Raw genomic sequence first — 115,343 nt, 5'->3', positions numbered from 1 at the left:
ATTGGTCATGTCGAGCACTCTCGGAGTTTCAGTATAGCGTGTGCCGTCGGTTTGGTGCAGTCGTTTACATTGCAATACTTCGCAGACATGATTAAGGCTGATGTGCGTAATCAGTTTAAAAAAGATCGCCTCACGTTGGGGTTCTGGATGCGGTTCAATGAGCAGCGCACATTGGGGATCATCACCCAGTTTCTTCGGGTCGTTTGTATACTTTTAGCAATCATCGTGCTGGCCAATAATCTGCAGTTTATTGAAACATTACTGGCCGTTAGTGAAGTCTTTTTTGGTAAAGTGCGCAGTATTGGTAGCATATCGTTCACACTGGGTAATCTTGTTGTGGCTATCTTACTGCTTTTGGTGGCGCAGTGGTTCCAAAAAAATATCAGTTTAATCGTACTTGGAGGCGAAGACGGCCAACTTAGCCAGGCCTATAATCAGAAGATGACGCTATTTCCGCTATTTCGGTTGGCAATTATTCTGATTGGTTTTTTTATGGCGGTTTCTGCATTGGGCATGAGTTTGGATAAACTGACCGTTGTGATTGGAGCGCTGAGTGTTGGTATCGGTCTGGGGTTGCAGAATATCATCAATAATTTTGTGTCAGGTATTATTTTGGTTTTCGACAAGCCGTTTCGGGTGGGGGATCAAATTGAGCTTGCCGATAAAAAAGGACGTGTTAAAGAAATCGGTATACGTGCCAGCGTTTTAAAAACGGGCGATGGGGCTGATGTTATTATTCCAAATGGTGATTTGCTTTCAGGAAGGGTTGTCAACTGGACGTTATCCCAAGAATACAGCAAGACAAGTTTTGTCCTCCACATCGATCGGAAAGCAGATTTGGATCAAGCTAAACAGTGGATTAAGGACGCGATGGAAAGTAGCGCCCATTTTATCAAAGATAGAGATAGCGGCATCAGTATACAGGATATCAGTGAAGAGATGATTTATCTCAGCGTGTCCGGCTGGGTAAACTTTGCGGCCAATACCTCAGCCTTTAAAAATGATGTATTACTTATATTATACAAAAAGTTTGAAGCAGAGGGTTTGAAGTTCTACAGTGTCATGCCGCCCAAAAGCTAATCCAATCCATTGATTTTCTATTGACGGATGTATTTAATCGTGTGCTGTATAGGCTTACAATTTAATCAGCTGCGTTCGGTAGTATAACGGACTGAATCCTTTGGCACGTTTGTAGAAATGTGAAAGATGGCTCTCGTCTGTAAATCCGAGTTCTGCAGCAATTTGCTTCAGTGTGTAAGCCTTGGATTTCAGTCGATTTTCGATGAGTTCGATCCGGTAGGTATTGATATATGACCTTAAGCTCGTGCCAAAGTTTTTCTTAAAATAGATACCAAAATAGGATGGAGCGATATTGAATTTCTGAGCCAGGATACTGACTTTGAGTTTTTCGGGTGAAAAGATATAGCGATGGATGTAGGCCGAAATTGATCGATCAATATATAATTCAGGCTGCTGGGGCAAACGCTGTGCCTCCGATATCTCTTTATAAAGCCCAAATATGGCAACGAGTTGGTCAAATAGCCAGTCAGCATGCTGATTGATGGCCATATCAGCATATAGTCGGACAGCTTCCAGCACATGGGAAAAAATCAGACGATAATTTTCGCCAATATTCAATTTGCGCTCCTTGAGGCCTTTATCGTTCATCAGCTCCATGATCCAGGAATAGAGCTTTTGGTTCCGTTTGTTCTGCAGGAAATAACCGTCTGTAAACAAAATAAATAAGAAATGTGTCTTTTTCTCAATTTTAAAATAATGCATGTCTGCTGGACTAATCAAGAAGATATCGCCACGTTCATAATTCAGTTCAAATTTGTTAATCACATGCGTTCCTCTACCCGAACGAATATAAACGAGCTCATAATAATTCTGCTGATGCGGTGGCAGGTGAAAGCTATCCTCAACAAATTCACTGATCCGTAGCGGTTCAAACTGTTTTTTACGCATTACTTTTCGGTTTGTACATCCCTAAATATACATAAAAATAATGTATTTATACATGTTTTTGCCTGTTGTACTATTGCACCTTTGTGTCGGATAAAACGGTATAAAACATGGTCAATTTTATAATGATTGCATTTTGCATCGCGGCCGGCATGTTGTTGCGGAGAACAAATTTAATTCATTCCGAAGCACATAAGGGCATCAATACCTGGATTCTTTATTTTGCACTGCCAGCAGTATCTTTTAAATATATTCCAAAGATCGTATGGTCTTCACAATTGCTGTTTCCTGTATTTTCGGCCATACTCGTTTGGGCAGGTAGCTGGTTATTTATGGAGGTATACTGTAAACGTAAAAATTATAAGCAACGTTCGCGCAGCAGTTTGGAATTGGCGGCGGGATATAGTAACACTTCTTTTATCGGTTTCCCGCTGATTATTGCTTATTTTGGTGAGGCACACTTACCCATAGCGATTATTTGCGACCAAACGACCTTTATTCTGCTCTCCACAGCAGGAATTATCAATGCGCTGAAAGCGAATGTACATGAGGGCGAGACAATTGATGTGAAATTTATGCTGCGAAAGCTGCTTAGCTTTCCACCTTTAATCGGTTGCACTGCCGCCTTACTGCTATCTCAATTTGTTGATCTGTCCGTTGCCGAGCCTTTTTTCGATAAGCTCGTTGCCACAGTGGGACCTTTGGCACTATTCTCTATTGGGTTGCAGCTTAAGTTTGATGGCTGGAAGCAGCAGGCCTCGCAAATTAGCACAGCAATGATCTATAAACTGATTTTAGCACCCCTGCTTGTCTGTATATTTGCTTTATTGTTGGGTGTAAAGGGTTCCATTGCAAGGATCAGCATTTTTGAAGCAGCCATGCCAACTTTGGTAACTTCAGGTATTATTGCCGAGCAATATCATTTAAATACGAAACTGGTCAACCTGGTCATTGGCTTTAGTATCGTCGCCGGATTGCTGACCACCTTATGCTGGGATTTTGCCATTCGGATATTGTTTCCCTAATTGACAAGGTGAATAAAAAGAAAAAACTCCTTCATGTATGGAAGGAGTTTTTTCTTTTTACTATTTGCTATGTGTGTCAATCCATTGGCGCGCATTGACAAATGCTTCAATCCAAGGAGAAACTTCATCTTGGCGTCCTTTGGGGTAATTTGCCCAATGCCATTGGAAAATCGAGCGTTCGATATGTGGCATAGTAGCCAAGTGGCGACCGGTTTTATCACAGATCATTGCGGTATTATAATCTGAACCATTTGGGTTGTGCGGATAGTGTTCATATCCATATTTTGCGACAATATTGTATTGGTCTTCAGCATATGGAAGGTTGAATTTTCCCTCACCATGTGAGATCCAGACACCCAAAGTACTTCCGGCTAACGTCGATAACATCACAGAATTGTTCTCTTGCACTTTTACGGAAACGAAGTTTGACTCATGTTTTCCTGAGGTGTTGTGCAGCATTTTTCCATGTACTTCGTGCTCAGGATTGATCATTTCGAGTTCCATAAATAATTGGCAACCGTTGCATATACCAACAGAGAGCGTGTCTGGGCGAGCAAAGAAATCTGTTAGCGCTTTTTTCGCTTTCTCATTGTAGAGGAAGGCTCCGGCCCAGCCTTTTGCTGATCCAAGTACATCGGAGTTAGAGAAACCACCTACTGCACCGATAAACTGTATATCCTCCAATGTCTCCCGTCCAGTTATCAAATCTGTCATGTGGACATCCTTCACGTCAAAGCCGGCCAAAAACATGGCATTAGCCATTTCACGTTCTGAATTCGAACCTTTTTCACGAAGAATGGCAGCTTTTGGACGTACCTTAGTACTGTCGATCACTGGTTTCTTACCATTGAATTGGCTTGGAAAAGAAAAAGTTAAAGGCTGGTTTTTATAGTTGTCAAAGCGTTGTTGTGCCGTTCCATTTTTAGATTGCTTTGAATCCAAAAGGAATGATGTCGTAAACCATACATCACGGGTCGCTGCGACATCAAAGCTAAAAGAAGCCTCTTGATTTTTAACTGTTACCGTATTTCCTTCGATCACCTGGCCAATTTTTACAGCATCAACACCTGCATCCTGCATACTGGCTTCGAAGGCCGCATCGTCTTTCGCTTGCAATACCAGTGCGATATTTTCATTAAAAAACGCTTTTACGGTATCCGATTCATTTAACGCCGAAAGGTCATAGTTGGCAGCAAGGTTGGTGTCAGCAAAGGTCATTTCCAATAAGGTGGTAATCAAGCCACCCGATCCGACGTCGTGACCAGCTTCGATCTGTCCTTCTTGAATTAATTGCTGTATGGTATTAAAAGCTGTTTTAAAATAAGCAGGATTCTGAATGGTCGGTACTTCAGTACCTAATTTATTGATGATTTGCGCAAATGACGAACCGCCTAATTTGAACTGATCTTTTGATAAGTTGATGTAATAGATCGATCCAGCCGTTTTGTTCAGTACAGGTTCAACCACTTTGGTGATATCCGTACAATTTCCGGCGGCAGAAATGATCAATGTGCCTGGAGCAATGACGTTTTCGCCGTTTGGATATTTTTGCTTCATGGACAAGGAATCTTTTCCCGTCGGGATATTAATTCCCAATGCGATGGCAAATTCCGAGCAGGCTTTAACAGCTTGGTATAAGCGGGCGTCTTCACCTTCATTATTGGCTGCCCACATCCAGTTGGCCGATAGGGAGATTCCTGCGAGGCCATTTTTGATCGGAGCAAATACGATGTTGGAAAGCGATTCGGCAATAGCCGTTCGGCTTGCCGCAGCGGGATCCACTAAGGCAGCAATAGGGGAGTGACCTATTGTTGTCGCAATACCTTCTTTACCTTTATAGTCAAGTGCCATCACTCCGACGTTGTTCAACGGCAATTGCAATGGACCAGCACATTGTTGTTTGGCAACACGGCCTCCAACACAACGGTCTACTTTATTGGTTAACCAATCTTTGGAAGCAACAGCTTCCAATTGCAATACTTGGTTTAAGTAGCTTGGAATGTTGGCTGCATCATAAGCAAGGTCAGCGTAGTTACGAACTACGGTTTTATCGCGCATAAAAGTTTTTGGCGATGAGCCAAAGAAATCTTCGAGCGCATAATCCATTGGTTTTTCACCCGTACTTTTTGATTCGAAAGTAAAGCGGTGGTCGCCAGTAACATCACCTACGGTGTACATTGGTGCACGTTCGCGATCGGCAACACGTTTTAAGGTGTCAATATCATCTTTAGCGATCACAAGCCCCATACGTTCTTGCGATTCATTACCGATAATTTCTTTTGCAGATAGTGTCGGGTCGCCTACAGGAAGTGCATCCAGATCAATTAAACCGCCGGTCTCTTCAACAAGTTCAGAAAGGCAGTTTAAGTGGCCACCTGCACCATGATCGTGGATAGAGACAATGGGGTTATGATCAGACTCCACTAATCCACGAACAGCATTCGCTGCACGTTTTTGCATTTCGGGATTGGAACGCTGAATGGCATTAAGCTCAATTCCAGAACCAAATACCCCTGTGTCTGCAGAAGATACAGCAGCTCCACCCATTCCGATGCGGTAATTTTCACCACCCAGGATAACGACTTTATCACCGGTTTTCGGTGTATGTTTTTTCGCTTGATCCAGTTTTCCATAGCCAACTCCGCCGGCCTGCATAATGACTTTGTCGTAACCAAGTTTACGGCCATCCTCTTCATGCTCGAAGGTCAATACAGAACCCGTAATTAGGGGCTGACCAAACTTATTACCGAAGTCAGAAGCACCATTGGATGCTTTGATCAGGATGTCAACTGGGGTTTGGTACAACCATTGACGCTCTTGCATCGCATTTTCCCATGGACGCGTCTTGTTGAGTTCTTCTGCTGGCGCAGTTAAAGTTCCTGCCTGAAGATCCAATTTATTTTGTTCCAATCGCGAATAAGCAGTCATGTATACGGCTGTACCCGCCAATGGAATTGCACCTTGGCCGCCCGCCATACGATCCCGTATTTCGCCACCCGATCCTGTTGCTGCACCAGAAAATGGCTCTACTGTAGTTGGGAAATTATGCGTTTCAGCTTTAACAGATAAAACCGAATCAAAAGGTTTTTCTTCGTAAAAATCAGGTTTGTCGGCAGATTTAGGGGCAAATTGTGTCACACGTGGACCTTTAACAAAAGCAACGTTATCTTTATACGCCGAAACAATCTCGTTGGGATTGGTCTCAGACGTCTTTTTGATCATTTTAAACAGGGAATTCGGTTGTTCTTCGCCATCAATGATAAAGGTGCCATTGAAAATCTTATGTCTACAGTGTTCTGAATTGGCTTGTGAAAAGGCGAATACTTCAGAATCTGTGAGCAAGCGACCTAACTTGGCCGAAAGTTGATTAAGGTAATCAACCTCTTCTGCATTGAGCGCTAGTCCTTCAGCTTTATTGTAGGCATCGATGTCTTCGATTTCCACTATCGGTTCTGGCGAGATGTTAACAGTATACATATCCTGCGTCAGCATGCTGAATTTTTGGGAAATCATTGGATCGAAGTCATTGAAATCTTCTGACACCGGCTGAAATTCTTCAATGCGAACAATGCCGTCAATACCCATGTTCTGTGTGATTTCTACAGCATTGGTACTCCAAGGAGTAACCATCGCAGCACGGGGTCCTACAAAGTAATGGTTAAGGTTTTGGTCGTCTAGTTTTTTGGCGTTGCCGAATAGCCAGTTGAGTTTAGTAATGTCTTCTTGTGATAAAGAGTTTACGCTTTGAACACCATATATAGTGTTCGATGGGTTCTCAAAGAAATGAATCATTATAAATGTTTGTTTTGAACGTTCTTCAAATTAAAGCACAAAGTTACATATTATTTTGGTGGAAATGATTGAATTTTGATTAAAAAATAGGTGTATATTTCCCCTGTTACGTCGGGTTATAAATTCGTTTAACGGTAAATTGACGTTGGATATAAACGCAAATTTATCTAAGTTTGTGGATCAAATCAAATTCGAGATGAATATTTCATATAATTGGTTAAAACAACATGTTAATATAGATTCAACTCCGGAAGAACTCTCTTTAATCTTGACAAATACAGGATTGGAAGTAGAGGCTTTGGACGTTGTACAGAGTATCCCCGGTGGATTAGATGGCTTGGTGGTTGGTGAAGTGAAAACTTGTGAACAGCATCCTAACGCAGATAAATTGCGCGTAACTACGGTTGATGTCGGTGGGCCGGACTTGTTGCACATTGTGTGTGGCGCTCCAAACTGCCGTACAGGCTTGAAAGTTATTGTTGCGACGGTAGGTACTACGTGTCATCCATTGACAGGGGAGCCTTTTAAAATAACTAAATCCAAAATTCGTGGCGAAGTTTCCGAAGGTATGTTGTGCGGGGAAGATGAAATTGGTTTAGGTACATCCCATGCAGGAATTGTGGAGTTGCCGGCTGAAGTGGCTGTAGGAACTTTGGTGAAAGAACACTTCAATGTTCAGGATGATTACCGTTACGAAATTGGTTTAACACCAAATCGTGCAGACGCAGCTTCGCATTTGGGGGTTGCCAGGGACATTGCTGCACATTTCCGTACGCAAGTTTTAAAGGCAGATGTTTCTGCATTCGAGGCCGGAGAGGCTGAGGGAACGACAGTCGTCGTGGCAGATGCGCAGGCCTGCCCGCGTTACAGCGGTATTAATATTACTGGTGTTCGCGTTGGCGAATCTCCAGATTGGTTGAAAGAGAAATTAAACGTGATCGGTGTACGTCCGATCAATACTATCGTCGACGTAACGAATTATATCCTGCACGACTTAGGGCAGCCACTTCACGCTTTTGATGCCGATAAAATTGCAGGGAATAAAGTTCTTGTTCGCCAGGCGACGGAAGGTGAAAAATTTGTTACGCTTGACGGTGTTGAACGGATCTTATCTGCTGAGGATTTAGTGATCGCGGATACGGAAAAACCGATGTGTATTGCCGGTGTTTTTGGCGGCGCATATTCGGGTGTGAGTGCAGAAACAACGACTATATTTTTGGAGTCTGCATATTTCAATGCTGTTTCTGTACGGAAGACCGCTAAAAGGCATGGCCTAAAGACAGATTCGTCGTTCCGTTTCGAACGCGGTACTGATCCGAATATTACGGTTGAGGCGTTGAAACGTGCGGCATTATTGATTCAGGAAATCGCGGGTGGAACAATTTCATCGACGCTCAAAGATGAGTACCCCGTCGAGATCAAACCGTTTTCGTTCCACGTCAGCTATGCAAACGTGATTCGTTTGATCGGACAGGAGATTCCAACGCAAGAAATTAAATCCATTATTGTTGCACTTGGCATTGAGGTAGCTGCTGAAACGGAAGAGGGCCTTGATGTGCTGGTACCTGCTTATCGTGTTGACGTAACACGTGAAGTGGATGTTGTCGAAGAGGTATTACGGATTTATGGCTATAATAATATTGCGTTGAAGTCGCAAATTAAGGCCTCTTTGAATACGGTTGAAAAGCCGGATAAGGAAGTTGTCTTAAATCAATTGGCCGATCTGCTCATCGCCAATGGATTTCGTGAGATCCTATCTAATTCATTGACGAAGCTAGATTATGTTGATGATAGCGATACAGCGGTTAAGTTGTATAATCCATTGAGTTCGGATTTGGACACGATGCGTCAAAATATGGTTTTTTCGATGTTGAATGCGATTGAATATAACCAGAAGCGCAGAAATTTTGATCTAAAATTCTTTGAGTTCGGTAAGACCTATGCATTGGATAGTGAAGGTTATAAAGAAACACAGCACCTTGTTTTTGCGATGGCAGGCAAAAATGAGCCAGAGCAATGGAATAGCAAGAAAGATGCGGTCAATTTCTATCATCTCAAAGCAGCCGTAGATACCCTTGTCAAACGGCTGAAAATAGAAGGTGTTCAAATACAAGATACATCGAGTGCGCATTTTGCGTATGGCTTAAACTATATGAAAGGCCAGAAATGTCTGGTTTCTTTTGGTGCGGTAGCCCAGCGCGATTTGAAAAAAGCCGATGTAGAGGGGCAGGTGTTCTTTGCTGACTTTGATTGGGATGTTTTAATGAAAATAATCCGTAAAAATAGTATTCAATATAAGGAAGTTTCTAAATTCCCTGCTGTACGTCGAGATTTGTCACTTTTGATTGATGAGAATGTGAGTTTTGATAAGCTACAATTTGTTGCTCAGAAGACCGAACGCAAGCTTTTAAAGCATGTAAATGTGTTTGATGTGTATAAAGGTGACAAAATTCCGGAAGGGAAAAAGTCTTATGCTCTGAGCTTTATCTTACAGGATGAAGAAAAAACACTCAATGATAAGCAAATTGATGCGATAGTTCAAAAATTAATTGTTAATTTTGAGAAGGAACTAGGCGCGGAAGTGCGTGGTTAATGCGAGATACAACATTAATTGGTAATATTCAATTTATAATATGGCAACATTGTCTTCACAAATGAATCTGATCGTTGAGAAAACGAAAAATTTAATTCAATTGTGCGAAGTCTTGCAAGAAGAAAATGATTTGCTTAAATTAGAGGTACAATCTTTAAAAGTAGCTTTCGATGCGAGCAACGATAAGAGCAAGCAGTTGGAAGAGAAGGTTAAAGCACTGGCAGTGGCCCGTACTTTAGATTCAGAAACGGATAAAGATGCAATTAATGAAAAAATACTTGACACAAAACAAAAAATTAACGATTTTGTGCGGGAAATAGACAAGTGTATTAGTTTGCTGAAGTAGTAAGGATACGTGAAGTCGGATTCATTCAAACGAATACAACGTTAAAAAGCTCAAAGAAATGGGAGAGATTTCCATAAAAATAAATATCGCAGATCGTGTTTACCCGCTTCGTGTGGAGAGCGCGGAAGAGGAAGTAATTCGACATGCTGCGAAATTGATAAATGAAAAAGTAAAGGAATTGCAGGAAAACTATACTGTGCGAGATAAGCAGGATTTGTTGTCCATGTGTGTATTGCAATTTGCGACGCGTATGCTCAATGCCGAACGACAGTCACAAAATCACGAAGTGGGTTTGGAAAATTCAGTACAGGAACTTGATCAGTTGTTGACGGATTTCTTTAAAAAATAAATTTACGTTCTTTATATTTAGAGCTTAAACGACGAATTTGCCGCAATTAAATTCGGGTTGTCACTATTTTAAACTTAACGCTTCAATATTACAGGCGCAAAAAGATATAGGCCATTTTGCGAAAGCCATCTGGGTCACAATCTAAGCCTAATTATGTAATCTCGAAGTTTAATAATACATGATACCTGTTTAAATTTAATTGCGGTTTTTTTTTGTCATGAAATCCTCCGGAGCGCATGGAGCTCGTAGTCTATTGGCTACATCGACCTTACGGATTGAAAAGGGCAATTGACGATTTTAGGGGAATTGAAACACAAATTAGGATATAATTAATAAAAACAAATAAATAATACAATTATACATACATGGACATCGCAATTTATAGCATAATTTCTCTGATTGTTGGTGTTGTTATAGGTCGTTATCTATTGGTTCTGTTGTTTAAAAAACAAGAACAGGAAGCCAAAGATAAGGTAAATAGCATACTGAAAGATGCAGAGCAGGAAGGGGAACTCATCAAAAAGAAACGCCTGTTGGAGGCTAAAGAGAAGTTCCTTCAATTAAAATCTGAACATGAAAAGGAAGTCAACCAACGTAACAATGCCATCAACCAAAAGGAAAATACGTTGAGACAAAAAGAGCAGTCAATTAACCAAAAACTGGAAAACATCAACCGCGATAAGCAAGAGGTGGATACAAAGAAAAAGCAATTGGATAAGTTGGTTGAGTTGAATGAAAAGAAATCCGAAGAAGTAGAGTCCTTAAAATTACAACAGATTAAGCAACTGGAGAGCATCGCTGGCGTAACTGCCGACGAAGCAAGAAATCAATTGGTAGATTCTTTACGTGAAGAAGCACGTTCACAAGCAATGATTCAAATCAAGGATATAGTGGATGAGGCAAAACTGACGGCGACAAAAGAGGCTAAAAAGGTTGTAATCCAAACGATCCAACGGACCGCTACTGAATCGGCAATCGAAAATACCGTTTCAATTTTCAATATCGAAAACGACGAAATCAAAGGCCGTATTATTGGTCGCGAGGGGCGTAATATTCGTGCGCTGGAAGCTGCAACAGGAGTTGAAATCATCGTAGATGATACCCCCGAAGCCATTATCCTCTCTGGTTTTGATCCGGTACGCCGCGAAATTGCGCGTCTGGCTTTACACCGTTTGGTAACCGACGGTCGTATTCACCCAGCCCGAATTGAAGAAGTGGTCGCAAAAACACGGACACAAATTGAAGATGAGATCGTCGAAATTGGCGAACGTACAGCGATTGATTTGGGAATACATGGTTTGCACCCCGAATTGATCCGTATGGTAGGACGTATGCGTTACCGTTCGTCTTACGGACAGAATCTTTTACAACACTCTCGTGAAGTGGCTAATTTTGCGGCAACAATGGCTGCAGAGCTTGGACTGAATGTTAAGCACGCAAAGCGCGCAGGTTTACTACATGATATCGGTAAAGTGCCTGATGATAATCCTGAGTTGCCACACGCTATTTTGGGGATGCAACTTGCTGAGAAATACAAAGAACATCCTGATGTATGTAATGCCATCGGCGCTCACCACGATGAGATCGAAATGACCGCCTTAATATCTCCGATTGTTCAGGCCTGTGATGCGATTTCTGGGGCACGTCCGGGTGCACGCCGCGAGGTGGTAGAAAGCTATATTAAGCGGCTGAAAGAGCTGGAAGATCTGGCGCTATCTTACCCTGGTGTTGAAAAAACTTTTGCGATACAAGCTGGACGTGAGCTTCGTGTGATCGTGGAAAGTGAGAGAGTATCTGATGCGCAATCGGAAATATTGGCCGCGGATATTTCCAACCGTATCCAAACGGAAATGACTTATCCGGGACAAATTAAAGTAACTGTTATCCGCGAGACGAGATCGGTGTCTTACGCAAAATAGACAGTTCAAGCTCAACACGAATAAAAAAGCTCCAATCAGCAGATTGGAGCTTTTTTATGATCCGAAAAATTCAATTAAATCTGCTCCGTTATGAGGTTGTAGTTCACGAAGGTGCTTCATGACTTACGGCAGACCTAAAAATAGCGAATATTATTAGTGAAAAGGGTAAGGCATGCACAATATTTGTTAAATTTGCCGAATGAAACAAAAGAAGAAAGTGCAAGAACCCGAACCTTTACGCCCCGTAGACAAGTATTTTGCGGAGCTGGATGCTAATTTTCAGGATCCAACTAACCGTCTGATTCAGGCCATCTTTTTACCGTTATTATTTTTTGGTATCATGGGTGCGATCTGGATCATTCCATTTCCGCAATTTGAATTTCTGGTAAAACTCAATTGGCATACTTTTTTAAACTGGGGCTCTTTCTTCATTGCTATTGTCATTTATTATTATTTAAAGCTGTCGGCAACCTTATCTTATGCGATATTATTCTCCATTGGGGGTATGAGCTACTTTATCGTACAATTGGAGCATGTGCAGCGGGATGGTGGGCCAGCGGTCATTTGGGTGTGTCTTGGCATCGCACTAATTTCTATTATAGCCTTATTTCTCGGAAAGGGGAAGGAGAAAAGGGATATAACCGGGCAGCAGTTTCTCCAATTTCTATTGGTTGGACCGATTTGGCTTTGGCATTTTGTATTTAAAAAATTGAAATTAAGATACTAGTTGAACGATCCTGAGGTGCTGATCTTGCGCAATAGGATTAAAACCTAATGCGCCAAAGCCCAAAAAAGCCANNTGGCTTTTTTGGGCTTTGGCGATGTCTGTATCGCATTTATCGCGATGTAGCTGCTGCTGTCCGCAGCTAACTTTTGTAATTAAACCATTTGATAATTTCCTTTAGATTTGCCTTCTTACCATAGATCAGGATGCCTACGCGGTAGATCCGTGCAGCAACCCAGGTGACCAATAGAAAGGTTACTATGAGGAGCGCCAATGAAGTGAGGATCTGCCACAAAGGGACACCGAAAGGTATGCGTACCAGCATGGCAATAGGTGAGGTGAACGGAATAAAGCTCAACCACGTTGCAATTGGACCATTGGGGTCATTGATAATAACGCCGAAAGAAAGGATGTAGGTTAATAACAACGGCATGGTAATGGGCATGGAGAATTGATTGGCTTCGGTTTCATTATCGACAGCAGAACCGGCGGCTGCGAAAATTGCACTGTACAATAGATAACCAGCGATAAAAAATAGAAAGAAGAAAATGATAACTTCGGTAAAGTTGAAGCTTTGTATTGAACTAAGGATAGCAGCTGATCCATTTTGCGCCATTGCTTTTGATACCGTGCTCATGTTACCTCCACCAGGCTGGCTCGCTGCTACTTCCTGCATGTCATGAGGATTGACGAATAAGATCGTTGCAGTAATAAATAGGCCACCTGTAAGCAACAGCCACATGACAAATTGTGTCAGGCCAACCATACCGATCCCGACAATTTTGCCCATCATGAGCTGAAAGGGTTTGACAGAGGAAATAATAACTTCGATGATGCGACTGCTTTTCTCTTCGATAATGCCCCGCATTACCTGCGCTCCATATAGAAATAATGATAGATAGACTAAGATGGCCAAAGCAACGCCCAGCCCCATTGCGATGGCGGTATTGCTGTTCTTTTCTTCACCGTCGGCTGTTATTTCTTTGGCATCAATGGCCACTTTGGGTTTAATCGATTGGATGATAGTTAGGTCGATACCCTTGGCTTTGTACTCCTTTTCGCGGATGATTTCTTCTAGTTGCTCAGTAATAATCTCCTGTGTGACAAAACTGGTCTTTCCGCTCGTAATAAGCTCCGCTTTTTGGCTGGATAAAATGTCTTTGGGAATATAAAGAATCGACTGTTTTGCTTCACTTTTGGCAAGCTGTGCTTTTTGTGCTTGGAGACCTAGTGTGCTAACTGTATAACTTACATTTTTATTACTTTGGAGTTTGCTTGCAAAGTCGCCTTGCTCATCTAAGACAAAGACTTCGGTATGCGAATCTTTAAAGCTCTTTTTGGTGAGATAAAACATGCCTGCATATAGGGCGAAGAAAAACAGTGGCACGGCAAAGGTCATGACAATAAAGGATTTTTTCTTGACTCTAGACAGGTACTCTCTTTGGATAATAAGTAATATTTTATGCATGACTGTTGGCTATAGGTGAGGCTTGTGTAACTTTTTGAATGAAAATATCGGCCATGGAGGGGACGATTTCTATCAGTTGATTGAGCTGTATTTGCGGTATTAAATGCATTAAGACTTCATTGATATGGATATTGTTATTTAGCTGAATTGTAGTGATGTATGTTTTATCTATCATTTTTGTCTCGATGACTTCAAACTGGGTGTTATGGGATAGAAGAAAATTATCTTCGGTTGTTGTATATTCTAGTTTATAGGTTTGATTACGGTATTCTTTTTTAATGGCTTGTACAGCACCATCCAATATTTTCTTTGATCGGTTGATCAGCGCAATATTATCACAGAGTTCTTCAACGGTTTCCATTCGGTGGGTAGAGAAGATGATGGTTGCACCTTCTTGATTCAAACGGAGAATCTGCTCTTTTATGATATTGGCATTGACAGGGTCGAATCCCGAAAAGGGTTCATCCAGGATGATCAATTGCGGTTGATGAATGACTGTAGCAACAAATTGTACTTTTTGCTGCATTCCCTTACTAAGGTCTTCTATTTTTTTGTCCCACCAGGATGTGATGTCTAAGCGTTCGCACCAATCTTGAATGCGCTGTAGTGCTTCTTTCTTGGAAAGCCCTTTCAGCTGTGCCAAATACAGCATTTGATCGCCAATTTTCATTTTTTTGTATAACCCGCGCTCTTCTGGTAAATAGCCGATTTGAGCAATGTGCTTAGGTCCTAAAATCTCGCCATTAAACAAGATTTCGCCAGAATCGGGGGCTGTAATTTGGTTGATAATACGGATTAGGGACGTTTTTCCGGCACCGTTCGGCCCTAGTAATCCAAAAATTTTCCCCTTGGGAATTTGAATGGAAACATCGTCCAATGCCCGGTGATTGGCGTAATCTTTAGTAACATGATTGATTTCGAGTAACATCTATTGAAGGTTTAATTTTAATTTTTATGTTGAGTTTGTTAAAGCTATTCTATCGCTCAATGACTGCTGTCTATTGATAGGTTAGTATCATTTACCAGTGAATTGTTACAGCACCGCTGAAAAATTTGTTTTGAGTGCTATTTCAATCGTACTGTTGCAACGGCTTCTGGTATTGGTATGATGGCAAATATTCTACCAACGATAGGGCAGCTTCAGCGCTGGCGTACTCATTTTGACAGTTGCTAGAATGGAAAGTTAGAAATAATTGCGCACATTTTGATCCTCATCTTATAAAATGGGACATAAAGCTTTTTTATGGAATAGAAGCTGCACAAATCTTGTCAAAGGGATTGATTTAACGTACCTTTGCTCCATGGAAGTGAAAAAAGCCGAATTCGTGTGTAGTAACACGAGAGTTGACAAATTACCAGCACCAACTTTGCCGGAGTATGCTTTTATCGGACGTTCGAATGTCGGTAAATCATCATTGATTAATGCGATGACCAACAAAAAAGGACTTGCCAAAACCTCTCAAAAGCCAGGTAAGACCCAGTTGATCAATCATTTTATCATCGACGACACGTGGTATCTGGTGGATTTGCCAGGATATGGTTTTGCCAAAGCCTCAAAGACAAGTCGTAATGAATGGGAAAAGTTCATCCGCAGATACCTTACTCACCGGGATAATTTGCAATGCGTTTTCGTGTTGGTGGATAGCCGGCTTGAACCACAAAAGATCGACCTGGATTTCTGCTATTGGCTCGGAGAATGCGGGTTGCCTTTTATGTTGGTTTTTACAAAAGCCGACAAGCAATCGGCTGTCAAATCTGATGCTAATGTTGCGAAGTTTAAAAAATCATTGCTACAATGGTTTGAAGAGGTACCACAGATTTTCCTTACCTCGGCGGAAAAGAAAATGGGGCATGAGCCTATTTTGGATACTATTGCTGAAGTTAACAGCCGATTTGTTCGCCCTGAGCTGGATGGAAACGAACAGTTTCAGCCTAGATTTTAAGTTCGGATGAAAAAATATTTGTCTTTAGTTTTATTTGCCCACAGTGTATTCGCATTGCCATTTGCCTTTATAGGTTTTTTTTTAGCTCTGCATACAACGGAGTATGCTTTTTCGTGGAAATTATTAGTGCTGATGCTTGTATGCATGGTAACGGCTCGTAATGCCGCTATGGCATTCAATCGCTATCTGGATAGAGATATTGATGCGATAAATCCAAGGACAGCCATGCGTGATATTCCTGCAGGAAAGATTTCAGCGAGTAATGCATTGGTTTTTACGATTGTAAATAGTCTCATTTTTATCGGCGCGACGTATTTTATCAATTCTCTTTGTTTTATGCTGTCGCCGGTAGCACTTTTTGTGGTACTTTTCTATTCTTATACGAAGCGTATAACACCCTTATGTCACCTTGTTTTGGGGGCTGGACTGGGATTGGCGCCAATAGGCGCCTATATGGTGATTACCGGGCAGTTTGCAACAGTACCCGTGCTTTACGGCTTTGCAGTGTTGACCTGGGTGAGTGGATTTGATATTATATATGCTTTGCAGGATGAAGCGTTTGATCGGGAAAATCAGCTCAATTCTATACCTGTTTGGTTAGGGACGAAAGGTGCCATGCGCGTTTCTGAATGCCTGCACGTATTGTCCTTTATCTTTATTTTAATACCGGCATTTTTGATGCCCGTAGGCTGGATTTATTGTTTAGGGGTGGTCTTTTACGCCGCACTGCTCATCTATCAGCATACCTTGTTTTCTTCAACAGATTTAAGCCGGGTCAACCGTGATTTTATGACCACTAACGGCTATGCCTCGGTAATCTTTGCTCTGTTTTACCTCTTGGATATTTGGCTGATTAAATAAACGTTTTAGCATAAAATAAGAAAGGCTTTAGGAATTCCTAAAGCCTTTCTTATTTTTGCATCTAAACCCATATAGATGAAATGAAGAAAAGTTTCCTTTTTGCCGCTATTTTAGGTGTATCATTAACCTCACGGGCACAAAAGCTGCCGGCCTATGTAATTCAATATAACCAAAGTTTCAATGGAAATGCAGCTGCTAATCAGAATGCCATTCTGGTTTATGCAAACGAGAAAGAGACGTTTGTAAGTTCAGAGAAAGAAATGAAGGGACAGTTGGCGGCACCCTACGAACGTGTTGTAGTGCAGCGTGATGCGGGCAATTCCCTACTTAAAATTGCTAAACTCAAAGACGGATCAATCATCCTGACAAAAGATGCTCTTGCACTTGGAAAACAGCAGTTTAATGCAACCAACGAGACTAAAACCATCTTAGGCTACCCCTGTAAAAAAGTGGAAACGAGTATCAACTCTAATAAAATAGAAGTTTGGTATACCGACAAATTGGGAATAAAGGCTGCGCCTACGGAACTGGGTCAGGATCTTGGTTTGGTACTTGAAGTGATCCGCAACGGGAACACGCGCACCTTTGCAACCAAGGTAGAAAAGGTAAAGGCTCTTCCTGAACAACTGAGGTTAACAGGAAATGAGCAACTTTATGATGAGCTCACCTATAAGGATCTCATCTGGAAGAATCGTTTTGTTCAAATACCGATTTTTAGAAAGGAACGCGTACGTTTCGCTGATGATGTCAGGTCGGATTCTATCTTGCGTTTTGCTCATGGGACAGTTATTGTTAAAAAAGTGAAAATCCCAAAAATAAAGAGCGGTGACAATGTATTTGTACAGCTGGTGGAACAATCCAAAGGTGACGCTTACGATCGCACCGGGTCAGTTTTTATTATCCCGACCAATAAAGCACAGCACTTTTTGGATGGGATGAAAAATGGCATGGGCACACTGCCGAAGTATGAGAATGGAAATGGTAAGACTTATCAAGGTGTTGTGAAAACAGCTTCCTTTGAACCTATTGTGGAATTGATGCGTTTCTTTACACCCTTTGGTGTTAAGCAATTTAACTACCTTCAGTTAAAGGATAAAGTTTGGCAGGACTCGGTGCTGTACCGTCAAGATGTTTCTGAATTAGCAGGCATGCTGAGCGGACAGGAGGTTTATGTGGGTACCTTTATTGGTAATTATGATAAAGAGGGTCATGAAGTGAGTGTTGAGTTGACGATACATCCCGGCTTCGATGCCGCCTCACAGGGCAATCTGAAAAAGGCGATGCCTTTATTTACGACGACCAATGTCATGGAAATGGGAGGGCAGGAGTATGGATCTATGTTTGACAAGGAGAAGGGTTTGAAGGTATCTTTTCATTTGGACCAAGACGCTAAAAATGTGCAATTACGTTACATTACCACAGGGCATGGCGGCTGGGGTAAAGGTGATGAATTTGTGCCTAAGGAAAACCGTATTTTCCTCAACGATTCATTACTCTTCAAATATACACCTTGGCGCAACGACTGCGGGTCTTATCGGTTGTTTAATCCAGCTTCAGGCAATTTTGCTACCGGTCTGTCTTCCTCTGATCTGAGCCGTTCCAATTGGTGTCCTGGTACTGTCACACCGCCCATCTACATCGACTTGGGTGATTTAAAAGCTGGTGACTATACGATGCAGGTACAGATTCCACAAGGAGCTCCTGAAGGAACAAGTTTTAGCAGCTGGAATGTAACGGGTACCTTGCTATTCGATTAATCATTTTTTCATCGCTGTCATGTGCAACCGTATGATGATACATGACAGCGATATTGCCTCATTTTTATTACGTGGGTTAAAGAGGATAAGCGGTCTCGCTTTTAGTTTCCGATAATACAAAGTAGGTCTGTACGGTGTTCACTTGAGGTAATACGGCCAGACGATGTCGCAAAAAAATATGATAGGCATCCATATCTTTGGTGGCAATACGCAACATAAAGTCGTAAGAACCCGCCATTTGGTAGCATTCCATCACCTCGGGAAATTTAGCTACTTCTTTTTCGAATTCATTCAACACTTCAAATGTATGTGCTTTAAGAAAGACCTGAGAAAATGAAATCAGCCCAATACCGATCTTATGACGGTCTAAAATAGCCACCGTTTTCTTAATATAGCCTAAACGCTTGAGCTTTCGAACGCGTTCGTGAACGGCTGCAATAGATTTATTGAGTTCAAAAGATAGCGCTTTGTTGCTTAGTGATGCATCCTGCTGTAGGAGACGTAATAATTTTACATCGATTTCATCTAATTCCATAATCTGAATATTTTCGGTACTGCTGTAAAAATACACTATTGTTCCGTATTATTTACTGTTTTTAATGTTGTTTCACTTAATTTTTATCGAAATTAAAGTTATATATTGAATATTATCTTGTCAATAGTCAATTTTGCAACAGAATAATCATTTATTAAAATGGCTGAACAAGAATTATTAAGCGCGTGTTTGTCGCCTACATTGGACAAGAGATTCAAACATCTGTGGAGATTGGTAGGAAATACGCCTATGCTGGAATTGCAGTATACTTATCGAGGTAAACCAGGGCGAATTTTCGTAAAATGTGAGAACTACAATCTAACGGGCAGCATAAAGGATAGGATGGCGCTGTATATTTTGTATAAAGCGTATATGAATTGTCAGATCCGCCCCAGTGATGTGGTGATTGAAGCGACAAGTGGAAACACCGGGATTGCGTTTTCAGCAATCGGTAAAGCGCTTGGTCATCAAGTAAAGATTATTATGCCAAACTGGCTGAGCAAGGAGCGTACTGATATTATCCGCAGTATGGGAGCCGATATTCAACTGATAAGCAAAGAAGAAGGCGGCTTTTTGGGTAGTATCCATTTAAGTGAGGAACTTGCTTCAAAAGGTGGGGTTTTTCTGCCAAGACAATTCGAAAATCAATATAATGCTGAGGCGCATGAGAAAACCACAGGCTACGAGATTGTGAAGCAGTTAGAAGAGCAAGGCTTGGTGGCGGATGCTTTCGTTGCTGGTGTCGGTACGGGTGGTACGGTCATGGGGGTAGGCCGAAGCTTGAGAAAGGTCAATCCAAATGTCCGCGTTCATCCATTGGAACCTGCAGAAAGTCCGACATTAACCACAGGGCATAAGGTGGGATCGCATCGTATCCAAGGAATTTCCGATGAGTTTATTCCAGCGATTGTGGATTTAAATGAACTTGATGCTGTTGTTTGTGCCAATGATGGCGATGCCATTATCATGGCACAGAAATTATCGCGGCAATTGGGACTGGCTGTTGGAATCTCTTCAGGTGCAAATGTTATCGGAGCGATTAAATTACAGCGTGAACTGGGCGATGACGCGGTTGTAGTGACCCTGCTATGTGATGACAATAAAAAATACCTAAGTACTGATTTAGTGAAAGAGGAGCCTGTAAAAGAAGGATACCTTTCTACGGACATAGATTTTTCAGGTTTTCAACCTATTTGCAGATTGCCAAACCCGGTATTTGGTGCTTAAAAAAAGATTTAGTTTCATATGTTTATAGTTAACTCGGGGAGTCTCTAGCTCCTCGGGTTTCAATGTTGAAAAACCAATTTAATACCTAAGAATAATACAACATGAAAGTCAATTTCAAACTATTTATCCTCTTGTTGTTACTGATTGCGCCGTTTGGTATGTTTGCCCAGTCTGACACAACAAATTCGATGGAAGGAATCGAATTTACCGACGGCAGCATAAGTCCCGACTCCTTATCTTTTGAAGAATCGCCGGATACTGCTTCGGTCAAGGCTGATGTAAATAAGCCGACCACAGTGGCCGCTGCAGCAGCGACCAAGCCTGCAGCCGAAGGGAAAAAGTCGTTGTGGAGTATTTTCATAGCGGGACTAGTAGGCGGTTTTGCGGCGTTATTGATGCCGTGTATTTTTCCGATGCTGCCTTTGACGGTGAGTTACTTTACCAAACAGTCGGGAAGTCGTGCAAATGGCATCAGTAAAGCCCTATTATATGGATTGTTTATTATAGTGATCTATGTGGCTTTGGGGATGCTCATCACGATCTCATTCGGCTCAGATGCCCTCAATGCGCTTTCGACCGACGGTATCTTCAATTTCATCTTCTTTTTGTTATTGGTCGGGTTTGCGGCTTCTTTTTTTGGCGCATTTGAAATTACATTACCAAGTTCGTTTGTCAATAAAATGGATGCAAAATCAGACAAAGGTGGTTTAGTAGGCTTATTCTTTATGGCTTTCAGCTTATCACTGGTCTCATTTTCCTGTACGGGACCGATTATAGGCACACTGCTGGTGGAGGCAGCCTCCAAAGGCGAAAGGCTAGGGCCAGCGATTGGTATGCTGGGATTCTCTATTGCCTTGGCGATTCCGTTTGGTTTGTTCGCCATGTTTCCTTCTATGCTTAAATCTTTACCTAAATCGGGTGGGTGGTTGAACAGTGTAAAAGTGGTACTGGGATTTTTGGAACTCGCTTTAGCGTTGAAATTTTTATCCAATGTCGATTTAGCTTACCACTGGAATTGGTTGGATAGAGAGGTGTTTCTATCGCTTTGGATTGCTATCTTTGCGCTAATGGGCTTATATTTAATTGGTAAGATCAAATTCTCCCATGATAGTGATTTGAAATTCCTATCGGTTCCCCGGACTATTTTGGCTATTGTTGTATTTTCTTTTGTGGTGTATATGGTTCCAGGGTTGTGGGGTGCGCCTTTAAAATCGATTTCTGCTTTTTTACCACCATCGGCAACACAAGACTTTGATTTATCTTCGGGTGTAAGTACTGGGGCTGCGCATTCGGACGGGAAAATTAAAAAATATGCTGAAATCTTCCATGAAAGGGGTACCCCGAAAGGATTTGATCCGTATTACGATTATGAACAGGCATTAGCGACGGCTAAAGAATTAAATAAGCCTGTATTAATTGATTTTACGGGTTGGAACTGTGTTAATTGTCGTAAAATGGAAGCGAATGTTTGGACGGACAAAGCGGTAGCCAAATTGTTGAAGGAAGAGTTTGTTATGGCCGAACTTTTCGTTGACGATAAAACAGCATTGGCTGCAAACGAACAATTTGTTTCGAAATACAGTGGTAAAAAGATTAATACAATCGGTAAGAAGAACAGCGATTTTCAAGCAGCTACATTCGATAGTAATTCGCAACCGCTGTATGTAATTGTCGACCCAACGGGCAAAAAACTGGTGCCTCAAAGTGGAGCCAACTATAATGTAGCGGAGTATAAAGCTTTCCTTCAAAGTGGTTTAGATGCCTTTAAACAAAAAAACTAACCCTCCTCATATTCTAATTTTATCCTCCTTGTTGTCATAGGCAAGGGGGATTTTTTGTTGTTAATATTGACTAAAAAGTGGCTGGTTAGGGGCTATTCGAATGTGAAAATGGGGCGGTTCTGCTGGGTTGCGGTGATGTAAGCTTTGTTCAAAAAAAGAAGCCTTGTCCATTTGCATGGACAAGGCTTCTTTGTATCCAATAGATTATGGAAACTATTAGAAGTCAAATCTGACACGGGCACGAATTCCCCAAGCTGGTGCATCGACGTGATCAAGATAATTCAGCCGTTTTACGTAGTCTACACGCAATATTTTGAAAATGTTGGAGAGACCGATACTGGCTTCCATATACGGTTGTGAGCCGAAGGTGTAAGAGCTTTGTACACCATCCGAATTGTGCTGCCAGGTAAATACCTTTGAACCATAATTAGGGTCGTCAGGATTGTTTTCTTTGCGCAGTCCACCGTATACACCCTTGAAACTAAATACCTCGCGTAATTTAAGCTTTTTGATCAAAGGAATCTTATTTAAAAGAAAACCATTCATGTAGTACTGTACATTTAATGATGCGTTATGGTCACTGACAAACTCAAGGAAGTTCATCAGGTTATACGAATTCAATTGATAGGCATAAGTCTGGTTGGCGCGGTGAATAGTTAAGAAAGGGAATGGAATTTCTTTCCCTGCGATATAATTCCCCTCAGCTGTGACGTCTGCAAATCCAAACTGACTAAAATAGAAGCGCTTAAAGGCGCCAACATTGAAGTTGTGATAATTGTATTCACCTTTAGCCAGGCCTTTGATTCCCGCGGTATAGTTGAATGTAAAGATCGGGTATTGATTGAAAATAGGTGTTCTATAAATCTTTCCTTGATAAAACTCTTCATGAGGGGCATATCTAAAATTAACGGACAATTCTGTTGAATTCAATTCGTTAAATAACCTGCTCTCGTTATTGGCATCAATCATTTGGTAGGTTAAGCTTCCGGCTGGCGTTTGTCTGTTAATATTGAAAGCCGCTCCGACCGCCACGTGATTTAAAAATTCTTTTTTGTACTCTAAACCATAATTTGTCTCATAGATATATCGATCATTATCCCCACGTTTGAAAGACAGTAAAAAGTTGTCTTCCTGAATAAACTCGAGCTTTTGCCCAGGAATCTTAGTGTCTTTTTTATAAGATGCCCTGATGTAGTGCATAGGAAAAGAATAGACAGATTTGTTATTGAACGCATAGGTTCCACTGAAAAAATATTTCCATTTCTGGTCTTTAAATCCGTAAGCAGCATAAGTTTCAGCATAGAAACGCTTGCTCAGCGCTTCCGTGGTACGGCCACCGACACGCAAACGGAAACCTTCTACGGGATTAAAACTATAGAACGTATTCACAGGACCGATTTCAACCGGACCAGCCTGTTTGTAACCGGAAAGTACCAGCGCGGCGATGTCCATGAATGTACGGAATGAAGGAATCTTTTGTAAGGTATCAATGTTATGATAGATGTTCAATTCGTTTTGCGCAAGGGCAAGTGGGCGCTGTGTTTCAAATAAAGTCTTTGTTGCTTTCTTGTTTTCAACATTATAGGCGATTACCGTTGACGGACCATCATAGATACTGTCGGGTTGTTGTATGCCTACTTTATAATTGTTGTAATCCACTGTCCGGCTGCCGCGGATTCCCATACCTTTCTCCGTTAACGAAAAATCGATACCCAGCGTACTTGTTTTTAGGTAGAAGCGGCTTTTGCTATCTTTCTCAAATTTAAGTTGTATCTGAAGATCACGCACGAAATTTAAGTTGATATCATCAGCAACCGTCATGTTGGCGCCCTGAACGGCATAGTTGCCATCCAATGTGACATAGAGTTGGCCTTTGAACAACATATCTGCTTTGTTGCGTGGAAAAAAGCTTAATTCGACTACCCAAGGTTGTACAGTCTTTATGGTATCCGTAATGAAAAACTTATAAAAAGTGGGTGCTGAATTGGCAATCGGACTCAAAAACTGATTAGTAACCAGGGAGATGTTGTTATCATAAATATCGACTTGTTCATAAAGTTTATTGAAGTAAGCTGTCAAACCATCGTTATCAATAAATTTAGGATCAAATTGTGCGCGCTGATCCCCAAGGATATACTGTTTAGTTTTGCTTGGGTCTTTACGATAATAGACCTTTGAGATCTTTTCCTCGATGAAAGCTGGCAAGACATATTTGTTGGCCGTTTTAGCCGAATCGTCTGTTTCGAAAAGAAATTGATAGTTTTTGAAGATCTTTTTATTGACAAATTTTTCCGAAAGATTACTTAATCCTAAGGACATTTTTTCATACTGGTCGTATTGCGCATATTGCTGACCTGCAAGTCTATTTTTTTCCTTATTCTCAATGACTTTTCGGATCAGTGCAACGGCAGGATTATCTTTATTGCTATATTTTTTCTTTTTGGCCTTGACAACAACTTCTTCCAGCATATTGTCCTGCTGATCCATTAAAATTTCTTTTGTTTGCGTTGCATCATTCGTTACAAAAGCGTCTTTGCTGTCATAACCGATATAGCTTGCTCTAATTTTTACATAAGATGTCGGAAAGACGAGTTTAAATTCACCATTGGCGTTGGTCGATGTCGTGGTTCCGGCAGAAGCTGGAGCACCTACTACAGCGACGGTGGCGTAAGGTATAGGGCTCTTGGTCTTTGCGTCTCTAACGATACCCGTAACAGTCTTATTTTGGGCAAGGGCCAAAGATACCGTTAGCACGAGTGTTATCGAAAAAAAGAATTTAGTTATGAAGGTCTTTGCGTCTATGTTAGCTCTCATTATATTGCTATAATCTTGAAAATTCAAAATTGTTTTCTTGTTCCAACTTTATTTTTGACTTTATAGGTATTAAAATCAAAAAATCAGTGAACAAAGGAAATAAAAAATTAAGAATAATTAAAATTTTATTGTAATATAATAGCAGTAACCAGTTGCGTACTTTTTTGATGTAAAATATTGTTTACTAAATGTTTATATCAAATTATTGATTTAGGGTACTAATTTTAATACTAGATTTTGACTTGGCGATGATTTTCCGCCGTCTTATTTATTGACTTTTGTAACGATATAGTCAGTCCTATCAAAAATCTGGGTCAATTTCGAAGGTCATTTCTTGCTTTGAACTGGGGTGAATAAAAGTAATGGAAGCGGCGTGTAAATGTAGTCTATTGGCTTTTCTGCCATATAGATCGTCGCCGACAATAGGCGTGTTTAATCCCTTTGGGTGCACTGCATGCATGCGAAGTTGGTGGGTTCGGCCTGTCAGCGGATAGAATCTAACTCTTGTCTGATTATTTTCGACGGCCATTTTTTCCCATTTTGTCTGTGCCGGTTTGCCGTAGGTATAGCAGACCATTTGTCGGGGCCTATCCTCTAAGTCAACGCGCAGGGGTAGATCGATTAAACCCGAATTCGCTTCGATAATGCCATCGAGCAAAGCAATATATGTTTTCTTGATGGTGTGCTGTATAAATTGATCTTGAATGAATTTATGGGACGCTTTGTTTTTGGCAACAATCAGCAGGCCGGATGTGGACATATCCAAGCGGTGGATAATAATCGGACCTGCTTCAGGATAGCGTTGGAGAACGCGATTGTAGACTGAATCCTTAACATATATGCCAGGTACAGACAGAAATTCTGCGGGTTTATTGATAATGATGATATCTTCATCTTCGTAAATTTGAGGAAGTTCTATCGCCAATGTAGTTTCCTGCTGCATGGGATTAGGGTCTACGACCAAGCCTTCGAGCATATATCCTAAAATTGGTTCACATTTTTTGCGGCAGGCAGGGTAGTAGTTTTTGTGTCTCCGTATTTCGGAGGCAGGGGAACAGCCCCACCAAAATTCGGCTAAGGCGACCGGTGTCATCTTGTTTTCATAGGCATATTGCAAAAGCTTAGGCGCGGCACATTCTCCGGACCCAGCTGGGGGCGTTGTGTTGTCAAAATCTTGGAACACATCTACTACATTTTTGCATTGTCCTTTTGCATTGCGAAAATTATATTGTTCAAAAAGTTGCTTTTGAAGGTTGCCCGAGCGTATTTTTCGCTCTTCTTTAAGCGATGTAATCGTCGATAGCAATTCTTGCAGGTGATCGCTTTCCTGTTTCATGGCGATATGCATTTCATACTGAAAGCGCTGAAGCTGTTGTTTGTCTTTTAAACTCTGGCGCTGCATATCTTCCATGAGTAATGCATAATCTGCATCCGATAAGCTGGACTTTAATAGCGTACGTGTTTCCTTTCGATTCTTCTTTTGCGCCTTCAATTTTAATTTAAGTGCGTCAAGTGACTCCCCCCATTCACTTTTTAACAGGTCGAGGTTACGCTTGGCATTTTCCAGCTCGGCACTTGTTTCGAGGTTTTCAATTTTTCGGTTCAGCGCATTAAGATGTACTTCTTCGTTTAGAAAAAAGCTATTATCTTCGAGCATATCGAAAATTGGCGGTACAAAATGCTGATTTTTATTGCTTCCCGCCAACTTACCGGAAACAGCGGCGAGATAACCAAGTTCTTCGTCCTGGTTTTTAACCACCAAAACGCCAAACATTTTTCCAATGGGAAGTCCCTCTCCAGTGCTATCCAAGCCAAAATTGTGTGTCCATTCGTTCTGCTTTTCAATGTAATGTTGAAGTTCTTGTGCCGCCATTGCGGCAAGAGGGTGTGGCTCATAACAAAACGGAAAGGTAAATCGTGCCGGAAGTTCAATTGTTGAAATATCCTGTTTGAATGTGTGAAAATAAGTGTTGTCTTCCATTTGGTCTGGGGCGTTTCCTCAAAATAAATATGTCGGCAAAAATACAACATTATGTCTTAAATAATTGCTTGATCGTTTTTTTATGTCAACAGGGGATGCGATAATTTGTTCAAATTTGGCGCCTGTATTTTTTGTTTTTATCGCATTGTTTCGGTAAATTTAATCAAGCAATTAAAACATATAGTTAACAAAAAAAATACAGAATGAAAACTTCAATTGGAATTAAAGATGCCGACTTGAAAAAAGTCGCCAAGTTGCTAAATGTGCTTTTGGCAGATGAACATGTTGTCTATATGAAGACACGTAATGCGCATTGGAATGTGGAGGGCGCGGATTTTCATGCTGCTCATCTATTTTTGGAATCGCAATACGATGAACTTGCTGAAGTAATCGATGAGGTTGCAGAGCGTGTGCGCACACTGGGGCATTATGCCGTTGGCACCTTTGACAAATATTTAAAGTTGACCCGTTTAACGGAGTCTACTTCCGAAAAGACAGATAGCCTTTCCTATTATAAGGAACTGTTAGCTGATCATGAAGCAATTGCGATGTCGATTCGTGCTGATCTTGCGGCAGTTGAACAGACCGCAGACAATGGTACGGAGGACTTTTTGGTTGGTTTGCTGGAAAAGCATGAAAAAATGGCTTGGATGCTGCGTGCACATTTTGTGAAATAGGCTGTAGTTACTTTACTACAATTCGTATAAAAAATCCTGCTAACAAGAAATTGGCGGGATTTTTTTTGTGTTTTGTTGTCGACACAGGATTAATTTTCTATCTTAAAGAGGAATTAAGCCTTCAGAAACTTTTTAATATATTACAACTATGCTTGAAGACGACAACCTAAATCAAACCACACTACATGAGGAGGAAAATGATGGTACTTTGGAGAGTATGCATCATGTGAATAATCCAGTATTGGATCTACCTAAAATTGAGAAAAAATACCTAGAAACCATAGTTGACCATAGTCAGAATGATAAATCTTATTATTTTTCCGACAGCAAAGCGAAGGTAGAAATTAAAATTGTAACTGACGAGATCGTACGGGTACGGCTCGCGCCTGAAGGAACTTTTTTGGAAGACTTCTCTTACGCATTAGCCAAAAAAGATCATCGTGTAAGCATACACCAATGTAAGGAAGAGACAGACCATTATTTAGTCCACACGAACACCATTTCCTGTAAGATCAATAAAAGCGACTTTTTAATTTCTTTTTCAGATCGTTCCGGTAAGCTGTTTAACGCCGATCTGGCACCAATGCATTGGGAGGAAAACCCAGATTTTGGCGGCTACTATGTATATAGTACCAAAGTGGCCTTTGCAAATGAAGCTTTTTATGGTCTAGGTGATAAGGCCACCAAATTGAATCTGAGAGGTAAAAGACTTAAAAACTGGAATTCAGATACTTATGCTTTTGCTTACGATCAGGACCCACTTTATAAAACTATTCCGTTTTATATTGGTTTAAAAGATGGGGAAGCTTACGGAATATTTTTTGACAATACGTTTAAAACATATTTTGATTTTGCTGCCGAAGACCCGGGGAAAACGAGCTTTTGGTCGGAAGGTGGAGAGCTGCAGTACTATTATATCCATGGTCCGCGTATCATTGATGTTATCCGTCGTTACCATACATTGACTGGCACACATTATCTGCCACCATTATGGGCAATCGGCTATCATCAGTGTCGCTGGAGTTACTATCCAGAAGCCAATGTGCGTAAGGTCGCTAAAGAATTTAGAAAGCGGCAGATTCCATGTGACGCCATTTATCTTGATATCGACTATATGGAAGGCTATCGCTGTTTTACATGGAATAAACAGTATTTTCCAAATCCAAAAACTATGATTAGTGATTTGGCAAATGATGGGTTTAAAACCGTAGTGATGATCGATCCAGGAATTAAAGTCGATGAGAACTATTGGGTGTTCAGAGAAGGGAAGGAGAACCGGTATTTCTGTCGCCGAGGAGATGATTATTTTATGGAAGGATTTGTTTGGCCAGGACGCTGTCAATTTCCTGATTTTACCAATCCGGAGGTTCGGCAATGGTGGGGTACATTGTATCAGGGTCTTGTGGAAGATGGTGTTGCAGGTTTCTGGAACGATATGAATGAACCGGCTGTATTTGGTCGGGGAACATTTCCAGATGACGTACGCCATCAATACGACGGCCATCGGGGGTCGCATCGTAAAGCACATAATATTTATGGTATGCAGATGGTGCGCGCAACGTATGATGGTTTAAAGAAATTGTATAAAAACAAGCGCCCATTTACCATTACCCGAGCAGCTTATGCTGGTACACAGCGTTATTCTTCGGTTTGGACAGGTGATAATCTGGCTAGTTGGGAACACCTCAAATTAGGAACCTTACAGTTGCAGCGATTGTCAACTTCCGGAATGTCCTTTTGTGGGACGGATATTGGTGGATTCACAGGCGAACCAGACGGAGAATTGTTTACTCGATGGATGCAATTTGGTGTTTTCTCACCGTTTATGCGTGTGCATTCCGCTGGCGATACGCGGGATCGCGAGCCGTGGAGTTTTGGAGAGGACTGGGAGCAGATTAACCGGAAATTTATTGAACTCCGTTACCAGCTGTTGCCGTATATCTATACCTGTTTTTGGGAGCAGACCAAATATGGTTATCCAATACTCCGTCCAATTTCTATGGTTGAGCAACATATACCAACAAACTGGCAGCGTGAAGAAGAATTCTGTTTTGGAGATAAAATATTGGTATCCCCGGTCTTGCAGCCGGGACAAAAGAGTAAAATTGTCTATTTGCCGAAAGGTTGTTGGTACTATTATTTCAACAACGAAATCTATGCCGGAGGTAAAGAACATACAGTCGCTACGCCGATCGACGAAATGCCGATCTTCATTCGTGGGGGATCTGTGATTCCGGAATATCCAGTGATGCAATATACTGGTGAAAAGAAAATTGAAGAGCTGCAGCTCAATGTTTACTTCGCTGATGGTTTGATGCGTTCGTATGTGTATTCAGACCACGGCGACACCTTTGCTTATGAGCAGGATATTTATCTCGAAAAATGCTTTACGGTATCCGGACTCAACGATTCTTTATCGATCAAGCAAACCAGAGATGGTTTGTTTACCGAACGGTACGAAGAATATAAATTACAGTTAATTGGCTTGCCATTCCGTATTAAGAAAGTTAAGACGGATGGAATAGACACAAAAGTACAACAAGATGAAAAGGGGCGATATTGGATTAATGTCGCACGTGAATTTGATAATATATTGATAGAAGGTTAAACATGGCCAATGAAGTAATTCCGCATAGTCTATTTTCTGAATTTGATGTCGCCTTATTCCAGTCGGGTAAGCACTTTAAATTATACGAAAAGTTCGGTTCACATGAACTGGAAGTCAACGGTGAGAAAGGCGTTTATTTTGCGGTTTGGGCTCCAAATGCAAAATCTGTTGCTGTCTCCGGCGACTTTAATTCTTGGAATAAAGAGCGTGATGCGCTTTATGTGCGCTGGGACGGCAGCGGAATATGGGAGGGATTTATTCCTGGCCTAGCTAATGGTGAGGCATACAAGTATGTTATTCAGACCTATTTGGGCGAACAGCTTGAAAAAGGCGATCCATTTGCATTTAAATGGGAAGTTGCACCCAGGACTGCGTCGCTGGTACATTCGACTTGGTACGCGTGGCAAGACAAGCAATGGATGCAGGAGCGCGTCATTAAAAACAGATTGGATCAACCGTGGTCTGTCTACGAAGTACATTTAGGATCTTGGGTGCGCGATCCGGAAAGTCCTGAGACTTTGCTGAATTACCGGGAAATAGCCGTGCAGCTTGTTTCTTATGTCAAGGAGATGAATTTTACGCACGTGGAATTTATGCCACTGATGGAACATCCCTATTATCCTTCCTGGGGATATCAGATCACAGGATATTTCGCGGCAAGCTCGCGTTATGGCTCGGCGCAGGACCTGATGTATTTGATTGAAGAGCTTCATGCAGCAGGTATAGGGGTGTTGTTGGATTGGGTGCCTTCTCATTTTCCGGGTGATGCTCACGGTCTTTATCGATTTGATGGCAGCAGTCTATATGAACACGAAGATCCAAGGAAAGGCTTTCATCCTGACTGGCAATCCTATATCTTCAATTATGGCCGCAATGAGGTAAGGTCTTTTTTGATCAGTAACGCATTTTACTGGCTGGATCGTTTTCATATTGATGGCCTTCGGGTAGATGCTGTTGCGTCTATGTTGTATCTGGATTATAGCCGAAATGCGGGAGAATGGATTCCCAATGAATATGGTGGCAATGAAAATTTAGAAGCGGTACAATTTTTAAAAGAGCTAAACGAGGCGGTATATAGTAATTTTCCACATGTGCAGACAATCGCTGAAGAATCTACTTCTTGGCCTGGGGTGAGCAGGCCTACTTATGCGGATGGCCTAGGTTTTGGTATGAAGTGGATGATGGGGTGGATGCACGACACGTTGGATTATTTTAAGGAGGATCCGATTAATCGTCAATATCATCACGACCGCCTGACTTTCGCAACTGTCTATGCTTTCCACGAAAATTTTATGCTTCCGTTGTCGCATGATGAGGTGGTGTATGGAAAGCATTCGCTGATTTATAAAATGCCCGGGGATGAATGGCAGAAATTTGCCAATCTCCGCACATTGTATCTCTTCATGTATACTTTTTCAGGAACAAAATTATTGTTTATGGGGGGTGAATTTGGACAGACGGCAGAGTGGAACGTTAATAAATCGCTGGATTGGCATCTTTTGGACTATGCTCCGCATCAGGGCATGAAACAATTTGTAGCAGAGCTGAACTCCTTATATAAGGGGCAACCGAGCCTTTATCAAAAAGCTTTTGAAGCATCAGGCTTCGATTGGATAGATGCAGGCGACCGTGAAAATTCAGTCGTGGTCTATTGGCGCAAGGGATTTGATGCGTGGGATGATACAGTCGTTGTGCTGAACCTAACACCCGTTGTTCGCGAGCATTTTCGCATAGGTCTGCCTTATGCTGGAGAATGGGAAGTGGTTTTCAATTCTGACGACTTGATCTATTTCGGCTCAGGAATTCATCAGCCAAATATTCATACTGAACACCTGCATTGGATGAATCAGATACAGTCTGCTCAAGTTCATTTGCCGCCATTAGGTGGTTATGTTCTTCAAAGGAAGAAAGAACTAAAGGGTGTCAATTCGGCGGAAGAAAAGGCTGTTAGCGCTGTTTAGCACAGCGCGCAAAAAATTATGTAATGGAATAAGTGTAGATTTAGATGAGAACTTGGTATTGATTTTCAGGTTCGTTATAATGCGTTGTTACAACTAATAGGAAGGCAGCTTTTTGCCTTTAACACAGATAAAATATGGACTTATTCTAATGAAAGTTTTTCACTTAAGTGTAGAATGTTATCCCGTGGCCAAAGTTGGCGGGCTTGCGGATGTCGTAGGGGCGCTGCCCAAGTATCAGGCCAAACTTGGTTGGGAAGCAGCTGTCGTTATGCCTTGGTATGACCGCCCGTTTGTTCGGGATAACGCTTTTACGGTTGTTCACGAGGGTTCTTTTTATCAAGGATCCAAATTGTTGAACTATGCTGTTTACAAGCAGGCGGAGGATATACTGGGTTTTGAACTCTATTTAATCAAGATTCCAGGCAAACTCGATCGTCAGGAAGTGTATTGCTATGCGGATGAGGGTGAGCAATTTATGGCGTTTCAGCATGCGGTATTAAGCTGGTTTAAGGCAAAAGCTATACGGCCTGATATCGTGCATTGTCATGATCATCATGTCGGCTTAATACCTTTTTTGATGAAATATAGCCATGACTACATTCATCTCGCCGATGTAAAAACTGTGGCTACTGTACATAATGGGCAATACCAAGGTTGGACTCCGTGGAACAAGGCAGTTCTATTACCTGCTTACGATAGCTGGAAATGGGGGCTGTTGGATTGGGATGGTTTAATTAACCCACTTGCCGCGCTGATCAAATGTTGCGATGCGTATACGACAGTATCTGAAGGGTATCTGGAAGAGCTTTATGTAGAAGCAAATGGTTTGCAGCAGCTTTTTTATGATGAGCGGGATAAATCGGTCGGAATTGTCAATGGTATCGACTGGGAGATATGGGATCCTTCGACTGACTATACGCTAATCGCGAATTATGATGCCAAGCAAGCTTTTGCGGGTAAATTGAAAAATAAAGAGGCCTTGGCAACGCAATATAAAATCGATCCAAAGTTGCCATTGCTCGTTTTTATTGGTCGCTTTGCCACTGAAAAGGGTGCTGATTTACTGCCGGATATAATTTTGGAATTAACAGCCAAATATCGAGGTAGATTAGGTATATTTATACTAGGTGCCGGAGATCCTGCGATCCAGTCGCGTGTGAAATTGCTCGTTGATGCTGGCGTAGAAAATTTGGACGTGTTCTTTGGTTATGATGAAAACCTGGCACATTGGCTGTACGCGAGTGCGGACTTTCTTTTAATGCCTTCCCGGGTGGAACCTTGCGGGCTTAACCAGCTCTATGCTATGAAATATGGCACATTGCCGGTTGTGCATCGCGTGGGCGGACTAAGAGATACTGTAATTGATCTTGATAACGACGGTTATGGTGTTGGTTTTGACGGTCTGACAATACCTGTAATTACGGAAGCTATTATTCGTGCTACCACTTTTTACGCAAGCAAAAAGCAGTTTGAAGAGAATCAACGTAAAATGATGCGCTTGGATTTTTCTTGGGATAAATCTGCTGCAAAATATATAAGTCTATATAACCAAATAATGTAATTTGATATGTCACGTCACAATGTAGTAGCTATCGTCTTGGGCGGGGGAAGGGGCTCACGTCTGTATCCATTGACCGATCAGCGGTCTAAACCAGCAGTTCCCATTGCAGGGAAATATCGTTTGGTGGACATTCCCATCTCGAATTGTCTTAATTCGGGTTTCAATAAGATTTTTGTATTGACTCAGTTCAATTCTTCATCGCTCAACTCTCATATTAAAAACACCTATAACTTTAGTATTTTTAGTAAGGGGTTTGTCGATATTTTGGCTGCAGAGCAGACCAATGATGGTGACAAATGGTTTGAAGGGACAGCCGATGCCGTACGTCGCTCGTTCCGCAAGTTGGCGAGCATTGATTATGATTATATATTGATCTTATCCGGCGATCAGTTGTACCAAATGGATTTTGATGCCTTGGTAGACTTCCACGTCGAAAATGAGGGTGATCTGACGATTGCGACCATTCCTGTGAATGGAAAAGACGCGACGGGCTTTGGGATTCTGAAATCGGATGAAAAAAATCACATTACTTCTTTTATCGAAAAACCGAAGACGGAGCAATTGGTGGATTGGAATTCCGAAGTGAGCGATCATTTAAAGCGTGAAGGGAGAGAATACCTGGCGTCCATGGGGATCTATGTTTTTTCTAAGAGCGTGCTCAAGCGTATGCTCGAGGAAAATGAGGGGATGGATTTTGGTAAAGAAATTATTCCGGATGCGATCGAAACCCATAGGGTGCTGAGTTACCAATTTGAGGGCTATTGGACTGATATTGGAACAATAGGGTCTTTCTATGAAGCGAATATTGGTCTGACCGATAATATCCCAGCCTTTAACCTATTTGACAAAAATACGGTTTTCACGCGTCCGCGGATGTTACCACCATCAAAAATCTCCGGAACAACATTAATCAATTCGGTTATTTCCGATGGATGTATTATTCAGGCCGATAAGATCGACCGCTCGGTGGTTGGCGTTCGTTCGCGTATCGGGACAGGATCTGTGGTGCGAGGCACCTATATGATGGGATCCGATTATTATGAGGATCTTGTTGATATGGAGGAGGCCAAGCGGAAAAATGTTCCCGTAGTAGGTGTCGGTGAGCGGTGTTATATCGAAAATGCGATTCTCGATAAGAACTGCCGTATTGGCAATGATGTGCGTATTAACGGCGGCCCGCATCTTTTAAATGCTAACCACGCCACTTATACCATTTGTGATGGGATCGTGGTCGTCAAGAAGAATGCGGTTATTCCAAATGGTACGACGATAGGATTGACGTCCATTTAAATTTTATTGTACAAGGGAGATAATTTAGTTGTATCATTTTATGTTATACTTATACACGTCTCTTAAAAGTAATCACCCGGACACAATTTACCTCTAGTGGAAAATAATGTGACATGGTACTGTCTTTGCTGTTAAGGAACATATAATATCATAAAATAGTATGCGATTTAGACAGATAATCTCCCTTTTTTTTGTGTTGTTCACCCTGGTCAACTGCGATACGTCTTTGATGGTGCAGGGGACTGGCGTATTGCGCGATGCAGCGCGTAAATTTGAGCTTCGAAATGGCAATAGGACGTTGATTTATATTCCGATGCGGCATTTGGGCACACGGGTATACTATGATCATATTCAAAACACCGTCGATTCTCTTCAAAAATCAGGATATGTCGTTTTTTACGAAAGTATAGCCTACCAGGTAGATAGCGCTGCGCAACGTGATCTTTATGACCGCAAGTTCAGAAAGCTGACGGGCAATCGGCTCGGATTGCAGCAATGCATTGAAACACCTGGAGATACTTCAAGAGTACTCCGGGCGCCCATGTACCGTAAGCTGGGGCAGCGAATTATTAGTCAGCCCGATTATTCGTTTTTCCGCGTAGATTATGAGACAGCCGTGAATGCCGATATTCCCAAAAATAAATTGCTTGACGAGTTTGAATACCTGTATGGTACCATCAATCTGGATGCATGTGATTTTAAAACGCCATTGAATGAGCCTTATTCCTGTAAGCCCATGAAGACAGCGTTAAAAAATAAATTTGATAAAGAATTTATCATGAAAAAAAGGGAAGAGAATCTTGCGTCTTTAGTGGCTGATGCTCCGCAGCAAAAGATTTTAATCTTATTTGGAACCTCACATTTTAAAGGCTTTTTGCGTAATTTGCAGGCTCGGGATCCCAAATGGATACAGATCAAATAGTATGTTAGAAAAACTGTTCATTGTACTGCTTATACCGGTAACGATTTATGTCGTGTATTATCTGCTAAATCGTACGGCCAAAAATAGCAAAGCCATCAAACGTGTATTGAGTGACGAAGGTAAGGAAATTCTCGAAAGAGAAGTCGCCTACTACCGCAAATTGTCCACTGCTGACCGAGCGGAATTTGAAGCGCGCTGTTTAAATTTTTTGGATACCGTCAAAGTGGAAGGTGTGGGGGTAGAGATTGAACTGAAAGATTATATGATGATTGCTGCAAGTGCGATTATACCTATATTTTCCTTTAAAAAATGGACTTATCCCAACCTAACGAATATTATGGTTTACCCTTCACAGTTCAATACAGCTTATGAATTTGAAGGGCATGCCGATCGCCATATTATGGGTATGGTCGGGGAAGGCGCCATGAACGGACAGATGATTTTGTCCAAGTCGGCTTTGGAGTATGGATTTAGAAATCCAAATGATGGACAGAATACCGCCATTCACGAATTTGTTCATCTCCTCGATAAAACCGATGGTACAGTGGATGGTATTCCAACACAATTAATGGATAAAGCTTCGGTAATCCCTTTTATGAACTTAATACGAACAGAAATTGAAAATATAAAAGCCAATAAATCGGATATTGATGTGTATGGAATGACAAATCCGGCAGAGTTTTTTGCTGTTGCATCGGAATATTTCTTTGAAAATCCAGAAAAATTTAAACAGCATCATCCGGAGCTTTATGCGGCGCTTTCGGAAATTTTTGAACAAAGCTAATTATTGATAATTGAAATTTTTAGGTGTAAGAAAGGACTGTCCGATGAATTATTCATCGTTTTTAGGAGCTTCGCTAAAGTTTTGTTAACTCTATTTATTAACTATATCTGTTATGCCTAAAACTACACTTTACTCTACGATTACTCTGGTTTGCATCCTCCTCTGTAGTAATCATCAGGGGCTGGCCCAGCAGCGTTTCACTCGAGCGCCAACCTTTACGGAAATGGCCGACCCAACAAAAGATACGTTATCCGATTGGTCAAATGTTGAAGACGGATTACACGCTTCCTTTGTATCTATTGATAAACGTTATCCCAAATCCCTAAATCCCAATTTGACTGCCCAACGCGCAGCAACCGTATACGCCTGGAAAGGCGAGCAGGTGTCAGCTCAGTTTATTCTATGGACTTCAGCTGCTGCACCTCATGTAACTGTTTCTGCAGGTGATTTAAAGTCCACCACTAGTAAATCGATTCCTGGCGATGTGGTACAGACGCGCTTTGTGCGGTATGTCATGACGGACGAATTTGCGAGTGGATGTGGGTACCGTAAACCAGCGGATTTTAAGGCTTCGCTTTCTGCAGATATGTTGGATAACCTCAAAAGTTACGATCTCGAAGCAAAAAAAGTTCGTCCTGTCTGGGTTACTGTCAAAGTGCCCAATGATGTAACGGGGGGAAATTATCATACAACACTCTCGATTCATCAAAATGGTATCGTGAAAGAGCAGCTGCGGCTGACAGTTATCGTTCAAAATCATGTGCTGCCTCCCGCGTCTCAGTGGAGTTACCATCTGGATCAGTGGCAACATCCTTCGGCAGTTGCTCGCGTGAACAAGGTGAAGATGTGGAGCGATGCACATTTTGAGACTTTGAAACCGACGATGATGCAGTTGGCGGCAGCAGGGCAGAAGGTCATTACAGCTACGCTCAACAAAGATCCCTGGAATGTACAAACCTATGATCCCTACGCCGATATGATCATCTGGAAAAAGGGTAAGGATGGATCTTGGTCTTACGACTATTCGGTATTCGACCGTTGGGTCACCTTTATGATGGGTCTGGGGATCAGTAAGGAGATCAACTGTTACTCTTTATTGCCATGGAATAATGAGGTTCATTATTTTGACGAAGGAAAAAACCAATTGGTCAATGTTACAGCAAAGCCAGGAACAGCGGTATTCGAAGCATTATGGTCGTCTTTCTTAAAAGATTTCAGTAAACATCTGCGTGTGAAAGGCTGGTTGAAGATAACCAATATTGCCATGGATGAACGGAGCCGTGAGGAAATGGATGCTGCCGTCGCCTTGTTGGAGAAGGTCACTCCTGAATTTAAAATCGCGTTTGCAGATAACCACAAAAGTTACCAGCGTTATCCCAAAAGTATCGATATCAGCGTTGCTGCTGGCGATCCTTTTGATCAGCAAGATCTCATTGCCAGAAGAAAGAAGGGATATGTAACGACATTCTATGTGTGTTGTTCTGACGAATTTCCAAATCAATTTACATTCTCCGACCCCGCAGAATCTACTTATATGGCTTGGTATGCCCTGGCAGCTGGCTTCGATGGCGCGTTGCGCTGGGCTTTTAATTCATGGGTGCTAGATCCTCTGCGTGATTCCAGGTTTCGCACATGGCCAGCAGGAGATACCTATATTGTCTATCCACAGGGAAGAAGTTCGATCCGCTATGAGCGCATGCTGGAGGGAATACAAGACTACACAAAAGTGAACCTGTTAATCAAAATGTTGGAGGAATCAAATGATCAACTTAATTTAACGAAACTGAATGCAAAAATTGCAAAACTCAATACAGCGAAACGCTATGCGGACTGGAATAAAGACCTCAATGACGCAAAGAATTTTGTGAATGAACTGTCGCAAGAAATCAGACCGAGCGGCAAATAGCCAATATGGGTTATGCCCGAGGAAATTGGCAAACCATTACCCCTATAATATTGTTGTTAACATGTAGCGATTGGGTAAACAGCACAAATCGCTTGATTACATTCTAAAATTATATTATGCGTATGAAAAATGTAGCACATCAGATTGTTGACCTTTTAAAGAATGCGGGAATTAAGCGTATTTATGCCGTAACGGGCGATAGTTTAAATTTTTTCAACGAAGCGGTCCACGCCGATGGAACGATGCAATGGATACATGTAAGACATGAAGAAGCTGGAGCATTTGCCGCAACAGCAGAAGCAGATTTACATGGGATTGCCTGTTGTGCCGGTAGCAGTGGACCGGGGCATGTGCATCTGATCAATGGTGTGTATGAAGCCCACAAAACGCGTGTACCGATGCTTGTGATTGCATCAACGTGTGCTACATACGAGTTTGGAACGGATTATTTTCAAGAAACCAATCCAATCAAATTGTTTGATGATTGTTCTTGCTACAATCAAATGATCACCCGGCCTGAGCAGGTGCAGCGCATGGTTCAGAATGCGCTTCAACAAGCCATATCTAAACGTGATGTTGCTGTTATCGGGCTTCCTGGGGACGTCTCTGAAATGGAGGCGGTCGATATGAATACATCGTCGAAAGTATTTTTTACTGAGCCTCAGGTGAGACCTTCGGACATGGAAATCGGTCGTCTTGCACAGTATATCAATCAGGCCGAAAAAGTGACTTTATTTTGCGGTGTAGGTGCAAAAAAAGCACAAAAGCAGATTGTTGAATTATCGCAAAAGATCCAAGCGCCGGTTGGCTATTCTTTTAAAGCAAAGCTGGATATTCAGCGCGATAACCCTAACGAAATTGGTATGACCGGACTGTTAGGTATGGCTTCGGCTTTTCAAAGTATGCATCAATCGGATCTTATTTTACTTCTAGGGACCGACTTTCCTTATAAGGATTTTATACCTACGAATAAAACCATTATTCAGATTGACATTGAAGGTGAAAAGCTAGGACGTCGATCTATAGTAGATTATGGGCTGGTAGGAGATATCGAACATACGTTAAAAGCTGTATTGCCCTTTATAGAGGCGCGAGCCGATACGGAATTTCTAGATAAGCAGTTGGAGTCGTACGCGAAGGTGAAGGAAGATTTAATGACTTACGTAGACGATCGGGGTAGCGAATGTGCTATTCAACCTGAATTTGTTGCCCATGCAATTGATCAGAAGGCCAGTGATGATGCTGTTTTTTTGCTGGATACAGGAATGTGCTGTGTTTGGGGAGCGCGTTATATTAACCAGCGCAAGGACCGTATTATGTTGGGTTCCTTCAATCATGGTTCTATGGCAAATGCCATGCCGATGGCTATTGGAGCAGCATTGACACATCCCGAACGCCAAATTATTGCGTTTTGCGGTGATGGGGGATTGTCTATGTTACTGGGGGATCTCGCAACAATAAAGCAATATAACTTACCTATTAAAATCGTTGTTTTCAACAACCGCTCTCTGGGTATGGTCAAGTTGGAAATGCAGGTGGCAGGTTTGAAAGACCAGGAAACCAATATGGTGAACCCCGACTTTGCTCTGATTGCGCAGGCGATGGGTATCCGCGCATTTACAGTAACGCAGCCCGAAGATGTGGATAGGGTACTTAACGAAGCACTCAACATCACCGATGAGCCAGTTTTGCTGGATATTTATACCAATCCGAATGCGCTTGCCATGCCCCCAAAAATATCATTTAGCCAAATGAAAGGCATGACAGAAAGCATGGCTAAGTTGATGTTATCGGGTAATTTTGAAGAAGTATGGGATACCATTAAGTCGAATTATAAGCATTTAAAGTCGCTTTAGTTATTGCTGAGAAACTGGTCAAGAAACAGACAATGCCCTCGAAAATCAGCTTCGAGGGCATTGTCTGTTAAAGTAGAATTTGGAAGAAATATTATCTTAATATTGACGTTGAACAAACCATAGGCTTTTCAGTAACTCTTCCTTACAGCGTCTGAGTTTTTCAATTTTCGATTCTGGAGAAATTCCAACTTGCTCATTAACAATAATAGCTAAGTCTGTTTCAATCGACAATTTTGTGAGTGAATTACATCCACTATCAAATTTCTTAAAGCTTACATCTTTCATACTAATATTGGTTAAGAATTCCTGAATTTTATCACGTACAATTTACTAATAAAAATTAGCTTTACAATAAGCCTTCGATAATTTTATTGTTACTAAATTGTTTATTTTTAATAGCTTATCGGTAATATTGATAGCCTATTTATTTAATAGATAAACAATGTTTACATTTTTTTGTTTTGTGAATTTTAAAATTCTAAATGTTAGTTATTTAAAACAAAATTTATTTTGAATTGCTTTTTATAGTGTAAATAAAAAATACAATATGAGAATAATCAATTTTGGATTTATACTATTGCTGTGTAGCACTGCTTGCCACCAAGAAAAGAAAAACCAGGAGTCTTCAACGAAGCGGGATACTACTGTATATGATGCTCGACCATTGGAAGGTTCGAACCCTTCTACGGGAAAGAGTACTTATCAATATCTTAAAAATGGCGATACAATTTCATTGGCAGTCGTTATCGACGGGGAGAAGGTACATGGTGATTTAAGCTATGCCTGGAAGGAAAAAGACCGTAACACGGGACATATTGAAGGGGAATTAAAAGGCGATCTATTACTGGCTAATTATACCTTTTCTTCTGAGGGACAGGAATCTGTCCGACAGGTAGCGTTTAAACTCTCCAAGGAGCATGCGCTGGAAGGTTATGGCGCAATGGAGGAAAAAGCTGGAAAAATGTCTTTTGTTGATGTAAACAAGCTAGCATTTGATGAAAAATTCCCGCTAAGAAATGTATCTGGAGATAAATGAGATTAGCTTTGGGATAAAAATTAGTAGGCCGACTAGTAATGCTGTGATGCTGCTTATCATCACAGCAGCTGCGGCTACATCTTTACTCTTTTTTATGGTCGGGTTTTCCTCGTTACAGATAAAGTCTGCTATATTTTCCACCGCGGTGTTTAATAGCTCACAGACGAACACGAAGCCAATGGAAAATAGCACGGCAATCCATTCGTTTACACTGATGTTAAGTATAATGGAGAGAATTAAGGCGATAACAGCCGCTACGCTGTGCACCCTGAAATTGTGTTCATCCTGCCAAGCTGTCTTTATTCCGTTGAAAGCATAGCGAAAACTCTTTAATCTTGCACTAAATGAAAAGTTATCTTTTGCCATTGTTGTCATTTCTATTTGATATAAAGATAATGCTTTATGAGGGGCTAGGATGCACGATTTTTAGTGTTTTTTTACATCAAGCTAATCCTGTTATACTATTCATTTTATCTCGTGTTTTAAATCTAAGTCTACTTTGTCCTCCTTTTCTTTCGAATGCCTCCTAATTTTCATTAAATTGCTGTATGATCTATAATTTTGACAAAACAATTGTTCGTCGTGGTACCGATTCAGTCAAATGGAATCAGCAGAACTATGAAGATTTGATTCCGCTTTGGGTGGCAGATATGGATTTTCCTGCAGCAGAACCTATCGTAAATGCACTTTCAGAACGGGTTCAGCATGCCATATATGGTTATGCTTCTGTTCCTTTTGCGTTTTACAGGGCGATTATGAAATGGTCTTTTCAACGGCATAAATTTGCCCTTCTGCAGGAATGGCTGCTCCCTGTGATTGGTGTTGTACCGGCACTTTCGGCTTTAGTTAAAGCATTTACCGCTTCTGGTGACAAGATTCTGGTTCAGGAACCTGTCTATCATTGTTTTTTTTCCGCTATTGAACGTAATGGGGCGGAGGTTGTATCCAATGACTTAAAGTATCATGATGGGCAGTATAGCATCGACTTTGAGGATTTTGAATTGCAGGCAAGCGACCCGAGAGTTAAGGTATTTATCTTATGCAGCCCCCATAATCCCGCAGGACGGGTTTGGACTCGAGCGGAATTAGAACGTTTAGGAGATATCTGCTTGCGGCATCATGTTTTAGTTATTTCAGACGAAATTCATTGTGATTTGGTATTTGATGGCTATACGCATATTCCATTTGGAAGCATCAGCGCTTCCTTTTTGGCAAATTCAATTACGTGCATTGCGCCGAGCAAAACCTTTAACTTGGCAGGCTTACAGGTTGCTACGGTCGTTGCAGCAGATCCTGAGCTCAAGAAGAAGGTCCAGCTGGCTTTTCTTGCGAATGAGATTAGCAGTGTAAGCCCCTTCGCCATAACAGGTTTGATCGCCGCATATGAATCGGGCGGGGAATGGTTGGATCAGGCGTTAGATTATATTCACGCCAATTATTTGTATTTAAAAGATTTTATGACTGAGCATCTTTCGGCTTTGCATGTACTTCCTTTGGAAGGCACCTATCTTGTATGGGTAGATTGTAGTGCTCTGGGCGTTTCAAGTCGAAAATTGGGACAGTTGTTATTGGAAGAAGTGCATGTTCAGGTTAACGTAGGAGCAATGCACGGAAAAGGGAGCGACACCTTTATCCGGCTAAATATTGCCTGTTCAAGGGATGTTTTAACCAGCGGCTTATTGCGGTTAAAAACAGTTTTTTTACCGTTACTGCAAGCTGGAGAATAGTGGATAGTCACCCTGACACGAAAGTAAGCTATTCGCGCGGGTGTTGACGTCATCGTGTCGGTACGAACAAAAAATCCGCTACATTAGACGATGCAGCGGATTTTTTGAGACTTGTTTCAGTGCGTATTAAATACCCATTTCTTTCAGAATGAACTGTGCATTATCAATTTTATCGGCAACCCAAAGGACATAACGTATGTCTACGCCGATGGATCTACTATAGCTTTCGTTCCAAGCGAAATCATTGATTGTTGCGTCATAGGCACGATCAAAATTTACGCCGATCAATTCGCCATTGGCATTCATAATTGGAGATCCTGAATTTCCTCCGGTCGTATCCATATCATATAAAATATTCACAGGGACAGATCCGAGATCTTTTTGCAGGTAAGGTCCAAAATTTTTGTTGAGATAAGCTGTTTTGATTTCTTGTGGATAGTCAAACTCAGGTAAGCCCAGGTTTCCTTTTTGAATGATTCCTGCGATCGTGGTGAACGGTTTCATATAGGTTGCGTCAGCAGGAGAATAACCTTTGATGTTACCATAAGTCAAACGTAAGGTAGAGTTTGCATCCGGAATAAAGTTTTTGGCCTGAAAGATTTCCTTAACAGCGACATAATCGCCCATTAATTTGTTGAGTACTCCTTCGCGTCTTTTCTGCTCAGCCGCGTACTCGACGATATCGTTATGTAGCTTATCCTGGAAATCCAATAATTCGTCGTTAAATTTTAGAAGCGCATCGGCATTGGCCAAGACGGTATTCAGTACATATTGTTGATCGCCAAGTTTGCTATTCTGAATGATTTCAGTCGCAAACTGCTGCGCTTTTTCATTGTTGAATTGCAATTTCTGAATAGAGGCAAGTTGATTTTTGCCCTGAAAGGCAACGGCATCTTCCAACATTTTAGCGAAAATCCGCTTATCGGCCTGTTTATTATAACTTTCGTAAGTTTCGTTGAGAGCCGTTTTTAATTTTTCGATATTGAGATCGAACAATTGTTTGGCCGATTGGGGTGACCTCTCCTTGGCCAAGAAGGCTTTCAACATGTTGATATCGCGAGCGACTTTCAATAGGCTTGTGCTGTTGTAAATGTTGTTGATCCAAAGCTCCTTTAGCGCATCTTGATCACTCAGCTCGTAATAAGCGTCAATTTCAGCAAGGAGGTTTCCATATTTATTTTTTAGTTCGGGCTTACTTAGAATAAATGCCGCCAATGCTTCGTCTTCCTGTTTTTTTGTCGAGAGCAGGTTGATACCTTTTAAACCCTTGAGTTTGCCACGATAGTTCTTTAATACATTGGCATTTCGTTTTATACGAGTGGCCAAGGATAATGCAATATCAGTATTGTCTTTTCCAGCTTCTTCCATTTGTCTATTTTGGAAGTCGTATAGATTGGATACGTAAGGTAAAAGATATTCTTGTTGATATCGGATATATTGTGCTGGGCGGTGCCGGAATGTTTTTCCGGGATAGCCGAGTATAAAAGTAAAATCATTTTCCCGTACGCCATTTGGATTGATCTTAAGGTGTTTTTTGGGCTGGTAAGGAACGTTATCTTTTGAATAAGGAGCAGATTTTCCGTTTTTGTCTACGTATGCCCTCAAAAAAGAGTAATCTCCAGTGTGGCGAGGCCATACCCAGTTGTCTGTTTCTCCACCAAATTCGCCGATATTTTGACGGGGAATATAAACTAGACGAACATCCTCGATCGTTTTATAGCGAAACAACACATAACTTTTTCCGATAAACATTTCCGACACTTCGGCTTTAATGGTTGGATCCTCTTTTTCAGCTTGTTTAACCAGTTCCTGTTGTTTACGTTTGATGGTATTGATGCGTTCTACAGGATCGCTGATATTGGCCACAGCATTCAATATTTTGGCTGAAACATCTTCGTAAGAATCGGTGATTCTGATTTTTAATCCTTTAGCTTCAATCTCTTGTTCTTGGTTTTGCGCGACAAAACCATTTTTCAGGTAATTGTTTATTGCTGTACTGGCAAGCTGCACAGCCGAAAAGGCACAGTGGTGATTGGTTATAATCAGTCCACGATTGGAAACAAACGATCCTGTACATCCGCTGACTTGAACAAGGGCATCTACCAGACCGACCTGGCCAGGGTTGTAAATGTCTTTCTCACTGATCTTTAGTCCAGCTTTCTTCAACCCAGCCCTATTTAATTCACTTAATGGAAACATTCCCTCGTCCGGATTCGCCTTGGTATAAGAGCTATTTGCCACGGTTAAGAATAAAGCTAGCGCAATTGTCGTATGATTTATAAACTTCATAGGGTTTTAACTATCAACTGTTGTAAATCTCCAAATTTAAGAAAAGCATTTTGATGAAATCGATTTTTTATGCGAACAAATGTAACAATAGTGGATATATAGGGCTTTTTTGGCAAGGTATTTATTGTATAATGTACGAGCCAAATACTTATGCTGAGTTTAATTATAAAGGATTTGACTATGGTTTACGACAGGATTCGTAGTTTTGTGCTTTAAAGATAGTAAGATGACCTTAATCCAATTGGAATATATTGTAGCTGTTGATACCTACCGAAGTTTTGTTGCAGCTGCCGAAAAATGTTTTGTCACGCAGCCAACATTGAGCATGCAAATTCAAAAACTTGAAGAGTCTTTAGGAGCGAAAATCTTTGATCGCAGTCGACAGCCTGTTATTCCAACAGAAATCGGCGAGAAAATTATTCTTCAGGCTCGACTAGTCTTAACAGAAAGCCGGAAGATCAATGAAATTGTTCAAGATAAAAAAGGAGAAATTGAAGGCACGTTAAAGGTCGGTGTCATTCCAACAATTGCCCCTTATTTACTTCCAAATGTGTTGTCCACATTTATGGAGAAGTATCCGAAACTACAATTGCAGATATGGGAATATACGACAGAACGAATTGTTCATGAATTGAAAGTCGGACTTTTGGATTGTGGTGTGTTGTCAACTCCGTTAAATGACCCTGGGATATTGGAATCGCCTTTGTTTTATGAAAACTTTGTTGCTTATATTTCGACCAATAGTTCCCTATTTTCAAAGAAAATACTTAGTGGTGATGATATTGCTGACGATAAGCTTTGGTTACTTAATGAAGGCCATTGCATGCGCGGTCAAGTACTTAATATTTGTCACCACAAGCACAATCAAGATCTTACAGGAAGATTCGAGTACAATACGGGTAGTGTAGAGACGTTAAAGCGCATGGTGGATGTCAACGACGGAATTACGATATTGCCAGAATTATCGATCTGGGATTATTCTGATGAACAATTGGATCGGATCCGTTATTTCAAATCGCCAGAACCGGTACGGGAAATATCCTTGGTAACGACCCAAAATTACGTCAAAAGACATGCAATCCAGGCCTTAGAAAAAGAAATACTAGCCGTAGTGCCTGATAAATTTAAAACAAAAAAGAAGAAGGAAGTGTTGAGCTTTCAATAAGATAATATGGGAAACCTCAAAGGACGTTTTTTTAGAAAGATAGACCAAATTAACCAATGGCGGATGAAAAAAGTTTCGAACAGAAATTTTATCATTCTATTGGCATTTTTGGTGGGAATTGTTGGCGGTATCATGGCGTCTGTGCTGAAGAGGCTGACTCATTTTATTGCGGCAACTATACAAGATGATATTGATTGGAAGGTAAAGTACTCAGTCTATTTGATTTTTCCATTGATCGGGATCTTGCTTAGTGTATTTTTTGTCCGCAAGTTTTTAAAAGGGAAGAAGATGGAGCACGGTATTACACCGATCATCTATGCCATTAGTCGCAAGGGAAGCCGGTTAGACCCGAGTAATATTTATTCTCAGGTAGTCACCTCTGCCATTACCGTGGGTTTTGGTGGATCTTGTGGTTTGGAGGCTCCAGTTGCTTTGGGTGGGTCTTCTATTGGTTCTAATATAGCCCGCTTTTTTGGTTTACAGTATAAGGAAGTCACCATGTTATTGGCTTGCGGAGCCGCAGCGGGAATTTCAGGGGCGTTCAACAGCCCTTTGGCGGGAATGATTTTTGCGATTGAGATTTTACTGCCTGAATTTTCTATTCCTGTGTTTATTCCTTTATTAATTTCCTCGGCTCTGGCTTCAGTAGTGTCGCGAGTCTTGTACAATGAACCTCTATTTAGTACGTTTAATTCCGATTGGCAGGTTTCGGCGTTACTATTTTATTTGCTGCTGGCGGTACTTATTGGTCTTTATACCATTTATTTTGCGCGTGTTTCCAGAACTGTTGGAAAATGGTTTGCAAACATTAAGAATCCCTATAACAAAGTTTGGGTGAGTGGTATTTCCTTAGGTTTGATGATTTTTATATTTCCCGCATTGTACGGTGAGGGATACATTACCATACAGCAAATTCTCAACGGGCAGTTTAACTCGATTGTTAAAAATAGCTTGTTTTCGAATTATAAGGACATTGGCTTAGTGGTCTTTGGTTATACGATATTGACGTTATTTGGAAAATCCTTTGCTGCATTGTTTACATTGAATGGGGGAGGCAACGGGGGCGTTTTTGGACCAAGTTTGGTAATGGGAGGCCTGTTGGGCTTCGCGTTTTCATACGGGATAAACTTGACTGGAATTGCCGAGTTAAATGTACCAAATTTTGTGGTAGCGGGAATGGCTGGTGCTTTGAGTGGCATTATGCATGCTCCGTTAACCGGTATATTTTTGATTGCAGAGGTGACCGGAGGTTACACATTAATGGTCCCGTTGATGTTGGTATGTTCAATTTCTTATTTGATCAATCGGACCGTATTGAAACACTCCATTTATACAAAAGTATTGGCGGAATCTGGGGATCTGATTTCATATGAGGATAAGGATCGATCGGTACTAAGTATGATGCGAATAAAATATGTATTGGAAACTAATTTTGTCATCCTGCGTCCTGATGAAACACCTAAAAGTAGGCAAACGGACATTATCCATAGTAAGCGTAATATCTTTCCGGTGGTCGATTACGAGGGCAAATTTATTGGGCTTCTTTATAGCGAGTTTTTATTTTCAGCGTTATTGGGCGAAGTAGAGGGGGGAGATACGACCTTTGAAAAATTAGCTCAGAAGCCAAATGATACAGTAGGAATCAATGAAAATATGGAAATTGTAATGGCCAAAATGAATAAGGATGATACCTGGATACTTCCTGTTTTAGGGCCCGAAAACAAATATATGGGCTTCGTTTCCAAATCGAGTGTATTTAATAAGTACCGCGCATTACTGATACGTCAGGGGCATTATTTGGAATAGCTAGAACACGTCATCTTTGGTATAAGCTTTCTCGGGTAGATTTAGACCCGAGAAAGCTTAAAGAATTTCTTACCGACGCAAAGCCATGATCTTGCTGACATATTTCCCGATGATATCAAACTCGAGATTGACTGTGCTACCTACTTCCACATGTTGCAAGTTAGTATGTTCGAGTGTATATGGAATGATTGCGACTGAAAATTGATCGTCTCTTGAATCTACGACTGTCAAGCTGATACCATTTACAGTAATGGATCCCTTTTCTACGGTAATATTTTGTTTGGAGATATCGTATTGAAAGGTAAAAACATAACTACCATTTTCGTCGCGCTTGGCTATGCAACTGGCAATCTGATCAACATGCCCTTGGACGATATGTCCGTCAAATCTTCCACCAGCCAAGGTACAGCGCTCCAGGTTGATCAAGTCTCCCACTTTTAATTGTGCCAAATTTGTCTTTTGCAGCGTTTCGTCAATTGCCGTTACCTGATGAAGATCGTTGTTCAATCCCACCACGGTAAGGCATACCCCATTGTGGCTCACACTTTGGTCTATTTTAAGTTCATTGGAAATAGCGGAACTGACATAAAAATGAAGATTGCTTTTGTCCTGTTCGATATTTTCTATTTTTCCTAGCGTTTCTATAATTCCAGTAAACATGATGCTTTTTTTGATTGATTCAAAGTTACTAAATAATTAAATGAATCATCTATGTTTAGCTCCTACAAAAATGGGCAGTAAAGTTCATGAGAATAACATTAAAAAAATGTGAAAAGATTGTAGTGTACATTTTACACTTACTAATCCTTTTGTGAAGGCTATCCTAAAGCAAATTTATGGGAGTTGAAAAAAAATATAACAAAATTTTTGTTTATATCATTTGAACCATTATCTTTGTAATAGGTTTAGGTTGATTGCCTCTACAAAGAGGTATTTATAAAAGCTTAGCAGGTCGCCCGACCAATGCTAAGCTTTTTTTTAGCACCTATTTTTCATAGTTATTCCACCACATCTTGATTGTAAGTTTTTGCTTTCTTTGTTATGTCGACACTTTGTGCGGATCAGGCATAGCATGTATTCGTGAAGGTTTATTGAATAAAAGTATGGGAATATAACAAATTTACACGCTGGTTAGCTCGTGCTGATTACGTAAATTGATGATGATTACAGCGGTTAAAATAAGCAGTATGCCAAACCACTGAAATCCCGTTACGACTTCCTGCAAAACAAACATGGCAGAGAGTGTTGAAATAGGAATCTCTAGGCTTGAAATTATATTACCCATTGCTATTCCAGTTTGAGGTATGCCTTTGGTAAATAATAAAGGCGGAAGGATGGTGCCAAAGATCGCAATAAGCAGTCCCCAGGGTAATGCTTCAATTTGCATATACCGGACGATATCAATATTCCAAAATACCACGATGAGTAATAGTCCGCCGAGAACTAGGAATTGGCTGCGCACTAGACTTGGTAATTGCTTCTCTATAGAACTTGACGCATAAATCGCTAGTGCATAACTTATCCCGGCTCCGAAACCTAATAGTATTCCTTTGTAGTTAAGGGCAATATCATTTTGCAATATATTTGTAGCAAAGGCTGTTCCGAGTAGGACAATAATAACACCTATTATTTTTCCACGTGATGGGAATTTTTTTAGAAGCAATGCTTCTGCAACTAAGCTAATCCAAATAGACTGCATCAGTAGAATAATCCCAATGGATACTGGAACGTATTGAATGGATAGATAATAAAGTGTTGTTGTCAGCCCTAGAGAAATGCCCCAGATCATCAATTTAATTTTCGATGAGAATTTGATGACGCTATATTCTTCTATGTTGCGTTTTGATAAAAGATTCAATGCCAACAAAACGAGAAATCCGAACATAAATTGCAAAAAGGTCAACAAGCTGGTATGTATACCTAAATGATTGGCATATTTTACAATTGTTGCAAGAAGTCCGTAACTGCAAGCACCAGCAGCGACATAGAGTGTTGATTTATAGTCCTTCATTTTGAAAATAGTTTTGAAATAAAGCCAATTGCTGTGATAATGATTTGCTCCAGTAGGCTGTATCATGTCCTCCTTTTGATTCCATATATAAGTGCTCGATATTTTTGCTGGTCAGATGCTTATGAAATGTTCTGTTCATTTCCAGCATTTGTTGGTCTTCGGTTCCACAATCGATAATATAGTGCTGCTCATTTTGCATCATCCTATCTTCATTGCTGTAAATCCGTTCGCTGTCGTTTAGAGCTTTTAAATCTCCCAGTACTTGGTCTACCTGATAGCCTTGATATCCTTTTCCGAAGCGATCGAAATCTATGGCACCGCAGGAGCTTCCGACAATTGAAAAGGTGTGCGGATAAGCTATACCGATGTGTAGCGCTCCATAACCACCCATGCTCCAGCCGAGTATCCCTCGAGCACTTCTATACGGTAAGGTGGGGTAGTGCTGGTCGATGAAGTTGACGAGTTCGGCACCGATAAAAGAGCTGTATTGTGAATGAGGATTTATGGGGCTATCCACGTACCAGGAATTGAAATTTCCATTGGGCAGAACATAAATAGTTTGAAATGTTTTTGCTTTTTGAAGTAAGTCGGGAATATCGTCCTGCAAAGTGCGGTCTGGATTGCCACTATAACCATGAAGAATATAGACCGTTTTATATTGAACTCCATGTTGGATGTCGGGTGTAACGATAATGGTCTCGATATTTTTGTCCATCTTTTCACTATGGACTTTTGTTCTGATTACCTGTTGAGCTGTTAGCGGTAGGATAAGAGCAGAGAGTAGGAGTGTGCATATTATTTTCATGTCCTAATAATTTATCTTTATAGGACAAAATTCTAAAGTTTAAATGTAGAGAACATGTACAAATGTTGATGGAATTATGATTTTAATTCTTTACGGATTCGGCTCAGCTGTGTTGGCGTTACTCCTAGATAAGACGCTATATGGTGTTGTTTCAGTCTTTTAAAAAGCGATTGATTTTTATGAAGCTCTATATACCGCTCTTTGGCAGATTTCCATTTGAGTTCAATTTCAAGTGGTTCTTTTTTTACGACCCAATTCTTTTCGAGATAAGCAATCTGAAAAAGTGCTAGATCATGGTGGGTTGCCATAAGTTCGCGAAACACTTTAGCGGAATACTGGATCAATTGGACATCTTCGAGTGCAACGATACTGAATTTACTTGGTTTTTCTTCGATGATTGCAGCAGTAGAAGCACAAAAGCTGTTTTCCTCGAAAAATAATTTGTAGACGATATTGCCATCAGCATCCGGTCTATAATAGCCTAATAGTCCCTTGCAGACGAAGTAATAGTATTTCGCATATTCTCCAGCGCGTAGGATGAGTTCGTTTTTTTTGAACTGTTTTACATGACAGATCGTTTTCAAAACTTCCGTTGTGTCCAGGCTAAGCACCGCATAGCTATTCATTTCGAAGAGGAGTTTTTCTATCATCAGGAGCGGCTGTTAGTTTTTAATGCCTGTTAAGCCGATGGACAAAGTTAATGAAATGATCGCATGAATAACACTTTTTAGTGGATTGTATATTTCTTTATCTAAGTCGTTACGGCAGCCGATAAAAAGAGGATATTCCCTTCAAGAGCATCTGTTCATTGGTGAAATCTGTACAAGGTTTTTTTCTGCTGAGGCGAAAAACCAATTTAATACCTTCTTCAATCAAACCCTTATTTTTTTCGCGAAACTCTAGCAAATCAGTGTCCACTGATTCATCTTGGGGCAAGATTAGGCAGGTTCAAAATGGTCAAAATAAATTATGCAAAATTTTTCATCGGTTATCATATTTAGCGCGCATAACAAGATTATTAAATTCGCCTTTTAAAAAAAATCCATGGAAATAGGGGTTTTCATAAGACTCATCTAAACAGTGACCGATTGGAAGTTGGTATTGTAAAAGAATTGTTAGATTTGAGGACCGAATTGTACGTTAGATCCACGGAGTTCGAAAAAAATTAAGTGAGAAAGATTGGTAATATGACTCATGTTTTAACAAATTATCTGTTATCCATAACAGAACTGTCTGTGGAAGAAATTAGCTTTTCTGTACAGTTTTTCAAGCCGACTTACTTAAGAAAAGGTGATTTTTTTATCCGTGAGGATGAACCCTGCCGTTATATTGGATTTATCGCTAGCGGTGCTGTAAAAGCATACGCTTTAGATCGCGAAGGATCAGAAAATATAACCTGTTTTAAATTTGAAAATGAGTTTGTCACTTCTTTTTCGGAGTTTGTTGCGCAAAAAGAATCTAGAAGGAGTATTAGGGCAATCGAAGATAGTGTAATCTTTAGCATAAACTACGCCGATTACCAATATCTGCTACGCCAAGTGAATAGTTGGCATGGAGTTGTAAAATCTGTGATGGAGCGGGAGTATAGCCAAAAGGAAAGTTATCTGTTAAATTATAACAATAGGTCAGCTTTAGACAAGTATCGCTATGTGCTATTGAATGAGCCGATGCTGATCCAGCGGACTGCAACGCAGGATCTGGCATCGTATTTAGGTATTACACAGCGATCGCTTACCCGGGCGAAACAGCAAATATTCCGATTGGGTATCTTATAGGACAAATGTCCTTTAATTCTTCTGATATGCGGTGTAGGTTTGCACAAAAAACTATGTTACGTCAAATTGCTCGCGAAGTATTCCAGCTGTCACTGCTACCACGAAACAGTGTCAATTGCTATGTTATCGAAGGTGTATTGGTCGACTCCGGAATACGGAACTCCTATAGCACTATCCAGAAAGCACTTCAGGAAATCCCCATTTACCAGCATGTACTCACCCATGCTCATCCGGACCACCAAGGCTGTTCGGATCAGGTGTGCGCTGAGTTTGCGATACCCTTATTATGTCATCCCGATGAAGTTTTTAGGACCGAAACGGGCTTGGTCACTAAAGACTATCCCAATCGGCATCATTGGATAGCAAAGCTACAGCAGAAGTATTGGGCAGGTCAGGGGCATGCCGTGAGCCGTACAGTTGTTGAAAATGATACGATTGGAAACTTTAGGATAATAGAGACACCGGGACATTCTACTGGGCATATTTCTTTGTTCCGCGAACATGATGATGTACTGATCATCGGTGATGCAGCAACAAATATGAGTTTGCTTACGACAAAGTCTGGTTTGCACCTGCCGCCAAATTTATTCACTTCGGATCAACAGCTCAACATTAGATCACTCGAGAAGTTAGCAAAACTGGCCCCATCCATTATCTGTTTTGGTCATGGCCCCGTTATGAGAAATACAGATCGGAAGTTTGAGCGGTTCGTCACTGAATGCAGCAGTAAGTTTTAGTTTGTCAGGAAAAATCAATTACGAATGCCGACGAGCTTAAACAAAGAAAAGCTAATCGTAAGATTAGCTTTTCTTTTGTGATCCCGCTGGGATTCGAACCCAGGACCCATACATTAAAAGTGTATTGCTCTACCAGCTGAGCTACGGAATCTTACTTCTTATTTATGAACTACCGTTCCTTGTTTGAAGTGATACAAAGATAGGGTTAATCCCTATTTCTCGCAAGTATTTATGTGATAAAAATGCGGTCTAGCTCTTTACGGCTTCATTTTTAGTGATTTATTTTTTGTTTTAGGAGAGGAATTCCCGGTCTTCTTCCGATAATTGGGGCTTTCGTTCGTTGCTCTCTTCGTCAGATTTGTCTATATTGTCCTGTTCATACACCTCTTGTTTCTTCTTTCCGATTTTTAGGACGAATACAAATGCGATTCCGGCAATAAAAAAGGCTAATAGCAGCTTCCATAGTGCGACCTGTGTTTCTCCGAGAAAATTGAGCGGCACCGATTGTGGGTTTTTGACACAGACCACTGTGACGCTCACCGTTATGAAAATTAAAAAGATATTACGCATGTTTCTATAGACTATGTATCATTATTATAACAGCGAATATAGGGAATATCTGTTTTTAATTGATGTCGATCTTTGCACGATTTAAGCGTAGTGAACTTAAGATAACCGAAACTGAACTGAAACTCATGGCAGCGGCAGCAATCATCGGTGACAGTAGAATTACGAACGATGGATACAGCAGACCTGACACCACTGGAATACCGTGCGCGTTATAGAGAAAGGCAAAACCTAAATTTTCCTTATATTATGCAATATTTGTGACTTAGAAGCTTTGCCTTGGCCTTTTAATTCGCCACGCTAGGGAAGATATCCAACCCCGTTGAAAAAAAGACCAGCAGGTATAAACGAAAACTGGTAAACATAACATGAGCTGTACTCATCCGGACCAACTTTGAAGCATAATTTTTCCTACTGGATTGCCGGAAAGCATTTCGCCCATGGAAAGCACAAATATAGGAATAGTAAATAGTATGGAAATCCATAATTTCATACGTAGATCACGATATGTTTGATCTTCTGCCTCATCACTACCATTCGCCATAGTTACTAAGTCCATTTCGCATATGGGACAATTTCCTGGATGCTCCTGTACAATTTCGGGATGCATGGGACAGGTATATTGATGGTTCGTCTGCTCGATCGTTGTGCTACATTTTTCGCAGGACATACCGGAAAGTTTATAGTGGTGTTGCATAGCGTTATCTTTGTCGAATAAAGTTAACGGTTATTTTAGCTGGGAATTTACATTATTATCAGGATCTATTGTAAAATTTTTGCAGGTTAATAGGTATTTTTCGGTAGGCTTCCATCTTGTCAGCAGAACTATTTATCGCCTTAAGGTGGTAGATTGCGATGTCAAAAGAATTTTACTGAATTCACGCTATACTACGCATAATAGGAGGGCTTTCGTGTTGTCGTTGAGATAATCAGTATATGAGATTAAGATAGGAGCATTGCATGTGGATGTTTGATCAAGGTGCTGATGGTTGCTTCATTTTTCAGGATTTCTTCATGAAAAGGAGCAGGAATCATCAGTTTAAATGTTTTTCGAGCAGTTTTTATCATAAAAAGGGCACCGTGTACGATCTGTTTATCGTCAATGATCATAGTATGTTGCTTTGCCACCTGACTGCCTAATTTTTCCTTTTCTATAACTTGTAAAAGTTGCTGCATTGTTTTAAAATATTTAGCCAAAATTACTAAATACTTAGCATTTTTTGCTTTTTTTTCTGGACGTCGTTATTTTAAATTTGGTCCTTGCTTTCTGTTTTTATTGTTTTTTTTATAGCTAATAAACGTTTTAGCAAAAAAAAGTTTGCAAAATTAAGTGCAAACGATTGCGTATTTATGTTGCTAAAATGCTCGCTATTAAAGCGATGTGTTGGCTAAAACTTGCTTAACTTTTTTAGCTTTGTGCAACAAATATCCAATAAAACAATATTATGAGTGGTATAACTACATTAGGTCAATTTATTATTGAAAAACAGGCTGATTTTCCATATGCCAAAGGTGAGCTCTCCCGTCTCTTACGCGATATTGGGATCGCAGCAAAGATTGTAAATAGAGAGGTTAATAAGGCCGGATTAGTTGATATTTTAGGCGATGCCGGACAAGTCAATATACAAGGCGAAGGACAAAAGAAGCTGGATGTTTATGCGGATGAACAATTTATTAATGCATTGCAAAGTGGGGGAGAGTGTTGTGTGGTTGCGTCCGAGGAACATGAAAATCCAGTGTATATCCAATCTGGGATTTCCAAAAATGCGAAATATATTGTATGTATTGACCCATTGGATGGTTCAAGCAATATTGATGTAAATGTGTCTGTCGGGACAATCTTCTCTATCTACAGGAGGATATCTGACACGGGCGTTTCCTGCAATAGCAATGACATTTTACAGCACGGGACAAAGCAGGTAGCGGCTGGTTATGTGATCTATGGTAGTTCGACGATGTTAGTATACACGACAGGAAAGGGTGTAAATGGCTTCACATTGGATCCTTCGATCGGTGAGTTTTGTTTATCTCATCCAGATATGAAAATTCCTGCTTCAGGTCAGATCTACTCGATTAACGAGGGTAATTATTCTAAATTTCCGAACGGGGTAAAGCAGTATATTAAATATTGCCAAACGGAAGATCGTGCAACGCAGCGGCCATATGCTTCGCGGTATATTGGCTCAATGGTGGCGGATATTCACCGCAATCTCCTTAAGGGAGGAATCTTTCTTTATCCAACAACCTCTGCACATCCTAATGGCAAATTGAGATTGATGTATGAATGCAACCCCATTGCATTCATTATTGAGCAGGCAGGGGGCAAAGCTTCTAATGGCGCTCAGCGTATACTGGATATTGAACCTACAACTTTGCATCAACGATCAGCTGCTTTTTTGGGTAATACCGATATGGTCGAACTACTGGAAGATTTCTTAAAAAAATACATTGATTGAATCTGTAGTAATTCAATGACAGGTAAGATTCTTTAGACCATAAGAATTATTTATCTTTACACTCAGAAAATGGCTTCATTATTGCGAAGCCATTTCTTTTCATGATTTGTCGTATGTTACGTTTTTCAGTGTTTGTTTCGTTTGTTTCAGTAGTGTTTTTTTCTTGTAAAGAGAATCCTCCTACATATGGCGATGTTTTGGCGAAGGGGTTTGAAAATAAATCCTATAAAGATTTTGATACAATTGCGTATGTAAAAATCTTCCATGAAGTGTACAGTAAGGAAAAATCGAAGTTGGTTAATCCAAGCTGGATGAAGGAATTAGCTGATTCTACGGACGGCATGACTTTAATTTCGGAACATCTCTTTGATGGTAGCATTGATACATTGCTGGCGTATTTTGAACGAAGTGAGGAACATGGCATTCGTACTAGTTATTTCCATACTTCAGCCATTAAAGAAACCTTGTTTTCTCTGCGGAAGCTGAAAACTAAAGAGGTTGCGGAGGTCTACCCTTTATTAGCTAAGCTTGATTTATTGAGCACAGATGGACTGGTAGCTTATGTAAGTAGCTTAAAGTATGGTGTTGTCAACCCCAAGCGGCTCTATGGACGATATTTTGTTCCTCAAAAGCGCATGAACTATAGCAAAGTTGTGCACTTGCTGGACAGTGTGAAAATTGGAACTGTATTGACTGATATCCAACCTAAAAACCAATACTACGTTAAGTTTCAGAATCTGTTGCAAAGTGGAAATTTATCTGGTACGCAACGGAGCCAAGTGCTAATGATATTGGAAAAATTACGTTGGATGGGACAGGATTTTCCAGAAAGATATGTCTTTGTTAATATCCCTGAACAGCGTCTGCATATTATGGAAGATGGAAAGACAATCCAATTAATGAATGTATGCGTAGGTGAAACAGAAAATCCCGCCTATTCACGAAAAGGCGAGAACCATGAAACTCCTGTTATGCAGGGCATGTTGGATGCCATGCAAGTTAATCCGGTGTGGAATATTCCAAATAGTATTGTTAAAAAGGAGATATTAGCAAGCGTCCGAAATAATCCAAACTATCTGGCGTCGCGCAACATGGTTGCTTATTACAAAGGTAAACAAGTGGATCCTGCCACTGTCAACTGGAATTCCGATTCTGTCGAGAACTTTCGTTTTAAACAGAATCCAGGTTCGGATAATTCCTTGGGGAATGTGAAATTTTTATTTGAGAATCCATATTCCATTTACCTACACGACACGCCGGCAAAGCAAATGTTCGGGCAAAGTAATCGAGCCGTCAGCCACGGCTGTGTTCGTGTGGAAAAACCCGTGGATTTGGCATCTTACCTCGTCAATAATGAGAAACAGGCCGAAAAAATTGCGAAGGAAATTACCACAGATTCGATTTCGAAGTCTCGTTGGGTCACTCTTAAACGCCAGATGCCAGTTTACATCACCTATTATACGACTTGGTTGGATGATGGAGGGAACATTGTTACATATCCTGATATCTATGGTTATGATCCGCGCTTGAAAGAGGCGTTAAAGAGATATTGGGCTAACTAATAGCAATGGCTTAACACCTCGAGTTAAGCCTTTGCTATTAGTTAGTATTGGGAGTTATAGGCAAGTGCTATCCGAACAAAAGGATAATCTTTGTTCACATTGTTATGGTCTTGATAGTGACCTTCCAATCTGAAGTAGCCGGAGTAAAGGTTTACACCGAAGTTTTTCCAGATACGCATGGAAGCGCTCGTGGATGCGGTATGTAGAAAATGGTGCGACTTATTGCCACTGATGGTTACAAAATAACCACCACGATAGTCTACACCAAATTTAAAGCGATTTAATGTGCTCAATGTGGCTGAAGCGCGAACATCTGCTCCGGGACCATAATCATATGTACGGCTTTCACCAAAATGGAGATAGGGATCTGGTACAGCGGCTAATACCACAGGGCCACCGCCAAGAATGGTTGTTAGCTTGCTACGGCTGCCGATATTGAAGTTGGAAAAGACATTATAATTGATACTCTGTGATCCATAGTAAAAAGCTTCGTTGCGTAGGAAGTCGAAATGTGCAGACACTATGCCACGGTGGCGGCCTGTTAAATTAGATAGAATACGACTACCATATAGCGAGGCATATACATTGACAGCATTAACGATAGAACTATCATCTGATCCAAGTTCTAAGTTGAGGAAGAAGTCATCAAAAGGTTTCTTTTTATCTAAATCATCGTTTGTATAAATCAATTTGATACGTGCGTAGATATCATTTTTCCCTTTATTTAATACATCGTGTTCCTTGGCGTCAAAGCGCCTTAGTCCCAATTCAACTTCGGTATGAACCAAGGAACTGTCGATAACGGCACCTTTGACCTTATTGCCCCAGCGCCCATCCAGAAGCCGATTAAGCCCATTTATTGGATTGATCAGCATCGCCAGTAGCTCTTTTTTATTGCGCTGTCCTTTGGTCAAACTTGGGCGGGAAAGAATATGATGCGATAGTCTATGGGTCATTTCACCTAAAATTGTTCCACCAAAGCTTGTATTGATGATATCATTGATGGAAGGTGGCTCGGTTTCACCTGCAGTCTCCCAGATATAGCTACCGGCAACGGTGGCAGCTGTTGATTGCAGGAAACTATAATTGTTGGATCGAAACGAATTGAAATAAAACTGCCCATGATAGGGGTGTGCCATTTGGTTTGTTGCGAAAAGATTATCATCCCACGTCCACGCTGAGAGTTTTAAATGGCTGAAAAAATTTTTAAAAGAAATATGCGAAACGGGATCTTTACGGATGAAGTAATTTACGGAGGCTGGAATGGCCTGGATGGAAAACCATTCAATTCCAGCTCTTAAAAAATTTTTTTTCTGATAATCGAATATACTGTCAGTTTGTTGTGTGTTGAAGATGGGATGGTGTTCCCACAATTGCGGATTGTTATCGTGGAACACGTTATATTTATCGAAAAGTTTAAATCGAGACAGACGTTCCGAAGGTATTAGCGAGTCGCTATCGGCTAGAATTGCTGCTCTGCTGCTCCCGAGCTGAACAAGCATGAGATAGAAAAATATAATAAGACTATAATGAAAGTTAATCGCGCTTAGTTTGAAAGAGATAAACATACTGTTTTGCAATAAAATTTGTAAAGAATAACAAATATAGCATAAAAGTGTTTGTGCGATTAGTACCTTTGATGCGTTTTATCGTGGTTCAAGTAATTTAGAAATGAACAATACCTTCGACATAGTTAATATAAAATCGATCAATCTTAAGAATGAGCTGTTCGCCGGACTAACAGTTGCAATGACGATGATTCCGGAGTCGCTCTCTTTTGCTATTTTAGCGGGACTGCCACCTTTAACGGGACTTTATGCCGCATTCTTGATGGGGTTGGTTACTTCCATTCTGGGCGGTAGGCCTGGAATGGTATCCGGGGGTGCGGGAGCCACTGTGGTTGTCTTGATGGCGCTTGCAGCAAGCCATGGAATAGATTATCTCTTTGCTGCAGTTGTATTGGCTGGCATTTTTCAATTTTTGGTAGGGCTATTTAGGTGGGGAAAATTTGTGCGCTTAATTCCCCAGCCTGTGATGTATGGCTTTTTGAATGGTTTGGCCATAATCATATTTATGGCTCAAGTGGTGCAATTTAAAGTAAGCTCTGGAAGCGACGCGGTATGGATGTCGGGAACAACGTTGTACATCATGGGCGGACTGACTTTGTTGACGATGCTGATTGTAATTGGATTTCCGCGTATCACAAAGGCCATCCCCGCCTCGTTGGTTGCCATTCTGATGGTATTTGGTGTAGTGTCTCTTTTAGGTATTCCAACAAAGAAAGTCGTTGACATAGCATCCGTCAGTGGAACTTTACCGCGTTTACATGTGCCCATGGTTCCTTGGAATTGGGAAACCTTGCAGCTGATTTTTCCGTATTCATTGGTAATGGCAGGAGTCGGACTGGTGGAATCGCTGTTGACACTGAACATGGTCGATGAAATTACAGCGACAAAAGGAAATGCGAACCGTGAATCTATGGCACAGGGGATAGCGAATGCAATCAATGGATTTTTTGGCGGAATGGGGGGATGTGCCATGGTCGCGCAAACATTGGTCAATTTAAATGCTGGTGCACGTACACGGCTTTCTTCTTTTATAGGAGCAATGACCATCTTACTGATTATTTTAATAGGAGCGCCTTTTATTGAGCAGATACCAATGGCAGCGCTGGTCGGTGTGATGATGATGGTAGCGATTGGAACCTTCCAATGGGTGAGTTTACGTATTGTCAATAAATTTCCCAAATCAGATATTTTCGTGGGGATACTTGTCGCAGCGATTACAGTGATCTTGCATAATTTGGCACTTGCGGTGCTCATCGGTGTAGTCATATCTGCACTTGTATTTGCTTGGGATAATGCAAAGCGTATTCGGGCAAGAAAATATATGGATTCGGAAGGTATTATGCATTATGAAATATATGGGCCACTTTTTTTTGGTTCTACAGCTAATTTTTTGGATAAATTTGACGTTTTAAACGATCCCGAACGTGTTATATTAGATTTTAAGGAAAGCAGGGTAGTGGATATGTCTGCTGTGGATGCACTTAACAAAGTTACCGAGCGCTACGCCGCACAAGGGAAAAGAATAGAACTTTGGCACCTCAGTGAGGACTGCCGTTCTCTATTGAAAAATGCTACTGGTGTTGTGGTGGTTAATATCATGGAAGATCCAACCTATCACGTCATGCCGCGGACTTAGACTGCTGCTTTTTTTTGTAATTCAATAAATAATTCGTTTCCCTGTCGCTGTGGAATGCTATTGGAAGAATCTATTAGCTGCAAAATGTCAAACTCGGATTGGAATAGCTGCTGATATTCCTCTTGATTCCCTCCGAAAGGAGGCCCTTGCTGAGCGAATTCCCTTTTAAACAGCAATCCTATAAGGATACCGTGAGGCTTCAACAGGGTAAGCATTTGCCGTACATAGCTTGTACGTAATGATGGGTGGAGAGCACAAAAAAAGGTCTGTTCAATAATGTAGTCGTATTGGCCCTGATGCTGAAAGAAATCTTGACATATTACCTGAACATCGGGGCTGACTGCGAATTCTTCGCTGACTTTTTCAACCAAGCTTGGTGCAATATCCAATAATGTTATTTGACTGAATCCTTTATCCAGAAGAGCTTTAGCCTCATGCGCATTCCCACAACCAGGAATTAAAATACGCGCATTTTTGGCAATGGATTCTTCAGCGTAGCTAACGATTGCAGGAGAGGCATATCCAATATCCCATCCCGTTTCTTTGTTCTTGTAACGATCGTCCCAATAGTTTCCATCTAACAATGAAGAATTCATATCTTTTTCCTTATAAATGAGCAAGTTAAATAAACATTATGTCAGTATCGAAATAAATCGTTCGATAACCGCGGGTATTTGCGGATGCTGCTCTATTTACTTGCTAAATTAATATTATCTTTGCGTACCGTAAAATAGATAAAGGATAAATGATCGACTTCAAGAGATACATTGTTTTTTATTTCATACTGGTCTTACTTTTTGTATTTCCGGTTCTCTCATTCGGTCAAATCAACTCGGAACAATCTTCGGATTCGAGTGAAAGGTCGCATTTTTTTAACAAAATTAAGTATAGCGAATTGATAATTCCTGCGGGATTAATCTCGTATGGTATTGTTTCCAAAGGAAGTCCTTTTTTTAAAGGAATAGATGAGGATATCAGAAATGGGGTATCGAGAGGTAACAATCCACAGATTAAATTAGACGACTTCAGTCGTTTCGCTGGAACTGCGGGAGTTTTTGCTTTGGATGCTGTCGGGATACCTGCCAAGCATAACCTGAAACAACGCCTATTTACGGCCGCTGTCTCTAATATGATCATGACGGCTACCACGAGGATTATGAAATCTACTATACCTGTTTGGCGACCAGATGGGTCGGCAAATAATTCTTTTCCTTCAGGACATGCGGCAACCGCTTTTGTTGGTGCCGAATTGTTGTGGCAGGAATACAGAGAAGAGTCAATTTGGTACGGTATCGCAGGCTATGCTGCTGCGGCTGGAACGGGGTATCTTCGTATGTACAACGATAAGCACTGGTTCTCAGATATAGCTATGGGAGCGGGTGTAGGGATATTAAGTGCCAAAATCGCCTACTGGCTGTTACCTCTTGTGGACAATAGATTACAAAATCCAAAAAAAAGCTATGTGATATTACCAATCTATACTGGAGGACAATTTTGTCTAAATGCCAGCTTACAATTTTAAACTCCTGTTTTTTTTCATTCGGTCCTTCAGTGGCCCCATGTCCAAGTCAACTTTTGCCCTAACAATGTTTTTAAAGTGATCTGCTTGGATAACCAGTTTTCAATTTTTTACACTTTCCCTTTCCTATCTCTCACATGTAACGTTTATATGCATGTTGATTTAAAATAATCCTTTTTATTTCGTTAATAGGGTATTGTTATCTAAATTTAATACATAATCTAATAAACTTTTACTGTTTTTTACAAAAAGAAAAACGCACCAAGTAAATAAACCGAATTTGAACCTATGGGTTCTTTATTATTTTAAACCAATTTATAATTATGATGAGAAATTTTTTTTTCATGGAAAAGCGAGACCCATTAGTCTTTTGGGCCTTTGCCTGCTGTTTAACCAGCCTGGTTCTTATGGGCAAAATCTAGAATGGACCAGCGTTATTGTAGTTCAGGATCTGGTCACAGGGGTTGTTAAAGATGAGAAAGGGCAGGTATTAGCTGGCGCTACCGTGACTGTCAAAGGAACATCCGTTCAAGCATCTTCCAATCGGCAAGGTGTTTTTGCCATTCGCGCGAATCGCGGTGATGTCTTAATTTTGAATTACCAGGGATTTGTGAAGCAAGAGGTAGCCGTCTCCAGCGGCAGCATTCAAGTGACCATGGTATCGAGTGACCACGCTCTTGAAGAGGTTGTGATCATCGGTTATGGTAAGCAGCGGAAAGGGAATATTACCGGTTCGGTCGCTACCGTAAATGCGGAACAGTTAAAAAATATCCCCAGTTCAAATCTTTCCAATTCGCTTCCCGGTAGGGCCGCAGGAGTCAATGTAACGAATACTTCGGGGATGGCAGGAGCGTCGTCGAGCTTACGCATTCGCGGGAGTTTTGCCGAGCCGCTTTATGTAATTGATGGGATAGTTCGGGATAAGGCTGCTTTTGATGTGCTAGAAGCGAACGAAGTTGAACAGATGACTTTTTTAAAAGATGCAGCAACTGCAGCAGTATATGGTACACGGGCAGGTAATGGCGTTGTTGTCGTAACGACTAAAAAAGGTACAGCACAAGCACCAGTTTTTAATGTACAAAGTAATTATACCTTTAATACACCAACCCAAGAGTTGCTTGCTAATTTAACCACTGCAGTGGATGAATTGACCTATCAAAACAGAGTTGCCGAGTTCCGTGGTCTATCTATTCCAAATGGGCAAAAAGAGTTTGATTATTTTAAGGATAAAAATTACAATGTAAATGAGGTGATTTGGCGCAATCCTTTTACGCATAGGCAATCCATCTCTGTCAATGGTGGCGGCGACAAGATAACGTATTATAGTTTGTTAAGCTATCGTAAAGAAAATGGATCATATAAATCGCTTGACCATGAGAAATTTAATCTGCGAAGCAATATCTCTGCACAGATTACAGAGTATTTTAGCATGGATTTTAATATTTCAGCTAATCAAACCAATTCGAAACGCTTTTTTTGGCCATTTAGCACGTCTTCCAATGACGATGATTTTGATGTATCGGATTTCTATCGCGTTACCTTCAACTGGCCAAAGATGTATCCTTTTTATCTGAATGCAGATGGTACCCCTAGCAACACACCAACCGCTTATCCTGTACAGACCCCCATGGGAAGTTGGCAGGCTTGGAACGTTATCGATCAAGTTATCGGGGATCGATATATTGACCGTAAAGTTCGACAGGTCAATCCAATCATGACCTTAAACTTGAAGCTTGATAAGTTGGTACAAGGACTATCGACAAAAGTTGTAGGTAGTTATATTGCTGAAGATTATATGCGCAAGCGCTATATGAGTTTTCAAAAGAACTATACTTTTACATCCCTGAATCCGAATGACAACCGTTTTATACCAGCACCACCTTCGGAAGCCAACATTAATATTTTTACTTTTAGTCAGAGCCAGCCATTTATGGAATACAGCCCACAGCGCTTGTGGCAATATCAGGTGAACTGGTTTTTAAATTACAGTCGCAAGTTTGGTAAACATGCGGTTGATGGGACATTGGTTTATGAACAGTCTAAAAAAGGAGGAACTTATGTCACTTCACGGGCCGAAAACCCGATCACAGCGCTAGATCAGATGTTTATTTATCCTACTGATCGTAATTTTAGGTCGACATCTGCTAATGAAACAATTGATTCACGACGGGGTATCATTGGTCGCGCTAATTACAATTATGCAGATAAGTATATTGCTGAATTTTCTTTCCGCTATGATGGGTCACCATTGTTTCCGACGGATAAGCGGTGGGGTTTTTTTCCATCGGTTTCAGCGGCTTGGCGTGTGTCGGACGAGAATTTTTTTACGGATATAAAAAACACGATATCAGATTTGAAGTTCAGGGCATCGTATGGTACAACGGGTAATGATTTGGATGTGAATGCCGATAGGATCGGTCAATTTGGCTATTTAGAAAAGTATACGACCTCGGGTGGATATATGTTCGGTGACCGCTATTATAACGGTATAGCGTATGGAGCAACGCCAACGCAGAATCTAACCTGGACGACTTCAAAGAGCGTCAATATGGGCTTAGATTTTGGATTTGTCAATAATAAACTGACAGGTAGCCTAGATCTGTTTTCCCGTAAGGAAACCAATATTCTTGGCCGAAGATCACTGAAAGTCCCGGACAATTATGGACGTTTGCTTGCTCCAGAGAATTATGCGGCAAGAAGTTACAAAGGCGGGGAGATTTCTTTGGGCTGGAATGACAGGGTTGGTGAAGTGGCCTATGGGCTCAATGCAAATCTGGGCTATGCGAAGGACCGCTGGGATATTTTTGATGAAGAACCGTCTTATGCATTTGGACAACCGCAGAACTTTCGTTCCAGGATTGGACGGCCGGAAAATAGAATTATAGGCTTAGAAGCGCTGGGTCTAGTGAGGACGCAGGCAGAAGCCGATGAATTGAAGGCAAAGGGATTTAAAACTTACGGAAGAGATCCTTTTCCCGGAATGATCTTATATAAAGATATTCAGGGAGCGAACTACTCAAGTGGGCCAGATGGAAAAATTGATGATAATGACCTACAGTTATTATCGGACAATAATTCTCCGCGGATCAATTATGGATTTGGATTCAATGCGAGCTGGAAAGGTTTTTATGTTTCTACCTTGTTTCAAGGGGTTCTTGCCTATGATCGTATGATCAGTAATCAGGAAGGTGGCGGTATGCGCCAGCACGGTGATACCTTCCGTCCATATTATCCGATTTGGGCTTCAGATGTGTGGACACCTGACAATACTGATGCTAAATATCCCAGTCCAACAGGCTATTCCAGTTGGGCCGAGTCTGGTGCGGCGCCTTCGTCATTCTGGATAAGAAATGGAGCCTATCTACGATTGCGTGATATTAATGTGTCCTACAGATTGCCGAAAAGTATGACCGAGATGATACGCGTAAAAGATATCAATTTGTTTTTTAATGGAACAAATTTGTTTGTTTTCTCACCGATGAAAGAGTTTCATGATCCAGAGCAAAAACTGTATGATTCTTATCCAGTCATGAAAACCTTCACGTTTGGACTTGATGTTAAATTTTAAATGAAAAAAAGATGAAAAAAATATATTATCCTTTAATCGCCTTGGCATTAGGTATGTCCTCTTGCAAAAATGTATTGGACATTGAGGATCTCAACTCGCTGGATGAATCTAAAGTATGGGCTGATCCAAATCTAGTCAATGGTTATCTTGCGAATTTATATCCATTATTTGGCAATTGGAGTTCGGGTGCTGATGGGAATTCTGAACAATTGATTGGTATTTCTTTTCCATTGGATGCGGTAACAGTCAACAATAGCTCTTACAAATCATGGGATTATACGACTATCCGAAAAATCAATACAGCTATACAGAAAGTTACTGAGAGTACTTTTTTAAAAGACGATTTTAAAAAATCGGTAATTGGGCAGGCGTTGTTTATGCTCGCCTTTATGTATTTTAACATGGTGAGGATTCACGGTGGTGTTCCTTACATTATTGTTGCGCAAGATTTAAAGAACGATGATCTTAATGTTCCTCGCAATTCGACAAAAGAATGTTTTGATCTGATAATTAAAGATCTGGATCAGGCTATTTCGCTATTGCCAAAAACCATTGGAAAAGGGGCTGCTGAATATGGCAAAATTGATGGTGATTTCGCTGTAGCTTTTAAGGCAAAGGTGCTGTTATATAAAGCATCTCCCCAGTTTAATCCTTCCAATCCTTATGGAAATTCATATTGGCAGGAAGCCAATATAGCAAATAAATGGGCTTATGATCAGCTTAAAACGGATGGTTATAGTTTGACTTCAGATTATTCCAACATTGCCCTAGTTGAAAAAGGACCAGAGGTTGTATTTGCCGTGATTAATACCTATCCAAATAAGGTTGCCAGTTGGGATAATGGCGTACGGCCAGGTTCTGAAAGTAGGGGGCCAGCGGGGGCTGTTCCATCATGGGAATTTGTAAAAGCTTTTCCAATGAAGGATGGAAAGTTGTACTCAGATCTAGGTGGGAAATATTATAAGACAGAAGATCAATTTTTGCAATCCTATTGGGAAAACCGGGATCCACGTTTTGAAAAATCTATCGTATGGAATGCAAAGGTTTATGAAGTGTCAGGCAAGACTGGCAAACGGCAATACACTTCGGTAGGTATTGCTCCAGCGTTGGACGATTTTGGTGTAAACCCCAAAGCAAAGACACCTTCTTCCAATCTAGACCGGTATAGTGGATTTTTTATCTTAAAAAATTCCAAATTATCATTAAAGCAAACAGAAGTGGAAACGCAGTATGATGTGGACTTTGTTTTAATGCGCTACGCCGAAGTAATATTAAATTATGCTGAAACAGCAAATGAAACAGGAAACTTTGCAACAGCATTAGAATTGGTTACGCAAATAAGAAAAAGGGCGGGAATTGAGCCCGGTGCAGATAATAAATATGGTATAACAGCAACGACAAAGGAGCAATTGCGTGAAGCCATTTTAGCGGAGCGCAATATTGAGTTCTGTTTTGAAGGGCATCGCTTTTGGGATTTGAGAAGACTGCGTAAACTCAATATACTAAACAATACCTCCAAACATGGGGTCGAAGCTATTGCCATACATGCCAATGGAACGGAGATGAATCTGGATGATGCAAATGTATTGGCCAAAGCATATTCGCTGAAAGAAAATCAGTTCAAATACAGTGTGTTACAGGTGCCAAGCACAGGTAATAAAGTGAATTTGGTGCCAGATACCTATTATTTCTTTCCGATAGCACAATCTGTCATTGATAAGAATCCAGCTGTAAAACAGAATAAAGATTGGGGCGGGTCATTTAATCCAGCCATGGAGTAGTCAGGATAGGTTTATAGCGTAGAACATCTTCAATGGCAAAGCTGTTGAAGATGTTTATGTAAAATTCCGGTGATTCTGTTAGCATCATATTTAAAAGAGCTGTTTTTAAGAATAATAGTGCAAATTGTTAAATGCGCTTTCCATAGATTGCAATGTAGGAAGTATACTTATACTTTATATCCAGCCTTCTCTGGCAGATTTTGATCCTAGCTCAGCCAAAGACGAACTGCGTGATTTAGCAAGAATATTTGAGGATATCGGAGACGCTCTCACTTACAAACTCCATTTTTACACCGGCAATATTGACGATGTGATAATAAAACTTTCTGGGATGGAAAATACCGAGCATTTTTATACACTTCGCGCCCAAATGACGGCGGAATACTCCTCGTACTGTCACTCAAAATTGTTTTTTACCAAATGGTAAATAAGCTAAAGGATATTATTTTTTAATTTGCACAAATGGAAGAACTGATTGAATATATTCTACAATTTGGAAATCTTAATAAGCAGCAGATTGAGCTTGTGATAAGTAAGGGACAAATCCTGCAAATAAAAAAAGAGGACTATTTCTCTGAGGCGGGTAAAATTCCAAAGGAGGTTGGGTTTATAACAGAAGGTGTTATCCGTGGCTGCTATTATAATAATAAAGGCGAAGAGATTACTCGTTGTTTCATCAGCGAAAACAGCTTGGTATGTGATTATGTCAACTTCGAGGCAAATGCTTTATCTTCCGAATACTTGCAAGCGATTACAGATTGTAGTCTTATTGTATTTTCAAAGAAAAATTGGGAAGAGCTATCCCATACTATAGTGGGCTGGGACAATATTAAAAACAAAATGGTACAGCCAACTTTACACAAGCTTTTATAGATTTGCTTAAAATGTCCTCAGAACCAAGAATAGTCAACTTGAGTACTAGCGTAGGCTCTCTTTCATTGCAAAGTAATCCGGAATGGCCCGCCTATAACTATGCTAAATATGGGGTTTACGCTATATCAAAAGCAGCACTTAACATGTACACCATTCAGTTAGCCTATGAATTGCGTAATACAAATTTTAAAGTTAATGCTGTTTGTCCGGGACTTACGAAAACCGACTTTACATTCTTTAATGGCGGCGAAGTCTGCGTTGCTGCTAACAGAGTTATCAAATATGTCCTGATTGATAATGATGGCCCAACTGGTAAATTTTTTAGTGAAGAAAGTAATCCGGTGATAGTAGAAATTCCTTGGTAAGATAGTTTTCAATTAATAAATGGATTGGTTCATTTTCGATACAGTCTATCATCTATGATAGGTATAGGTTCGTCTTTCAGTCGTTGAACTTTTGTACAAAGTAAATTCGGACTTTTAAACAAAGTGATCCTAAGAAATACACTCTACTTTTGTTCCAACATAACAATTAAAATTTCTAAAAATGGAACAGAATAATTATCAGGGAGCATTACAATATCCAATCGGTTCAGGTTTTAACGCAAAATCAAATTCAATGGACTTAATAAAAGGTATTGATCTTACAGGGAAAATTGCCATTGTAACTGGCGGCAATACAGGCATTGGTTTGGAAACTGTTAAAACACTTGCTTTTGCAGGTGCAACCGTCATTGTACCTGCAAGGGATATTAAAAAAGCAAAGAAAAATCTACGGGAAATTAACAATGTAGAAATTGAAGAAATGGATTTGCTCGATCCTGCTTCCATTGATGCTTTTGCAGATAAATTTTTGGCTTCGGGAAGACCTTTGCATTTGCTTATCAATAACGCAGGCATCATGTGGGTTCCGCTACGCAGAGACGCTCGTGGTATTGAATCTCAATTAGCCGTTAATTATTTGGCACAGTTTCAATTGACTGCAAAACTCTGGACTGCACTTAAAAAAGCCAACGGTGCAAGGGTGCTTAATGTTTCATCACAAGGGCATCAATTTGCACCTTTTAATTTTGATGATCCAAATTTTGAAAATCGGGAATACGAAACGCTCGTGGGATACGGTCAATCTAAAACTGCTGTCAATTTATTTCAATCGAATTGGATAATCGTGCAAGAGAGTTTGGGGTAAGAGCTTATTCCATTCATCCAGGTTCTATTGCAGGAACAGAATTGGCAAGAGAAGCTCCTTTGGAAAAGTTTATACAGATGGGTTTTTGCGATGAACAAGGAAATATTTTATCTGAAGTTGCTTCTTCACTCAAAAGCATTCCACAGGGTGCATCTACAACAATTTGGTGTGCTACTAGTCCGCTACTAAACAACATTGGCGGTGTGTTTTGTGAAGATGCCGACATCGCTGAATTGTCGGCGGGAAAAGATGTTTCAGCTAGTGGTGTTAAACCTTATTCGCTGGATGAAACTAACGCAAGACGTTTGTGGGAATTAAGTGAAAAATTGGCGACCATCACATTTAAATGTAAGTGATGGTCCAAACGGGTGTTGGTCTGAAAACCACTACCCAATTTTTGAAACAGTCATTGAGCGTAAATGAATTAATCCCCAAATTGGATTTTGTAAATTTATATCTCACTTATTCAAAAAAAATGGAGCACGTATCAAAATATATAACACCCGAAATAAAATTGTCTTGTTACGAAGACAAGTTTTCAAGAACAGAAATAGTATTTGATCACCACATGCTTATTTGGTTCATCTCTGGTGAAACCAAAATTGTTCAATCAGACGCTACGCACATTTTTAAGACGGGGGATATATTTCTCATTCCAAGGAATAAGCCTGCAACAATTATCAATTATCCTAAGGATGGATTGCCGCATAAAACCGTTGTAATGCTGTTGACTGAAAAAATTCTTCGCGAGTTTTACAGTAGCGTAGAGGTAAAAATAAAGGTTACACCAATGTCAAGAATTCACAGTATAATTTATCCACATCAAAACTATTGGTCTGACAGGCTATCAGCAGTGGTAAAAGATTTAAGGTGATGACTTTTAATAAGTTATATTTCGTTTGATTAATTCGATTTTATGGCTTTTAATATAAGGCTTTATCAGAAAATTTCATATCCTGTATTTTCGGCAATGGCCTAATCAAGACTTTCTTTTTCCGTATTGCTAAAGGTTTTTCTGAACCTAATTTATCATCAGTTTCAGTTCTGATGCCTGTCACCAGGTCAAACTGAGTATCCGTAAATGTCGTATACTCATCAACATAAGCTTTTGTTGAATTATTGGTAAACTTGCTGACATGAATCAATTCAAAATTTCCGTTTTTATACTTGAAGCCATAGGTTATATTTCCATTTTCTATTTCACTCCGCATCTGTAAAATTCCATGTTCTATAAAAAAACTTGGAATCTGAAAACCATTGAATTTCCCTTTTTTCTCTGCAGGATATTGAGGTTCGATAATCTTAGTAGAAGATACTGCTAAAATTAATTTTCCGTCGGGCCGCGAAAGAAAGATCTGCAATTTCAGGGGCCTTGTTTCATCTATGGTATCCATCTTAACTATTATCTTGTCTTCTTTTCCATCATTATTTAAATCGCCATATTCATCCCTTACCTGATAGGTATAAGTGTCCTTAACCCTGCCTTTTTGAGCTGATAAGTACATTGGAACAGACATTAGAATAAACAAGGAGAACAGCTTTATATTTTTCATTTTATTTGATTTTTATCGTTGATTTTCAATTCTTTGAGTAGGGTGAGCAGGAATCTTTGCTGTTCTTCATCTTCTTTGAGAAAGCTTTCTTCATAGGTTCGTTTTGTTCCTTTTGGCAATTTTAAATATCTGGCCATTAGACGTTCTGTGGGTCTAAAATAAGGATAATGAGGTGCCCTACTTACGTCTGGATTTTCCATATTACTCAATCTAGCAACTATGATGAGAACTCCGATGAATAGGACGGCAACGAATGCTAAAAATCCTTTAATGAAATTTCTATTTCTCATTTGTTTACTTATGCCGCCCAATACTAATTGTTCTTATGCTAATTTACTTCATTTTTGGCAAAGTTAGATTACTTACAGCTCCTGAATCTGTGTTGCTGGAGCATCTTAATTTCTCCGATCTCAGAGACGAAACAAAAATGGGTGAAGTTTTACCGATAGTGAAGGGCGGAGTATTTCGCATAAAGCATGAAAATGATGACAATTTTTAGAGAATGGTTTTTTTTCTGAACTCAGAAATTTAAATGCTGAATATTTGGGCCAGATTAAAGAGGGAGTTCTCGAAATTGACAGGAGATTAAGCGTTTTGTTCTACGTTGATGATGACGTGAGATACGGGCGCTATCCTTATCTATTTCCGCTATAAAATGGTTGGCGTGTTCAATTCTGGACGACCATTTGCATGTATGTATTGCGGCCAAGTTGTGTTTAGTTTTGATACCGATTCTCAATCGTGTCCCAGATGTTATACAAAGCAATGGACCAAAGCTTTCAATTGAAGAAGAGTTTAGAGCTGTCAGTTTCTGTTAACGATTTTCTATCTTTTCATATACAGTGCTATTCTGCGAATACTAATAAAATTTATGCTGATAAACTTCTATAACTCCTGAGACTTATGTGTTTAATACTGTCTTTGCCATTAACGCTACTATCAAAGTAGAAATCTTGCAGCACATACAATAAGATACATTAAGCGAAGTAATTTCTCCTTCGTCACAAAAAATAAAATATTATCAGTCTGAGGGACATATGGGGAACAAAAAATTAAAAAACAAACCAAAATAACTAAAAGTATCACAATACTAAAATTATTGTAATTTATTGGTAATTAGACGCTTGTTTTATTTTGTTTTGTCTATCGTGTTTACTTGCCGATGCAGAACTTCGAGAATATATTATCCAATAAATCGTCTGTGGACACAGTTCCAGTGATCTCACCAAGGTGATATAAGGCTTGGCGAATATCCATAGCGAGAAAATCGGACGTGACCGGATTGTCTATACCATATATCACCCGTTCTAGTGAATATGCTGTTTTTTGCAGCGCTTCCACGTGGCGTATGTTGGTCACCATAACGTCATCTGTATTGAGATTTCCTAATTGTACTCGATTGATGAGTTCATCCTTTAATTCCTCGACACCGGTCTGCTCTTTTGCTGATATGTAAAGTGGATTGAGGGTACGATAGGACGCTTTTTGCTCTTCAGAAAGCAAATCGGATTTATTGATAATAGTGACAAACGGGATGTGGAAATTCTCAATTTCAGGTAGCTGAGACTGTACTTCTTCAACTCTATCTTGCGTTGGATCGAAAAGATAAATGATCAATCGTGCCTGTTTCATTTTTTCACGCGTACGCTCAACACCTTTAGCTTCGATCACATCCGCCGTCTCACGTATACCGGCAGTATCAATAAATCGAAAATTAACACCTTTAATATTAATTTCATCTTCAATAGTATCGCGTGTTGTTCCTGCAATATCAGAAACAATGGCCCGCTCTTCGTTTAAGAATGCATTCAGCAGGGTCGATTTTCCTACATTAGGTTTTCCTGCAATAACCACAGGAACACCATTTTTAAGTACATTTCCCTGTTCAAAAGATTGTATTAGTTTTTGAACAATGACCTGTATTTTATTGATTAGATTTTTTAGCTGATCTCTGTTCGCAAATTCAACATCTTCTTCAGAAAAATCAAGTTCCAATTCTATAAGTGATGCAAAGTGTATAAGATCCTCACGGAGGGATTTAAGCTGATTGGAAAATCCGCCCCGCATCTGCTGCATGGCTATTTGGTGGGAGGCAGCTGAATTGGACGCTATTAAATCAGCTACCGCTTCTGCCTGAGATAGATCCATTCCTCCATTGAGGAAGGCACGCAAGGTAAATTCTCCTGGACGAGCAGCACGTGCCCCTTTTTTAATCAGTAAGCCGACAACTCGCTCGATAATGTATTTGGAGTTATGTGTTGATATTTCCACCGAATTTTCTCTGGTATAGGAGTTGGGGGCTACAAATAAAGAAACAAGGACTTCATCTATAATTTCTTCACCATCGCGTATGGTTCCAAAATGAATCGTATGAGAAGCCTGTTGAAGCAGATTCTTTCCTTTAAATATTTCATTTGTAATTTTTATAGCATGCTGACCCGAAACGCGTATGACGGCAATGGCTCCATTTGTTCCCGAAGATGTTGCTAATGCAACAATGGTATCTTCAGTGATATATCCCGTATTTGACATGATGCAAAGATACATTAAATTGAAGTAATGGATTCTATATTGCGGGACAAATTAAATTCGGTGTGATCGGTTAAACCTTTTTTCAAACATTAAAGTCATACCCATAGAAACGCTTGTGAAAACGGGTTTAAAACACAAGCCGGAAATAGTTGATTTCTAAATTTAATTTATACTGTTATGAGAAAGATGATATACTTCGCGGTTGCAATTGGTGGTTTGGTCTTATTGGCACCCCAACAAGCCTCAGCTCAACACCGTGTACATGAAAGAGAATGGAAGCAGGACAAAGAGCGTAGGAAATATGAGGAGAAAAGAGATAAAGAATATAGAAAGTATTTAGAAAAACGCGAGAAAGAAGATCGTAAATATCGTAAAGAAGTCGCAAAGTCCTATCGAAAAGGATATGGTCATAGAACGCCGGCTTGGGCTAGGGCGCATCGCTATGATAATAGGCATCATGTATACTTTAGAGACTATAAAACATTTTACGATCCATATAGAGGTGGTTATGTCTATATGCGGAATGGTCGTTGGAATTTTTCAGCAAATGTACCTTCATTTATGTTGAATGTCAATCTGGGAGCAGCTAATATTCGTGTGGTCAAAGAAGTGCCGATCAGTAGGCATCCCGAAGACTTTTATAATGACTATCGTTGGGATTAATAGTAATTTATTTTTTTCAAATAAAAAGCCTCGATCTTTAGAAAGATGAGGCTTTTCTTTTATGCTTCAATTTTTTTAAATTAACCTCAAAAGATTAGAGCGACAGAATTAGCACGAGTATCTTCAATAATTTTATGTTTTACTCCTAAAAATACCGCATGCTTGGTTAACGTGTCGTTAGCTTCCTATTCGTCCATTTCCATTTGATAGAGATTGTTGAACGCCTCTTGATGGTGTTGGAGGATTACCTTCCGTTTCATCTTCAATGTCGGCGTTAATTCTCCATTTTCAATCGTGAATTCATTTGTTAAAATAATTGGTCTTTTGATCTGTTCCCAATTGCCAAAATGCTGATTGGCACGGCGGACCTCCTGATTGACTTTTCTAACAATTGCAGGGTCTGTCAGAAAATCATCTTTATCCATGCTCGCGAGTTCAGGAGCATCTGTTTTAGCCCAATCCAGCAAATGTGAATAGTTTGGTACAATAAAGGCAGAAGCAAATTTCATCCCATCACCAATAACCATAGCTTGCTCAATAAATTTAGACTCGACGAGCTTGGTTTCGATAGGTTGTGGGATGACGTACTTCCCGCCAGAAATTTTGAACATTTCCTTTTTCCGGTCAATGATTTTTAAAAACTTGTCTTCTTCCCATTTTCCGATATCTCCTGTATGCAGCCATCCATTAATAATTGTCTTATCTGTTTCGGCCTTATTCTTATAGTATCCCATCATGACATTAGGGCCTTTCACCAATATTTCTCCATCGTCGGCGAGTTTTATTTCAACAAAACGGACAGGAAGACCCACAGTACCGATGCGTATCCCTTTGATATAATGATTGACAGAGATGAGTGGGGAGGCTTCGGTCATACCATAACCCTCATAAAGAGGAATTCCTGCAGCTAAGAAAGCACGTGTTAATTTACTGTGAAGCGAAGCTGATCCAGAAGCTACCGTAAGCAATTGGCCCCCTAGGGCTTCATACCATTTGTTGAGAACAAGTTGTTTGGCCAGCTTAAGTTTGATGTTATAAGCAAGGCTTCTTTTTGCTGAATTGGGATCATAATCTTCGGCTACAGAAACTGCCCAATCGAATATTTTTTTTTTGAAACCCGTAAGATCGTGGCCTGTTTTCATTATTTTCTCGTAAACCTTTTCAAGAATACGTGGGACAACTGTCATGATATGCGGTTTTACTTCTTTCAGGTTATCGCCAATCTTCTCAAAAGATTCTGCGATGTAGATTGTAAAGCCAAGATACATATAGGTATATAAAACCATACGCTCGTAAGCATGGCAGGGGGGGAGAAAGGTAAGTCCGCGATCATAAGCTTTACAGGGGGTGATTTCTGCCGCGCCCAATACATTGGAAAAAATATTCTGATGCGAAAGCATAACTCCCTTTGGTTTGCCTGTAGTTCCCGATGTGTAAATCAAAGTCGCAAGGTCTTCGGGTTTAACCCGAGCGCGCAATGCTATCAACTTGTCGGTCGTGCAACTATCGCCTATGGCATGAAGTTCTTTCCAGCTGCGGGTATCTTCATGCTCGGCGATACAAAATATATACTTTAATGTATAAATTGAATCTGTTAAATTCATCAGCCGATCGTATAAACTTTTATTACTTACGATGCAAACTTTAATTTCTGCATCATTAAAGATATATTGATAATCTGCGTCGGTGATATTAGGATAAATGGCAACAACAACTGCCCCTATCTGTTGGATTGCAAAATCGATAAGGTGCCATTCCATGCTACTGCCGGCTATAAGACCTACTTTTTCATTGGGGCGTACGCCAAGTTCAATTAGCCCTTTGGAAAGCGCGTCTACCTGCCCAAGAAAATCTGCTGTTTTGATATAGTTCCACTTGTCGTCCACTTTGTGGGCAAACATATCGAGATCGGGGTATTTACCCATCTGCTGACGAGCAAGATCAAATAGTCTAAGTTTTTCTTCCATTTAAAATCGTATTCTTTTTAAGCTCAGGTGAGCGCCCTTCCATTATGAACTTTGTTTCAAGGAAAAAGTTTGCAAACTTAAATAATAGTTTCAAGAATTTGGAATCATTTTGTAATTAGCTCATTCCGAAAACGAGAGTGGGAGACTTTCTATATACTATGTGAGAATCGATTTGATAATAATAGAATGGATGTTGTTGATCATAAAAAAAGCTAGTCGTTATAGACTAGCTTTTCTTCTTTGTTTTTCTTTAATCAAAAGACCTAGCTCCCGACCTGTCGCGCCTGCAACAGAAGTATTTTCCTGTGCTCTACGGAAAAGGTATGGCATCACTGCTTTGACTGGTCCATACGGCATGTATTTGGCAACATTGTAACCATGTGCAGCCAGATTGAAGCTTAGATTGTCAGACATCCCCAATAACTGAGCGAAGTAAATGCGGTCTGTAGACCTGTCAATACCACGTTTGTCAATTTCTTTAGCCAAGAGCATGCTACTATCTTCATTGTGGGTACCCGCCATCAATCCAAAGTTGTCTAGATGGTCCAGTATAAATTCAATAGCAGCATTGTAGTCAATATCGGCAGCTTCTTTATTGGGTTGGATTGGATCTGGATATCCTTTTTCGGCGGCGCGAGCACGTTCAATTTCCATATATGCACCTCTAACGATTTTGGCACCCATGTTGAAGCCTCTCACTTTTGCATATTCGAAATCCGCTTTTAATGAAGCAAGTTTGTCGCTGCGGTACAATTGGTAGGTGTTATAGACAATAGGTTTTTCCATATTGTATTTTTCCATCATTTCACGAGCAATATCGTCAATTGCATCTTGAATCCAGGAATGTTCAGCATCTACCAGTACCTTTACACCGGCATCATGGCAGGCTTTACAGATACGGTCTGTACGATCAAGCATACGTTGGTATGCTGCTTGTTCACTTTCTGTCAAGGTGTCTTTGGCATTGACTTTTTCAAACAATTCAAATCGGCCTAATCCAGTGGGTTTAAATACTGAAAATGGTATGTATTTGTTTTTACTAGCTGCTACCACTGTTCGCAAAACCTCATTGCAGCAAGCGTCAAATGCACTTTCAGTTTCTTCTCCTTCAACGGAATAGTCCAATATAGTTCCTACACCATTCTCTCCCAATTCGTTAATTGCTGTTTCGCAACCTTCGATGGTCTCCCCGCCACAGAAATGCTTGAAGATTGTTTTACGGATTATCCCTTGGATGGGTAATCCGATGTTCAATGCAAAGTTGGTCATTGAAGGACCGACTTTTGTCAAGAAATTATTCGCTATTATTTTGAATAACCAATATGCTCTTTCCAAATCCTTATCGCTTTTACTTTTAAAAGCTATCTCTGTATTATCAAAGGATAATGTCTTGGGCTCAGAATTCTCAATCATAATCTTTATTTGCAATTAGGCAAATGTAGCAATTTAGTAAGCATTAAAACGATGATTATTCTTGCATTACTCGGTTAAACCACTATTTTTGTGGAATGCAAGAATTTAAAATTGAGGGCGAATATATACAGCTTATACAGTTACTTAAAGCTTTAAATTGGGTAGAGCACGGTGCTATGGCTCAGTGGGTTGTGTCTGAGGGGTATGTAAAGTATAATGGGCAAGTTGATTATCGAAAAAGGCTCAAATTGAGACCTGGAGATTTCGTTGAATTTGATGGGATGCAAATAAAATTGGTGTAATATTAAACAATATTGGTAAATAGAAAACTTAAACCTAAAATAATCGTAAAATGGAAGTCATAGAAAGTTTGGGATATCAGGTATATTTTGATGATACATTATCCTCTCTCGAGGGGTTTTTGGCTGAGCGTAATTATTCAAAGATCATCGTTTTGGTAGATACCAATACATTGGATAATTGTTTGCCTTTGTTTCAGCAGTCCCTATCCAATTTAACGAATTATGATGTGATAGAGGTAGATCCGGGAGAAGAAAATAAAAATATTGATTTTTGCATTGGTGTATGGCATAATATGCTCGATTTCGGAGCTGACAGGCATTCACTAATGATCAATCTCGGTGGCGGTGTCGTCACTGATATGGGGGGATTTGCAGCATCAACTTTCAAAAGAGGGATGGATTTTGTTCAAGTCCCGACGACTCTGCTTTCCCAGGTAGATGCCTCTGTAGGAGGCAAAACGGGTATCGATATGGGAAGTGTAAAAAATATTATAGGCACTTTTGCACAGCCCAAAGCTGTATTTATTTCGAACCAGTTCTTGAAAACGCTAGATCAGCGGCAGTTAATATCTGGCTTTGCGGAAGTGATCAAACATGGGCTAATTTTCGATCGAGGCTATTATGATCGTGTTAAGGTGCTTGATATCGATCAAATTGATAATTCAATAATTAAACATTCTGTTTCGATCAAAAATCAAGTCATTCTTGAAGATCCAAAAGAAAAAGGGCTGCGTAAAATCTTAAACTTTGGACACACTATTGGTCATGCTATTGAGGGATACTCTTTGTTGAATGACGGTTCGCCTTTGCTTCATGGAGAGGCTATTGCTGCTGGAATGATTTGTGAGGGGTATCTATCACATAAATTGAATGGGCTGCCTTTGGATGAATTAAATGATTTGATTCAAACATTCAGAAGATATTTTAAAGATTACAAATTTGATTCTTCCATTGATACAGAGTTATTGGAACTGATGCGAAATGATAAGAAGAATGTGTCCAATCAGATTGGTTTCGCACTGCTTGATCAAATTGGCAGTTGTCGATACGATATCTATGTTTCCGAGGAACATATTATCGAAAGCCTTAATTTTTACCGCGAGCTAATCGCATAATAATCCAATATACAAGTCGTGTTTCGAGAGGATCACGGCTTAATAACCAATTATATTATGAACAAAATCTTCATTTTTCTATTTCTCTTTTTGGGGATATCCGCTGCCGTTCAGGCACAACGACAAGTATTGATCTTTAGCAAGACAAAAGGGTTTAGACATGGAAGCATCGAAAAGGGAGCGCAGGTGCTTAAACAATTGCTGGATAAAGAACAGATCGAATCTGATCATTCGGAGGACGCGGCTCTTTTTACAGATCAGGGATTAAAAAAATATGATGCTATTATCTTTTTGAGTACAACCGGCGATATTCTCGACGATGCTCAACAGAAAGCATTTGTGCGCTATATCCAATCGGGAAAAGGATTCGTGGGGATTCATGCTGCGACGGATACAGAGTTTGATTGGCCGTGGTATAACGGTCTTGTAGGAGGATATTTTGCATCACATCCTGCAGTACAGAAAGCCAAAATCGATGTGTTAGATAGAAACCATCAGGCTACAAAACACCTCGATTCGGTTTGGTTGCATAAAGATGAATGGTATAACTTCAAGGATGTGAAGGATGGATTGCATGTTTTGATGAATCTGGATGAAAAAAGCTATCAAGGAGGAAAAATGGGGGATCAACATCCGATTTCTTGGACTCAAACCTATGATGGGGGTAGGGTTTTTTATACTGGACTTGGTCATACCGATGAATCCTATGATGAACCTGAATTTCAAAAACATCTAGTCGGTGGAATTCTATCTGTTTTTCCTAAAAGATAGTAAGCTATTATCGCTTATTTTTAAACTCAATAGACGGCACGCTTCTTTCTGAAGGGACATAATGGTTTGAAACGGCTTAATGAAATGCCCCAAACGAAACGATTCTTTGGGGCACTTTTATCATTCGCGGACAAACCGGAGAACAACTAATTTGGCTATTTGATTAATAGTTCAGTTTGTATTTTACACCAGCACTAAGCCAACGTCCTGGCATTGGAACAGCGGCTGCTTCGATATAACGCTTATCAAATATATTTTGAACATCTGCAAAGATATTTAAGTCATGGAATTGGTAGGCCGCTCTCATATCTGCAATAAAATAAGATTTGTAACTTATACGTTCATTAAAACGGTTGGAAGTGGTTAACATCCAATTTTTGTGGTTTATTGTAAAGTTGACGATAACTTGGTGCCTTAGGCTCTCTATGGCATATTTTGACAGTATTCCATCGGCTAATATCACGCTAGGATGGAGATAATTGTAGCTAAGGTTTGTAAAATAGCGTGTTGTAGCGCCGGGGTCATTGAAATTGTATCGTAATGATGCATTCAATCCATCGATACTGTTTTTTCCAATATTTGTTGGTTTCCAAGGAATAATTGTTCCAGTTCCGGCACTAGCATCGTCTTTTTGCCAGTCGATGAAATCGTCTATTTTACGGTGGAAATAACCTGCTTGGGCCACAATTCGATTGGATAGGTATTTGATCCCCCCTTCAATCTGATAGGCATTTTCGGAGGTAAGGTTTGGATTTCCGATGTTGGCCGTTTGATTATTGTAAAGATCGGTAAAAGAAGGGATACGTTGGCTTGATCCTGCGTTAACGATAATCTTCCAATGTTCGGTAATATCGTAACCTAAATCAAGACCTGGAAAGACCTGCCAGCCAAATCTCGAGTTATAATTGATGTAGGTTCCAGCATTGATGATCAGTTTTTCGATCGCTTCCGTTTTGAATTCTAGATAACCGCCGTAATTCTCGCGGTTATGACGGCCAATACTAGTGCTATTGATGTGTTCAAATCTACCTTCCAGCCCAATGCCGAAGGTTCCATAACACTGCGCTAATGTCGCATTTAGTTCTGCACCAAAAACATTACTATAGTGTTTGGCTCTTCCTTTTGTCGTTTCCCTTCCTAGATACCAATATTCATCTTCATTATAGCGATTGCTGAGACGTGGACTGAGAGAAAATGTCGATGTTAATTGATGCTTTGACTGCACGGAGGCGAAAGCGGTCTTAACCTGCTCATAAGCTTCCTTATCACTAGGAGCAGCATAGTAACCATTAGCACCAAATTGATTGTTGATATAGCCAATATTAGCGTTTACCATATTGCCTGTATTAGGTTGATACGTTCCGTCGTAATATAGTTTATTACTGTTCGATGCTGTGTTGTAACGTTGTCCATTGGAATCTTCGTGTCCAAAATATAATCCTTGGCTTGTTTTTTTAGTTAGAAACTGTGATCCAAGCTGAATACCTTTACCATAATACATACCTGTACTCGTCTGTTCATTATCTTTGAATGAGGATCCGCTATATATCTGGGTACTAATCTGATTCGATTTAATTTTCTTTGTTACGATATTAATGGCTCCCGTCAGCGCGTTAATGCCGAAAATTCGTGATGCTGGTCCTCGTATGATTTCGATGCGCTCAATCGCTTCAAGTGGAACCGGTAGATTCATGTTGTGGTGAGCGCTTTGTGGATCCGTAATTTTAACACCATTGAGTAAAATTGCCGTTTGTTCAAAAGAGCCGCCATCGACGCTAATGTCAGCCTGTGAACCAAATGGTCCACGTTGACGAATATCAACTCCTGGGATATTGCTGAGTAATTCGTTTATAGATCGATTAGGGAGTCGTTGTATATCTTCCTGCGTCAATAATTGTACACTCTTGCTTTGCTTTGAAAAAGGAATTTGTAAACGATTTTGATTAATGATAACTTCCCCTAACGCCGTTGTATCTGGAACCTGTGCAGTTGCAGATACAACACTTAAAGTTAGCGCAAGGTTTGTCAACGTAAATTTTCTATTCAACATGCTCTTATACATTTTACACCGCAAAAGTAGCTTAGTTGACAATAATACAAATAGTCCGGTATGAATAATGTAGGTAGTCCAAGTGTATGGTTCGTTTCTACATCCACTCTTCGCGGCCAATCCGCTTTCTCCCGATGATATCGATTTGATCCTGTTTGCTATGGATTTTTATTTTTCCAATGTTGCTTAAATTTGGTTGGCCAGATTCAAGCCAAGCAGAATACCAATAGGAAGAGACGCGTAAGATCGTTTTCCGCATCCTTCTTTCGACCATTCCTTTCATGGCATCGTGATACGCGTTGGCATAGCGATCCGAGTACGTCCATACCAATTGATTGTTTCGCTCAATAAATGTTTTTTTTTGGGAATCTTTAAATTGACGATTGAGCTTGGCTTCGATATTTAATACAGAATCGACGAGACGATTGCTTTCGCGAACAATAAGCCATGCTTCTGCTAAAGGATCTTTGATATAGTTTGCTTTTCCAACGCGAAGGTTATATTTTTCTGAAAACATTTCTGGCAAGCGGCTTTCCCAAAATGCGTGTATTCCAATTTGGTTGGTGAATTGTCCATTGTAATTTTTAGTTGTATGTAAAGGGACATGCGCATCGGCAATATAGTGCCCGAGTTCTGCAGAGTGTTTGATGATCCGATTATAATCTTTTGACTTAAAAGCTTTCACTAGCTTTTGATAGGTTAGATTAATTTGCCAGGGAACAATACCATTTTTTAACAACTGTTTTTCTTGATATTTTTCTTTCGCTTTTGACCAATGAATGGGTATGGAATCATTTTCACCCTCTTCTTCATAATCTTCTATATCTATAAAATGCCGGGGACCTTCAGTGCTATCGGTGTAGCAGCGTTTATCTGGGTCAACAGCTTTCTCGGTAATCAGATCGATATTGGCTTTATAGAATTTCGCCATCTTGGCTGGCAAGGCGAACACGGCATAATGATTAATTTTTTTATGTGCAAAAAATCCCCAAGAGGTAAAAATAGGTATGCCAATTAGCGAAAGCATAGTATACAATAGAAATTTCATGGTTTATTGAACTGGCTATTAATTAATTGTTGATATTAAATATACAAAAAGGAAAGTTAAAATGGGATTAATAGGTTTTTTTATTGATGTTAATTTATATTTTCTTAACCTAACTAAACAATAAAATAATATTGATAATCGTTAAAATTGATTAATTTGCCGATACAAAATACAGTCATTATGAAGATATTGTATGCCGTACAAGGGACAGGAAATGGACATCTTAGCCGTGCAATGGATATTGTGCCCTGTTTGAGAGAGTTAGGAGAAGTTGATGTTTTGGTTAGTGGAATTCAAGCAGATCTATCATTGCCTTTTGACGTGAAATACCGTTTTCACGGGCTGAGTTTTATCTTTGGTAAGTCTGGTGGGGTCGATTTGTGGAAGACTTTCATGAGTTCGACTATTCGTAAATTTACAAATGAAATTAAGAGCTTGCCCATTGAAAACTATGATTTGGTGATCAACGATTTTGAACCTATCTCGGCTTGGGCCTGTCATTCAAAAGATTTAGAATGCATTGGATTGAGTCATCAGATTGCTGCCTTAGATCCGTCGAGTCCCAAACCAGAAGACAGTGATATGCTGGGTAAGTTCATCATGAAAAACTATGCACCCTCCACACATTCTTACGGTTTCCATTTCAAGCGTTATGGCAAGAATATTTATCCGCCGGTTATCCGTAATGCTGTTCGTGACTTGGGCGTAACAGATGAGGGACATTATACGGTTTATCTACCTGCATACGACGATGCGCATCTTTTGAAGCACTTAATGAAGTTTCCAGATGTCAAGTGGGATGTTTTTAGTAAACATAATTCAAAGGCATTCGAAATGAAAAATGTAACGATTAGGCCCATAAATAACCAATCTTTTATAAATAGTATGGCATCTTCTTCAGGAGTTTTATGTGGAGCAGGTTTTGAAACACCGGCAGAAGCGTTATATTTGAAAAAGAAACTGTTAGTTATCCCAATGAAGAACCAATATGAACAGCATTTGAATGCCGCGTCACTGGAAGAAATGGGAGTGCCTGTAATTTCGAGCCTGAAACATAAAAATATGTTGGCGATAGAAGCCTGGCTGAACAGTAAATCTAGGGTTGAAGTTGATTACCCTAATATCACGCAGGAAATTATAAATGAAATCGTGCAGAAGCACCGTTAAACAAACATGAAGTATATTGCATTAGCTTTATTATCCTTGACAACTGTCACAGGATTTGCCCAACAAAAAAAGAAAAACACGACAGTAAAGAAGAAGGTCGTAAACAGTAAATCGAGCGTAACAAATCAATTGAGAACAAAGGCAGATTCTGTGTCGTATGCATTTGGTGCTGATATCGGAAATTCACTAAAGTCTATTGAAATCGATTATTTGAAGTCAGATGTTATTGCAAAAGCAATTGCTGACGTATTGAAAGGTAACACGTCGCTATTAGAGGAAGGTCAAGGAAGAGCTGTCATTCAGCAGGCTATTATGGACGTCCGTGCTAAAAAGGAGGCTGCCAGTCGGGCTGAAGAAGATAAATTCTTTGCGGAAAATGCAAAGGTTACCGGGATGAAATCGACAGCAGAGGGTATTCAATATCTTATTTTGACTGAGACTGATGGTGTAAAGCCTAAAAGTGACGATGAAGTCACAGTTCATTATAAAGGAACGCTATTGAGTGGGAAGCAATTTGATAGCTCATATGATCGTAAGGAGCCTTTGAAACTATCTTTGGGTCAAGTGATTAAGGGATGGCAGATTGGTATTCCATTAATGTCTAAGGGGTCGAAATATAAATTTTTTATTCCAAGCAGATTAGCTTATGGTGAACGCGCAACGGGTGAAATTCCCGCCAACAGCACGTTGGTGTTTGAGGTAGAATTGATTGATATCAGTGCAGATGGAACAACATAAATTAGGTCATACAAATTTAATGGTGTCAGAAATCGGTTTAGGCTGCATGTCTCTAAAGAGTAATCAGTCCAAACAATCCAAAGACATTATTCATAAAGCTTATGAAGAAGGAATCACTTTTTTTGATACGGCTGATCTCTACGACAAAGGTTTAAATGAGATGATTTTGGGAGAGAGTGTGCAAAGTTTTCGGAAGCATATTGTCTTAGCATCAAAAGTTGGTAATCTTTGGCGTGCCGATGGCTCTGGCTGGGACTGGAAGGCCTCAAAAGATTATATTATGAAAGCTATAGAAGGGTCGTTGTCACGGTTGAAAACGGATTATATCGACCTCTATCAGTTACATGGTGGTACCTTGGAGGATCCGATTGAGGAGATTGTTGAAGCCTTTGAGCTGTTGAAAAGCGAAGGTAAAATTCGAGCGTATGGACTTTCATCCATCCGTCCGAACGTTATTAAGACATTTTTGTCAAAATCTGATATCGCTTCCGTGATGATGCAATACAGTTTATTGGATCGAAGACCCGAAGAGGAAATTAGTGGCTTGCTGGAGAGGATGGGGGTAAGTATTGTTGTACGGGGCGCTTTAGCAAAAGGTGTTCTTATTAATAAACCCATAGCACCTTTTCTTCAGTATAGCTCGGGTGAGGTGGCACATATATTCAGAAATTTGGTAAATCTTTCCAAACGTATCGGAAAAGATAATATGATCGTTGCACTTTCATATGTGTTATCTAATTCCGCAGTTTCTACTGCGGTAGTCGGAGTGAGTACCAAATTACAGTTGGACGAATTGATCAGGGCAAAAGAGAAAATGATACATTTAAGTGACCTGGATAAACAGTTTTTATTGGAAGGTGTCCGGTCGTTGTATTATACCGAACACCGGTAGTTTTTAATCTTTATTAAAAAATAGTTTTAATATTTTCGAAAGGTCTTCTTTAGTGTCTATGGCTACAGTCTCATGTTCTGTAATTGCCGTTTGAATAGCGTAGCCGTTTTCAAGCCAGCGTAGTTGTTCCAATGCTTCTGCTTCTTCCAACATTGAAATTGGCAATTTCGTCAGCTCTTTTAATGTCTCTATCTGATAGGCATATATTCCGATATGTTTGTAAAATGTTTGGTTCTGTAGCCAGTTTTCTTTTTCCATACCTCTTAAAAATGGAATGGTTTGTCTACTGAAGTAGATGGCTTCTCCCTTGATGTTTCGAACAACTTTGGGTATATTCACGTTGAATAGTTCGTCCTCCTGTGTGATTTCTTTTACTAAAGTTGCAATCTTTGTGTGTGGATTCTTAAAACAATCTGCCAGGAGATCAATTTGTATTGGATTGATAAAGGGCTCGTCACCTTGTATATTGATGGCAATATCATAGCCATTTACTTGGGCAATGACCTCTGCGCAACGATCTGTTCCAGATTGGTGATGCCCTGCGGTCATAACGATATTACCACCAAAAGATGATACAGTCTGCGCAATCCGCTGATCGTCGGTTGCAACAACCACATCGTTTAATTTTGTTGATTTTTTGACCTGCTCGTACACGCGTTGAATCATCGTCTTACCTTCGATGTCGATCAGGGGTTTTCCAGGGAATCTGCTTGATGCATATCGAGCAGGGATAATACCTAAAAATTTCATTTGTTATTTTTTACAGTAGATGGGATTATTGCTGTTCATCAAAAAGCCTGCAAAATCATGGAATTTTACAGGCCTCTGGAGTTAGCTATTCGAACAGTCCAAATAATTCAGCTTTGATCTTTTGGATGATACCGCCAAGATCTTCTGGATTTTTTGTAAAATCTAAATTGTCCTTGTCTAGAACCATTACTTTACCTTCTTTGTAATTATTGATCCATTTATCGTATTTATCATTCAATTTGGATAAATAATCAAGACGAATCGCTGATTCATAATCGCGCCCTCTTTTTTGTATATTGTTAACCAAAGTTGGTACAGAAGCTTTAAGGTAAATCAATAGATCCGGAGGTTTGATGTAGTGAATAATGCTTTGAAAGATATTGCTATAATTTTCGAAATCGCGTGCGCTCATCAAACCCATGTCGTACAAATTTTCGGCAAAAATGTAAGCATCTTCATAAATGGTACGATCCTGTATCATATCAATACCCGTTTCTTGTAATTTTACAATATGCCTAAAGCGGCTGTTGAGGAAGAAAATCTGAAGATTGAACGCCCAGCGTTTCATATCTGAATAAAAGTCTTCGAGATAGGGATTGTTATCTACCGCCTCAAACTGAGGTTCAAACTTAAAGTGACTGGCTAATAATTCTGTTAAAGTTGTTTTTCCAGCTCCTATGTTACCTACGATAGCTATGTGCATATTATTCTAGCTTAATAAAATCTTTTAATACCAATAATCTCACGGACTTCTTTTAATGTCTTGCGCGCAGACTCACTTGCTTTTTCAGCGCCCATTTTTGCCACTTTAGCAATGTAGGCATCGTCCTTTGATATCTCCTCAATACGGGAGCGTACATCGCTGGTTGCAAGTACCATATCTTCTGCCAGTTGCTTTTTAAAGTCACCGTAACGAATTTCGCATTTGTTATAGAGTTCATCAAAATGCTGTAGCGTATCTGCGGTAGATACGACCTTCATCAAATCAAAGAGATTTTGGATAGATTCCGATTTGGGTTGGTTCATTTCAGTCGGACCCGAATCAGACACCGCGCGCATTACTTTTTTACGGATAACCGTTTCGCTATCCGATAAATAAATACAATCGGCCTCCCCATTTGATTTGCCCATTTTTCCTTGCCCTGCGAGTCCAGGTACTTTAACCAACTTGTCGGAGTAAGAGAAAGCAAAGGCTTCTTTGAAATAGTCTACGCTGTATAGACGGTTGAATCGATTGCCAAAAGTTCGTGTCATCTCCAGATGTTGTTCCTGATCTTTTCCTACGGGCACCTTTGTGCCATGGTGGATCAATATATCACAGGCCATCAGGACCGGGTAGGTCAATAAGCCTGCATTCACATTGTCTGGATTGCTTCTCACTTTATCTTTAAACGCAGTGGCACGTTCAAGCTCACCTAGATAAGCATTCATATTCATGTATAAATAGAGCTCCGCAACTTCTGGAACATCTGATTGGACGTAAATTGTCGATTTTTCAGGGTCTATTCCTGCTGCTAAATATTCAACAATAACTTGACGAACCGTACCCTGTAGTCCATGTGGAGTGGGATGGGTCGTCAGTGAATGTAAATCTGCAATAAAAAAAAAGCAATTATATTCGTTTTGCATCTTCACAAAGTTGCTCAATGCGCCGTAGTAATTTCCTAAATGTAATTTTCCGGTACTTCTGATACCGCTGACAACTGTTTCCATATTCCTGCGAATTTACGCATAAATTTCACAAAGTCGAATTAAATTCCGTTGTTGATTTCTTTTTAAATTTGCTTTATTTTTTTAGCTTCATTCCAATAAACATCCATTTCTTCTAAAGTCATTTCGTGGAGTTGCCGATTGTTTTCAAGAGCTTTTTGTTCTAAATACGTAAAACGTTCGATGAATTTTTTGTTGGTACGTTCAAGTGCATTTTCAGGGTTTATACCAATATGGCGTGCGTAATTTATCAGGGAGAATAAGAGGTCACCAAATTCGCTTTCTGCTTTTTCGCGATCTATTGGACTTGCCGTTTCAATATTAAACTCCGCTTTAAATTCAGCAAGCTCTTCTTCAACTTTTTCCCATACTTGTTCTTTATCTTCCCAGTCAAAGCCCACCCCGCGAACCTTATCTTGAATACGATAGGCCTTTACCAAAGCAGGCAACCCCTTTGGCACGCCAGCAAGTACAGATTGACTGCCTTCTTTGAGCTTAATTGTTTCCCAATTGGATTTAACTTGATCTTCTGTATCAGCTTCGGTGTCGCTGTAGATGTGGGGATGACGGATAATCAATTTATCACAGATTGCATTAAGTACATCTACGATATTGAACTGCGCTTCTTCTTCTGCGATTCGTGCGTAAAAAACTAAATGCATCAGCACATCACCAAGTTCCTTTTTGATCTCAGGATAATCGTGTTCCAAAATAGCGTCAGTCAATTCATACATTTCTTCTATTGTCAAATGCCGAAGAGTTTCCATCGTTTGTTTTTTATCCCAAGGGCATTCCGTGCGTAATGTATATAACACGTCGAGTAATCGTTGAAATGCTAATTGAGGGGTATGCTGATAAGCCGGTGCTGAAAGATTTGCCATATATCATCGTGTTTTCTAGCACAAAAATAGAAATATGATTTCGAATAAACTATTTCAAATTGCGGAAAACAAAACTCTTTTGTCAGTCGTTTTATAATAAAAATTAACGTTTAGATCGAATTTAGAACACTCAACTATGGAAAGAATGCACGGTTACTCGTCTGCCAGCGTTGCTTTGGAAAAATTAAGCAACATGGGCTATACAATTGACTATAATATTGAATTTGATGATCTATTGGCTCATGCAGATCAGTATAAAATTGACTATTTATTTCGTTATGAGGGTGCATCTGATCCTGATGATGAATCATCTGTGTATGGCATTAGCAACGAAGCGGGGCAGAAGGGCGTTTTTGTTGCTGGCAATCTGTCTTTAATAGAGGGCAAAAAGCGTGATATTCTACTCCAATTGGAACTGCAGGAGCGAGAGCGGTAATCTTATCAGAAAATAGGAGCTTTAAAACAGTTTTTTAGTTAGCAAAATTTCTCTTGTAAAGTTGAATTATAATAGGATATTTTGATAGCTATTTACTATTTGATTCTAGTGATAAAGACTAAACCTTTTTAGATTTTATACTATGATATTGTATATCGGCATTTTCGCCATTATCGTCGTGGTCTGCGTATTGATTTCTCTCATAGTGATGAAAAAGCAAAAAGAGACCGCTAGAAAGTATTAAGGTGAATCTGGAATTCACCTAGCTGCAGATGTAAGAGATGAATTGCTAAAGGATGAATTTGTAAAGTTGAGAAAACAATTGAACGGCGCTCAGATAGACGCTTTTACGCAATGTGCTTATATAGCGACAGTGGGTGATAAGGTCGCTGCAGCAGCGGCCACAGCGGCGAAAACTGTTGCATGGGCAGCTGTTGGTGTGAAGGCACGTTATAATGAACGGGATAATGTTTCTTATCTAGTGCTAATTAATAACGAATTGCATTACGTATTTTTTGACGACGGGCAGGTGAGAGACCATTTTGTGTTCGATCATCAAACCTTAATTGATGCGCACACCGCCAAGATTAGCAATTCTGAAAAAGTAACGCGTATGGGATCTGTTATTGGTTTAAAACCAAAGAAAATGCATCTTGATATTAATGGAACTGGACTAGATATTATATATTATGGTGTAGTACAGCGGATGCCACATGGCATTATCTCTCCAGGTGCGGGCATGTTTGACACACAAGCAAAATTTCAACTGATGGGGCGGTTGTTTTTAGATAGGTTTTATGAAAAATATCCGAATTTGCAGAGTCAAGATTAGATAAGTGTCATATTATTTAGTTTTATAGAAAATTGACCTACATTTTTGCTTGGTTTCAGGTTACTTTGATTAAATTGTATCGATCAAAATTTATATCATATGAAAGTTTTAGCGGATAAAGTAGCTATAGTAACCGGAGCTGGTTCGGGGATCGGACTCGCTGTTGCATTGGCCTATGGTAAAGAAGGAGCTAAGGTTGTTGTCTCGGATATCAACGAGCAAGCGGGTCAAGAAACCGTAAAACAAATTGAATCGATAGGTGGAGAGGCGGTATTTTTTAAAGCAGACACTTCATCTCCGGCTGATAATGAGTCGTTGGTTAGTTTTGCTGTCGAAAGGTTTGGTAGGCTTGATGTCGCCTGCAATAATGCTGGTATCGGCGGTGAGGCGGCTCTCACTGGGGATTATAGTTTAGATGGATGGAAAAAAGTGATTGATATTAATTTCAACGGCGTGTTTTATGGATGCAAATATCAAATTGAGGCGATGGAAAAGAACGGTGGTGGTGTGATTGTAAATATGGCGTCTATACACGGTACTGTGGCTGCCCCTTTGTCGAGTGCCTACACGGCTGCAAAACACGCAGTAGTGGGGTTGACAAAGAATATTGGCGCTGAATATGGTCAGAAAAACATTCGATGTAATGCCGTGGGACCTGGATATATTGATACACCTTTATTAGCTAAGCTGGATAAAGAACATATCGATACATTGATAAGCAAACACCCTATTGGACGTTTGGGAAAGGCGGAAGAAGTTGCCGAACTTGTTCTGTTTTTAAGTTCGGAGAAATCGTCCTTCATGACTGGTGGATATTATTTAGTCGATGGCGGTTATACTTCGATTTGATAATTTTCTAACAAAAATATATAAAATTATCGTTGCCCTCAAAAGTGAATACTTTCTGGGGGCATTTATTTATGTAGGCCAGCTAAAAATGTTTAAATAGTAAACGCTTTAGTATTCAGACTGATACTTAGTTAATACGCATTTAAATACTAGTGTATAAATCAATAAAAAGTAGAACTTAACGAAGTTAAAGTACGATATACCGAAAGTCGACATGATGATCGATATTAATGAAATAATGCTAGTTTAAAATAGTTAATTTTAATGTTATGAAAGCGAAATTGTCATATTTAACAAAAATGAGTGTGCTAGGGACGAAAAACCTAGTCAAATATTATTTGCTTACTATCGTTTCTACTATGCTTTACATTGTGATCGGCAGTTTTCAATTTATGAACAGCGATAATGCTTTTTTTTCAATTTCCAATCATACGCAGACTATTACAAAATCCCTTTGGTTGATAGGATTAATCTTGCTTCCTTTATTACTCTTTGTTTTTAGTAACAAATATGTCTTTTCAAAAATTGCAAGTCTCGTCGTTTTAGAGAGACGGGACGATCTTATTCTCCCCATAGTGGATAAAGTGTTGCTCATTTTTCAATCCAATCAGCCCGATATTATCCAAAATGCGGCTAATTATTCATTCGCAAAACTTAAATTGATCGATGAATTAAAGCGCAACAAAATCGAGAGCCCTTGGGTGAGACGCATTGTTGTTTTTGGTCTGAGCAAAGTGAAGTTTGATAGCCTGGATTTGGAGAATAATGATAGCTTTTATGAAATCGTAAGGTCTAAGTTTGTGACTGCACTTGAGACGCTGACCGAATCGAACAATAGACCATTTTGGATATCTTTTCTTGCTCAATGGCTTATTTTGTTTTTTGTATTTTTCATCAAATGAATTAGACTGTCCTTATAGAATCCCCTTTTATTAAGCTGAATGAGGACCATCGTCTTTAAGCATGTTGCTAAGATCATTTGATGCTAATTTTTTCTATCCTATTTTTTATCTATTAATAAATAATAGATATTCACCTTGTTATAGATTTTATTTTGTATTTTGACTAACCAACAACACTATGCCGCTTTAAATGGAGGTCATCATGAAAAATATTTTTTTTACTTTTTTTGCTTTATTAACTGCTTCAATTGTTTATGCTCAGATGCCTCGGGTAAAGGTGGAAGAAGGAATATTGGAGGGGGTTGTCCTACCAAGTGGGGTACAATCTTTTCGAGGAATTCCTTTTGCAAAACCGCCATTGGGTGTCCTTAGATGGAAAGAACCTCAGCCCGCTGAACATTGGTCTGGCATTCGAAAGGCCGATCATTTTGGCTATTCTCCCATGCAGAAGCCGATCTATGGGGATATGCGTTTTCGGTCGCCAGGAATAAGCGAAGACTGTCTTTATTTGAATGTCTGGCGCCCGACTTCCATTGGACCTGGTAAGCTTCCAGTTTTAGTCTATTTTTACGGTGGCGGATTCAATGCTGGCGATGGGTCAGAAAGTCGTTATGATGGTGAAAGTTTTGCAAAAGAAGGGCTGATTGTCGTTACCATCAACTATCGTCTTGGTATTTTTGGTTTTTTTGCGCATCCTGAGTTGACGGAAGAGTCGCCGACACACGCGTCTGGAAATTATGGATTGCTCGATCAGCATGCCGCTTTAGTTTGGGTTAGAAAAAATATAGCTGCATTTGGCGGGAATCCCGATGAAATTACCATTGGCGGTGAGTCTGCTGGGAGCATGTCTGTGTCGGCTCAAATGGCGAGTCCGCTGTCAAAAGGACTGTTTAGGCGCGCGATAGGCCAAAGCGGAAGTATTTTTAATCTGAGGTACGGTACGGCCTCTATTGCCGAGCAAGAGCAACAGGGGGTAGCTTTCGCTACCCGTATTAAAGCTGATGGACTTGATAAGCTTAGGGAAATTCCTGCCGCCGAACTACTTGATAAAGCGAGTGAACCAGGGGCTTTTACAGCCCGTTTGATTGTTGATGGCTATTTTCTGCCTAAATCTCCTCTAGCCATTTTTGAGGCTGGGGAGCAGTCAAGAGTTCCGCTACTGGCCGGGTGGACATCTACGGAAGTGCCATATACAGCTTATATGGGTAAATTTTATCCATCTCCCGAGAATTATGAGGAATTGGTAAGAGCTCAATATGGCGTAAATGCCGACGAAGCACTCGAGCTTTATCCCGGAAGGACTGATAAACAGGTTATTAAGTCCGCAACTGCACTAGCAAGTGATAATTTTATCGTTTATAGCACCTGGAAATGGCTTGACCTGCAAAGAAAGAGTAGCGGACAGCCAACCTTCGTTTATATATTTGGTAAGCCGCGTCCACCTATGCGGCCCATCTACAGCGATGTACAATCTGGGCTCGCTGGGGGAATCACCAAAAAATCGAATCAAGAACAGAAGGAGAAGAATCCTCCGCCTATATCGGGAGCATTTCATGCGAGTGATATCGAATATTTATTAGGAAATCTGCAGAGCAATGATGTGTTTGCCTGGTCGGAGGCTGATTACAGGGTGTCAAGACTTGGTCAGCAGTATTTTATTAATTTTATCAAAACGGGGGATCCAAACGGTAAGGGCCTTGCTATTTGGCCAAAAACAACCGCAAAAGATAAGCGTATGAATATTTTGAATCTAAATATCGATACGAAATCATCTACTGAAGAATTTCGGGATAGATATCTCTTTCTGGATAAATTTTTTGTTGATCATGAGCACACATCAAGATAGATTTATAGATCTGTTAATTTTACAGGAACAGATAAATACGTTTTTTTGATGAATAATCAGACTAGGTAAAAAACTATTTATCATCACTAGGTGTTATCATTGAAAATTTTCGTAAAAGACGTTATTGTCCATATAGTGAGGACATAATTTGTAGGAAATTATGACTCTAATTTTCTGCTGGAATAAATTTTGATGTATGAACATAAATCCTGATGTTATTATTATTGGTGGTGGTCTGGCGGGACTCACAAGTGCATTACATCTCTCTAAGAAAGGATTCAAAGTTACTTTAATTGAAAAACACGATTACCCACGTCATAAAGTCTGCGGAGAATATTTGTCGAATGAGGTCTTACCTTATTTGGAATGGCTGGAAGTCGACGTGGAAACTTTATTACCTACACATATTCGAGAGTTTAAGTTCACTACAGCAGATGGAAAGACGAATAAGATTAAATTGCCGCTCGGGGGCATTGGTGTCAGTCGCTATCTGTTGGACGATTTGTTGTATCAACAGACAAAGCGTAATGGTTGTGAGATTATCATTGCGACCGTGACGGGTATATCATTCAATAACGATACATTTGATGTTTCTTGTCAGGATTATACTTTAAATTCGAAAATTGTACTAGGAGCCTTTGGGAAACGCGCTAATATTGATCAGCTTTTATCTCGTGATTTTATGAAGAAAAAATCCCCTTGGATCGCTGTTAAAGCACATTATTACGCGGATTTTCCAAGCGACCTTATTACATTACATCATTTTAAAGGCGGATATTGTGGTATTTCTAAAGTGGAAGATAGCCAGGTAAATATGTGTTATTTGGCCGATTTAGATACCTTTAAACGATACAAAAATATCGAAGATTTTCAAAAGTATGTCTTGTCTAAAAACAGACATCTCAAGTGCTTTTTTGAACATAGTAAACTAATTTTTGATAAACCACTGACCATTAGTCAGTTTTCATTTGATAAGAAATCAGCCGTAGAAGACCATATTCTTATGATTGGTGATACGGCCGGCCTTATTCATCCATTCTGCGGCAATGGGATGGCAATGGCAATACATGGTGCTAAAATAGCTTCCGAGCTCATTATAGATTACTATCATGGACATATACACTCACGTAATCAATTGGAAAAGGCATATGTCAGCCAATGGAATAGGACCTTTAAAAAGCGTTTGTTGTTCGGACGACTTTTATCGCGTATACTACGTCACAAAGTAGGTATCGCAGTATTAATGAAAACGGTCATATTTTTTCCTAAACTCTTAAGCTTGATGATTAAAGAGACCCATGGTAATGCAAGCGAAATAAAATGGCGATAGATTTAACACAGAGAACCTCGGAAAATGAAATCATGGACGATTTTCTACTCGAAGGCGATGAACTTCGTGGCGCACTGGATCAGATCTCCAAAATCAATCGCTTTCTAGGGGGAAACAGTATCACGCTAGATGGTGTAAAAAAAATACTTTCCAATGATAATTCAAACCATCCAATAAGGATTGTCGATATCGGATGTGGTAATGGAGATATGCTTCGTATGCTAAGTGATTATGCTGATAAAAAGGGTATTCAATTTGAATTATTCGGTTTAGATGCAAATCGGTATACCATCAATCATGCTCGGTCCTTATCTAAAAATTATACTAACATAACGTATGTGTGCGCTGATATTTTTGAAGAAGATTTTGAAGACCTTAGTTTTCACATCGTTTTGTGTACGCTAACCATCCACCATTTTAACGATGAAAACATACTGAACCTGATAGCGAGACTGATCAAAATGTCAAAGTTAGGAATTATCATCAATGACCTACATAGGAGTAAAATTGCTTATCGACTTTTTCAAACAATTGCTGTTGTTTTCAGGTTAAACAGAATGACAAGAGAAGATGGACTTATCTCCATACGACGCGGATTTAAAAAGGATGAGCTTGTACAATTCGCAAAGAAATTACATTTAGAAAATTATAACGTCCAATGGAAATGGGCTTTCCGATACCAGTGGATTATTTCCAATATATGAATGTTAAGATAATACATGTTGCAAAACAACTGCCTAATTACTCCTGTGTCACAGCGGAGATACTCCCAATGTTGGATGTTTGGCTGGAAGGACAGGATTCCCGTTTTATTAAGAAGGTTAAGAAGCTGTTCGAAGGCTCGGCAGTGGAAAAGCGATATGCCATTATGAATCCGATCGATGTCTTTACTTCAACATCCTTTGAAGAAAAGAATAACGTATTCTGCCGGCAAGCAACATCTCTCGGCGAAGAGGTACTCCGCAAAGCGCTTGAGGAAGTAGAATGGGATCCACAATCTCTAGACTATATTATTACAGTGAGCTGTACGGGGATTATGATCCCTTCGCTCGATGCTTATCTCGTTAACAAGATGAAACTCCGTCAGGATATTGTGCGTTTACCTGTCACTGAGATGGGATGTGTTGCCGGCGTTTCAGGAATAATCTATGCTAAAAATTTTCTTCAGGCCAACCCGGGTAAACGTGCAGCGGTAATTTCCGTAGAAGCGCCAACAGCGACTTTTCAACTGGAAGATTTTTCGATGTCTAATATCGTCAGTGCCGCAATATTTGGAGATGGTGCGGCTTGCTGCCTGCTTTCCTCGTACGATTCCGACTGTGGGCCTGCAATCCTTGACCAAGAGATGTACCATTTTTATGATGCCGAAGATATTATGGGTTTTAAGCTAACAAACTCCGGTATGAAGATGATACTTGATGTAGAAGTTCCCAATGTGATTGCTTCCCATTTCGGAGCAGTAATACATCCATTTCTTAATAAAAATAATTTGGAAATCGACGCCATTGATTACATGATTTTTCATCCCGGCGGAAAAAAGATCGTGGCGACAATTGAACAGATTTTTGCTGAATTTGATAAAGATATTAACGATACTAAAGCAATATTGTCGGAATATGGCAATATGTCCAGTGCTACTGTATTATATGTGCTTGAACGTATCATGAAACGTAACCCTAAGGCCGGTGAATTAGGATTGATGCTGAGTTTTGGGCCAGGGTTTTCGGCACAGCGCGTTTTATTACAATGGTAACCTAAAAATTATGAACGTAGATTTGAAAGATATACTATCAAAATTGCCTTACAGAGACCCCTTTTTATTTGTCAATGAGTTGATTTATGTTGATGCAGAAGGTATTGTGGGTAACTATACTTTTAATGAAGATCTGGAGTTTTATAGAGGCCATTTTTATGAAAAAGCGATTACTCCGGGTGTTATTTTGATCGAAACAATGGCTCAGATAGGTTTAGCTTGTTTGGGGATTTTTCTGTTAAATAAAGAGTTGACGCATGGCTCGGCAATAGCACTGACGTCGACCGAAATACAATTTTTAAAACCGGTATATCCAAAGGAGAAAGTTACTGTGTTTTCAAAAAAAATATATTTTAGGTTTGGTAAATTAAAATGCGAGGTAATCATGAAAAATGAAGCTGGGCAGGAGGTTTGCAAAGGGATATTGGCAGGCATGATTACGGAAGAGCTATGAAAAGAGTAGTCATTACAGGAATTGGTGTTGTTTCCCCAAATGGAGTGGGAGTACGTGCTTTTACACAGGCTATTAGGGATGGCGTATCGGGAATTAGACATGATGAGAGATTGGAAAAATTGCAGTTTTCTTGCCAGATTGCTGGAATGCCACAGTTGTCGGAAGAGCTAAAAAAGAAATATTTCACCGAACTGGAATTAAGAGGATTTAATAGTACAGGCATATTATACGGTGTGATCGCCGGAATGGAAGCATGGACAAACGCGGGGCTCCCTATTACTTCGAATTCCGTGCCTGATTGGGATAGTGGAACTGTATTTGGTTCAGGGACTTCGGGTATCGATAAATTTCGGGAAAGCATTTATAAAATCGATGATTTGCAAACCCGCAGATTGGGGAGTACGGTTGTAGCCCAGACCATGAACAGTGGGATTAGTGCTTACTTAGGAGGAAAATTGGGTCTCGGTAATCAGGTGACAACGAATTCATCTGCCTGTGCTACGGGAACTGAAGCAATTCTGATGGGTTATGATCGGATTAGATCCGGAAGAGCAAAACGCATGCTCGCAGGGAGTACAGGAGATAGTGGGCCTTACATTTGGGGCGGTTTTGATGCACTGCGTGTCTGTAGTTCACAATATAATGCCCATCCTACGCAAGGTTCCAGACCTATGAGTGCAACAGCCGCCGGATTCGTTCCTGGTAGTGGGGCTGGAGCCTTATTGTTGGAAGATTTGGAAAGTGCGCTAGAGCGAAAAGCAACTATATATGCAGAATTATTGGGTGGCCACGTAAATTCTGGCGGACAACGCGGAACGGGAAGTATGACAGCCCCTAATGCGGATGCTGTGCGGAGATGTATTCAGGAGGCGCTAAAAAATGCAAATATCTCGGGCTTAGACATCGATGCTATAAATGGACATTTAACGGCAACTACCAAAGATGCTTTTGAAATAGAAAACTGGACCATAGCTCTGAATCGCAAGGGGAAAGATTTTCCATGGATAAACTCTCTAAAGGGAATGACTGGGCACTGTCTCAGTGCGGCGGGTAGCATAGAGAGCGTGGCGACGGTTTTGCAGTTATACCATGGATTTTTATTTGGAAACAGTAATTGCTCTAATCTACATCCGGAGATTGCTGCATTGATACATTCAACACGTATCCCTTTAAAGACTCTTGATGTCAAGACTAACATCATTGCCAAGGCAAGTTTTGGATTTGGTGATGTTAATGCTTGTCTAATATTTAAGAAATTTAATAACTAAACTGATGAATAGAGAAGAATTGATCCATGCTTTAAAGCTAATCATATCACCATACACTACAAACCAAGAAGCTTTCGGAAAGCTTAATGAAGCGACCGATTTTATGCGTGATCTGCAAATTAACTCGGCCAATTTGGTTGATATTGTCCTAGATATTGAAGAAAAGTTCGATATATTGATTGAAAATCCTGATATGGAACGTATGCTAAATGTTGGTGCTGCGGTCGATATTATCGAAAGCAAATTGAAAGACAAATGATCGGTAATGATGTGATTGACCTAGTTAAGTCCAGAAATGATAGTAATTGGAGACGTCAGGGATTTGTCTCAAAACTATTTAATACGCATGAAAGGATTTTGATTGAGAACAGCCAGAACCCCGAAATCGAAGTTTGGCTCCTATGGAGCATGAAAGAGGCTGCCTATAAAATATGGAATAGACAAACAGGAATCAGAATGTATATGCCTAAAAGACTCCGATGTTCAGTTATTGAATCGTCTCCTTGTTACGCTGTTGGTGAAGTTGCCTGTGAGGGAAATCGGTATTACACTGAGACTGTTATTTGTTCAGATTTTATACATACCGTAGCGGTTGAGGAATTAATTTATTTGGAACATATTTTAGAAATCACAAGAGATGAAATCTTTAAAGATTCATTTGGAATTCCGGGCATTAGCATAAAAGATCAAAATGTTGTCTTACCAGTGTCCGTAAGTAACCACGGACGTTTTGAACGGATAGTTACGATCAAAAAATTATAAGGCGTATTGAAAAAGACACACTCAGTTGACAACGTTGAATAGGTAAAATATTTCAAATAGAGCATATATTTAATATTGGATTATATTGTTCTAATGCCATTTTTAATTTTCGGGAATTTTGTTTATTCAACCTCTTGATTAATAGTTTCTTTCCGGTGTGTCTACATCTAGACTAAGAACACCTTATTCATTGTACTTGAATGGACTCTTCCCTTAGCATTTGTTTAAACTTGGGATTTCGTATATAGCTACTAAAGGCGTGACTCGACATTCCAGTGAAATCGGTCATAGAAAAAATGACGTAATTTTTCTTAAGGGCATTAAAACTGTCTGCTTTATATCCAAGATCAGTTGGGTTAAGTTTATTAGATAAGAATCCGAAAAACTTTTTCAACATCTTGTCAGTACCGTTTATCGTGATATGTATTTTCTTAACCTGTGGGCTCAGTTCCACAAATTTTTTTGTGTCGCTTAGTGTATCTGTATATTGAAACTCGGAGAGTCCTATTGCCGGCGCGAGCATAATGCATGTAATTCTGTTTTTGTTTTCCAGCAAAGGCTTTGCCCGCTCGATATCAACATTGTGAATATCTTTTGCCTGTGCGGAAAATGAACTGTTGAATTCCGGATTTGAAATTGCACTCATCACTACAGATGCACCCCGACTGTGTGAGATAATGTAAACATCTTTATTAGACATATTATTTAGAATTCTCCTTAAACCAAATTCACCAGCCATTTGGCTGAAAGATGCTGCTGAAAACCAGTTTTTCGCTGATCGAAAAGGCGAGGTCGATCGTAAACCATCCCAATAAAATCGAATGATTTCATCGGTTTTAGGATTTGTAACGATATGATCGGAAATATATTTATATTGTTTTATAACTGATTCTTCATCAGCATTGAAGCCATGGACTAAAATGAATACACGTTTTTTTTGTGCAATACGTTTAGACAAACGCAGCATGTTACCGCGTTCAAAAGCGAGTAATTGTTCGCGGTCACCTCTGTCGGTGGCAATTTTCATAAGCGAATAAGGATCTCGAGCAGCTTTATTGGAAGGAATGCCATAATTCTTCTTCCAATTGTCGGGGTAGAAATTACCATTTTGATCCACAAATGAGTACCATAAGTTAGGATCTACACCGGTATTGGGGGTAGCCGAATCGGGAAGATTATGGATAAGGCCACACGAAGTGAACAAGCTGATAACGATGATAATATAGAAAAAATACCTTTTGTTCATATGATTTATTTTCTACTATTCCTGAATTTAATTTTTAACTAGGATCCAATGGCTACTAGATTGGATATATTTTCACAAAAAAGCGATTTGTTGTAATATAGTCATTATTTTGGATAGCCAAAAGTAGGCTTGTATTTTTGAACGGTTAATGTTTGCTGAAATTTAGCGATACCAAGCTGCAAATCATTTCTTTGTGATTAAATAAAGTTTGTTGCGTTAGTTGGCTTTCTTCGGTTCCTGATCCATCTGTTGCAATATCTTATAATTTAGTATACGTTATGTAGATCTAACGCTGGACCCGATATAGGTGTAATTTAACTTTTTTCTTTAAGGTTTCAAATAATAGATTAAAATCGTTATTCTCGCAGCATGCATAGCGTTTCATTCATTTCTATTGGATCGTGGGAAAACTTCCTTAACTCCAGCTTTTGTTAAAATAATGGAATTGTAGCCATATGTTTTGTCTTCAACAAACTCGATCGTTCTGTCGTTGTCGTCTGCTCTGAAAAATTTTGTTTTAGACTCGGGAATGAGTTCAATATCCGCATCATTATAATAGAGTTTGCCACCAATTTTTAATATCCGTATTTTTCCATACTCACCCACATAGTTATTGTATATGGTCGTATCTATTTTGGCGCGATGATGTTTGTAGGGCATCTCTACTTCTTTACCAAAGGCAATTGCTGAAAGTCCGTAACCTATGATATGGGAGGCTGAGCCGTTATTAGAAAGGACAGTGACAAAGAGTTTGTCGTCAGTAAATCGATTAAAAGAAGTCATTGTCCCAAAGAATCCTCCGTCATGTGCAATCAAATAATGTCCGTGATTATAAAATGGATTGATGATGAATCCATAGCCCCAATTTTCGGAGTTATATGGTGTAAACATTTTTTCCTTCATCGCGGCTGATAGGATCGTTGTTCCATAAAGTGTTTGGTCCCAAATGGCTAGATCTTCCACGGTTGAATAAATACCGTCGTGACCTAGGTTGATCTCCCAGTTGATATAGGGGTTATGGATAAAACCTTGGTCATTATGATAATATACTTTTGCTTTTTTCGTCACGATGGATTCATTGTTACTAACTCCGGTGTTCTTCATCCCAGCTTTATCAAATATATTTTTCTTTAAAAAAGTAGCGTAATGCTCACCGGAGACTTTTTCAATAATCTTTGCTAACAAATAATAACCGATATTACTATAGGCGCTCTTTGCTCCCGGTGAGAATTCGAAAGGAATTTTCTTGATGGCGGCATAAGCAGAATCGCGACTTATGCTGCTTAACGCGATTTCTTTGAAACCCATAGCAAGTCCGGAGCTGTGTGACAGCAACATGTGGATGCTGATACTATCGGCTTTTGGATAATCGGGGAAAAATTTACTGAGTTTATCATATAGGGATAATCGCCCACTGTCGACGAGCTGTAAAATAGCGGCTGCGGTAAATTGTTTTGTGACCGATGCCAACTGGAATTTAGTGTCTAACGTGTTTTTTATATTCCATTCATAATCTGCCAAACCATAGGCTTTTTTTAATAAAATAGCACCTTTTTTCATGACAAGAACTGTTCCACTAAAATTATTTACATCAGCTTGTGCCTGCATATAGGCTGCAAGCTTAGCTGATGTTTTTTCTTGGGCCACAAGAAAAACTGGACAAAGCATAAGTAGGATTAAAAGCTTCATAACGTATTGTATAAATAATTATGGAGCAATGTTACTGTTTAATAACATAGTGTGATTGTATTTTTGTAAACCCGCTAAATAAAAATCCATTTTATCTGGCTCCGTTCAAGATTAGCTATTTTGGAAAAGAAAATTTTTGGTGTAAATCCTGTTAATTTTTTAAAATCTCTAATCATGTGGGACTGATCGAAATAATCCAGGTTATAAGACAGACCTATTTTGTTTCTATCTTCGAGGTGGCTTTGAATTGCAGCTCGAAATCTGATGATTTTTTTAAATTGAGAGGGTGTTTTACAGATATGTTGATCAAATTGTTTATTTATGGTTGTTCTCGATCTTCTTGTTTTTAGCGAAAACTCTGACATCGATTGATTGACGTTGCTTGTATCTAACATTTCGGTAATTATGTTTTCGAGCAACGCATTTTCAAATGGCCAAAATTTTGATATCCAATAGTGTTCTAATGCCTTGATTCGCTCGTCCTGGTCATCTATGGACAGGATGGATCTCATAGCATCTTTATAATCCAGGTGTGGGTTAAAATCGGGAAATGTTCCGCTGTTATAATCGCTTAAATCATTGGGTATAAAAGCATTTATCCCAAGAGGTTTGAAGTAAGTGGTAATTTCATTTATTTTCCCCTCGTAACACACTAAAACAGGTTCATTAAAATTGCATACAAGGTTTGTTTCTATCGAATTGGATGGAAAATGCTTCGTAATCACCTTATTTAAGCTTACCATCGTTTGGGTCTGCTCACTTATCGTCACAATGGTGTAAATACTCGGAAATGTAAAATATGCCGTCGCTTTTTCTTCGTCAGTTTTCTCAAGTATATAGAAGCATTCAATATATTTTTTTAGGAGTAAGCTCTCTGGTCTATATATTTTTATCGTCATCTCTTTTCTTCATATAAATAGGCTTTGTTCTTGCCTCATCCTTTTAAACTTGAAAGTATTTGATAATCGATTTAAATATAGACAACCTTTATGATAATTTTCACCAAGCTTTATTTCTTAAAACACTTATTTTTAGATTGAGGAAAGGATGAATCCGATAGAAATTAATTTTTATTGTACTTTAGTAGCTAATTAACCGTTTAATTAAAAAACAAAATGAACGATTTGAACCCGGAAGAGAATTACATCGCAATAAACAAACACTCGTGGAATAACAGAACGGATACGCATTTAAAATCAGATTTTTACAATCTAACAGGATTTTTAAAAGGGGAGACTTCGCTGAATTCAATTGAGTTAGCATTATTGGGTGATATCAGTGGGAAAAAAATATTACACTTACAATGTCATTTCGGACAGGATACAATTTCTTTGAGTAGACTTGGCGCTAAAGTTACTGGTGTTGACCTATCTGACAAGGCTATAGAAAGTGCGCGCGAAATTGCGAAAGATACGCATGCTGATGTGCAGTTTATCTGTTGTGATCTATATGAGCTTGAGAATCATCTTGATGAACAATTTGATCTAGTCTTTACAAGTTACGGAACGATTACTTGGTTACCTGATTTAGATAAATGGGCGAAAATAATTTCACGTTTCTTGAAACCGAAAGGGCAGTTTATTTTTGTCGAGTTTCATCCAGTTGTTTGGATGTTCGATGACAATTTTGATAAAATTGGTTATAATTATTTTAATATTGCTCCAATTGTTGAAACAGAGCAGGGAACCTATGCCGATAAAGATGCCGCTATTTCGCAGTCCTATGTCACCTGGAATCATAGTATGAGTGAGGTCGTTGGTGCTTTACTTCATAATGGGCTGAACATTCAAGACCTGAACGAATTTGACTATTCACCTTATCCTATTTTTAAAAACATGACAGAGCTAGATCCTAAAAAATTCAGAATAGCCCATTTGGGAAACAAGATTCCGATGGTCTACGCTATTGTTGCGCGTAAAAGTGAATAAATAAAATTCTGGGAACCGACCTGATACTTATTTCTTTCTCAAATAACGATTTATCATGGGGCTAAAATCTATTTTGGATGAAACCTGAATATGTTCTGCCAATACTGAGGCGGGAAATTCATCCAAAGTTTTGAATTTGATACAGCCTTTTTGAAATTTGGCCTTGGGTAATTTTAATTTTAGTTCTTCCATTAATTCGGGGTTAGTGTAGATAACCAAGGAATGGAATGAAATGTAATTCTTTGCGACTGTTAGCCCGTATTTAAATACGCCCTGTTCATTAAAGCTAATCGCATTAGGGTTTGACATGAATTTTCCAAAGCTCTCGGAAACGGTATTGTCATTTTCTGTTATCGCTTTCCGGAATTGACGGATTACCTGTTGCTCAGTGTCGGAAAGTGTATTGATATATTGATCTATTTCCATTAATTTTTTATTGTCCATAAGAGCTGTAGTTGTTCGCTAAAAATATTAAATTTTCTTTTATATCGATGTAGACCAGCATAAAAAGATTCGACGGGTTATGGCTAAGGATTGCTTAAAAGAAATTATTCAGGATTTTCTCGCGGTGGTATGATTCTGTGGCTGCCCTAATATCGTGTTGTGAACGTATTTTGTATCGATTCGGACCTATTGTTGTACTATGACACTTATAGGAAGTTCCGTTTAGATTTTATATATTGCATCTATCAATTTTAAACCAACATTTAATTTCTCAACAATATAAATCTTCAGTTATGTGCAATAGTAGTCTTGAGGATCTTTTTCTTTTGGTGAAAGAGTCGAATGAAGATGCATTTGACGAACTTTATCATCGAACTTGGGAAAAATTGTATGAAATTGCTCTCAGACGCCTGCAACATGAAAACACTGCAAAAGAAGTTATTCAGGATCTTTACATTGATTTATGGGAGAAGCGGCATCGCAAAACAATTCAAGATGTCGATCATTACCTTTGCCAAGCTGTCCGTTTTAAAGTGATTGACAGGTTTCGAAAGGAAAAGAGGTATTTTGAAGAATTAGAAACAATGGTTGAAGAGCTAAGCGATGGATCAACCGCCGATGGCAACTATATTCAAACTGAATTAGAATCTATGCTGCATAACTGGATTGCACGTATGCCACAAAAACGCAGAGAAATATTCTTGCTTCGTTACAATGAGGATAAAACTGTTAAGGAAATTGCGAAATTATTAGGTCTATCGACGAAAACTGTTCAAAATCAATTGCTTAATACAACAAATGCACTTAAGCTTCTAATCCAAAAAATTCTTTTTATGTTTTTTTAATTTTTTTTTGGGAATTATCATTAGTCACAACGACATATAAGAAAGGAACCAATATAAACCATCTTATATGTCTGAAAGGAAACGTCATGTTCGCACAGTCTTAAAAGATCTTCTCGATCGGTATATTTCGGGAGATACCAATCCTGAAGAACGACAATTTGTTGAATACCTGTACGATGCAATGGACAGGGAGGGAGAGGTGCAAAATGATATGGACCGCATCGGAGAGGAGATTAAAGAAAAGGTTCATCATCGTATTAAAAAGCGTACTTTAAGTTTTCATATACCCAAAATAGGGTATGCTGCAGCAAGCATTATGATCCTTTTTGGGATATTTATATCCTATAGGCTCATTGATAATTCAAAAACAAGCGAAAAAGTTCTTCATGTCACTAATCATAATCCGTCGTTAATAATCGGGAAAGAAAAACGGTTTGATTTGTTAGATACCTTGCCGCAAGGAGCTCATTACACGACCATCAATGATGAAAAAGTACTAGCATTAAGTACGGTTGCCAATGGGACAGATTTGGGGAAACTGCGCATAGAAAATCCTTCGAGAAATGTATTTTCTGTTTTACTGAACGATAGCACACAAGTGTGGCTTAATTACTTGGCAACGATTGAACTTGAACCTGATTTTAATAAGAATAACCGTTCTGTCCATATTACTGGGGAGGTTTATTTTGATGTTCATAAACAATATTCTGCAGGTAAAAGGATTCCGTTTTCAGTCCACTCTGCCTTGCAGACCATTGAGGTATTGGGAACAAAATTCAATGTAAATACATCGGGCAATTCCGAAGAAAATGTATTGCTTACAGAAGGGAGTATTCGTCTTACGCATAATCGCTATGGAACACAGGTACTTATTAAGCCGGGGCAGCAGGCTTTTTTGGAAAAAGATAAACCTAAAATCTTACTTATTCAATCTGAAAATATCGAAAAAGCAAATGCCTGGCGTAAAGGTTTGTTTTATTTTGATAATGAGAAGCTCGCTGAAGTTGCTCTCGAATTTGAACAATGGTACGGAATTCCAATTGTTATAGATTCAAAAATTGCAGGACTTCCCATTACAGGAATGATCAGCAGATATGAAAATATCAGCGAGGTTTTGGCGATCATTAAGATGACCAATAATATAAACTATATAGAAAGGAAAGGAACAATATATGTAACAGAAGCAAATCCATAAAAAATTAGGAATGCTGCTACATTCCTAATCGCGCCTTAACGGCTTTTGGTAATGATCAATTATTAATCAATTTTCAAATGTATAAATTACTTATGACATCCCGCAAACAAAATAAGTTTGCACGCAATTTTTTGTGCCTTTTTTTTGGCAGCCTTGTCTGGTTATTTAGCTCGGCCAAGCCAGTCTTTGATGTACAGAAAAACATAACAATCGATTTTAATAATATTCCGGTTAAGCAGGTCTTTAAAGAGTTAAATAGTAAAACCGGTTTAAAATTTATTTATTCCCCAAATGACATCGACGACTCGAAGCGTATATCCATGACATTTAGAGAGCAGCCGATAAAGACTGTTCTAGATAAGATCTTTTCAAGTTTAAAGATTTCTTACACGTTAAATGACAATACAATTATTGTGAAGCGTAGCCTTCAACAAGCCTCAATACAAGAAGGCCGCGTCATTGCGGGTCGGGTTCTTAATAAGCGACAGACGGCCCTGGCAAATGCTACTGTCGCGACAGGCCTTGGCAAGAATAGCACATCGACAGATGACCAAGGTCAGTTTACACTCAAGCTAGACCCGCAGGACAGTTATTTTGTGGTTAGTCTTGTCGGCTATGTAAGTCAGCGTGTACCACTCAAGACAAACGGAGAATATACGGTGATATTAGCTGATAGTATCAGAGCGCACTGGACGAGGTCGTTGTTGTCGGTTTTGGTACCCAAAGGCGTGCCTCTGTGGTAGGGGCGATCACGACGATAGAACCCAAACGCTTGCAAATAGGAACATCTCGTTCTATGAGTAACAATCTTGCAGGACAGCTTGCTGGTATCATTGCCGTACAGCGATCCGGAGAACCGGGTTACGATAATTCAAACTTTTGGATACGTGGCATCAGTACTTTCGGTGGAAGCAGAAGCCCATTGATTCTTGTGGACGGTGTGGAGCGGTCTTTGGACAATATGGACCCTGAAGAAATTGAATCGTTTTCGATATTGAAGGACGCGGCAGCGAGTGCAGTTTATGGTGTAAGGGGGGCAAATGGAGTGATTTTGATCAATACAAAGAGAGGAAAAGTAGGTAAACCCAATGTTTCTGCTCGTTTTGAGCAGGGGATCACATCACCAGTACAGCTGCCTAAATTTGTTGGTGCAGCTGATTATTTGGAGGTAATGAATAGTATTCGGGAGGAACGAGGGGAGCAAGGTTTATATTCGAAAGAGCGTATCGAAAACATCCGTAATCATACGGATCCAGACCTTTATCCTGATGTCAATTGGTTGGATGCAGTACTTCGGGACAAAGCTGGAAATTCACGGGCGAATGTTAGTGTCAACGGAGGATCTGATATTTTGCGTTATTCCTTAGTAACTTCATATTATCGGGAAGGTGGATTGATCGAACGCGATGAAAAACAGGCTTGGAATTCATCTTCACGGTTAAACCGGTATAATGTGCGTTCCAATGTAGATATCAATGTTAGTCCAACCACTCTCTTCCGGTTGAATATTGGCGGATATCTCCAAGATAGAACAAGAGCTCCCCAAAGTGTTGATGAGCTATTTCAGGAGGCTTTCACTATTCCTCCCTATGTACATCCTACCATCTATTCCTCTGGTGAAATACCTCGGACGCCCCAGCGGACAAACCCCTGGGCATTGGCGACTCAACGCGGATATGAACGTATTAGCGCAAGTAAAATCGAATCTTTATTTGCGGTAGAACAGGACTTATCGTTTTGGTTTAAGGGATTAAAGGCTCGGGGGCTTTTTTCCTTTGATAGATACTCTAATACGTCGGTCGTTAGGAGTAAAAGCCCTGATTACTATAATCCAGCTATCGGAAGGGACGAAAATGGAAAATTAAAGTTAGTCATTGATAGTTATGGACAGGAATTTTTAGGCTATGAAAAAAATTCAGACTGGGGCGATAAGAGCATGTATCTTGAGGGAGCTATTAACTATGTTCAATCTTTTGGTGGCCATAACGTAGAGGGAATGTTTTTATACAATCAGCGAAATTACGATAATGGAGATCTTTTGCCTTATCGGAATCAAGGAATCGCAGGTAGATTTTCATACAATTATAGCAACAGATATATTGGGGAATTTAATTTTGGTTATAATGGATCCGAAAACTTTGCTCCAGGAAAACGTTATGGATTCTTTCCTTCCTTTGCTTTAGGCTGGTATATTTCCGAAGAACTTTTTATGGAGCATCTTAAAAATACATTTTCCAAAATCAAACTGCGCGGATCTTATGGATTGGTGGGGAATGATAAGTTAGATGGTCGTCGGTTTGCCTATATCACAACCATTAATGAGACCGGTGGATATTCATGGGGACTAAATAACGATTTTAAACGCAGTGGTCGTATGGAAGGTGATCAAGGTAACAGTGGACTTACTTGGGAAACAGTTGCTAAATCCAATATTGGTTTCGAGCTAGGCTTATGGAAAGCACTGGAATTTCAGCTTGACTTATTTCATGAGGACCGGAAAAATATATTTATGCAACGTCGTTCTATACCCGGTTCGAGTGGTTTTACCAATGCGCCCTGGGCAAATTTTGGACGCGTAAACAATAAAGGTATCGATATGTCGCTTGAATTGAACAAGCAATTAAATCCAAACCTATTCCTTTCTGTTCGGAGCACATTTACTTATGCCTTAAACAAGATTTTAGAACAGGACGAACCTAGCGCAGTGATCGGTACCTCAAGGTCTTCTACGGGAAAGCCAATCGGCCAACTGTTTGGCTTTATTGACGAAGGCCTATTTACTGATGCAGATTTTTCAGATATTGCTAATGGTACTCTTCGATCAGATATACCAAGACATACTTTTGGACCAGTGCGTCCCGGTGATATCAGATATCGGGATTTGAATGGTGATGGTGTGGTAGATGCCCTCGATAGAACTGCTATCGGTGGAACGGAGGATCCACAGATTGTATTTGGCTTCGGATCCAACCTAAGGTACAAAGCTGTTGATTTTGGGTTCTTTTTTCAGGGAGTCTCTCGCACTTACAGGATCATTGGTGGTTCAAATTTTATTCCCGGAAGTGCCAACGGAGCAATGGGTAATATTTTCGACAATGTTTCCGATAGATGGACCTTGGATAATCCTAGACAGGACGTTTTCTATCCACGGCTTTCTGACTATCAAAGTGCGAATAATAATTTGGCCTCCACTTGGTGGCTTAGAGATATGAGTTTTGTAAGACTACGTAATATTGAAGTGGGCTATAGCTTACCATCAAAAATTCTTGATCATCTCGCTATCCGTAATTTTAGAATATTTCTGCGCGGCAATAATCTGTTGACAGTGAGTGATTTTAAGCTTTGGGATCCAGAGCTTGGGGTTAATAATGGTATGCGCTATCCGATCATGAAATCTGTTTCCATGGGATTGGAATTGAATTTTAAATAGAAATAACCTATACAATGAAGACTATAAAATATAATGTTACCCGTATATTACTGCTTGTTGCGCTGGGTTTTACAGCGACCTCTTGTTCGAAATATTTGGACAAAAGCCCTGATGATCAGCTTACTTTAGATATGATTTTTAAAGACAAAACCAGAACAGAAGACTGGCTGGCAGGAATATACAGCAATGTACCAGATCCATATTGGGGAAATACCCGAACACTTGGCTGGGATCCACTTTCGGATGATATGGCACCATCTACGGGCTGGGAGCAATTTGGCTGGTCTGTTATAGGGATGCAGACCGGCAATTGGAATCCCAGTACTTCATGGGATCCTAATTATTGGGTGGAACTTCCCAAACGTATTCGTTCAGCTTATATTTTTCTGGACAATGTAAAACCAAATCCTGCACAGTTGGTGACTGAGGAGGAAGTAAACCTCATGAAAGCTGAAGCTCGCTTTATGATCGCTTATTATTATACCCTTCTGCTCGAAACCTATGGTGCTATACCGTTTCATCTTGGATTGACCGATCCGAATGCATCAGCCGAAGAATTGATGATTGGACAGACCCCATTTGATCAAGTGGTGCAATGGGCTGAAAAGGAGCTGTTGGATTTGTCTGCTATTTTACCCGCTAAATATAGTGCTGCTCAGAAATATGGTCGCGCGACTTCTATTATGTGTTTGGCAGTCAGAGCTCGTCTTCTATTATTTGCTGCAAGCCCATTAGTGAATGGTAACACTGCATACACCGGTTTCGTTAATAATAAGGGAGAAACCATATTCAATGGAAACTATAGTGTAGATAAATGGAAAACTGCAGCAGCGGCCTCAAAATTACTAGTAGAAAAAGCAGAATCAGCCGGTCATAAATTATATATTGAGTATAATGCTGATGGGTCTATAGATCCGTTTCTATCGTATCAAAATATGTTGTTTAGAAGACCTCAAGATGGGAATGAGGAGATTCTTTTTGCTCGTCCTGATTGCAATATCTGGGAATATGATAGGCACGCACAACCAAGAGGTACTGGGGGAAACGGGGGACTGGGAATTACACAATCCTTAGTGGATGCCTTTTTCATGGAGAATGGTCGGAAGATTGATGACCCATTATCGGGATATCAGGAAAAAGGATTCTCAAAGACCGTAGAAGTGCGAAATACACGCTGGGCTGAATCTCAGGGAAACGGAAAGGTGACTTTGGAAGGCACTTATAATATGTATACCCATCGTGAACCACGATTTTATATTTCGGTTCTGTATAATGGTGCTTGGTATAGAAGAGAAAATCGGACAACCGAATTCTATAGTGGTAACTGGGATGGGGGACCTACGCATGACGCCCCACAAAATGGGTACCTTGTGCGTAAGAAAGTCCATCCAGATCACGACCCCCGCAATGGAACAAATCCCTATAGACCGGGAATACTTTATCGGCTTGGCGAAGTGTATCTGAACTATGCCGAAGCATTAAATGAGTCCGAGGCTAATCATCCTGATATATTAAAGTATGTCAATTTGATAAGGGTGCGCGCAGGTGTACCACAATATGGTGTAGGAAAGGATGCTTTACCAGTACCATCTTCGCAGGAGGCAATGCGTAAAGCAATCCGAGATGAGCGACGGGTAGAACTAAATAATGAAGGTATCCGTTACCGAGATGTGCGACGCTGGAAAATTGGTGAAGCTGTGTTAAATGGAAATTTCTATGGAATGAATTTTTCTGGTACAGAAAAGGATGACAATGAATCTAACCCAAAAGCATTTTTCAAACGCTCAGTTTATCAAAAGCGTATGTTTACCGCAAAGAATTATTGGTTCCCAATTCCACAAACGGAGATAGATAAGAATCCAAATTTGGTCCAGAACCCGGGTTGGAAGTAGTAATTAGGACTATTTAATTTGTGATTAGGTATCCAGATGCTGCTTAGCTTATTTGCTAAGCAGCATCTTTTATTTTTGAGGTGTCCCTACCGGCACATTTGACAAACCTAGGGATTAGTTTGTTGGATATAGGGTTAGACCTTCATTTCTTTTTGTAGAATAGCTATTATAAATCATACTATAGCCAGTTTTTAAAGTTAAATCTACATTTAGCATGCATAAGGATTATTATTTTGTAAATTCATCCTACAAAGCGTTCGATAGCAATTTTTAATCGCTTTTTTATATTAAATAAAAGGAATGATGAAAATCAAGAAACGAAATAAAGGTTTTCTCTTTAGGCAATTTGAAGAGCCGTTTCAGACGCCTTTTGATAAATTATTTGACATTTTTAAAGAACTGATTACCCATACTTCCGGTGATTTTGATGAAGCTATTGATTGGCTTAGGCAGTTGGATAAAGAGTTTAAGCTTACGACCCCTGCATACACGATAGACGATTTCATTGCGGATCTGAAAGATAAAGGATACATCAGAGAAAAAGTTGAATTTGATGGCGAAGGCGGTGTAGATATTACCTCAAAACTTGAGAAGGCCTTGCGGCAGCACGCCTTGGACCAAATTTTCGGAAAGATGCGGAGAGGAAGGTCTGGCAATCATAAAACAAATCGCCAAGGGCGGAGCGACGAAAATATGGGTGATTTCCGCAACTATCAATATGGCGATGGTCTAGAGAAGATAATTTTGACGGAGAGTTTGAAAAATGCACAAATCAATCATGGAATAGGAGAGTTTGCTTTATCTGAAAATGATCTTGTTGTTGAGGATACGCAGTTCAAATCACAAATGAGTACAGTGCTGATGATTGATATTAGCCACAGTATGATTTTGTATGGAGAAGATAGGATAACACCTGCAAAGAAAGTAGCTATGGCCCTATCTGAGCTTATTCTTACTCGTTATCCTAAAGACTCTTTGGACGTTATTGTTTTCGGAAACGACGCTTGGCAGATAGCGATTAAAGAACTTGCTTATCTGCAAGTTGGACCATTTCATACCAATACTGTCGCAGGCTTAAAGCTAGCAATGGATTTACTACGGCGAAAGCGGCATGCGAATAAGCAAATATTTATGATAACCGACGGCAAACCGAGTTGTTTAAATATGCCGGACGGTAGTTACTATAAGAATCCAATGGGTTTGGATCCGTTCATCACGAGCAAGTGTTATAGTATGGCTGCGCAAGCTCGCAAGTTGGGAATACCGATAACAACTTTTATGATTGCTTCCGATCCCTATTTACAACAATTTGTCGACGAATTTACAGCTTCAAATCAAGGAAAGGCTTATTATACGGGCCTTGGAAATTTAGGAGAAATGATTTTTGAAGATTATGAAGAAAACCGGAAAAAAAGAATACGATAAGAATATATGGATTACACGAAGATTACAACATTTGGTGCACTAAAAACTTCGGGTTATAAACCTCAAACAATAAAAGAAGAATTGCGTCAGAATTTGATTACAAAAATAAGGGCGGGTGAAACCGTGTTCGATGGAGTATATGGTTATGAAGATACGGTTATTCCAGAACTTGAGCGGGCTATTCTTTCCAAGCATAATATTAATTTTTTAGGCCTTCGTGGCCAAGCTAAAACGCGATTGGCAAGACTTATGGTCAATCTATTGGATGAATATGTGCCAGTGGTACAGGGTTCAGAGATTAATGATGATCCGTACAACCCTATATCACGTTATGCCCTGGAACTGCTGAGGGAGAAAGGTGATGAAACACCGATAAGCTGGCTTCATAGAAGTGATCGTTTTGCTGAAAAACTGGCCACTCCAGATGTAACTGTAGCCGACTTGATCGGTGATGTAGATCCGATCAAAGCCGCAAATTTAAAATTGAGCTATGCAGACGATCGTGTGATTCACTTTGGTATGATTCCAAGAGCAAATCGCTCCATATTTGT

99 protein-coding genes, 1 tRNA gene and 1 pseudogene (2 of these 101 running past the window's edge) are annotated in these 115,343 nt (G+C 39.9%); 65 read left to right on the top strand and 36 right to left on the bottom strand.

All coding sequences use genetic code 11. The features are described 5' to 3' along the window. Positions 1 to 1,080, top strand: the end of a protein-coding gene (locus B3E00_RS15920; RefSeq protein ID WP_293939290.1) for a mechanosensitive ion channel domain-containing protein. Its footprint begins 1,254 nt before the window's first position; 1,080 of the gene's 2,334 nt are visible here — the last part of the coding sequence; its start codon lies beyond the left edge, outside the window; the stop codon is at positions 1,078 to 1,080. A 54-nt stretch (positions 1,081 to 1,134) separates the two neighbouring features. Here B3E00_RS15920 and B3E00_RS15915 read toward each other — a convergent pair whose 3' ends face one another. Beyond that, a complete protein-coding gene (locus B3E00_RS15915; protein ID WP_293880945.1) occupies positions 1,135 to 1,968 on the bottom strand; it encodes an AraC family transcriptional regulator in 834 nt (277 codons plus the stop codon). A 107-nt stretch (positions 1,969 to 2,075) separates the two neighbouring features. Between B3E00_RS15915 and B3E00_RS15910 the strand changes: the two genes are divergently transcribed. Next, the gene (locus B3E00_RS15910; RefSeq protein WP_293880943.1) at positions 2,076 to 2,990 is read left to right on the top strand and encodes an AEC family transporter; all 915 of its coding nucleotides are present in this window, start codon (positions 2,076 to 2,078) and stop codon (positions 2,988 to 2,990) included. A 60-nt stretch (positions 2,991 to 3,050) separates the two neighbouring features. On the opposite strand, the gene purL is transcribed toward B3E00_RS15910, so the two are convergent. After that, positions 3,051 to 6,782 carry a phosphoribosylformylglycinamidine synthase gene (gene purL / locus B3E00_RS15905; RefSeq protein WP_293939288.1) on the bottom strand — a complete coding sequence of 1,244 codons (3,732 nt, stop codon included), beginning with the start codon at positions 6,780 to 6,782 and terminating at the stop codon, positions 3,051 to 3,053. Between the two features lie 196 nt (positions 6,783 to 6,978). Between purL and pheT the strand changes: the two genes are divergently transcribed. The 5 genes from pheT to B3E00_RS15880 all read left to right on the top strand — a co-directional run bounded on the left by pheT (position 6,979) and on the right by B3E00_RS15880 (position 12,716). Continuing rightward, on the top strand, positions 6,979 to 9,375 hold the full coding sequence (gene pheT / locus B3E00_RS15900; protein ID WP_293939287.1) for a phenylalanine--tRNA ligase subunit beta: 2,397 nt from the start codon (positions 6,979 to 6,981) through the stop codon (positions 9,373 to 9,375). A gap of 40 nt (positions 9,376 to 9,415) precedes the next feature. After that, entirely contained in the window at positions 9,416 to 9,721 is a 306-nt protein-coding gene (locus B3E00_RS15895; protein WP_209575649.1) for a hypothetical protein, read from the top strand. Positions 9,722 to 9,779: 58 nt separating this feature from the next. Continuing rightward, positions 9,780 to 10,070: a cell division protein ZapA gene (locus B3E00_RS15890; RefSeq protein WP_046675831.1), complete on the top strand. Its 291-nt coding sequence runs from the start codon at positions 9,780 to 9,782 to the stop codon at positions 10,068 to 10,070. A 365-nt stretch (positions 10,071 to 10,435) separates the two neighbouring features. Then, on the top strand, positions 10,436 to 11,989 hold the full coding sequence (gene rny, locus B3E00_RS15885; protein ID WP_209575647.1) for a ribonuclease Y: 1,554 nt from the start codon (positions 10,436 to 10,438) through the stop codon (positions 11,987 to 11,989). Positions 11,990 to 12,188: 199 nt separating this feature from the next. Next, the gene (locus B3E00_RS15880) at positions 12,189 to 12,716 is read left to right on the top strand and encodes an Mpo1-like protein (RefSeq protein ID WP_293939285.1); all 528 of its coding nucleotides are present in this window, start codon (positions 12,189 to 12,191) and stop codon (positions 12,714 to 12,716) included. 139 nt (positions 12,717 to 12,855) lie between these two features. On the opposite strand, the gene B3E00_RS15875 is transcribed toward B3E00_RS15880, so the two are convergent. After that, positions 12,856 to 14,181, bottom strand: coding sequence for an ABC transporter permease (locus B3E00_RS15875; RefSeq protein WP_293880919.1), 1,326 nt, complete (start codon positions 14,179 to 14,181; stop codon positions 12,856 to 12,858). Then, positions 14,174 to 15,109, bottom strand: coding sequence for an ABC transporter ATP-binding protein (locus B3E00_RS15870; protein ID WP_293939283.1), 936 nt, complete (start codon positions 15,107 to 15,109; stop codon positions 14,174 to 14,176). Before B3E00_RS15870 ends, B3E00_RS15875 begins: the two co-directional genes overlap by 8 nt. A gap of 373 nt (positions 15,110 to 15,482) precedes the next feature. Between B3E00_RS15870 and yihA the strand changes: the two genes are divergently transcribed. The 3 genes from yihA (at position 15,483) to B3E00_RS15855 (ending at position 18,742) form a co-directional block, all read left to right on the top strand. Then, complete coding sequence (gene yihA / locus B3E00_RS15865; RefSeq protein WP_209575637.1) at positions 15,483 to 16,124, top strand: ribosome biogenesis GTP-binding protein YihA/YsxC; 642 nt, start codon at positions 15,483 to 15,485, stop codon at positions 16,122 to 16,124. Positions 16,125 to 16,130: 6 nt separating this feature from the next. Further along, positions 16,131 to 16,985 (top strand): UbiA-like polyprenyltransferase, encoded by an 855-nt coding sequence (locus B3E00_RS15860; RefSeq protein ID WP_293880914.1) that lies wholly within the window; start codon positions 16,131 to 16,133, stop codon positions 16,983 to 16,985. Positions 16,986 to 17,065: 80 nt separating this feature from the next. Further along, positions 17,066 to 18,742 carry a PNGase F N-terminal domain-containing protein gene (locus tag B3E00_RS15855; protein WP_293880912.1) on the top strand — a complete coding sequence of 559 codons (1,677 nt, stop codon included), beginning with the start codon at positions 17,066 to 17,068 and terminating at the stop codon, positions 18,740 to 18,742. A gap of 76 nt (positions 18,743 to 18,818) precedes the next feature. Here B3E00_RS15855 and B3E00_RS15850 read toward each other — a convergent pair whose 3' ends face one another. Continuing rightward, positions 18,819 to 19,277 (bottom strand): Lrp/AsnC family transcriptional regulator, encoded by a 459-nt coding sequence (locus tag B3E00_RS15850; protein WP_370877880.1) that lies wholly within the window; start codon positions 19,275 to 19,277, stop codon positions 18,819 to 18,821. A 159-nt stretch (positions 19,278 to 19,436) separates the two neighbouring features. Between B3E00_RS15850 and B3E00_RS15845 the strand changes: the two genes are divergently transcribed. Together B3E00_RS15845 and B3E00_RS15840 are read left to right on the top strand one after the other, a co-directional pair. Continuing rightward, complete coding sequence (locus tag B3E00_RS15845) at positions 19,437 to 20,504, top strand: PLP-dependent cysteine synthase family protein (RefSeq protein ID WP_293880910.1); 1,068 nt, start codon at positions 19,437 to 19,439, stop codon at positions 20,502 to 20,504. 101 nt (positions 20,505 to 20,605) lie between these two features. Continuing rightward, positions 20,606 to 22,285, top strand: a complete 1,680-nt coding sequence (locus tag B3E00_RS15840; protein ID WP_293880908.1) for a protein-disulfide reductase DsbD family protein — start codon at positions 20,606 to 20,608, stop codon at positions 22,283 to 22,285. Positions 22,286 to 22,501: 216 nt separating this feature from the next. Here the strand turns inward: B3E00_RS15840 and B3E00_RS15835 are convergent, their stop codons facing one another. Together B3E00_RS15835 and B3E00_RS15830 are read right to left on the bottom strand one after the other, a co-directional pair. Continuing rightward, positions 22,502 to 25,099: a DUF5686 family protein gene (locus B3E00_RS15835; RefSeq protein WP_293880906.1), complete on the bottom strand. Its 2,598-nt coding sequence runs from the start codon at positions 25,097 to 25,099 to the stop codon at positions 22,502 to 22,504. Positions 25,100 to 25,400: 301 nt separating this feature from the next. Beyond that, complete coding sequence (locus B3E00_RS15830) at positions 25,401 to 27,080, bottom strand: RluA family pseudouridine synthase (protein WP_293939281.1); 1,680 nt, start codon at positions 27,078 to 27,080, stop codon at positions 25,401 to 25,403. A gap of 203 nt (positions 27,081 to 27,283) precedes the next feature. Between B3E00_RS15830 and B3E00_RS15825 the strand changes: the two genes are divergently transcribed. The 9 genes from B3E00_RS15825 (at position 27,284) to B3E00_RS15785 (ending at position 40,645) form a co-directional block, all read left to right on the top strand. Beyond that, the gene (locus B3E00_RS15825) at positions 27,284 to 27,757 is read left to right on the top strand and encodes a Dps family protein (protein WP_209575624.1); all 474 of its coding nucleotides are present in this window, start codon (positions 27,284 to 27,286) and stop codon (positions 27,755 to 27,757) included. Between the two features lie 148 nt (positions 27,758 to 27,905). After that, a complete protein-coding gene (locus B3E00_RS15820; protein WP_293939279.1) occupies positions 27,906 to 30,365 on the top strand; it encodes a glycoside hydrolase family 31 protein in 2,460 nt (819 codons plus the stop codon). A 2-nt stretch (positions 30,366 to 30,367) separates the two neighbouring features. Beyond that, positions 30,368 to 32,326 (top strand): 1,4-alpha-glucan branching protein GlgB, encoded by a 1,959-nt coding sequence (gene glgB, locus B3E00_RS15815; protein WP_293880900.1) that lies wholly within the window; start codon positions 30,368 to 30,370, stop codon positions 32,324 to 32,326. Between the two features lie 148 nt (positions 32,327 to 32,474). Then, the gene (locus tag B3E00_RS15810; RefSeq protein ID WP_293880898.1) at positions 32,475 to 33,887 is read left to right on the top strand and encodes a glycogen synthase; all 1,413 of its coding nucleotides are present in this window, start codon (positions 32,475 to 32,477) and stop codon (positions 33,885 to 33,887) included. A gap of 6 nt (positions 33,888 to 33,893) precedes the next feature. Continuing rightward, a complete protein-coding gene (locus B3E00_RS15805) occupies positions 33,894 to 35,177 on the top strand; it encodes a glucose-1-phosphate adenylyltransferase (RefSeq protein WP_209575616.1) in 1,284 nt (427 codons plus the stop codon). Between the two features lie 160 nt (positions 35,178 to 35,337). Then, the gene (locus B3E00_RS15800; RefSeq protein WP_293880896.1) at positions 35,338 to 36,099 is read left to right on the top strand and encodes a hypothetical protein; all 762 of its coding nucleotides are present in this window, start codon (positions 35,338 to 35,340) and stop codon (positions 36,097 to 36,099) included. Position 36,100: 1 nt separating this feature from the next. Next, positions 36,101 to 36,883 carry a zinc-dependent peptidase gene (locus B3E00_RS15795; RefSeq protein WP_293880894.1) on the top strand — a complete coding sequence of 261 codons (783 nt, stop codon included), beginning with the start codon at positions 36,101 to 36,103 and terminating at the stop codon, positions 36,881 to 36,883. A gap of 112 nt (positions 36,884 to 36,995) precedes the next feature. Beyond that, a complete protein-coding gene (locus tag B3E00_RS15790; RefSeq protein WP_293880892.1) occupies positions 36,996 to 38,789 on the top strand; it encodes a DUF4091 domain-containing protein in 1,794 nt (597 codons plus the stop codon). A 122-nt stretch (positions 38,790 to 38,911) separates the two neighbouring features. Next, positions 38,912 to 40,645, top strand: coding sequence for a thiamine pyrophosphate-dependent enzyme (locus B3E00_RS15785; RefSeq protein WP_293880890.1), 1,734 nt, complete (start codon positions 38,912 to 38,914; stop codon positions 40,643 to 40,645). Between the two features lie 96 nt (positions 40,646 to 40,741). On the opposite strand, the gene B3E00_RS15780 is transcribed toward B3E00_RS15785, so the two are convergent. After that, entirely contained in the window at positions 40,742 to 40,930 is a 189-nt protein-coding gene (locus B3E00_RS15780) for a hypothetical protein (protein WP_209575606.1), read from the bottom strand. Positions 40,931 to 41,192: 262 nt separating this feature from the next. On the opposite strand from B3E00_RS15780, the gene B3E00_RS15775 reads away from it, so the two are divergent. Beyond that, a complete protein-coding gene (locus B3E00_RS15775) occupies positions 41,193 to 41,681 on the top strand; it encodes a hypothetical protein (RefSeq protein WP_293880888.1) in 489 nt (162 codons plus the stop codon). On the opposite strand, the gene B3E00_RS15770 is transcribed toward B3E00_RS15775, so the two are convergent. Beyond that, complete coding sequence (locus B3E00_RS15770) at positions 41,655 to 42,047, bottom strand: diacylglycerol kinase family protein (protein WP_293880886.1); 393 nt, start codon at positions 42,045 to 42,047, stop codon at positions 41,655 to 41,657. The two genes, B3E00_RS15775 and B3E00_RS15770, sit on opposite strands and share 27 nt — an antisense overlap. A gap of 182 nt (positions 42,048 to 42,229) precedes the next feature. Between B3E00_RS15770 and B3E00_RS15765 the strand changes: the two genes are divergently transcribed. Then, positions 42,230 to 43,408, top strand: a complete 1,179-nt coding sequence (locus tag B3E00_RS15765) for a MalY/PatB family protein (protein ID WP_293939277.1) — start codon at positions 42,230 to 42,232, stop codon at positions 43,406 to 43,408. Between the two features lie 126 nt (positions 43,409 to 43,534). Here B3E00_RS15765 and B3E00_RS15760 read toward each other — a convergent pair whose 3' ends face one another. Continuing rightward, on the bottom strand, positions 43,535 to 45,697 hold the full coding sequence (locus tag B3E00_RS15760; RefSeq protein ID WP_293939275.1) for a S46 family peptidase: 2,163 nt from the start codon (positions 45,695 to 45,697) through the stop codon (positions 43,535 to 43,537). A 226-nt stretch (positions 45,698 to 45,923) separates the two neighbouring features. Here B3E00_RS15760 and B3E00_RS15755 point away from each other — a divergent pair, with 226 nt between their 5' ends. Together B3E00_RS15755 and B3E00_RS15750 are read left to right on the top strand one after the other, a co-directional pair. Next, on the top strand, positions 45,924 to 46,862 hold the full coding sequence (locus tag B3E00_RS15755; RefSeq protein ID WP_293880881.1) for a hydrogen peroxide-inducible genes activator: 939 nt from the start codon (positions 45,924 to 45,926) through the stop codon (positions 46,860 to 46,862). 63 nt (positions 46,863 to 46,925) lie between these two features. Further along, positions 46,926 to 48,668: a chloride channel protein gene (locus B3E00_RS15750; RefSeq protein ID WP_293939273.1), complete on the top strand. Its 1,743-nt coding sequence runs from the start codon at positions 46,926 to 46,928 to the stop codon at positions 48,666 to 48,668. A gap of 69 nt (positions 48,669 to 48,737) precedes the next feature. Here the strand turns inward: B3E00_RS15750 and B3E00_RS15745 are convergent, their stop codons facing one another. From B3E00_RS15745 to B3E00_RS15730, 4 genes are all read right to left on the bottom strand, one after another. Then, complete coding sequence (locus B3E00_RS15745) at positions 48,738 to 49,328, bottom strand: riboflavin synthase (RefSeq protein WP_293880877.1); 591 nt, start codon at positions 49,326 to 49,328, stop codon at positions 48,738 to 48,740. A 460-nt stretch (positions 49,329 to 49,788) separates the two neighbouring features. Continuing rightward, a complete protein-coding gene (locus B3E00_RS15740) occupies positions 49,789 to 50,679 on the bottom strand; it encodes an EamA family transporter (RefSeq protein ID WP_293880875.1) in 891 nt (296 codons plus the stop codon). Beyond that, entirely contained in the window at positions 50,666 to 51,484 is an 819-nt protein-coding gene (locus B3E00_RS15735; RefSeq protein WP_293939271.1) for an alpha/beta hydrolase, read from the bottom strand. The genes B3E00_RS15740 and B3E00_RS15735 overlap by 14 nt, the downstream gene beginning before the upstream one ends. 74 nt (positions 51,485 to 51,558) lie before the next feature. Beyond that, positions 51,559 to 52,134, bottom strand: a complete 576-nt coding sequence (locus B3E00_RS15730) for a Crp/Fnr family transcriptional regulator (RefSeq protein ID WP_293939270.1) — start codon at positions 52,132 to 52,134, stop codon at positions 51,559 to 51,561. Positions 52,135 to 52,671: 537 nt separating this feature from the next. Here B3E00_RS15730 and B3E00_RS15725 point away from each other — a divergent pair. Together B3E00_RS15725 and B3E00_RS15720 are read left to right on the top strand one after the other, a co-directional pair. Then, positions 52,672 to 53,259, top strand: a complete 588-nt coding sequence (locus B3E00_RS15725) for a Crp/Fnr family transcriptional regulator (RefSeq protein ID WP_293939268.1) — start codon at positions 52,672 to 52,674, stop codon at positions 53,257 to 53,259. Between the two features lie 53 nt (positions 53,260 to 53,312). After that, positions 53,313 to 53,996 carry an MBL fold metallo-hydrolase gene (locus tag B3E00_RS15720; RefSeq protein ID WP_293939266.1) on the top strand — a complete coding sequence of 228 codons (684 nt, stop codon included), beginning with the start codon at positions 53,313 to 53,315 and terminating at the stop codon, positions 53,994 to 53,996. Between the two features lie 78 nt (positions 53,997 to 54,074). Here the strand turns inward: B3E00_RS15720 and B3E00_RS15715 are convergent. From B3E00_RS15715 to B3E00_RS15695, 5 genes and pseudogenes are all read right to left on the bottom strand, one after another. Continuing rightward, positions 54,075 to 54,147 (bottom strand) — tRNA-Lys (locus tag B3E00_RS15715). Between the two features lie 140 nt (positions 54,148 to 54,287). Next, positions 54,288 to 54,566: a LapA family protein gene (locus B3E00_RS15710; protein ID WP_293939264.1), complete on the bottom strand. Its 279-nt coding sequence runs from the start codon at positions 54,564 to 54,566 to the stop codon at positions 54,288 to 54,290. Between the two features lie 55 nt (positions 54,567 to 54,621). Then, a pseudogene (locus B3E00_RS22250) lies at positions 54,622 to 54,807 on the bottom strand (hypothetical protein); the annotation flags it as partial. Positions 54,808 to 54,942: 135 nt separating this feature from the next. Next, positions 54,943 to 55,233, bottom strand: coding sequence for a heavy metal-binding domain-containing protein (locus B3E00_RS15700; RefSeq protein ID WP_293939263.1), 291 nt, complete (start codon positions 55,231 to 55,233; stop codon positions 54,943 to 54,945). Positions 55,234 to 55,505: 272 nt separating this feature from the next. Then, positions 55,506 to 55,739: a hypothetical protein gene (locus tag B3E00_RS15695; RefSeq protein ID WP_293880859.1), complete on the bottom strand. Its 234-nt coding sequence runs from the start codon at positions 55,737 to 55,739 to the stop codon at positions 55,506 to 55,508. Between the two features lie 269 nt (positions 55,740 to 56,008). Between B3E00_RS15695 and fbp the strand changes: the two genes are divergently transcribed. Together fbp and B3E00_RS15685 are read left to right on the top strand one after the other, a co-directional pair. Then, positions 56,009 to 57,019, top strand: coding sequence for a class 1 fructose-bisphosphatase (fbp, locus tag B3E00_RS15690; RefSeq protein WP_293888327.1), 1,011 nt, complete (start codon positions 56,009 to 56,011; stop codon positions 57,017 to 57,019). 113 nt (positions 57,020 to 57,132) lie between these two features. Beyond that, the gene (locus B3E00_RS15685) at positions 57,133 to 58,581 is read left to right on the top strand and encodes a L,D-transpeptidase family protein (protein WP_293880855.1); all 1,449 of its coding nucleotides are present in this window, start codon (positions 57,133 to 57,135) and stop codon (positions 58,579 to 58,581) included. A 41-nt stretch (positions 58,582 to 58,622) separates the two neighbouring features. Here B3E00_RS15685 and B3E00_RS15680 read toward each other — a convergent pair whose 3' ends face one another. Next, positions 58,623 to 60,083: a DUF3943 domain-containing protein gene (locus tag B3E00_RS15680; protein WP_293939261.1), complete on the bottom strand. Its 1,461-nt coding sequence runs from the start codon at positions 60,081 to 60,083 to the stop codon at positions 58,623 to 58,625. Positions 60,084 to 60,252: 169 nt separating this feature from the next. Here B3E00_RS15680 and B3E00_RS15675 point away from each other — a divergent pair, with 169 nt between their 5' ends. Further along, positions 60,253 to 61,785, top strand: a complete 1,533-nt coding sequence (locus B3E00_RS15675; protein WP_293880851.1) for a SulP family inorganic anion transporter — start codon at positions 60,253 to 60,255, stop codon at positions 61,783 to 61,785. Here the strand turns inward: B3E00_RS15675 and B3E00_RS15670 are convergent. Next, positions 61,782 to 62,381 carry a methyltransferase domain-containing protein gene (locus B3E00_RS15670; protein WP_293888335.1) on the bottom strand — a complete coding sequence of 200 codons (600 nt, stop codon included), beginning with the start codon at positions 62,379 to 62,381 and terminating at the stop codon, positions 61,782 to 61,784. The genes B3E00_RS15675 and B3E00_RS15670 overlap by 4 nt on opposite strands. Before the next feature lie 299 nt (positions 62,382 to 62,680). On the opposite strand from B3E00_RS15670, the gene B3E00_RS15665 reads away from it, so the two are divergent. From B3E00_RS15665 to B3E00_RS15630, 8 genes are all read left to right on the top strand, one after another. Next, positions 62,681 to 63,307 (top strand): phosphatase PAP2 family protein, encoded by a 627-nt coding sequence (locus B3E00_RS15665; RefSeq protein WP_293939260.1) that lies wholly within the window; start codon positions 62,681 to 62,683, stop codon positions 63,305 to 63,307. 277 nt (positions 63,308 to 63,584) lie between these two features. Beyond that, positions 63,585 to 66,872, top strand: a complete 3,288-nt coding sequence (locus tag B3E00_RS15660; protein ID WP_293939259.1) for a SusC/RagA family TonB-linked outer membrane protein — start codon at positions 63,585 to 63,587, stop codon at positions 66,870 to 66,872. An 11-nt stretch (positions 66,873 to 66,883) separates the two neighbouring features. After that, the gene (locus B3E00_RS15655; RefSeq protein ID WP_293939257.1) at positions 66,884 to 68,653 is read left to right on the top strand and encodes a RagB/SusD family nutrient uptake outer membrane protein; all 1,770 of its coding nucleotides are present in this window, start codon (positions 66,884 to 66,886) and stop codon (positions 68,651 to 68,653) included. Between the two features lie 462 nt (positions 68,654 to 69,115). Then, positions 69,116 to 69,526, top strand: coding sequence for a Crp/Fnr family transcriptional regulator (locus B3E00_RS15650; RefSeq protein WP_293939255.1), 411 nt, complete (start codon positions 69,116 to 69,118; stop codon positions 69,524 to 69,526). An 11-nt stretch (positions 69,527 to 69,537) separates the two neighbouring features. Then, positions 69,538 to 69,891, top strand: a complete 354-nt coding sequence (locus tag B3E00_RS15645) for an SDR family NAD(P)-dependent oxidoreductase (RefSeq protein ID WP_293939253.1) — start codon at positions 69,538 to 69,540, stop codon at positions 69,889 to 69,891. Positions 69,892 to 70,072: 181 nt separating this feature from the next. Further along, complete coding sequence (locus tag B3E00_RS15640) at positions 70,073 to 70,714, top strand: SDR family NAD(P)-dependent oxidoreductase (protein WP_293939251.1); 642 nt, start codon at positions 70,073 to 70,075, stop codon at positions 70,712 to 70,714. Continuing rightward, the gene (locus tag B3E00_RS15635) at positions 70,684 to 71,070 is read left to right on the top strand and encodes a hypothetical protein (RefSeq protein WP_293939249.1); all 387 of its coding nucleotides are present in this window, start codon (positions 70,684 to 70,686) and stop codon (positions 71,068 to 71,070) included. The genes B3E00_RS15640 and B3E00_RS15635 overlap by 31 nt, the downstream gene beginning before the upstream one ends. 119 nt (positions 71,071 to 71,189) lie before the next feature. Further along, positions 71,190 to 71,588 (top strand): hypothetical protein, encoded by a 399-nt coding sequence (locus B3E00_RS15630; protein WP_293939247.1) that lies wholly within the window; start codon positions 71,190 to 71,192, stop codon positions 71,586 to 71,588. Between the two features lie 49 nt (positions 71,589 to 71,637). On the opposite strand, the gene B3E00_RS15625 is transcribed toward B3E00_RS15630, so the two are convergent. From B3E00_RS15625 to mnmE, 3 genes are all read right to left on the bottom strand, one after another. After that, on the bottom strand, positions 71,638 to 72,267 hold the full coding sequence (locus B3E00_RS15625) for a hypothetical protein (protein WP_293939245.1): 630 nt from the start codon (positions 72,265 to 72,267) through the stop codon (positions 71,638 to 71,640). Further along, positions 72,264 to 72,557 (bottom strand): hypothetical protein, encoded by a 294-nt coding sequence (locus B3E00_RS15620; RefSeq protein ID WP_293939244.1) that lies wholly within the window; start codon positions 72,555 to 72,557, stop codon positions 72,264 to 72,266. Before B3E00_RS15620 ends, B3E00_RS15625 begins: the two co-directional genes overlap by 4 nt. Before the next feature lie 862 nt (positions 72,558 to 73,419). Continuing rightward, complete coding sequence (gene mnmE / locus B3E00_RS15615) at positions 73,420 to 74,799, bottom strand: tRNA uridine-5-carboxymethylaminomethyl(34) synthesis GTPase MnmE (RefSeq protein WP_293939242.1); 1,380 nt, start codon at positions 74,797 to 74,799, stop codon at positions 73,420 to 73,422. 177 nt (positions 74,800 to 74,976) lie between these two features. Here mnmE and B3E00_RS15610 point away from each other — a divergent pair, with 177 nt between their 5' ends. Further along, the gene (locus B3E00_RS15610) at positions 74,977 to 75,462 is read left to right on the top strand and encodes a hypothetical protein (protein ID WP_293939240.1); all 486 of its coding nucleotides are present in this window, start codon (positions 74,977 to 74,979) and stop codon (positions 75,460 to 75,462) included. 185 nt (positions 75,463 to 75,647) lie between these two features. Here the strand turns inward: B3E00_RS15610 and B3E00_RS15605 are convergent, their stop codons facing one another. Next, positions 75,648 to 77,429, bottom strand: coding sequence for an AMP-dependent synthetase/ligase (locus B3E00_RS15605; protein ID WP_293939238.1), 1,782 nt, complete (start codon positions 77,427 to 77,429; stop codon positions 75,648 to 75,650). Positions 77,430 to 77,648: 219 nt separating this feature from the next. Next, a complete protein-coding gene (locus B3E00_RS15600; protein WP_293939236.1) occupies positions 77,649 to 78,842 on the bottom strand; it encodes a proline dehydrogenase family protein in 1,194 nt (397 codons plus the stop codon). A 95-nt stretch (positions 78,843 to 78,937) separates the two neighbouring features. Here B3E00_RS15600 and B3E00_RS15595 point away from each other — a divergent pair, with 95 nt between their 5' ends. Genes B3E00_RS15595 through B3E00_RS15585 form a run of 3 tightly spaced genes read left to right on the top strand, consistent with a single transcriptional unit; the run spans position 78,938 to position 81,030 of the window. Beyond that, the gene (locus B3E00_RS15595; RefSeq protein ID WP_293939235.1) at positions 78,938 to 79,144 is read left to right on the top strand and encodes an RNA-binding S4 domain-containing protein; all 207 of its coding nucleotides are present in this window, start codon (positions 78,938 to 78,940) and stop codon (positions 79,142 to 79,144) included. 50 nt (positions 79,145 to 79,194) lie between these two features. Further along, positions 79,195 to 80,259: a 3-dehydroquinate synthase gene (aroB, locus tag B3E00_RS15590; RefSeq protein WP_209575518.1), complete on the top strand. Its 1,065-nt coding sequence runs from the start codon at positions 79,195 to 79,197 to the stop codon at positions 80,257 to 80,259. A 57-nt stretch (positions 80,260 to 80,316) separates the two neighbouring features. Next, entirely contained in the window at positions 80,317 to 81,030 is a 714-nt protein-coding gene (locus B3E00_RS15585; protein ID WP_293939232.1) for a ThuA domain-containing protein, read from the top strand. A gap of 163 nt (positions 81,031 to 81,193) precedes the next feature. Here the strand turns inward: B3E00_RS15585 and B3E00_RS15580 are convergent, their stop codons facing one another. Beyond that, on the bottom strand, positions 81,194 to 83,080 hold the full coding sequence (locus tag B3E00_RS15580) for a TonB-dependent receptor plug domain-containing protein (RefSeq protein WP_293939231.1): 1,887 nt from the start codon (positions 83,078 to 83,080) through the stop codon (positions 81,194 to 81,196). A gap of 97 nt (positions 83,081 to 83,177) precedes the next feature. After that, the gene (locus tag B3E00_RS15575; protein WP_293939229.1) at positions 83,178 to 84,128 is read right to left on the bottom strand and encodes a zinc dependent phospholipase C family protein; all 951 of its coding nucleotides are present in this window, start codon (positions 84,126 to 84,128) and stop codon (positions 83,178 to 83,180) included. A gap of 180 nt (positions 84,129 to 84,308) precedes the next feature. On the opposite strand from B3E00_RS15575, the gene B3E00_RS15570 reads away from it, so the two are divergent. The 3 genes from B3E00_RS15570 to B3E00_RS15560 are packed head-to-tail and all read left to right on the top strand — an operon-like array spanning position 84,309 to position 86,925. Continuing rightward, complete coding sequence (locus tag B3E00_RS15570) at positions 84,309 to 85,295, top strand: glycosyltransferase family protein (protein WP_293939228.1); 987 nt, start codon at positions 84,309 to 84,311, stop codon at positions 85,293 to 85,295. Between the two features lie 6 nt (positions 85,296 to 85,301). Beyond that, on the top strand, positions 85,302 to 86,033 hold the full coding sequence (locus B3E00_RS15565) for an FKBP-type peptidyl-prolyl cis-trans isomerase (protein WP_293939227.1): 732 nt from the start codon (positions 85,302 to 85,304) through the stop codon (positions 86,031 to 86,033). Further along, positions 86,020 to 86,925 (top strand): aldo/keto reductase, encoded by a 906-nt coding sequence (locus B3E00_RS15560; protein WP_293939225.1) that lies wholly within the window; start codon positions 86,020 to 86,022, stop codon positions 86,923 to 86,925. Before B3E00_RS15565 ends, B3E00_RS15560 begins: the two co-directional genes overlap by 14 nt. A 3-nt stretch (positions 86,926 to 86,928) precedes the next feature. On the opposite strand, the gene kdsB is transcribed toward B3E00_RS15560, so the two are convergent. From kdsB to mazG, 4 genes are all read right to left on the bottom strand, one after another. Further along, positions 86,929 to 87,675, bottom strand: coding sequence for a 3-deoxy-manno-octulosonate cytidylyltransferase (kdsB, locus tag B3E00_RS15555; RefSeq protein ID WP_293939224.1), 747 nt, complete (start codon positions 87,673 to 87,675; stop codon positions 86,929 to 86,931). An 85-nt stretch (positions 87,676 to 87,760) separates the two neighbouring features. Continuing rightward, positions 87,761 to 88,378, bottom strand: coding sequence for a deoxynucleoside kinase (locus B3E00_RS15550; protein ID WP_293939222.1), 618 nt, complete (start codon positions 88,376 to 88,378; stop codon positions 87,761 to 87,763). An 11-nt stretch (positions 88,379 to 88,389) separates the two neighbouring features. Continuing rightward, positions 88,390 to 89,388, bottom strand: coding sequence for a tryptophan--tRNA ligase (gene trpS, locus B3E00_RS15545; protein WP_293939220.1), 999 nt, complete (start codon positions 89,386 to 89,388; stop codon positions 88,390 to 88,392). Positions 89,389 to 89,450: 62 nt separating this feature from the next. Then, positions 89,451 to 90,266 (bottom strand): nucleoside triphosphate pyrophosphohydrolase, encoded by an 816-nt coding sequence (mazG, locus tag B3E00_RS15540; RefSeq protein WP_209575497.1) that lies wholly within the window; start codon positions 90,264 to 90,266, stop codon positions 89,451 to 89,453. A 136-nt stretch (positions 90,267 to 90,402) separates the two neighbouring features. On the opposite strand from mazG, the gene B3E00_RS15535 reads away from it, so the two are divergent. From B3E00_RS15535 to B3E00_RS15480, 12 genes are all read left to right on the top strand, one after another. Continuing rightward, on the top strand, positions 90,403 to 90,702 hold the full coding sequence (locus tag B3E00_RS15535) for a hypothetical protein (protein ID WP_293939217.1): 300 nt from the start codon (positions 90,403 to 90,405) through the stop codon (positions 90,700 to 90,702). A 310-nt stretch (positions 90,703 to 91,012) separates the two neighbouring features. Continuing rightward, positions 91,013 to 91,534 carry a hypothetical protein gene (locus B3E00_RS15530; protein ID WP_293939215.1) on the top strand — a complete coding sequence of 174 codons (522 nt, stop codon included), beginning with the start codon at positions 91,013 to 91,015 and terminating at the stop codon, positions 91,532 to 91,534. 99 nt (positions 91,535 to 91,633) lie between these two features. Beyond that, positions 91,634 to 92,383: an SDR family NAD(P)-dependent oxidoreductase gene (locus tag B3E00_RS15525; RefSeq protein WP_293939214.1), complete on the top strand. Its 750-nt coding sequence runs from the start codon at positions 91,634 to 91,636 to the stop codon at positions 92,381 to 92,383. 269 nt (positions 92,384 to 92,652) lie between these two features. Beyond that, complete coding sequence (locus B3E00_RS15520) at positions 92,653 to 93,285, top strand: hypothetical protein (RefSeq protein ID WP_293939212.1); 633 nt, start codon at positions 92,653 to 92,655, stop codon at positions 93,283 to 93,285. Positions 93,286 to 93,487: 202 nt separating this feature from the next. After that, a complete protein-coding gene (locus tag B3E00_RS15515; protein ID WP_293939210.1) occupies positions 93,488 to 95,131 on the top strand; it encodes a carboxylesterase/lipase family protein in 1,644 nt (547 codons plus the stop codon). A 196-nt stretch (positions 95,132 to 95,327) separates the two neighbouring features. Next, positions 95,328 to 96,461, top strand: a complete 1,134-nt coding sequence (locus B3E00_RS15510; protein ID WP_293939209.1) for an NAD(P)/FAD-dependent oxidoreductase — start codon at positions 95,328 to 95,330, stop codon at positions 96,459 to 96,461. Continuing rightward, positions 96,452 to 97,165, top strand: a complete 714-nt coding sequence (locus B3E00_RS15505; RefSeq protein ID WP_293939208.1) for a methyltransferase domain-containing protein — start codon at positions 96,452 to 96,454, stop codon at positions 97,163 to 97,165. Before B3E00_RS15510 ends, B3E00_RS15505 begins: the two co-directional genes overlap by 10 nt. Further along, complete coding sequence (locus B3E00_RS15500; RefSeq protein WP_293939206.1) at positions 97,162 to 98,214, top strand: type III polyketide synthase; 1,053 nt, start codon at positions 97,162 to 97,164, stop codon at positions 98,212 to 98,214. Before B3E00_RS15505 ends, B3E00_RS15500 begins: the two co-directional genes overlap by 4 nt. A gap of 10 nt (positions 98,215 to 98,224) precedes the next feature. Further along, the gene (locus B3E00_RS15495) at positions 98,225 to 98,668 is read left to right on the top strand and encodes a 3-hydroxyacyl-ACP dehydratase FabZ family protein (RefSeq protein WP_209575478.1); all 444 of its coding nucleotides are present in this window, start codon (positions 98,225 to 98,227) and stop codon (positions 98,666 to 98,668) included. Continuing rightward, entirely contained in the window at positions 98,665 to 99,936 is a 1,272-nt protein-coding gene (locus tag B3E00_RS15490; RefSeq protein WP_293939204.1) for a beta-ketoacyl-[acyl-carrier-protein] synthase family protein, read from the top strand. Before B3E00_RS15495 ends, B3E00_RS15490 begins: the two co-directional genes overlap by 4 nt. A gap of 4 nt (positions 99,937 to 99,940) precedes the next feature. Further along, the gene (locus tag B3E00_RS15485) at positions 99,941 to 100,195 is read left to right on the top strand and encodes an acyl carrier protein (protein WP_209575473.1); all 255 of its coding nucleotides are present in this window, start codon (positions 99,941 to 99,943) and stop codon (positions 100,193 to 100,195) included. Next, positions 100,192 to 100,698 carry a 4'-phosphopantetheinyl transferase family protein gene (locus tag B3E00_RS15480; protein ID WP_293939202.1) on the top strand — a complete coding sequence of 169 codons (507 nt, stop codon included), beginning with the start codon at positions 100,192 to 100,194 and terminating at the stop codon, positions 100,696 to 100,698. The genes B3E00_RS15485 and B3E00_RS15480 overlap by 4 nt, the downstream gene beginning before the upstream one ends. Before the next feature lie 187 nt (positions 100,699 to 100,885). Here B3E00_RS15480 and B3E00_RS15475 read toward each other — a convergent pair whose 3' ends face one another. From B3E00_RS15475 to B3E00_RS15465, 3 genes are all read right to left on the bottom strand, one after another. After that, the gene (locus B3E00_RS15475; RefSeq protein WP_293939201.1) at positions 100,886 to 101,944 is read right to left on the bottom strand and encodes an alpha/beta hydrolase; all 1,059 of its coding nucleotides are present in this window, start codon (positions 101,942 to 101,944) and stop codon (positions 100,886 to 100,888) included. 381 nt (positions 101,945 to 102,325) lie between these two features. Next, a complete protein-coding gene (locus B3E00_RS15470; RefSeq protein ID WP_293939199.1) occupies positions 102,326 to 103,633 on the bottom strand; it encodes a serine hydrolase domain-containing protein in 1,308 nt (435 codons plus the stop codon). Positions 103,634 to 103,707: 74 nt separating this feature from the next. Then, on the bottom strand, positions 103,708 to 104,532 hold the full coding sequence (locus B3E00_RS15465) for a helix-turn-helix domain-containing protein (protein WP_293939198.1): 825 nt from the start codon (positions 104,530 to 104,532) through the stop codon (positions 103,708 to 103,710). Positions 104,533 to 104,748: 216 nt separating this feature from the next. On the opposite strand from B3E00_RS15465, the gene B3E00_RS15460 reads away from it, so the two are divergent. Continuing rightward, positions 104,749 to 105,561, top strand: coding sequence for a class I SAM-dependent methyltransferase (locus B3E00_RS15460; RefSeq protein WP_293939196.1), 813 nt, complete (start codon positions 104,749 to 104,751; stop codon positions 105,559 to 105,561). Positions 105,562 to 105,588: 27 nt separating this feature from the next. On the opposite strand, the gene B3E00_RS15455 is transcribed toward B3E00_RS15460, so the two are convergent. Continuing rightward, positions 105,589 to 106,005, bottom strand: coding sequence for a DUF1801 domain-containing protein (locus tag B3E00_RS15455; protein ID WP_293939195.1), 417 nt, complete (start codon positions 106,003 to 106,005; stop codon positions 105,589 to 105,591). A 293-nt stretch (positions 106,006 to 106,298) separates the two neighbouring features. Here B3E00_RS15455 and B3E00_RS15450 point away from each other — a divergent pair, with 293 nt between their 5' ends. The 7 genes from B3E00_RS15450 to B3E00_RS15420 all read left to right on the top strand — a co-directional run. Then, positions 106,299 to 106,850: an RNA polymerase sigma factor gene (locus tag B3E00_RS15450; protein ID WP_293939194.1), complete on the top strand. Its 552-nt coding sequence runs from the start codon at positions 106,299 to 106,301 to the stop codon at positions 106,848 to 106,850. A gap of 67 nt (positions 106,851 to 106,917) precedes the next feature. Then, on the top strand, positions 106,918 to 108,045 hold the full coding sequence (locus tag B3E00_RS15445; protein WP_153845465.1) for a FecR family protein: 1,128 nt from the start codon (positions 106,918 to 106,920) through the stop codon (positions 108,043 to 108,045). Between the two features lie 77 nt (positions 108,046 to 108,122). Further along, positions 108,123 to 108,788 carry a secretin and TonB N-terminal domain-containing protein gene (locus tag B3E00_RS15440; protein ID WP_293939190.1) on the top strand — a complete coding sequence of 222 codons (666 nt, stop codon included), beginning with the start codon at positions 108,123 to 108,125 and terminating at the stop codon, positions 108,786 to 108,788. After that, the gene (locus B3E00_RS15435; protein ID WP_293939189.1) at positions 108,782 to 111,475 is read left to right on the top strand and encodes a SusC/RagA family TonB-linked outer membrane protein; all 2,694 of its coding nucleotides are present in this window, start codon (positions 108,782 to 108,784) and stop codon (positions 111,473 to 111,475) included. Before B3E00_RS15440 ends, B3E00_RS15435 begins: the two co-directional genes overlap by 7 nt. 14 nt (positions 111,476 to 111,489) lie before the next feature. Continuing rightward, positions 111,490 to 113,367 carry a RagB/SusD family nutrient uptake outer membrane protein gene (locus B3E00_RS15430; protein ID WP_293939187.1) on the top strand — a complete coding sequence of 626 codons (1,878 nt, stop codon included), beginning with the start codon at positions 111,490 to 111,492 and terminating at the stop codon, positions 113,365 to 113,367. A 300-nt stretch (positions 113,368 to 113,667) separates the two neighbouring features. After that, a complete protein-coding gene (locus B3E00_RS15425) occupies positions 113,668 to 114,792 on the top strand; it encodes a vWA domain-containing protein (RefSeq protein ID WP_293939185.1) in 1,125 nt (374 codons plus the stop codon). Positions 114,793 to 114,798: 6 nt separating this feature from the next. Then, positions 114,799 to 115,343 carry the 5' end (the start) of a sigma 54-interacting transcriptional regulator gene (locus tag B3E00_RS15420; protein WP_293939183.1) on the top strand. The gene runs 922 nt beyond the window's last position, so only the first 545 of its 1,467 coding nucleotides appear in the window; it begins with the start codon at positions 114,799 to 114,801; the stop codon falls past the right edge of the window.

This window comes from Sphingobacterium sp. UBA5996, from assembly GCF_002429765.1.
In the GTDB taxonomy this organism is placed as follows: Bacteria; Bacteroidota; Bacteroidia; order Sphingobacteriales; family Sphingobacteriaceae; genus Sphingobacterium.
Note: the sequence above shows the minus strand (reverse complement) of the source record. Positions and strands in the feature narration are given on the sequence as shown.

Excerpts from the sequence above, each read along its gene's own strand:
- B3E00_RS15915 (WP_293880945.1), bottom strand. The coding sequence starts at position 1,968 with ATGCGTAAAAAACAGTTTGAACCGCTACGGATCAGTGAATTTGTTGAG.
- B3E00_RS15910 (WP_293880943.1), top strand. The coding sequence starts at position 2,076 with ATGGTCAATTTTATAATGATTGCATTTTGCATCGCGGCCGGCATGTTG.
- purL (WP_293939288.1), bottom strand. The coding sequence starts at position 6,782 with ATGATTCATTTCTTTGAGAACCCATCGAACACTATATATGGTGTTCAA.
- pheT (WP_293939287.1), top strand. The coding sequence starts at position 6,979 with ATGAATATTTCATATAATTGGTTAAAACAACATGTTAATATAGATTCA.
- B3E00_RS15895 (WP_209575649.1), top strand. The coding sequence starts at position 9,416 with ATGGCAACATTGTCTTCACAAATGAATCTGATCGTTGAGAAAACGAAA.
- B3E00_RS15890 (WP_046675831.1), top strand. The coding sequence starts at position 9,780 with ATGGGAGAGATTTCCATAAAAATAAATATCGCAGATCGTGTTTACCCG.
- rny (WP_209575647.1), top strand. The coding sequence starts at position 10,436 with ATGGACATCGCAATTTATAGCATAATTTCTCTGATTGTTGGTGTTGTT.
- B3E00_RS15880 (WP_293939285.1), top strand. The coding sequence starts at position 12,189 with ATGAAACAAAAGAAGAAAGTGCAAGAACCCGAACCTTTACGCCCCGTA.
- B3E00_RS15875 (WP_293880919.1), bottom strand. The coding sequence starts at position 14,181 with ATGCATAAAATATTACTTATTATCCAAAGAGAGTACCTGTCTAGAGTC.
- B3E00_RS15870 (WP_293939283.1), bottom strand. The coding sequence starts at position 15,109 with ATGTTACTCGAAATCAATCATGTTACTAAAGATTACGCCAATCACCGG.
- yihA (WP_209575637.1), top strand. The coding sequence starts at position 15,483 with ATGGAAGTGAAAAAAGCCGAATTCGTGTGTAGTAACACGAGAGTTGAC.
- B3E00_RS15860 (WP_293880914.1), top strand. The coding sequence starts at position 16,131 with ATGAAAAAATATTTGTCTTTAGTTTTATTTGCCCACAGTGTATTCGCA.
- B3E00_RS15855 (WP_293880912.1), top strand. The coding sequence starts at position 17,066 with ATGAAGAAAAGTTTCCTTTTTGCCGCTATTTTAGGTGTATCATTAACC.
- B3E00_RS15850 (WP_370877880.1), bottom strand. The coding sequence starts at position 19,277 with ATGGAATTAGATGAAATCGATGTAAAATTATTACGTCTCCTACAGCAG.
- B3E00_RS15845 (WP_293880910.1), top strand. The coding sequence starts at position 19,437 with ATGGCTGAACAAGAATTATTAAGCGCGTGTTTGTCGCCTACATTGGAC.
- B3E00_RS15840 (WP_293880908.1), top strand. The coding sequence starts at position 20,606 with ATGAAAGTCAATTTCAAACTATTTATCCTCTTGTTGTTACTGATTGCG.
- B3E00_RS15835 (WP_293880906.1), bottom strand. The coding sequence starts at position 25,099 with ATGAGAGCTAACATAGACGCAAAGACCTTCATAACTAAATTCTTTTTT.
- B3E00_RS15830 (WP_293939281.1), bottom strand. The coding sequence starts at position 27,080 with ATGGAAGACAACACTTATTTTCACACATTCAAACAGGATATTTCAACA.
- B3E00_RS15825 (WP_209575624.1), top strand. The coding sequence starts at position 27,284 with ATGAAAACTTCAATTGGAATTAAAGATGCCGACTTGAAAAAAGTCGCC.
- B3E00_RS15820 (WP_293939279.1), top strand. The coding sequence starts at position 27,906 with ATGCTTGAAGACGACAACCTAAATCAAACCACACTACATGAGGAGGAA.
- glgB (WP_293880900.1), top strand. The coding sequence starts at position 30,368 with ATGGCCAATGAAGTAATTCCGCATAGTCTATTTTCTGAATTTGATGTC.
- B3E00_RS15810 (WP_293880898.1), top strand. The coding sequence starts at position 32,475 with ATGAAAGTTTTTCACTTAAGTGTAGAATGTTATCCCGTGGCCAAAGTT.
- B3E00_RS15805 (WP_209575616.1), top strand. The coding sequence starts at position 33,894 with ATGTCACGTCACAATGTAGTAGCTATCGTCTTGGGCGGGGGAAGGGGC.
- B3E00_RS15800 (WP_293880896.1), top strand. The coding sequence starts at position 35,338 with ATGCGATTTAGACAGATAATCTCCCTTTTTTTTGTGTTGTTCACCCTG.
- B3E00_RS15795 (WP_293880894.1), top strand. The coding sequence starts at position 36,101 with ATGTTAGAAAAACTGTTCATTGTACTGCTTATACCGGTAACGATTTAT.
- B3E00_RS15790 (WP_293880892.1), top strand. The coding sequence starts at position 36,996 with ATGCCTAAAACTACACTTTACTCTACGATTACTCTGGTTTGCATCCTC.
- B3E00_RS15785 (WP_293880890.1), top strand. The coding sequence starts at position 38,912 with ATGAAAAATGTAGCACATCAGATTGTTGACCTTTTAAAGAATGCGGGA.
- B3E00_RS15780 (WP_209575606.1), bottom strand. The coding sequence starts at position 40,930 with ATGAAAGATGTAAGCTTTAAGAAATTTGATAGTGGATGTAATTCACTC.
- B3E00_RS15775 (WP_293880888.1), top strand. The coding sequence starts at position 41,193 with ATGAGAATAATCAATTTTGGATTTATACTATTGCTGTGTAGCACTGCT.
- B3E00_RS15770 (WP_293880886.1), bottom strand. The coding sequence starts at position 42,047 with ATGGCAAAAGATAACTTTTCATTTAGTGCAAGATTAAAGAGTTTTCGC.
- B3E00_RS15765 (WP_293939277.1), top strand. The coding sequence starts at position 42,230 with ATGATCTATAATTTTGACAAAACAATTGTTCGTCGTGGTACCGATTCA.
- B3E00_RS15760 (WP_293939275.1), bottom strand. The coding sequence starts at position 45,697 with ATGAAGTTTATAAATCATACGACAATTGCGCTAGCTTTATTCTTAACC.
- B3E00_RS15755 (WP_293880881.1), top strand. The coding sequence starts at position 45,924 with ATGACCTTAATCCAATTGGAATATATTGTAGCTGTTGATACCTACCGA.
- B3E00_RS15750 (WP_293939273.1), top strand. The coding sequence starts at position 46,926 with ATGAAAAAAGTTTCGAACAGAAATTTTATCATTCTATTGGCATTTTTG.
- B3E00_RS15745 (WP_293880877.1), bottom strand. The coding sequence starts at position 49,328 with ATGTTTACTGGAATTATAGAAACGCTAGGAAAAATAGAAAATATCGAA.
- B3E00_RS15740 (WP_293880875.1), bottom strand. The coding sequence starts at position 50,679 with ATGAAGGACTATAAATCAACACTCTATGTCGCTGCTGGTGCTTGCAGT.
- B3E00_RS15735 (WP_293939271.1), bottom strand. The coding sequence starts at position 51,484 with ATGAAAATAATATGCACACTCCTACTCTCTGCTCTTATCCTACCGCTA.
- B3E00_RS15730 (WP_293939270.1), bottom strand. The coding sequence starts at position 52,134 with ATGATAGAAAAACTCCTCTTCGAAATGAATAGCTATGCGGTGCTTAGC.
- B3E00_RS15725 (WP_293939268.1), top strand. The coding sequence starts at position 52,672 with ATGACTCATGTTTTAACAAATTATCTGTTATCCATAACAGAACTGTCT.
- B3E00_RS15720 (WP_293939266.1), top strand. The coding sequence starts at position 53,313 with ATGTTACGTCAAATTGCTCGCGAAGTATTCCAGCTGTCACTGCTACCA.
- B3E00_RS15710 (WP_293939264.1), bottom strand. The coding sequence starts at position 54,566 with ATGCGTAATATCTTTTTAATTTTCATAACGGTGAGCGTCACAGTGGTC.
- B3E00_RS15700 (WP_293939263.1), bottom strand. The coding sequence starts at position 55,233 with ATGTCCTGCGAAAAATGTAGCACAACGATCGAGCAGACGAACCATCAA.
- B3E00_RS15695 (WP_293880859.1), bottom strand. The coding sequence starts at position 55,739 with ATGCAGCAACTTTTACAAGTTATAGAAAAGGAAAAATTAGGCAGTCAG.
- fbp (WP_293888327.1), top strand. The coding sequence starts at position 56,009 with ATGAGTGGTATAACTACATTAGGTCAATTTATTATTGAAAAACAGGCT.
- B3E00_RS15685 (WP_293880855.1), top strand. The coding sequence starts at position 57,133 with ATGTTACGTTTTTCAGTGTTTGTTTCGTTTGTTTCAGTAGTGTTTTTT.
- B3E00_RS15680 (WP_293939261.1), bottom strand. The coding sequence starts at position 60,083 with ATGCTTGTTCAGCTCGGGAGCAGCAGAGCAGCAATTCTAGCCGATAGC.
- B3E00_RS15675 (WP_293880851.1), top strand. The coding sequence starts at position 60,253 with ATGAACAATACCTTCGACATAGTTAATATAAAATCGATCAATCTTAAG.
- B3E00_RS15670 (WP_293888335.1), bottom strand. The coding sequence starts at position 62,381 with ATGAATTCTTCATTGTTAGATGGAAACTATTGGGACGATCGTTACAAG.
- B3E00_RS15655 (WP_293939257.1), top strand. The coding sequence starts at position 66,884 with ATGAAAAAAATATATTATCCTTTAATCGCCTTGGCATTAGGTATGTCC.
- B3E00_RS15650 (WP_293939255.1), top strand. The coding sequence starts at position 69,116 with ATGGAAGAACTGATTGAATATATTCTACAATTTGGAAATCTTAATAAG.
- B3E00_RS15645 (WP_293939253.1), top strand. The coding sequence starts at position 69,538 with ATGTCCTCAGAACCAAGAATAGTCAACTTGAGTACTAGCGTAGGCTCT.
- B3E00_RS15640 (WP_293939251.1), top strand. The coding sequence starts at position 70,073 with ATGGAACAGAATAATTATCAGGGAGCATTACAATATCCAATCGGTTCA.
- B3E00_RS15630 (WP_293939247.1), top strand. The coding sequence starts at position 71,190 with ATGGAGCACGTATCAAAATATATAACACCCGAAATAAAATTGTCTTGT.
- B3E00_RS15625 (WP_293939245.1), bottom strand. The coding sequence starts at position 72,267 with ATGAAAAATATAAAGCTGTTCTCCTTGTTTATTCTAATGTCTGTTCCA.
- B3E00_RS15620 (WP_293939244.1), bottom strand. The coding sequence starts at position 72,557 with ATGAGAAATAGAAATTTCATTAAAGGATTTTTAGCATTCGTTGCCGTC.
- mnmE (WP_293939242.1), bottom strand. The coding sequence starts at position 74,799 with ATGTCAAATACGGGATATATCACTGAAGATACCATTGTTGCATTAGCA.
- B3E00_RS15610 (WP_293939240.1), top strand. The coding sequence starts at position 74,977 with ATGAGAAAGATGATATACTTCGCGGTTGCAATTGGTGGTTTGGTCTTA.
- B3E00_RS15605 (WP_293939238.1), bottom strand. The coding sequence starts at position 77,429 with ATGGAAGAAAAACTTAGACTATTTGATCTTGCTCGTCAGCAGATGGGT.
- B3E00_RS15600 (WP_293939236.1), bottom strand. The coding sequence starts at position 78,842 with ATGATTGAGAATTCTGAGCCCAAGACATTATCCTTTGATAATACAGAG.
- B3E00_RS15595 (WP_293939235.1), top strand. The coding sequence starts at position 78,938 with ATGCAAGAATTTAAAATTGAGGGCGAATATATACAGCTTATACAGTTA.
- aroB (WP_209575518.1), top strand. The coding sequence starts at position 79,195 with ATGGAAGTCATAGAAAGTTTGGGATATCAGGTATATTTTGATGATACA.
- B3E00_RS15585 (WP_293939232.1), top strand. The coding sequence starts at position 80,317 with ATGAACAAAATCTTCATTTTTCTATTTCTCTTTTTGGGGATATCCGCT.
- B3E00_RS15580 (WP_293939231.1), bottom strand. The coding sequence starts at position 83,080 with ATGTTGAATAGAAAATTTACGTTGACAAACCTTGCGCTAACTTTAAGT.
- B3E00_RS15575 (WP_293939229.1), bottom strand. The coding sequence starts at position 84,128 with ATGAAATTTCTATTGTATACTATGCTTTCGCTAATTGGCATACCTATT.
- B3E00_RS15570 (WP_293939228.1), top strand. The coding sequence starts at position 84,309 with ATGAAGATATTGTATGCCGTACAAGGGACAGGAAATGGACATCTTAGC.
- B3E00_RS15565 (WP_293939227.1), top strand. The coding sequence starts at position 85,302 with ATGAAGTATATTGCATTAGCTTTATTATCCTTGACAACTGTCACAGGA.
- B3E00_RS15560 (WP_293939225.1), top strand. The coding sequence starts at position 86,020 with ATGGAACAACATAAATTAGGTCATACAAATTTAATGGTGTCAGAAATC.
- kdsB (WP_293939224.1), bottom strand. The coding sequence starts at position 87,675 with ATGAAATTTTTAGGTATTATCCCTGCTCGATATGCATCAAGCAGATTC.
- B3E00_RS15550 (WP_293939222.1), bottom strand. The coding sequence starts at position 88,378 with ATGCACATAGCTATCGTAGGTAACATAGGAGCTGGAAAAACAACTTTA.
- trpS (WP_293939220.1), bottom strand. The coding sequence starts at position 89,388 with ATGGAAACAGTTGTCAGCGGTATCAGAAGTACCGGAAAATTACATTTA.
- mazG (WP_209575497.1), bottom strand. The coding sequence starts at position 90,266 with ATGGCAAATCTTTCAGCACCGGCTTATCAGCATACCCCTCAATTAGCA.
- B3E00_RS15535 (WP_293939217.1), top strand. The coding sequence starts at position 90,403 with ATGGAAAGAATGCACGGTTACTCGTCTGCCAGCGTTGCTTTGGAAAAA.
- B3E00_RS15525 (WP_293939214.1), top strand. The coding sequence starts at position 91,634 with ATGAAAGTTTTAGCGGATAAAGTAGCTATAGTAACCGGAGCTGGTTCG.
- B3E00_RS15520 (WP_293939212.1), top strand. The coding sequence starts at position 92,653 with ATGAAAGCGAAATTGTCATATTTAACAAAAATGAGTGTGCTAGGGACG.
- B3E00_RS15515 (WP_293939210.1), top strand. The coding sequence starts at position 93,488 with ATGAAAAATATTTTTTTTACTTTTTTTGCTTTATTAACTGCTTCAATT.
- B3E00_RS15510 (WP_293939209.1), top strand. The coding sequence starts at position 95,328 with ATGAACATAAATCCTGATGTTATTATTATTGGTGGTGGTCTGGCGGGA.
- B3E00_RS15505 (WP_293939208.1), top strand. The coding sequence starts at position 96,452 with ATGGCGATAGATTTAACACAGAGAACCTCGGAAAATGAAATCATGGAC.
- B3E00_RS15500 (WP_293939206.1), top strand. The coding sequence starts at position 97,162 with ATGAATGTTAAGATAATACATGTTGCAAAACAACTGCCTAATTACTCC.
- B3E00_RS15495 (WP_209575478.1), top strand. The coding sequence starts at position 98,225 with ATGAACGTAGATTTGAAAGATATACTATCAAAATTGCCTTACAGAGAC.
- B3E00_RS15490 (WP_293939204.1), top strand. The coding sequence starts at position 98,665 with ATGAAAAGAGTAGTCATTACAGGAATTGGTGTTGTTTCCCCAAATGGA.
- B3E00_RS15485 (WP_209575473.1), top strand. The coding sequence starts at position 99,941 with ATGAATAGAGAAGAATTGATCCATGCTTTAAAGCTAATCATATCACCA.
- B3E00_RS15480 (WP_293939202.1), top strand. The coding sequence starts at position 100,192 with ATGATCGGTAATGATGTGATTGACCTAGTTAAGTCCAGAAATGATAGT.
- B3E00_RS15475 (WP_293939201.1), bottom strand. The coding sequence starts at position 101,944 with ATGAACAAAAGGTATTTTTTCTATATTATCATCGTTATCAGCTTGTTC.
- B3E00_RS15470 (WP_293939199.1), bottom strand. The coding sequence starts at position 103,633 with ATGAAGCTTTTAATCCTACTTATGCTTTGTCCAGTTTTTCTTGTGGCC.
- B3E00_RS15465 (WP_293939198.1), bottom strand. The coding sequence starts at position 104,532 with ATGACGATAAAAATATATAGACCAGAGAGCTTACTCCTAAAAAAATAT.
- B3E00_RS15460 (WP_293939196.1), top strand. The coding sequence starts at position 104,749 with ATGAACGATTTGAACCCGGAAGAGAATTACATCGCAATAAACAAACAC.
- B3E00_RS15455 (WP_293939195.1), bottom strand. The coding sequence starts at position 106,005 with ATGGACAATAAAAAATTAATGGAAATAGATCAATATATCAATACACTT.
- B3E00_RS15450 (WP_293939194.1), top strand. The coding sequence starts at position 106,299 with ATGTGCAATAGTAGTCTTGAGGATCTTTTTCTTTTGGTGAAAGAGTCG.
- B3E00_RS15445 (WP_153845465.1), top strand. The coding sequence starts at position 106,918 with ATGTCTGAAAGGAAACGTCATGTTCGCACAGTCTTAAAAGATCTTCTC.
- B3E00_RS15440 (WP_293939190.1), top strand. The coding sequence starts at position 108,123 with ATGTATAAATTACTTATGACATCCCGCAAACAAAATAAGTTTGCACGC.
- B3E00_RS15430 (WP_293939187.1), top strand. The coding sequence starts at position 111,490 with ATGAAGACTATAAAATATAATGTTACCCGTATATTACTGCTTGTTGCG.
- B3E00_RS15425 (WP_293939185.1), top strand. The coding sequence starts at position 113,668 with ATGATGAAAATCAAGAAACGAAATAAAGGTTTTCTCTTTAGGCAATTT.